This window comes from Curtobacterium sp. MCJR17_055 (assembly GCF_003224335.1).
GTDB lineage: Bacteria > Actinomycetota > Actinomycetes > Actinomycetales > Microbacteriaceae > Curtobacterium.
The window spans coordinates 229,106-344,448 of record NZ_QKLF01000001.1 but is presented as its reverse complement, the minus strand read 5'-3'; the positions used below and the strand labels follow the sequence as shown (position 1 = coordinate 344,448).

Annotated in this window: 96 protein-coding genes, 2 tRNA genes and 1 pseudogene (2 of these 99 running past the window's edge); 62 read left to right on the top strand and 37 right to left on the bottom strand. The window is 72.3% G+C overall.

Going from position 1 to position 115,343, the window contains the following annotated elements; all coding sequences use genetic code 11:
• Positions 1-796 carry the 5' end (the start) of an ABC transporter family substrate-binding protein gene (locus tag DEJ16_RS01595; protein WP_110823671.1) on the bottom strand. Its footprint begins 887 nt before the window's first position, so 796 of the gene's 1,683 nt are visible here — the first part of the coding sequence; its start codon is at positions 794-796; the stop codon falls past the left edge of the window.
• A gap of 144 nt (positions 797-940) precedes the next feature.
• Here DEJ16_RS01595 and DEJ16_RS01590 point away from each other — a divergent pair, with 144 nt between their 5' ends.
• From DEJ16_RS01590 to DEJ16_RS01580, 3 genes are read left to right on the top strand one after another with little or no spacing between them, the layout of a single operon-like run.
• The gene (locus tag DEJ16_RS01590; RefSeq protein WP_110823988.1) at positions 941-1,924 is read left to right on the top strand and encodes an ABC transporter permease; all 984 of its coding nucleotides are present in this window, start codon (positions 941-943) and stop codon (positions 1,922-1,924) included.
• Position 1,925: 1 nt separating this feature from the next.
• Positions 1,926-2,936: an ABC transporter permease gene (locus DEJ16_RS01585; protein ID WP_110823672.1), complete on the top strand. Its 1,011-nt coding sequence runs from the start codon at positions 1,926-1,928 to the stop codon at positions 2,934-2,936.
• Between the two features lie 26 nt (positions 2,937-2,962).
• Positions 2,963-5,143 (top strand): ABC transporter ATP-binding protein, encoded by a 2,181-nt coding sequence (locus DEJ16_RS01580; protein ID WP_110823989.1) that lies wholly within the window; start codon positions 2,963-2,965, stop codon positions 5,141-5,143.
• Positions 5,144-5,218: 75 nt separating this feature from the next.
• Here DEJ16_RS01580 and DEJ16_RS01575 read toward each other — a convergent pair whose 3' ends face one another.
• The 4 genes from DEJ16_RS01575 to DEJ16_RS01560 all read right to left on the bottom strand — a co-directional run bounded on the left by DEJ16_RS01575 (position 5,219) and on the right by DEJ16_RS01560 (position 9,314).
• Positions 5,219-5,848, bottom strand: coding sequence for a hypothetical protein (locus DEJ16_RS01575; RefSeq protein WP_146232776.1), 630 nt, complete (start codon positions 5,846-5,848; stop codon positions 5,219-5,221).
• Positions 5,849-5,889: 41 nt separating this feature from the next.
• Positions 5,890-6,558 (bottom strand): hypothetical protein, encoded by a 669-nt coding sequence (locus DEJ16_RS01570; RefSeq protein WP_146232775.1) that lies wholly within the window; start codon positions 6,556-6,558, stop codon positions 5,890-5,892.
• Positions 6,559-6,563: 5 nt separating this feature from the next.
• Positions 6,564-8,387, bottom strand: a complete 1,824-nt coding sequence (locus DEJ16_RS01565) for an alpha/beta fold hydrolase (protein ID WP_181419406.1) — start codon at positions 8,385-8,387, stop codon at positions 6,564-6,566.
• 174 nt (positions 8,388-8,561) lie between these two features.
• Positions 8,562-9,314: a CPBP family intramembrane glutamic endopeptidase gene (locus DEJ16_RS01560; protein WP_110823676.1), complete on the bottom strand. Its 753-nt coding sequence runs from the start codon at positions 9,312-9,314 to the stop codon at positions 8,562-8,564.
• Positions 9,315-9,486: 172 nt separating this feature from the next.
• Here DEJ16_RS01560 and typA point away from each other — a divergent pair, with 172 nt between their 5' ends.
• From typA to DEJ16_RS01525, 7 genes are all read left to right on the top strand, one after another.
• A complete protein-coding gene (gene typA / locus DEJ16_RS01555) occupies positions 9,487-11,409 on the top strand; it encodes a translational GTPase TypA (RefSeq protein WP_110823677.1) in 1,923 nt (640 codons plus the stop codon).
• Positions 11,410-11,542: 133 nt separating this feature from the next.
• Complete coding sequence (locus DEJ16_RS01550) at positions 11,543-12,736, top strand: amidohydrolase (protein WP_110823678.1); 1,194 nt, start codon at positions 11,543-11,545, stop codon at positions 12,734-12,736.
• 68 nt (positions 12,737-12,804) lie between these two features.
• Positions 12,805-13,350, top strand: a complete 546-nt coding sequence (locus DEJ16_RS01545; RefSeq protein ID WP_110823679.1) for a hypothetical protein — start codon at positions 12,805-12,807, stop codon at positions 13,348-13,350.
• A 59-nt stretch (positions 13,351-13,409) separates the two neighbouring features.
• Complete coding sequence (locus DEJ16_RS01540) at positions 13,410-14,636, top strand: PIG-L family deacetylase (protein ID WP_110823680.1); 1,227 nt, start codon at positions 13,410-13,412, stop codon at positions 14,634-14,636.
• Between the two features lie 38 nt (positions 14,637-14,674).
• Positions 14,675-14,989 (top strand): ferredoxin, encoded by a 315-nt coding sequence (gene fdxA, locus DEJ16_RS01535; protein ID WP_110823681.1) that lies wholly within the window; start codon positions 14,675-14,677, stop codon positions 14,987-14,989.
• 5 nt (positions 14,990-14,994) lie between these two features.
• Positions 14,995-16,113 carry a succinyldiaminopimelate transaminase gene (gene dapC / locus DEJ16_RS01530; RefSeq protein ID WP_110823682.1) on the top strand — a complete coding sequence of 373 codons (1,119 nt, stop codon included), beginning with the start codon at positions 14,995-14,997 and terminating at the stop codon, positions 16,111-16,113.
• A 178-nt stretch (positions 16,114-16,291) separates the two neighbouring features.
• Complete coding sequence (locus tag DEJ16_RS01525; RefSeq protein ID WP_110823683.1) at positions 16,292-17,590, top strand: citrate synthase; 1,299 nt, start codon at positions 16,292-16,294, stop codon at positions 17,588-17,590.
• Between the two features lie 90 nt (positions 17,591-17,680).
• On the opposite strand, the gene DEJ16_RS01520 is transcribed toward DEJ16_RS01525, so the two are convergent.
• A complete protein-coding gene (locus DEJ16_RS01520) occupies positions 17,681-19,525 on the bottom strand; it encodes a M60 family metallopeptidase (protein ID WP_181419405.1) in 1,845 nt (614 codons plus the stop codon).
• 224 nt (positions 19,526-19,749) lie between these two features.
• A complete protein-coding gene (gene dapD / locus DEJ16_RS01515) occupies positions 19,750-20,724 on the bottom strand; it encodes a 2,3,4,5-tetrahydropyridine-2,6-dicarboxylate N-succinyltransferase (RefSeq protein ID WP_110823685.1) in 975 nt (324 codons plus the stop codon).
• 132 nt (positions 20,725-20,856) lie between these two features.
• On the opposite strand from dapD, the gene dapE reads away from it, so the two are divergent.
• From dapE to DEJ16_RS01500, 3 genes are all read left to right on the top strand, one after another.
• Complete coding sequence (dapE, locus tag DEJ16_RS01510) at positions 20,857-21,939, top strand: succinyl-diaminopimelate desuccinylase (protein WP_110823686.1); 1,083 nt, start codon at positions 20,857-20,859, stop codon at positions 21,937-21,939.
• Positions 21,936-23,183 carry a hypothetical protein gene (locus DEJ16_RS01505; protein ID WP_258365743.1) on the top strand — a complete coding sequence of 416 codons (1,248 nt, stop codon included), beginning with the start codon at positions 21,936-21,938 and terminating at the stop codon, positions 23,181-23,183. Before dapE ends, DEJ16_RS01505 begins: the two co-directional genes overlap by 4 nt.
• Positions 23,184-23,289: 106 nt before the next feature.
• Positions 23,290-23,460, top strand: coding sequence for a DUF3117 domain-containing protein (locus DEJ16_RS01500; protein WP_017887054.1), 171 nt, complete (start codon positions 23,290-23,292; stop codon positions 23,458-23,460).
• Between the two features lie 245 nt (positions 23,461-23,705).
• On the opposite strand, the gene DEJ16_RS01495 is transcribed toward DEJ16_RS01500, so the two are convergent.
• Positions 23,706-24,338 carry an O-methyltransferase gene (locus tag DEJ16_RS01495; protein WP_110823687.1) on the bottom strand — a complete coding sequence of 211 codons (633 nt, stop codon included), beginning with the start codon at positions 24,336-24,338 and terminating at the stop codon, positions 23,706-23,708.
• 63 nt (positions 24,339-24,401) lie between these two features.
• Between DEJ16_RS01495 and DEJ16_RS01490 the strand changes: the two genes are divergently transcribed.
• Positions 24,402-24,779, top strand: a complete 378-nt coding sequence (locus DEJ16_RS01490) for a twin-arginine translocase TatA/TatE family subunit (RefSeq protein WP_110823688.1) — start codon at positions 24,402-24,404, stop codon at positions 24,777-24,779.
• 22 nt (positions 24,780-24,801) lie between these two features.
• Here the strand turns inward: DEJ16_RS01490 and DEJ16_RS01485 are convergent, their stop codons facing one another.
• From DEJ16_RS01485 to DEJ16_RS01475, 3 genes are read right to left on the bottom strand one after another with little or no spacing between them, the layout of a single operon-like run.
• Positions 24,802-25,962 (bottom strand): Mrp/NBP35 family ATP-binding protein, encoded by a 1,161-nt coding sequence (locus DEJ16_RS01485; protein WP_110823689.1) that lies wholly within the window; start codon positions 25,960-25,962, stop codon positions 24,802-24,804.
• Positions 25,955-26,467, bottom strand: coding sequence for a DUF1003 domain-containing protein (locus DEJ16_RS01480; protein ID WP_110823991.1), 513 nt, complete (start codon positions 26,465-26,467; stop codon positions 25,955-25,957). The genes DEJ16_RS01485 and DEJ16_RS01480 overlap by 8 nt, the downstream gene beginning before the upstream one ends.
• 46 nt (positions 26,468-26,513) lie before the next feature.
• Positions 26,514-27,845 carry a magnesium transporter MgtE N-terminal domain-containing protein gene (locus tag DEJ16_RS01475; protein ID WP_110823690.1) on the bottom strand — a complete coding sequence of 444 codons (1,332 nt, stop codon included), beginning with the start codon at positions 27,843-27,845 and terminating at the stop codon, positions 26,514-26,516.
• A 92-nt stretch (positions 27,846-27,937) separates the two neighbouring features.
• Here DEJ16_RS01475 and DEJ16_RS01470 point away from each other — a divergent pair, with 92 nt between their 5' ends.
• Positions 27,938-29,257 (top strand): general stress protein, encoded by a 1,320-nt coding sequence (locus DEJ16_RS01470; protein ID WP_110823691.1) that lies wholly within the window; start codon positions 27,938-27,940, stop codon positions 29,255-29,257.
• Between the two features lie 201 nt (positions 29,258-29,458).
• Here the strand turns inward: DEJ16_RS01470 and DEJ16_RS01465 are convergent, their stop codons facing one another.
• Both DEJ16_RS01465 and DEJ16_RS01460 read right to left on the bottom strand, forming a co-directional pair.
• Complete coding sequence (locus DEJ16_RS01465; protein WP_220032677.1) at positions 29,459-29,932, bottom strand: GNAT family N-acetyltransferase; 474 nt, start codon at positions 29,930-29,932, stop codon at positions 29,459-29,461.
• Positions 29,933-29,942: 10 nt separating this feature from the next.
• Complete coding sequence (locus tag DEJ16_RS01460) at positions 29,943-31,427, bottom strand: aminopeptidase P family protein (RefSeq protein WP_110823692.1); 1,485 nt, start codon at positions 31,425-31,427, stop codon at positions 29,943-29,945.
• A gap of 175 nt (positions 31,428-31,602) precedes the next feature.
• Here DEJ16_RS01460 and DEJ16_RS01455 point away from each other — a divergent pair, with 175 nt between their 5' ends.
• The gene (locus DEJ16_RS01455; RefSeq protein WP_110823693.1) at positions 31,603-32,475 is read left to right on the top strand and encodes a PHP domain-containing protein; all 873 of its coding nucleotides are present in this window, start codon (positions 31,603-31,605) and stop codon (positions 32,473-32,475) included.
• Positions 32,476-32,618: 143 nt separating this feature from the next.
• Here DEJ16_RS01455 and DEJ16_RS01450 read toward each other — a convergent pair whose 3' ends face one another.
• Positions 32,619-34,142, bottom strand: a complete 1,524-nt coding sequence (locus tag DEJ16_RS01450; protein WP_110823993.1) for a DEAD/DEAH box helicase — start codon at positions 34,140-34,142, stop codon at positions 32,619-32,621.
• A gap of 87 nt (positions 34,143-34,229) precedes the next feature.
• Between DEJ16_RS01450 and DEJ16_RS01445 the strand changes: the two genes are divergently transcribed.
• On the top strand, positions 34,230-34,940 hold the full coding sequence (locus tag DEJ16_RS01445) for a ferritin-like domain-containing protein (protein ID WP_258365742.1): 711 nt from the start codon (positions 34,230-34,232) through the stop codon (positions 34,938-34,940).
• 93 nt (positions 34,941-35,033) lie between these two features.
• On the opposite strand, the gene DEJ16_RS01440 is transcribed toward DEJ16_RS01445, so the two are convergent.
• Positions 35,034-35,330, bottom strand: a complete 297-nt coding sequence (locus DEJ16_RS01440) for a hypothetical protein (RefSeq protein WP_110823694.1) — start codon at positions 35,328-35,330, stop codon at positions 35,034-35,036.
• An 11-nt stretch (positions 35,331-35,341) separates the two neighbouring features.
• Positions 35,342-35,566: a DUF3107 domain-containing protein gene (locus tag DEJ16_RS01435; protein WP_110823695.1), complete on the bottom strand. Its 225-nt coding sequence runs from the start codon at positions 35,564-35,566 to the stop codon at positions 35,342-35,344.
• Positions 35,567-35,709: 143 nt separating this feature from the next.
• Between DEJ16_RS01435 and DEJ16_RS01430 the strand changes: the two genes are divergently transcribed.
• Together DEJ16_RS01430 and DEJ16_RS01425 are read left to right on the top strand one after the other, a co-directional pair.
• Complete coding sequence (locus DEJ16_RS01430) at positions 35,710-38,865, top strand: UrvD/REP family ATP-dependent DNA helicase (RefSeq protein ID WP_181419404.1); 3,156 nt, start codon at positions 35,710-35,712, stop codon at positions 38,863-38,865.
• Complete coding sequence (locus DEJ16_RS01425) at positions 38,862-42,200, top strand: ATP-dependent DNA helicase (RefSeq protein WP_258365741.1); 3,339 nt, start codon at positions 38,862-38,864, stop codon at positions 42,198-42,200. Before DEJ16_RS01430 ends, DEJ16_RS01425 begins: the two co-directional genes overlap by 4 nt.
• A gap of 24 nt (positions 42,201-42,224) precedes the next feature.
• On the opposite strand, the gene DEJ16_RS01420 is transcribed toward DEJ16_RS01425, so the two are convergent.
• Positions 42,225-43,223, bottom strand: coding sequence for a phosphotransferase (locus DEJ16_RS01420; RefSeq protein ID WP_110823996.1), 999 nt, complete (start codon positions 43,221-43,223; stop codon positions 42,225-42,227).
• A gap of 81 nt (positions 43,224-43,304) precedes the next feature.
• Between DEJ16_RS01420 and nudC the strand changes: the two genes are divergently transcribed.
• Both nudC and DEJ16_RS01410 read left to right on the top strand, forming a co-directional pair.
• Positions 43,305-44,240 (top strand): NAD(+) diphosphatase, encoded by a 936-nt coding sequence (gene nudC, locus DEJ16_RS01415; protein WP_110823697.1) that lies wholly within the window; start codon positions 43,305-43,307, stop codon positions 44,238-44,240.
• Positions 44,237-45,982, top strand: a complete 1,746-nt coding sequence (locus DEJ16_RS01410) for an ATP-dependent helicase (RefSeq protein WP_181419403.1) — start codon at positions 44,237-44,239, stop codon at positions 45,980-45,982. Before nudC ends, DEJ16_RS01410 begins: the two co-directional genes overlap by 4 nt.
• On the opposite strand, the pseudogene DEJ16_RS15890 reads toward DEJ16_RS01410, so the two are convergent.
• Positions 45,945-46,421: pseudogene (locus DEJ16_RS15890) on the bottom strand (TOMM precursor leader peptide-binding protein); the annotation flags it as partial. The gene DEJ16_RS01410 and the pseudogene DEJ16_RS15890 sit on opposite strands and share 38 nt — an antisense overlap.
• A gap of 431 nt (positions 46,422-46,852) precedes the next feature.
• Positions 46,853-48,289, bottom strand: coding sequence for a zinc-dependent metalloprotease (locus DEJ16_RS01400; RefSeq protein ID WP_110823700.1), 1,437 nt, complete (start codon positions 48,287-48,289; stop codon positions 46,853-46,855).
• A 102-nt stretch (positions 48,290-48,391) separates the two neighbouring features.
• Between DEJ16_RS01400 and DEJ16_RS01395 the strand changes: the two genes are divergently transcribed.
• From DEJ16_RS01395 to DEJ16_RS01385, 3 genes are all read left to right on the top strand, one after another.
• Positions 48,392-49,501 carry a PDZ domain-containing protein gene (locus tag DEJ16_RS01395; RefSeq protein WP_110823701.1) on the top strand — a complete coding sequence of 370 codons (1,110 nt, stop codon included), beginning with the start codon at positions 48,392-48,394 and terminating at the stop codon, positions 49,499-49,501.
• Positions 49,502-49,703: 202 nt separating this feature from the next.
• Positions 49,704-52,754 carry a UPF0182 family protein gene (locus tag DEJ16_RS01390; protein WP_181419402.1) on the top strand — a complete coding sequence of 1,017 codons (3,051 nt, stop codon included), beginning with the start codon at positions 49,704-49,706 and terminating at the stop codon, positions 52,752-52,754.
• A gap of 63 nt (positions 52,755-52,817) precedes the next feature.
• A tRNA-Met gene (locus tag DEJ16_RS01385) sits at positions 52,818-52,894 on the top strand.
• A 254-nt stretch (positions 52,895-53,148) separates the two neighbouring features.
• On the opposite strand, the gene DEJ16_RS01380 is transcribed toward DEJ16_RS01385, so the two are convergent.
• Positions 53,149-54,087: an aldo/keto reductase gene (locus tag DEJ16_RS01380; protein ID WP_110823702.1), complete on the bottom strand. Its 939-nt coding sequence runs from the start codon at positions 54,085-54,087 to the stop codon at positions 53,149-53,151.
• 102 nt (positions 54,088-54,189) lie between these two features.
• Between DEJ16_RS01380 and DEJ16_RS01375 the strand changes: the two genes are divergently transcribed.
• Positions 54,190-54,786 (top strand): TetR family transcriptional regulator, encoded by a 597-nt coding sequence (locus DEJ16_RS01375; protein WP_110823703.1) that lies wholly within the window; start codon positions 54,190-54,192, stop codon positions 54,784-54,786.
• A 28-nt stretch (positions 54,787-54,814) separates the two neighbouring features.
• Positions 54,815-55,630 (top strand): carbon-nitrogen hydrolase family protein, encoded by an 816-nt coding sequence (locus DEJ16_RS01370; RefSeq protein WP_110823704.1) that lies wholly within the window; start codon positions 54,815-54,817, stop codon positions 55,628-55,630.
• Here the strand turns inward: DEJ16_RS01370 and DEJ16_RS01365 are convergent.
• Entirely contained in the window at positions 55,606-56,820 is a 1,215-nt protein-coding gene (locus DEJ16_RS01365) for an aminotransferase class I/II-fold pyridoxal phosphate-dependent enzyme (protein WP_110823705.1), read from the bottom strand. The genes DEJ16_RS01370 and DEJ16_RS01365 overlap by 25 nt on opposite strands.
• Positions 56,821-57,048: 228 nt before the next feature.
• On the opposite strand from DEJ16_RS01365, the gene DEJ16_RS01360 reads away from it, so the two are divergent.
• The 5 genes from DEJ16_RS01360 (at position 57,049) to DEJ16_RS01340 (ending at position 63,244) form a co-directional block, all read left to right on the top strand.
• A complete protein-coding gene (locus tag DEJ16_RS01360; protein WP_220032678.1) occupies positions 57,049-58,956 on the top strand; it encodes a S1C family serine protease in 1,908 nt (635 codons plus the stop codon).
• 176 nt (positions 58,957-59,132) lie between these two features.
• Positions 59,133-60,176, top strand: a complete 1,044-nt coding sequence (locus tag DEJ16_RS01355) for a glycosyltransferase family 2 protein (RefSeq protein WP_110823706.1) — start codon at positions 59,133-59,135, stop codon at positions 60,174-60,176.
• A gap of 5 nt (positions 60,177-60,181) precedes the next feature.
• On the top strand, positions 60,182-61,030 hold the full coding sequence (locus DEJ16_RS01350) for a CDP-alcohol phosphatidyltransferase family protein (protein WP_110823999.1): 849 nt from the start codon (positions 60,182-60,184) through the stop codon (positions 61,028-61,030).
• Positions 61,030-61,935, top strand: coding sequence for a glycosyltransferase family 2 protein (locus DEJ16_RS01345; protein ID WP_110823707.1), 906 nt, complete (start codon positions 61,030-61,032; stop codon positions 61,933-61,935). Before DEJ16_RS01350 ends, DEJ16_RS01345 begins: the two co-directional genes overlap by 1 nt.
• A 76-nt stretch (positions 61,936-62,011) precedes the next feature.
• Positions 62,012-63,244 carry a CDP-glycerol glycerophosphotransferase family protein gene (locus DEJ16_RS01340; protein ID WP_110823708.1) on the top strand — a complete coding sequence of 411 codons (1,233 nt, stop codon included), beginning with the start codon at positions 62,012-62,014 and terminating at the stop codon, positions 63,242-63,244.
• Between the two features lie 21 nt (positions 63,245-63,265).
• On the opposite strand, the gene DEJ16_RS01335 is transcribed toward DEJ16_RS01340, so the two are convergent.
• The 4 genes from DEJ16_RS01335 to DEJ16_RS01320 all read right to left on the bottom strand — a co-directional run bounded on the left by DEJ16_RS01335 (position 63,266) and on the right by DEJ16_RS01320 (position 66,027).
• Positions 63,266-63,568, bottom strand: coding sequence for a hypothetical protein (locus DEJ16_RS01335; protein WP_110823709.1), 303 nt, complete (start codon positions 63,566-63,568; stop codon positions 63,266-63,268).
• Positions 63,569-63,675: 107 nt separating this feature from the next.
• Positions 63,676-64,446 (bottom strand): ABC transporter ATP-binding protein, encoded by a 771-nt coding sequence (locus DEJ16_RS01330; protein WP_110823710.1) that lies wholly within the window; start codon positions 64,444-64,446, stop codon positions 63,676-63,678.
• Positions 64,446-65,270, bottom strand: a complete 825-nt coding sequence (locus DEJ16_RS01325) for an ABC transporter permease (RefSeq protein ID WP_110823711.1) — start codon at positions 65,268-65,270, stop codon at positions 64,446-64,448. The genes DEJ16_RS01330 and DEJ16_RS01325 overlap by 1 nt, the downstream gene beginning before the upstream one ends.
• A gap of 61 nt (positions 65,271-65,331) precedes the next feature.
• Complete coding sequence (locus tag DEJ16_RS01320) at positions 65,332-66,027, bottom strand: NTP transferase domain-containing protein (RefSeq protein ID WP_110823712.1); 696 nt, start codon at positions 66,025-66,027, stop codon at positions 65,332-65,334.
• Between the two features lie 331 nt (positions 66,028-66,358).
• Here DEJ16_RS01320 and DEJ16_RS01315 point away from each other — a divergent pair, with 331 nt between their 5' ends.
• The 3 genes from DEJ16_RS01315 to DEJ16_RS01305 all read left to right on the top strand — a co-directional run bounded on the left by DEJ16_RS01315 (position 66,359) and on the right by DEJ16_RS01305 (position 69,457).
• A complete protein-coding gene (locus DEJ16_RS01315) occupies positions 66,359-67,585 on the top strand; it encodes an ABC transporter ATP-binding protein (RefSeq protein WP_258365739.1) in 1,227 nt (408 codons plus the stop codon).
• Entirely contained in the window at positions 67,561-69,126 is a 1,566-nt protein-coding gene (locus tag DEJ16_RS01310; protein WP_146232774.1) for an ABC transporter permease, read from the top strand. The genes DEJ16_RS01315 and DEJ16_RS01310 overlap by 25 nt, the downstream gene beginning before the upstream one ends.
• Before the next feature lie 67 nt (positions 69,127-69,193).
• Complete coding sequence (locus tag DEJ16_RS01305) at positions 69,194-69,457, top strand: DUF3039 domain-containing protein (protein ID WP_110823714.1); 264 nt, start codon at positions 69,194-69,196, stop codon at positions 69,455-69,457.
• Between the two features lie 27 nt (positions 69,458-69,484).
• Here DEJ16_RS01305 and DEJ16_RS01300 read toward each other — a convergent pair whose 3' ends face one another.
• Positions 69,485-70,732, bottom strand: coding sequence for a nicotinate phosphoribosyltransferase (locus tag DEJ16_RS01300; protein WP_375232107.1), 1,248 nt, complete (start codon positions 70,730-70,732; stop codon positions 69,485-69,487).
• Positions 70,733-70,869: 137 nt separating this feature from the next.
• Here DEJ16_RS01300 and murI point away from each other — a divergent pair, with 137 nt between their 5' ends.
• The 3 genes from murI (at position 70,870) to rdgB (ending at position 73,135) form a co-directional block, all read left to right on the top strand.
• Entirely contained in the window at positions 70,870-71,709 is an 840-nt protein-coding gene (murI, locus tag DEJ16_RS01295) for a glutamate racemase (protein WP_110824001.1), read from the top strand.
• A gap of 83 nt (positions 71,710-71,792) precedes the next feature.
• On the top strand, positions 71,793-72,542 hold the full coding sequence (gene rph, locus DEJ16_RS01290; RefSeq protein WP_110823716.1) for a ribonuclease PH: 750 nt from the start codon (positions 71,793-71,795) through the stop codon (positions 72,540-72,542).
• On the top strand, positions 72,539-73,135 hold the full coding sequence (gene rdgB, locus DEJ16_RS01285) for an RdgB/HAM1 family non-canonical purine NTP pyrophosphatase (RefSeq protein ID WP_110823717.1): 597 nt from the start codon (positions 72,539-72,541) through the stop codon (positions 73,133-73,135). Before rph ends, rdgB begins: the two co-directional genes overlap by 4 nt.
• A gap of 216 nt (positions 73,136-73,351) precedes the next feature.
• Here rdgB and DEJ16_RS01280 read toward each other — a convergent pair whose 3' ends face one another.
• The 3 genes from DEJ16_RS01280 to DEJ16_RS01270 all read right to left on the bottom strand — a co-directional run bounded on the left by DEJ16_RS01280 (position 73,352) and on the right by DEJ16_RS01270 (position 75,623).
• Positions 73,352-74,026, bottom strand: coding sequence for a DedA family protein (locus tag DEJ16_RS01280; protein ID WP_110823718.1), 675 nt, complete (start codon positions 74,024-74,026; stop codon positions 73,352-73,354).
• 146 nt (positions 74,027-74,172) lie between these two features.
• Positions 74,173-74,252 (bottom strand) — tRNA-Leu (locus DEJ16_RS01275).
• Between the two features lie 102 nt (positions 74,253-74,354).
• Positions 74,355-75,623 carry an MFS transporter gene (locus DEJ16_RS01270; protein WP_110823719.1) on the bottom strand — a complete coding sequence of 423 codons (1,269 nt, stop codon included), beginning with the start codon at positions 75,621-75,623 and terminating at the stop codon, positions 74,355-74,357.
• Between the two features lie 42 nt (positions 75,624-75,665).
• On the opposite strand from DEJ16_RS01270, the gene mnmA reads away from it, so the two are divergent.
• From mnmA to DEJ16_RS01225, 9 genes are all read left to right on the top strand, one after another.
• Positions 75,666-76,772: a tRNA 2-thiouridine(34) synthase MnmA gene (gene mnmA, locus DEJ16_RS01265; RefSeq protein ID WP_110823720.1), complete on the top strand. Its 1,107-nt coding sequence runs from the start codon at positions 75,666-75,668 to the stop codon at positions 76,770-76,772.
• A gap of 75 nt (positions 76,773-76,847) precedes the next feature.
• Positions 76,848-79,262 carry an NAD-dependent DNA ligase LigA gene (gene ligA, locus DEJ16_RS01260; RefSeq protein ID WP_110823721.1) on the top strand — a complete coding sequence of 805 codons (2,415 nt, stop codon included), beginning with the start codon at positions 76,848-76,850 and terminating at the stop codon, positions 79,260-79,262.
• Between the two features lie 180 nt (positions 79,263-79,442).
• On the top strand, positions 79,443-80,786 hold the full coding sequence (locus DEJ16_RS01255; protein ID WP_110823722.1) for an alpha/beta hydrolase: 1,344 nt from the start codon (positions 79,443-79,445) through the stop codon (positions 80,784-80,786).
• Positions 80,787-80,969: 183 nt separating this feature from the next.
• Positions 80,970-83,231: a transglycosylase domain-containing protein gene (locus DEJ16_RS01250; protein WP_110823723.1), complete on the top strand. Its 2,262-nt coding sequence runs from the start codon at positions 80,970-80,972 to the stop codon at positions 83,229-83,231.
• Between the two features lie 137 nt (positions 83,232-83,368).
• Positions 83,369-83,668, top strand: a complete 300-nt coding sequence (gene gatC, locus DEJ16_RS01245; protein WP_110823724.1) for an Asp-tRNA(Asn)/Glu-tRNA(Gln) amidotransferase subunit GatC — start codon at positions 83,369-83,371, stop codon at positions 83,666-83,668.
• An 8-nt stretch (positions 83,669-83,676) separates the two neighbouring features.
• Complete coding sequence (gene gatA, locus DEJ16_RS01240) at positions 83,677-85,224, top strand: Asp-tRNA(Asn)/Glu-tRNA(Gln) amidotransferase subunit GatA (protein WP_110823725.1); 1,548 nt, start codon at positions 83,677-83,679, stop codon at positions 85,222-85,224.
• Positions 85,224-86,726 (top strand): Asp-tRNA(Asn)/Glu-tRNA(Gln) amidotransferase subunit GatB, encoded by a 1,503-nt coding sequence (gatB, locus tag DEJ16_RS01235; RefSeq protein ID WP_110823726.1) that lies wholly within the window; start codon positions 85,224-85,226, stop codon positions 86,724-86,726. The genes gatA and gatB overlap by 1 nt, the downstream gene beginning before the upstream one ends.
• Before the next feature lie 136 nt (positions 86,727-86,862).
• Positions 86,863-87,951: a type III polyketide synthase gene (locus DEJ16_RS01230; RefSeq protein WP_110823727.1), complete on the top strand. Its 1,089-nt coding sequence runs from the start codon at positions 86,863-86,865 to the stop codon at positions 87,949-87,951.
• Entirely contained in the window at positions 87,948-88,640 is a 693-nt protein-coding gene (locus DEJ16_RS01225) for a methyltransferase domain-containing protein (protein WP_258365738.1), read from the top strand. Before DEJ16_RS01230 ends, DEJ16_RS01225 begins: the two co-directional genes overlap by 4 nt.
• Before the next feature lie 96 nt (positions 88,641-88,736).
• Here the strand turns inward: DEJ16_RS01225 and DEJ16_RS01220 are convergent, their stop codons facing one another.
• Positions 88,737-89,789 (bottom strand): zinc-dependent alcohol dehydrogenase family protein, encoded by a 1,053-nt coding sequence (locus DEJ16_RS01220; RefSeq protein WP_110823728.1) that lies wholly within the window; start codon positions 89,787-89,789, stop codon positions 88,737-88,739.
• Positions 89,790-89,869: 80 nt separating this feature from the next.
• Here DEJ16_RS01220 and DEJ16_RS01215 point away from each other — a divergent pair, with 80 nt between their 5' ends.
• Both DEJ16_RS01215 and DEJ16_RS01210 read left to right on the top strand, forming a co-directional pair.
• The gene (locus tag DEJ16_RS01215) at positions 89,870-90,799 is read left to right on the top strand and encodes a DUF3097 domain-containing protein (protein WP_110824003.1); all 930 of its coding nucleotides are present in this window, start codon (positions 89,870-89,872) and stop codon (positions 90,797-90,799) included.
• A gap of 195 nt (positions 90,800-90,994) precedes the next feature.
• Entirely contained in the window at positions 90,995-91,648 is a 654-nt protein-coding gene (locus tag DEJ16_RS01210; protein ID WP_110823729.1) for a spermidine/putrescine ABC transporter substrate-binding protein, read from the top strand.
• Here DEJ16_RS01210 and DEJ16_RS01205 read toward each other — a convergent pair.
• The gene (locus DEJ16_RS01205) at positions 91,645-92,073 is read right to left on the bottom strand and encodes a DUF3054 domain-containing protein (RefSeq protein WP_110823730.1); all 429 of its coding nucleotides are present in this window, start codon (positions 92,071-92,073) and stop codon (positions 91,645-91,647) included. The genes DEJ16_RS01210 and DEJ16_RS01205 overlap by 4 nt on opposite strands.
• 93 nt (positions 92,074-92,166) lie before the next feature.
• On the opposite strand from DEJ16_RS01205, the gene DEJ16_RS01200 reads away from it, so the two are divergent.
• The 4 genes from DEJ16_RS01200 (at position 92,167) to DEJ16_RS01185 (ending at position 96,618) form a co-directional block, all read left to right on the top strand.
• Positions 92,167-93,738 (top strand): inositol monophosphatase family protein, encoded by a 1,572-nt coding sequence (locus DEJ16_RS01200; protein ID WP_181419401.1) that lies wholly within the window; start codon positions 92,167-92,169, stop codon positions 93,736-93,738.
• Positions 93,739-93,837: 99 nt separating this feature from the next.
• Positions 93,838-94,593, top strand: a complete 756-nt coding sequence (locus DEJ16_RS01195) for a hypothetical protein (protein ID WP_110823732.1) — start codon at positions 93,838-93,840, stop codon at positions 94,591-94,593.
• Between the two features lie 55 nt (positions 94,594-94,648).
• Positions 94,649-95,767: an ATP-binding cassette domain-containing protein gene (locus DEJ16_RS01190; protein ID WP_110823733.1), complete on the top strand. Its 1,119-nt coding sequence runs from the start codon at positions 94,649-94,651 to the stop codon at positions 95,765-95,767.
• 71 nt (positions 95,768-95,838) lie between these two features.
• A complete protein-coding gene (locus DEJ16_RS01185; RefSeq protein ID WP_110824004.1) occupies positions 95,839-96,618 on the top strand; it encodes an ABC transporter permease in 780 nt (259 codons plus the stop codon).
• A gap of 42 nt (positions 96,619-96,660) precedes the next feature.
• Here DEJ16_RS01185 and DEJ16_RS01180 read toward each other — a convergent pair whose 3' ends face one another.
• A complete protein-coding gene (locus DEJ16_RS01180; protein ID WP_110823734.1) occupies positions 96,661-98,391 on the bottom strand; it encodes a long-chain-fatty-acid--CoA ligase in 1,731 nt (576 codons plus the stop codon).
• A gap of 53 nt (positions 98,392-98,444) precedes the next feature.
• On the opposite strand from DEJ16_RS01180, the gene DEJ16_RS01175 reads away from it, so the two are divergent.
• Complete coding sequence (locus DEJ16_RS01175; protein WP_110823735.1) at positions 98,445-99,383, top strand: oxygenase MpaB family protein; 939 nt, start codon at positions 98,445-98,447, stop codon at positions 99,381-99,383.
• 211 nt (positions 99,384-99,594) lie between these two features.
• Here the strand turns inward: DEJ16_RS01175 and DEJ16_RS01170 are convergent, their stop codons facing one another.
• From DEJ16_RS01170 to DEJ16_RS01160, 3 genes are all read right to left on the bottom strand, one after another.
• Positions 99,595-100,596: an aldo/keto reductase gene (locus DEJ16_RS01170; protein WP_110823736.1), complete on the bottom strand. Its 1,002-nt coding sequence runs from the start codon at positions 100,594-100,596 to the stop codon at positions 99,595-99,597.
• Between the two features lie 44 nt (positions 100,597-100,640).
• Entirely contained in the window at positions 100,641-101,207 is a 567-nt protein-coding gene (locus DEJ16_RS01165; protein WP_110823737.1) for a TIGR03086 family metal-binding protein, read from the bottom strand.
• A gap of 119 nt (positions 101,208-101,326) precedes the next feature.
• Positions 101,327-101,887 (bottom strand): YceI family protein, encoded by a 561-nt coding sequence (locus tag DEJ16_RS01160; protein ID WP_110823738.1) that lies wholly within the window; start codon positions 101,885-101,887, stop codon positions 101,327-101,329.
• 199 nt (positions 101,888-102,086) lie between these two features.
• Between DEJ16_RS01160 and DEJ16_RS01155 the strand changes: the two genes are divergently transcribed.
• The 9 genes from DEJ16_RS01155 (at position 102,087) to DEJ16_RS01115 (ending at position 113,458) form a co-directional block, all read left to right on the top strand.
• A complete protein-coding gene (locus tag DEJ16_RS01155; RefSeq protein ID WP_110823739.1) occupies positions 102,087-103,091 on the top strand; it encodes an aldo/keto reductase family protein in 1,005 nt (334 codons plus the stop codon).
• 319 nt (positions 103,092-103,410) lie between these two features.
• Positions 103,411-105,429, top strand: coding sequence for a glycosyltransferase family 39 protein (locus DEJ16_RS01150; RefSeq protein ID WP_146232773.1), 2,019 nt, complete (start codon positions 103,411-103,413; stop codon positions 105,427-105,429).
• A 183-nt stretch (positions 105,430-105,612) separates the two neighbouring features.
• Entirely contained in the window at positions 105,613-106,182 is a 570-nt protein-coding gene (locus tag DEJ16_RS01145) for a GtrA family protein (RefSeq protein WP_258365736.1), read from the top strand.
• A complete protein-coding gene (locus DEJ16_RS01140; RefSeq protein WP_258365735.1) occupies positions 106,179-107,660 on the top strand; it encodes a glycosyltransferase family 2 protein in 1,482 nt (493 codons plus the stop codon). Before DEJ16_RS01145 ends, DEJ16_RS01140 begins: the two co-directional genes overlap by 4 nt.
• Positions 107,657-109,645, top strand: a complete 1,989-nt coding sequence (locus tag DEJ16_RS01135; protein ID WP_110823743.1) for a glycosyltransferase family 39 protein — start codon at positions 107,657-107,659, stop codon at positions 109,643-109,645. The genes DEJ16_RS01140 and DEJ16_RS01135 overlap by 4 nt, the downstream gene beginning before the upstream one ends.
• 62 nt (positions 109,646-109,707) lie before the next feature.
• Positions 109,708-110,526 (top strand): DUF4397 domain-containing protein, encoded by an 819-nt coding sequence (locus tag DEJ16_RS01130; RefSeq protein ID WP_110823744.1) that lies wholly within the window; start codon positions 109,708-109,710, stop codon positions 110,524-110,526.
• A 115-nt stretch (positions 110,527-110,641) separates the two neighbouring features.
• A complete protein-coding gene (locus DEJ16_RS01125) occupies positions 110,642-111,799 on the top strand; it encodes a glycosyl hydrolase family 8 (protein WP_110823745.1) in 1,158 nt (385 codons plus the stop codon).
• A complete protein-coding gene (locus DEJ16_RS01120; RefSeq protein ID WP_181419400.1) occupies positions 111,796-112,545 on the top strand; it encodes a class F sortase in 750 nt (249 codons plus the stop codon). The genes DEJ16_RS01125 and DEJ16_RS01120 overlap by 4 nt, the downstream gene beginning before the upstream one ends.
• A gap of 115 nt (positions 112,546-112,660) precedes the next feature.
• Complete coding sequence (locus DEJ16_RS01115) at positions 112,661-113,458, top strand: polyprenol monophosphomannose synthase (RefSeq protein WP_110823747.1); 798 nt, start codon at positions 112,661-112,663, stop codon at positions 113,456-113,458.
• 78 nt (positions 113,459-113,536) lie between these two features.
• Here DEJ16_RS01115 and treZ read toward each other — a convergent pair whose 3' ends face one another.
• The gene (treZ, locus tag DEJ16_RS01110; RefSeq protein WP_110823748.1) at positions 113,537-115,291 is read right to left on the bottom strand and encodes a malto-oligosyltrehalose trehalohydrolase; all 1,755 of its coding nucleotides are present in this window, start codon (positions 115,289-115,291) and stop codon (positions 113,537-113,539) included.
• Positions 115,288-115,343 carry the end of a malto-oligosyltrehalose synthase gene (gene treY / locus DEJ16_RS01105; protein WP_110823749.1) on the bottom strand. 2,419 nt of this gene lie beyond the right edge of the window, so the window shows 56 of its 2,475 coding nt (coding positions 2,420-2,475); its start codon lies beyond the right edge, outside the window; its stop codon occupies positions 115,288-115,290. Before treY ends, treZ begins: the two co-directional genes overlap by 4 nt.

Below are 115,343 nucleotides of genomic sequence, written 5' to 3'. Positions count from 1 at the left end.
CGTCCAGCGACCGGAAGATCACCTGGTCGAGCTTCGGCTCGTCGCCCCACCAGTTGTCGTCCGGCTTCATCGTGACGGTGCCGGCGGTCTCGTCGAGGTCGGTGATCTCGTAGGGCCCGGAGGAAACCGGGACCTTGCCCTTGTAGCCGTTGTTGAACTGCTCGGGCGTGCTGGTCTGGCTGGCGGGGTAGAGCGGGCTGAAGAGCGACTTCCAGTCCGAGAACGGGGTCGAGAACGTCACGACGACGTCCCGGTCGGTCGCGCCCTTCGTGACGGACTCGATGTCCTCGTAGCCGGTCGAGCCGGCGATGAGGTACGCCTCGTCCTCGCCGTTCGTGGTCTTCCACTCGTTCTCGAAGTCACGCCACGTGATCGGCGTGCCGTCGTTCCACTCCGCCTGGTCGTTGATCGTGTACTCGATGGTCAGCGGGTCGTCGCTTGTGACCTCGGCCTTCGTCACGTAGTCCTGGTTGAGTGCCGGGGCGCCCTTCGCGTCGATCGTGTAGATGAACGGCATCGTCGCCTGTTCGATCGTCGACGCGTCGACGAGCGGGCCGTCGACCTGGTTGTAGTTCCACTGCGAGACCCATTGCGAGATCGGCAGACGGAGCGTGCCGCCGTCCTGCAGGTCGGAGACCGGTGTGGCGTTGATCTGGGCCGAGGTCGGCAGTGACTTCTTGCCCGAGTCGTTCCCACCGGTCCCGCCGGAGTCGCCGGAGCCGCCCGAGCAGCCGGTGACGGCGAGGGCGATGCCGGCGAGGGCCGCCGTCACCGCGAGGACTTTCCTGTGCTTCATGTGGTTCCCCTCTGGAAGTTGTCGTCGAGCCTAGGGCCCTCCGAAGGGGGTAGAGCGCGTTTTCTGCTGTCGACGTCCTTTCGTTACGTGGCGGGACGTCGGACGACATGTACCGGAAACAAACCAGGCCCTATGGTGGCCTCCATGATCCGCTTCCTGGGGCGGCGACTCGTGTACTACGTCGTGCTCGTGTTCCTCGCGACCTCGCTGACCTACTTCCTCGCGTCAGCGACGTTCAGTCCCCGTTCCGTGTACGCGCAGCGCAATCCGGCTCCGTCAGCACAGGTCATCGACGCGAAGCTCGACGACATCGGCGTCAACGACAAGACGCCCATCGTGATCCGGTACACGCACTGGCTCGGTGACGTCGCGCACGGTGACCTCGGGCAGACGATCCAGGACCGCCCCGTCAACGAACAGTTCTTCCCGCGGCTCGGGGTCAGCCTCCGGCTCCTGCTCGTCGGGTCGGTCGCGGGCATCGTGCTCGGCGTGCTCGTCGGCGTGTGGAACGCGATCCGGCAGTACCGGATCTCCGACCGGGTGAGTGCGGCGATCTCGATCGTCCTGTTCTCCACACCGGTGTTCCTGACGGCCGTGTTCCTGAAGATCGGAGCGACGAAGCTCAACCAGGACGCCGGCAGCCAGCTCATCAACTTCACGGGGGAGGCGACGCCGGGGCTCGACGGGACACCGTGGACGCTGCTCCTGGACCGCGGCGCGCACCTGCTGCTGCCGACGATCTCGATCGCCGTCGGTCTCATCGCGATCTACAGCCGGTACCAGCGGGCGACGATGCTCGACGTGCTCGGCTCGGACTTCCTCCGGACCGCGCGGGCGAAGGGACTCACGCGCGGCCGAGCGACGTTCAAGCACGGCCTCCGCACGGCGCTCATCCCGATGACGACGCTGTTCGCCTACGGGTTCCTCGGCATCCTGACCGGTGCGACCCTGACCGAGAAGATCTTCGCCTGGAACGGGCTGGGGTCGTGGTTCATCGACGCGGTCAACAACAACGACGTCAACGTGGTCACGGCGTACACGCTGTTCGCGGCGGTCGTGGTGCTCGTCGCCGGCTTCCTCGCCGACCTCGCGACCGCTGCGCTCGACCCGCGCGTCAGGAGGGCATGACATGACCGACACCCGGATCGAACCCGTCGACCCGTCGCTCGTCGCGCGCAGCGACGTGCCGGCCCGTCCGACCGCGCAGGGCAACCGGATCCTCCAGACGGTGCGCCGGCTCTTCATGAACCGCGGCGCCGGGATCGGCGTCGTCGTCGTCCTGCTGCTGTTCGCCTTCGCGTTCATCGGGCCGCTCGTCAGCCCGTGGCAGTACTCCGAGATCGACTACACCTCGTTCACCCGGCCCCCGAGCGGTGCGCACTGGTTCGGGACGAACGGCATCGGGCAGGACGTCTTCGCCCAGACCGCGCGCGGCATGCAGAAGAGCCTGCTCATCGGGCTGCTCGTCGCGGTGTTCTCGACCGCCATCGCCGCGATCACCGGGGCAGCGGCGGGCTACTTCGGCGGCTGGGTCGACCGCATCGTGATGTTCTTCGTCGACATGCTGCTCGTCCTGCCGTCGTTCCTCATCATCGCGATCATCAGCCCGCGCATCCAGAACGCCGGGTGGATCGTCCTCGTGGTCCTCATCACCGTCTTCGGCTGGATGATCACGGCACGGGTCGTGCGGGCCATGACCCTGTCGGTGAAGGAGCGCGAGTTCGTGCGGGCCGCCCGGTACATGGGCATCGGGCCGTTCCGGATCATCTTCCGGCACATCCTGCCGAACGTGGCGTCCTTCCTCATCATCGACGGCACGATCCAGGTCGCGACCGCGGTGCTCGGCGAGACGACGCTGAGCTACTTCGGGTTCGGCGTGCAGGCACCGGACGTCTCGCTCGGGACGCTGATCGCCCAGAACCAGGACAACGCCCTGACGAGCCCGTGGCTCTTCTACTTCGCCGCCGGGGCCCTCGTGGTGTTCGCGATCGCCGCGAACCTCATCGGGGACGGGCTCCGCGACGCGCTGGACCCGACCTCGACGACCGGGAAGCGCCAGAAGCAGAACCGTCGTCGTGACCAGAACCAGGCGGCCGTCGACGTGGCCGCGCTGAACACACAGGCCGGATCGGGCGCATGAGCGTCGCGGACGACCGGGGAAGCAGCATGAGCACCATCACGAACGGCTCGACCACGGGCGCGACCACCACGGAGCCGATCCTGCGGGTCCGGGACCTGCACGTCCGGTTCCCGACCCCGCGGGGGACCGTGCACGCGGTCCGCGGCGTGGACCTCGAACTCCGTCGCGGAGAGGTACTCGGCATCGTCGGCGAGTCCGGGTCCGGCAAGTCGGTGACGAGCATGGCGGTCCTCGGGCTGCTGCCCGACACCACGGAGGTCAGCGGGTCGGTCGAGCTCGACGGCGAGGAACTGCTCGGCCGGTCGGACAAGCAGATGAGCCGGCTCCGCGGGCACAAGGTGGCGATGGTCTTCCAGGACCCGCTGTCCGCGTTCACGCCGGTGTACACGATCGGTGACCAGATCGCGGAGACGGTGCGGCTGCACCGCGGCGCCTCGAAGGCGGAGGCGCGAGCACGGGCGATCGAACTCCTCGAACTCGTCGGCATCCCCGAACCGGGTCGCCGCGTGGACGCCTTCCCGCACGAGTTCTCCGGCGGCATGCGCCAGCGCGCGATGATCGCGATGGCCATGGCGAACGACCCGGACGTGATCCTCGCCGACGAGCCGACCACGGCGCTCGACGTGACGATCCAGGCCCAGATCATCGAGGTGCTCCGGACCGCCCAGCGCGAGACCGGGGCCGCGCTGGTGTTCGTCAGCCACGACCTGGGCGTCATCGCCGGGATCGCGGACCGCATCGCGGTGATGTACGCCGGCCGGATCGTCGAGACGGCCACGGCCGAGGAGCTCTTCGCCCGACCGCGGATGCCGTACACGATCGGGCTCATCGGCGCGCTGCCGCGGCTCGACGCCTCCGACCGGTCTCCGCTCGTGCCGATCCCGGGCGCACCGCCGTCGCTCATCGGGCTGCCGGACGCCTGCCCCTTCGCGGACCGGTGCCCCCTGGTCAGTGCGGTCTGCCGGTCGACCGAGCCGGTGCTCGCCCCGCCCGTCGACGTCGTACCCGGTGCCGACACGGCCGCTGCCGGCACCGCCCGCACCGTGCCGGTCGGGCACACCGCCGCCTGCCACCGCACCGCCGAGGTCGCCGCCGCACACGCGGACGCCGGCCGCATCTTCTCGCTCCCCGTGATCCCGGACCACAGCGCCCGGATCGAGGCCACACGGACCGACCGCGAACCCGTCGTGCACGTCGAAGGGCTGACGAAGACCTTCCCGCTCGTCAAGGGCTCCGTCTTCCGCCGCAAGGTCGGAGACGTCTACGCCGTCGACGGGGTCGACCTGGACATCCGCCGCGGGGAGACCCTCGGCCTCGTCGGGGAGTCCGGCTCCGGCAAGTCGACGACCCTCCACCAGCTCATGGACCTCGAACGGCCCGAGGCCGGCACGGTCGAGCTGTTCGGGGAGTCACTCGCCGACGCCACCGCGCGCGGGGCCGCCGGCACCCGGGCGCTCCGGCAACGCATCTCGATGGTGTTCCAGGACCCGTCCGCCAGCCTCGACCCGCGCATGTCGGTGTACGACGTCGTCGCCGAACCGCTCCGGGCGGTCGGTGCCCCGTCCTCGCGCATCGCCGACCGCGTGCCGGAGCTGCTCGAGCTCGTCGGTCTGCGAGCGGCCGAGGCCGACCGGTACCCGCACGAGTTCTCCGGTGGTCAGCGGCAGCGCATCTCGATCGCCCGTGCCCTCGCCGTGGAGCCGGACCTGGTGGTGCTCGACGAGCCGGTCTCCGCGCTCGACGTCTCCATCCAGGCGGGCGTGCTCAACCTGCTCGCCGAGCTCAAGGCGCGGCTCGGACTGTCGTACCTGTTCGTGTCGCACGACCTGTCCGTCATCCGGCACGTGGCCGACCGCGTCAGCGTGATGTACCTCGGTCGCACCGTCGAGGAGGGCGCCGTCGACGAGGTCTTCGAGCGCCCGATGCACCCCTACACGGCCGCTCTCATGTCGGCCGTGCCGGTGCCGGACCCGGTCGTCGAGCGGGCACGGAGGACGATCCTGCTGCCGGGCGACCCGCCCAGCCCGACCGAGCGGCCGACCGGGTGCCGGTTCCGGTCGCGCTGCCCGCTCTACGCGCTCCTCCCCGAGGACGAGCGGCGCCGGTGCGAGCAGGAGGAGCCGGAGAAGGCGCCGCGTCGCGGCGAGGACGTCGACCACCGGGCTGCGTGCCACTACCCGGAGAAGGTGCCCTCGATCGCGGCGTAGTCGGCTGCCGGGCGGGAGGCGGTGCACACCGACCGCGCGCCGCCTCCCGTTCGTCAGCCGGGCGCGCCCGCCTGCTCAGGTCTTCGGGTGGTTGACGACCGGGTCGTCCCACGTCGGCGGCGTCGGGTACTCACCCGGTCGGGACTCGGTCGGCCAGTCCAGCGTCGCTCGGCCGTAGACGGCTGCGGACAGCGCGTCGGAGTCGTTGGTCCAGAACGGTTCGCTGTAGACATCGAGGGAGTACCGGCCGTCGACGTCGAGGGAGTACTGGATCTGCCACCCGTCCCCGGTCCACGCCCGGACCTCGTGACTGCCGGAGCGCGCTCGCACCTCGAAGGTCCATCTCTTCGCCCTGAAGTGCTCGAGCATCGGATCGAGGTCACGCTTCGCCCCCGATGCGCCGGGCGGTGCCCACGAACGTGGCGCGCGGAGGTAGTAGCTGTTGACGACCGTCGAGCCGGGAAGTGGCGCGACACCGTTGGAGCCGTCCAGTGGGAGGTCGTCGCCCCTGTCCCACTCCCAGTCCCCGCGGTGCACCTGGTTCTGCGCTTCTTCGAGGAGCTGTTGCATGTGTCGGTAGCGGTCCCGGTACCGATCGAACTCCTCGTGCAGCGTGAGTTCCGCGACGTCGTCCTGCGTCAGTCCGGCTGCGTCCTTCGTCTGCTGCGCTGCTCCCGCCGCGCAACCGGCTAGGAGCACGGTCATGACGAGGGCGACGAGCGTGAGCGGCCGTCGTCGTGGCTGCATCAGATTCGGGGGCGGTTGATGATCGGCGCATCCCACTCGGGCGGCTCCGGGTACTCACCGGGAGAAGAGCGATCCGGCCATCGCAGTGATGCTCGGCCGAACACTGCCCTGGCGAGTGCGTCGGCGTTGTTGGTCCAGAAGAGGTCACTCGACACGGTGAGGGAGTAGCGGCCGCTCGGTTGGATGAAGTACTCGACGTGCCAGCCGTCACGGACGCTGCCGTCGAGGTAGTAGGAGTCGGCGACCCGCTCGATGTGCATGTTCGCGCCGCGGTGCTCGAAGTAGTCGATCATCGGATCGAGGTCTCCTCTGGAACCCGTGGCTCCCTCCGGGGTCCAGGCTCTGCTCGACTCAAGGAAGTAGCTGTTGTCGACGTCCGCGCCGGGAAGGGGAGTGCGGCCGTCGCCACCGATCTGCGGGTTGTCGTCGCCACCGTTCCAGTCCCACTCTCCCTCGTGGACCGCGCGCTGTGCCGCAGCCAGTACTCGTTGCATCTCCTCGTAGTGCTCCCGGTACCGGTTGAATTCCTGGCGCAAACTGAGTTCCGAGACGTCGGCACGTGTCAGACCGGCTGCGTCCTTCGGCATGGATTTCCCTCCTGCTGCGCAGCTGACCGTCACCCCGAGGATCAGGGCAGCGACGACGATCGCGAGCAGTTTCGTGGTCATGATCTTCATCCTGGCTTCCCGTTCGCGATGATCTCGGCGATCTGCCGTGCAGCCGTTGACCCGGACGAGAGGTACCCGACTCCGTGCTCTGGGTACATGTCGTGGCCCGTGACTGCCTTCGTACCGGGGGCGGCTTCGGATGAGAAGACCTCGACCTCGGGGAGATCCCGAGGATCCGTTCGCGTTGACCGACCGAGGGCCGCAACGTGGTCGTTCTCACCCTCGGTAGCGAACACACGGTCGACGTTGAGCTGGTCCGGCTTCGTCGCGTCGGTGAACCCGACCGAGCCGTACGTGACGAATGAGTCGATCCGGTGACGTGTCTGGGCTAGTGCTTCCGCAGCTGTCGTCGATCCGTAGGAATGCCCGAGGACGGCGATGGAGCGCGGTGGGCTTCCCGCGCGACTGTCGACGGCGCCGTCGAGGAACGAAGCCAGGTTCGCCCCACCGGTGGTTGCTCGCCCTTGGCCGGGTACCTCGGGGAAGGACGGCGCGCGGTAGCCGAACCAGGAGACGACAGCGAACGACGATCTCTGGTCCTGACGTGCTGCCGTCGAGAGGAGCCCGTGTGCAGCACGTACCTTCTCCGGAGCACTCCCGACCGTCGTCGTCGCGCCCGGTACGTTCACCGTCACGTTCGACGCCGTGTCGAGGTCCCCGAGCGAGATCGCCGCGACGAGCGCGCCGTTCGAAGTCCCGAACCCGACCAGCTGACCGACCTGCGCCGATGGCGGGGCGAGCCTGGCCGCAGACTGGTCAGCGCGCTCGAGCCCGTCCCGCAGCGCCAGGACCTGCCGCGTGAACTCCTCGAGGCCGACCGCGCCGTACGTGTACGGCAGCCCGAGCATCCGGTACACCCGCCCCGGGTTCGCGACCGCTGCACGGAGCACCGCGCGCGAGGCGATGTCCCGCGCCACGGCCGGGAGCCCGTCGATCCCGGCGAGCTGCAGCTTCGTCCTCAGCGGCAGCGCCTCGACGTCCTGGTCGGACAAGCCGAGCGCATGCCAGGCCGCCGCGACCTCGACGGTGGTCGACGACGGGTCGAGGACACGCTGGAGCTCCCGGGGCAGTCGAGACGCCCCGGCCGCGTCGAGCACGCCGTCGGACAGCGACCCTCCTCCCGCCGCGGCGAAGGCGTCCGCGATCCGGTCCAGCCAGGCAGCGTCCGCGGCGTTCTCGGCGAGGTGGTCCTCGAACCCCGGCACGAGGGACGCATCGTCCACGGGCACCCAGGCGCACGTCCGGGTGAAGGTCACCCAGGCGTTCCGCACACGGGTGAGTTCCTGGGCGGTGGCCGCGTCCTGCGCGCGGGCGCGCGCAGCGACCCGGCGTAGGCGGTCCGGGTCCGCGCCGCTGCGTCCGCCGGAGCCACCGCTGCTCGTCCGGACACGAGTGCGCGCGTGGAACCGTGCCGTGAGTGGCGTCGGGCGGACCGGCGTCTCCGACGGCTTCGGGTCGACCACCGCGTCGCTCCAGTCCAGCGCGGGTCGCAACGGGGCCCCGACGCCGACGAGCACCTGGTCGCGCTGCCGTTCACGCTCGTGCCACGCTGCCAGGTCGTGCTGTCGACGCTGTTCGTCGTGTGCCTGGCGCCGGACGACGTGGAGCTGCCCGGCGAGGTCGTCGAGCGCCCGGACCAGGCGGACCCTGTCCTCCGACTCGACCGTGTGCGCCTGCTCGTAGAGTCGTGCGTAGGCGCCGTGGAAGTCGTGCAGGGCGTCCTCGGCGTCAGCACGTCGAGCGGCGCCACCCGCTCGGAGTGCCAGCGCGACCTCGGTCGCGCACGAGAGCAGCCGCACGGCCGCGGCGTCGTCGAACTCGATCCCCATCGTCCCCCACATCGCTCTTGCTGACGTGTAGAACGTAGCATTTCACTGGCGAGGCGACTGCCGCGCTGTGGAGAACCGAGCGCACTCCGGACCGGGAGCCGAGCGCCGGACCGGAACCGGGCCTCCCGGCCGGACGGGCCGGTGGACGTGCCGCCGCCGCTTCGCCAGCGCGCGCTAGGAGAACAGTCCGGGGAACGCCCGCGCGACGAACGGGTAGCCGACGAAGACCGTCGCGTCGAGGAGCACGTGCGTGATGACGAGGGGGAGCAGCCGCCCCCACTTCGTGTAGATCCACCCGAAGACGACGCCCATCACCGCGTTGCCGATGAACGCACCGAAGCCCTGGTACAGGTGGTAGCTGCCGCGCAGGACGGCCGTGGACAGGGTGACCTGCCAGCGTCCCCACCCGAGGTCGTCGCGGAGTCGGGCATACAGGTAACCGACGACGATGACCTCCTCCTGCAGCCCGGACCGGACGGCGGAGAGCAGCAGTACCGGGATCGTCCACCAGTACGAGTCGAGCGCCGCCGGGTCCACGGCGACGGTGATGCCGAGCGCCCGTCCGGTGAAGTAGAGCGCCAGCCCGGGGATGCCGATGCCCAGGGCGATGAGCGCCGCGCCGCCGAGGTCGGGCCGGACGCGGAACCGGTCGATGCCGAGCCGGCCCAGGTGGGGGCGGGACGACTCCCAGAGCAGCATGCACACCAGCGCGACGGGTGCGAGGTCGACGGCGATGCCCAGCAGTTGCCGCGCCAGGTCGACGTACTGGACCGTCGTCGTGGAGCTGTTCAGCGCGGTGGACTGCTCGCCGAGCGGTGTCGTCTGCGACAGGTCGTCGATGATCTGCAGGACCGAGTACAGCGCGCTCGCGCCGAGCGAGAGCATCAGCACCACGGCGATCTCGGTCCACGTTCGCCGTCGGCTCATCGGCTGTACTCCTCCTGGTTGCAGAACTACCGGTAGACTGGCGAGTCGGGCATGGTCCCGAACCCCGTCGGGCACCGTCCCGCACTCCTCGGGCTGGTCCCGAACCCCTTCGGGCCGGTCCCGAAACCGGGCGCTCGCCCGATCTTCTTCCGAACACAAAAGGATGTCCTGTATGGCGCTCGCCACTCGGTCCGACCTGCGCAACGTCGCCATCGTGGCACACGTCGACCACGGCAAGACCACCCTCGTCGACGCGATGCTCACGCAGACCAACTCGTTCGACGCCCACTTCGAGGGCGAAGACCGCATGATGGACTCGAACGACCTCGAGCGCGAGAAGGGCATCACCATCCTCGCGAAGAACACCTCGGTGCTCTACAACGGGAAGCACGCCGAGGAGTTCAACCCGGGCGGCCGCATCACGATCAACGTGATCGACACCCCCGGCCACGCCGACTTCGGTGGTGAGGTCGAGCGCGGCCTCTCCATGGTCGACGGTGTCGTCCTGCTGGTCGACGCGTCCGAGGGCCCGCTGCCCCAGACCCGCTTCGTGCTCCGCAAGGCGCTCGCCGCCAAGCTGCCGGTGATCCTGCTCGTCAACAAGACGGACCGCCCGGACTCCCGGATCGACGAGGTCGTCTCGGAGAGCCAGGACCTGCTCCTCGGGCTCGCCTCCGACCTGGCGGACGAGGTCGACGACCTCGACCTCGACGCGATCCTCGACGTCCCGGTCGTGTACGCCTCCGGTCGCGCCGGTGCCGCGAGCCGCAACAAGCCCGAGGACGGCACGCTGCCGGACAACGACGACCTCGAGCCGCTCTTCGAGGCGATCCTCCAGCACGTCCCGGCCCCGACGTACGACGACGAGCACCCCCTGCAGGCGCACGTCACGAACCTCGACGCGTCGCCGTTCCTCGGCCGCCTCGCGCTCCTGCGCATCTTCCACGGCACGATGAAGAAGGGCCAGACGGTCGCGTGGGTCAAGCACGACGGCTCCGTCGTCAACGCACGCATCACCGAGCTCCTCATCACCAAGGCGCTGAACCGCTTCCCGGCCGAGTCCGCCGGCCCCGGTGACATCGTCGCCGTCGCCGGCTTCGACACGATCACCATCGGTGAGACGCTGAGCGACCCCGAGGACGTCCGCCCGCTGCCGACCATCACGGTCGACGACCCGGCGATCTCGATGACGATCGGCACGAACACGTCGCCGCTGGTCGGCAAGGTGAAGGGCCACAAGCTCACCGCGCGTCTCGTGAAGGACCGTCTCGACCGTGAGCTGGTCGGCAACGTCTCGCTCAAGGTCGTCGACATCGGACGCCCGGACGCGTGGGAGGTCCAGGGCCGTGGCGAGCTCGCACTCGCCATCCTGGTCGAGCAGATGCGTCGTGAGGGTTTCGAGCTCACCGTCGGCAAGCCGCAGGTCGTCACCAAGCGTGACGAGAACGGCAAGCTGCAGGAGCCGTTCGAGCACATGACGATCGACACGCCGGAGGAGCACCTCGGCGCCATCACCCAGCTCATGGCCGCCCGCAAGGGCCGCATGGAGAACATGGTGAACCACGGCACCGGCTGGATCCGCATGGAGTTCATCGTGCCGTCGCGCGGCCTCATCGGCTTCCGCACGTCGTTCCTCACGGAGACCCGCGGCACCGGCATCGCCAACGCGATCTTCCACGGCTACGACGACTGGGCCGGCCCGATCCAGACCCGCATCAACGGCTCGATCGTCTCCGACCGCTCCGGTGTGGTCACCCCGTTCGCCATCACGAACCTCCAGGAGCGGATGACGTTCTTCGTCAACCCGACGGAGGAGGTCTACGAGGGCATGGTCATCGGCGAGAACTCGCGCGCCGACGACATGGACGTGAACATCACCAAGGAGAAGAAGCTCACCAACATGCGGTCGGCCAACGCCGACACGTTCGAGTCGATGACGCCGTCCCGGCAGCTCTCGCTCGAGGAGTGCCTGGAGTTCGCCCGCGAGGACGAGTGCGTCGAGGTCACCCCGGACGCGGTCCGCATCCGCAAGGTCGAGCTCGACGCGCAGGCCCGCCAGCGCAGCTACGCCCGCCTGAAGCGCCAGGACGCGTAAGCAGCCGAGCACCATCCAGGAGGCCCGTCCTCCTCCCGACGGCCCGGTCACCGCTCCAGGTGGCCGGGCCGTCGGCGTCCGTACCGTCGGCGCCCGTGCCGTCGGGACCGGGACCGGGGGATACGGTGGTCCGGTGACTCTCGACCTGCTCTCGATCTACCAGGACCTGCACGCCCACCCGGAGCTCGGGTTCCAGGAGCACCGCACCGCCGGCGTCATCGCCGACCGGCTGGCGGAGATCGGCGGCATCACGGTCACCACCGGGGTCGGCGGCACCGGGGTCGTCGGGGTGCTCGGGAACGGGGACGGCCCGGTGCTCTGGCTGCGCGCCGACATCGACGGGCTGCCCGTGCAGGAGCGCACCGGCCTGCCGTACGCCAGCACCCACCGCGGGGTGGACGAGGACGGCAACGAGGGGCCCACCATGCACGCCTGCGGCCACGACATCCACGTGACGTGGCTGCTCGGCGCCCTCGAACGGCTCGTCGCCGCGACCGCGGACTGGCACGGCACGGTCGTCGCCGTGTTCCAGCCTGCGGAGGAGGTCATCTCCGGCGCGCGGGCCATGATCGAGGACGGTCTCGTCGACCGCTTCCCCAAGCCGACCGTGGTGCTCGGGCAGCACTCCGCCCCGGCGCCGGTCGGTGTCGTCGCGGTCGGGTCCGGAGCGGTGATGGCGTCGAGCGACCGGTTCACCGTGACCTTCACGGGCCGCGGCGCGCACGGCTCGGCACCGCAGGCGTCCCTGGACCCGATCGTCACCGCCGCGTCCGCCGTCGTGCGGCTGCAGACGATCGTGTCGCGGGAGGTCGCCCCGAGCGACGCCGGGGTCGTCACCGTCGGGTCGTTCCACGCCGGCACGCGGCCGAACATCATCCCCGACACGGCCGTGATCGAGATCTCGACGCGCGCCCGCAACGAGGAGACGCGAGCGCGGATCGTGGCCTCGATCGAGCGCATCGTCCGTGCCGAGAGCGAGGCCGGGGGACTGGCCGCTCCGACGATCGCGCGTGCGCCGGGGGCCGACGTGCTCGTCAACGACCCCGAGCAGGCAGCGGTCGTCCTCGACGCCGTCCGTGCCGTCGTGCCGCACGCCGTCGACATGGAGTCCGGACTGGCGATGGCGTCCGAGGACGTCGGGCAGCTCGCCACCGCCGCGGGTGCCCCGATCGTCTACTGGTTCACCGGCATCACCGACCCGGAGCTGTTCCGCAGCGGCGCGGAGATCCCCAGCAACCACTCGCCGTTCTACGCACCGCAGGCCGAGACGGCGATCCCGGTCGGGGTCGACGCGCTCGTCGCGGCCGCGCGGGCGTACCTCTCCTGAGGCCGGTCCGGGGCGACTTCCCAGCGAACGCACCACGACTCCGCCGTCCGGCCGGTTACGGTACCGGCATGCGCCGCCCGATCCGCACCTCGCTCACCGCTGCCGTCGCCGCCGGCGTCGCCCTCGCCGGTCTGAGCGGCTGTTCGTCCGACGCCGTCCGCCAGGCGACCGACCTCGGTTCCTCGGTCGCGTCGACCGTCTCGGAAGGGGTCCAGGGCATCGACGGAGCCGCGATCGAGCGCGGCATGGCCGACGTGGCGGGCGGGATCGACGGAGCGCTCGACACGGCCCTGCGCGGGACGCACGTGACGAGCGACGGCCAGGTCCCCGACGGGTTCCCGTCCTCGTCCGTCCCGCTCGTCGACGGCACCGTGCTCGGCGGTGGGGCCGGCCCGGGAGGCTCGGGCTGGGTCGTGCAGGTCCGCACCGCGTCGGTGGGGGACTTCAGCACGGCGGCGCAGCAGCTCGCCGACGCCGGCTTCACCGAGTCGGCCGAGCGGGCCGACAGCTCGAGCGCGTTCGGGTTGTTCCGGAGCGACGACCACCGCGTCGTCCTGACGTTCTCCGCGGCCGACGGCGGCGCCACCGCCACCTACATCGTCACCTCGCGCTGACGCCCGGGGCGGTCCGCCGACGCGCGGCGCCCGGAGCCCTTCCCGTACGCTTGCAGGCGATGTCCACGGCACCGGCCACGCGCCCTGAACGCGTCCTCTTCGTCCACGCGCACCCCGACGACGAGACCCTGTCGTCCGGCGGGACCATCGCGACCCTGCTCGAGCTCGGCGCACACGTGACCGTGCTGACCGCCACCCGGGGGGAGCGCGGCGAGATGCTCACGGCCGAGCTCGCACCGCTCGCCGGCGACGGCCCACGCGTCGCCGCGCACCGCGAGACCGAGATCGCGGCGGCCCTCGCAGCCCTCGGCGGCCCGGCCCACCTGTGGCTCGGCGGCCCCGGTGCCCGGCCGACCGATCTCCCGACACGCCGCTACACCGACTCGGGCATGCAGTGGGGGCCGGACGGCCGCGCGACCGCGGCCGGCGACGCACCGGAGGACTCCCTGACGCGCGCCGACCTGGGCGAGGTGGTCGACGACGTCCGTGCGGCGATCCGGTCGACCGGTGCCGACGCCGTTGTCACCTACGACGACGACGGTGGGTACGGACACCCCGACCACGTCCGCGTCCACGCCGCCGCCCGGTACGCCGCGCGCGCCGAGGAGGTCGCGTTCTCGATGATCGTCGACGCGGACTCCGGCCGCGCCGACGTCACGGTCGACGTCCTCCCGGTCCGCGGCAAGGTCCGGGCAGCGCTCGAGCAGTACCGCAGCCAGCTCACCGTGGACGCCGCCGATCCGCGCGACCCCGGTGCGCTGTCGTACGTCCTGCCGCACGGCGCCCGGCAGGCCGTGCCCGCGCTGGAGGGCTTCCGGCACGACGTGCCCCCGGTCCCGACCGCGCCGCAGTCGTTCGCCGAGATGTCGGGCCCGGGCCGAGCCGCCGCACTCGTGGTCGCCGCGGCCGTCGGCCTGATCGTCGGCGGCCTCGGCACCGTCACCCACCAGCAGACCGTTCCCATCGGGTCGTGGAGCGCAGCACCGATCGGCATGGTCCTCACGATGCTGATCGTCATCGGCGTGGTCGTCGGCGTCCGCCTGCTGTACCGGTCGCGGCTGCTCGTCGCGGCCGTCGGGGTCGGGGTCATCCTCGCCACCCAGGTGCTCGTCGCCGTCGCCGGGACGAGTTCGCCCCTCGTCCTCGCGAACGCCGCCGGGTACGTCTGGACCTTCGGCCCCGCCGTCGTCGCGATGCTCGTGCTCGCCTGGCCCGACCTCTCCGGGCTGCGCGCAGACCCGGCACGGCAGGCCGACCGGTCCGAGGTCGCAGCACCGCACGGGTAGACTCGCAGTCGCTCAACCCCGGAAGGGAGCACCCGCTCGTGACCTACGTGATCGCTCAGCCCTGTGTCGACGTGAAGGACCGCGCGTGCATCGACGAATGCCCCGTGGACTGCATCTACGAGGGTGACCGGTCGCTCTACATCCACCCGGACGAATGCGTCGACTGCGGTGCGTGTGAGCCGGTCTGCCCGGTCGAGGCCATCTACTACGAGGACGACCTCCCCGAGGAGTGGGCCGACTACTACAAGGCCAACGTCGAGTTCTTCTCCGAGATCGGCTCGCCCGGCGGAGCGGCCAAGGTCGGCGTGATCCACAAGGACCACCCGGTCGTCATGGCACAGCCCCGGGCCTGACACCCGTGGCGCTCGACCTCCCCGACTTCCCCTGGGACCAGCTCGCCCCGTACAAGCAGCGGGCGACGGCGTACGAGGGCGGCATCGTCGACCTCAGTGTCGGGTCGCCGGTCGACCCCACGCCCGAGGTCGTCCGTCGCGCACTGGCCGACGCGACCGACGCCCACGCCTACCCGCAGGTCGCCGGCACGCCCGCGCTCCGCGAGGCGATCGCGGCCTGGTACGGCCGTCGCCAGGGCGTCCGGCTCACCGCCGACCACGTCCTGCCGACCATCGGGTCGAAGGAGTTCATCGCCGGGCTCGCGCTCTGGATGGGACTCGGACCGGGTGACACGGTCGTCTTCCCCGAGGCCGCCTACCCGACCTACGAGCTCGGCGCCGCACTCGTCCGCGCCGACGCCATGGCCGCCGACGACCCGGCATCGTGGCCGACCAGCACGAAGCTCGTCTGGCTGAACTCCCCGGGCAACCCGGACGGGCGGGTGCTCTCGATCGAGCAGCTCCGCGCCGCCGTCGCCCGCGCGCGGGAGCTCGGCGCCGTCATCGTCGGCGACGAGTGCTACGCCGAACTCGGCTGGGACGCCCCGTACGACACCGGACCCACCCCGACGATCCTCGACCCGCGCGTGGTCGGTGACTCGTTGGACGGCGTCCTCAGCGTGTACTCCCTCTCCAAGCAGTCGAACCTCGCCGGGTACCGCGCAGCCTTCGTCGCCGGGGATGCCGCACTGCTCGCCGACGTCCTCGCGATCCGCAAGCACACCGGCATGATGCCGCCGCTGCCCGTGCAGCAGGCGATGGTCGTCGCACTCGAGGACGAGACGCACGTGCAGCAACAGAAGGCCCGCTACCGCACCCGGCGGAACGTGCTCCGGACGGCATTCGAGCGGGCGGGGTTCCGCATCGACGCCAGCGGTGCCGGACTCTACCTCTGGGCCACGCGGGACGAGCCCGCCCTGGACACCGTCGCGTGGCTGGCCGACCGCGGCATCCTCGTCGCGCCCGGCACGTTCTACGGCGCCGCCGGTGCTCGTCACGTCCGCGTCGCCCTGACGGCGACGGACGACCGCATCGCCGCCGCTGCCCAGCGCCTCGCCAGCGCGGGTCGCATGGCGGGCGGCTGACGGGCCTCCCGGCCGGGATCGGCCCACGGGCGGAGCGTCCGCGCAACCGTGGTTGCACACCAACCGACCGTCCCCGGGCTGTACCCGATCGACAGTCGCCGCCGTTAGGCTGTCCAGCGTGACTGACACTGCCAACGACGCTCAGAAGACGGCCACACCGCCCACGACGCCCATCCCGGTGAGCCCCGGTGCCGAGCAGGCGACCGAGACGGCCACGCTGTCGTACCCGGGGGGTCAGGCGGAGTTCCCGATCCTGCAGAGCGTCGACGGCGCGTCCACGATCGACATCTCCTCGCTGAAGAAGCAGACCGGGCTGAACACCCTCGACTACGGCTTCGTCAACACCGGCTCGACGAAGAGCGCGATCACGTACATCGACGGCGACCAGGGGATCCTCCGTTACCGCGGGTACCCCATCGACCAGGTCGCGTCGAACTGCACGTTCCTCGAGGTCGCCTGGCTCCTCATCTACGGCGAGCTCCCGTCGCCGACCGAGCTCGAGGCGTTCGACAGCCGGATCCGCCGGCACACCCTGCTGCACGAGGACCTGCGCCGCCTCTTCGACGCGTTGCCGCACTCGGCCCACCCGATGTCCGTGCTCTCGAGCGCCGTCAGCGCGCTCTCGACGTACTACGAGGACGACATGGACGTCGACGACCCCGAGAAGGTCGAGCTGCAGACCGTCCGGCTCCTCGCGAAGCTGCCGGTCATCGCCGCGTACGCGCACAAGAAGGCGATCGGACAGGCCTTCCTGTACCCGGACAACTCGCTGTCGTTCGTCGACAACTTCCTCCGGCTCAACTTCGGCACCATGGCCGAGCCGTACCAGCCGGACCCGGTGCTCTCGAAGGCGCTCGACCGGCTGCTCATCCTGCACGAGGACCACGAGCAGAACGCCTCGACGGCGACGGTGCGCCTGGTCGGGTCGACGAAGGCGAACATGTTCGCGTCGATCTCCGCCGGCATCAACGCGCTCTACGGTCCGCTGCACGGCGGCGCGAACGAGGCCGTGCTCGAGATGCTCCAGCAGATCAAGGACTCGGGGGAGCCCGTCACCCGTTTCGTCGAGCGCGTGAAGAACAAGGAGCGCGGGGTGAAGCTCATGGGCTTCGGACACCGCGTGTACAAGAACTACGACCCCCGCGCGAAGCTCGTCAAGGAGTCCGCCGACGAGGTCCTCGAGGCGCTCGGCGTGCAGGACGACCTGCTCGACATCGCGAAGGAACTCGAGCAGATCGCGCTCGAGGACGAGTACTTCGTCAGCCGCAAGCTGTACCCGAACGTCGACTTCTACACCGGCATCATCTACAAGGCGATGGGGTTCCCGCCGCGGATGTTCACCGTCCTGTTCGCCATCGGTCGGCTTCCCGGGTGGATCGCCCAGTGGCGCGAGCTGAACAACGACCCGCTCAACAAGATCGGCCGCCCGCAGCAGCTGTACGTGGGGTACCCGGAGCGCGACTTGCCGCAGCGCTGACGCCCGCGTCATCGGACGGGAGGCGCGGTGCCGGCCGGCACCGCGCCTCCCGTCCGTCTGCGGCACCCGTGCCTGCAGGACCGCCGGACCTCAGTGCAGCGCGTCGAAGTCGTCCCAGATCGGCGTCTCGAGCGCCGGGTACTCGGCGAGGTGTGGTCGGAGATCCGCCTCGACGGGGATGCCCCACTGCTCGAAGAACGGCGTGAGGTCGTGTCCGGCGACGTGCGCGGCCGCCAGGATGAAGTCCAGCCGTGCCTCTCGTCGGGCGCCCGGCAGGACCGGGCCTCGGGTCCGCTCGGCGACCCGTGCGATGAAGTCGTCCCCGTAGGCGCGGCGGAGCTGGTCGAACGCGAGGTGTCGCGTCGTGGGGTTCAGTGACCCGTTCCAGAAGTCACGCTGCTCGACCGGCTGCTCGCGGAACTCCTCGACGTTCCTCCGCCAGGAGTCGAGCCAGTTGCGGTGGTTGCGTCGCTCCTCGACCACGAGGCTCGCGAGGTCCTCCGAACTCCGGCTGTCGACCTGGCCGTGGTGGTCGGTCCATCGCACGACGTCCTGCTGGAAGACCCGGCCGAACGCGCGGCGCAGGTGGCGGTCGCCGACCATGGAGTCCTCACCGTCCAGCAGGTGGTGCGGCTTGGCATGGTCGGTCGGGAACGCGAGCCACCCCTGGTGGTTGTCGATGTACTCGCCTCCGGGCTCGCCGAAGGACGGCGTGGCGATGTGCACGCGGTGACCGGTGTCCTGGACGCCCCAGACCTCGTGGTTGACGTCGATCATCTCGTCCCAACGACCGATGCGTGTGTCGAGGTCGTCGCCGGCGATGAGCTGCTCGTTCTGGTCACCCTGCGGGTCCTCCGTGTCGGCTCGGAGGACGTCGGCCTGGACGTGCTCGCCGATGAGCAGGAAGAACGGCGACCGGTCCCAGTTCGTCAGCTGGGTGTCGAACCACGCGCGGTCTGTGGCACCTGCGACGTAGGTCGGGACGGGGGCACCGCCACGGACCACCACGGTGCCGCTGTCGGTCGTGCTGCGGTCGAGGACCGAGACGAGACCGTCGTGCGGAGCGGTGATGATGTTCTGACCGGGCGCGAGCGACTGCGTCCAGATGCCGACGTCGTGGCAGTGGTTGATGCCGCGGTGGCGGCCGTACAGGCCGATGCCGACCTCGGCGCGCCTCACGGTGTCCGGGACCTCGACGACGAAGGACTGGCCCTTCCGGATCCACCGCGCGGCCTGGCGGAGGTCGCTACGGACGAACTGCGTGCCGTCGGTGGCGGCTGCGTCAGCCGCCGAGCCGACCGGGCGGACGGGGACGTCACTGTGCCCGGACGTCACGGTCGGGACGGTCCGCTCCGGTGCCGACGGCGCCGGGGTGTCGCCACCCTGGTCCGCCTCGCTGCCCGCCTCGGCACCGCCGTCGGAGCCCTGGCCGGTCTGCTCCCCGTCGGTGTCGTCACCGGGCGACGGCGACGGCGACGGCGACGGCGCGGGTGCCCCGGCTTCCGGCGCCGAGCACCCGTCCACCGGTGCGGTGCCCACCGAGCAGTGCTCCGGGACAGCACCGCTGCCGTCGAGCAGGTACAGCGGGACCTCCAGTGACGCACCGGGCTCGAGCGTGCCGGGAGCGGTGACCGTCACGCGCGTGCCGGTCATCGTGACGGAGACACGTGCGCTGAGGCGGTTGTGGACCATCCCGCGTGCCAGGTCGAAGGCGGCGGTCACGGGTGCGGACACGGTGCCGGTGTTGCGGAAGGTGAAGGTCGCGTCGACGACCGCGTCGTTCACGACGGCGGTGCGGAGGCTGCCGGTGACCGTCGGTGTCGCTGCGGCCGAGGCGACGCTCGGGACGAGCAGGGGACCGAGGGCCGTCGACGCCAGGACGAGGCTGCAGATGCCCGTCCGGGTGGTACGGGCGCGGGCACGGGGGAACGGCATGGTGGTGACTCCTGGGTCGGGACGAAGGAGCATCCAGTATTCCACATACGAGAACAGCAACGAGGCGTCTGCCAGGACGGGAGGCGCGGTGCCGGGCCCGTACACCGGCACCGCGCTCCCGCGCTCGCGTCAGGTGGAGACGGACGGTTCCTCGCGGTCACCGGTCCGGACGGGGCTCATGCGGCTTCCCGGTGCGCGGCCGACGCCCGACCGCCGAGCACACGCTAGGCGTGCAGCGCCGTGTTGAGCTGGATCCCCTCGCCCTTCCGCTGCAGCGCCTCGACCGCACCCGTGACGGAGTTGCGCCGGAACAGGACGTTCGGCGCGTCCGACAGCTCGGCGGCCTTCACGGTCCGGGGCGTGCCGTCCGGGCCCGGAGCTGCCCCGACCAGGACGACCTTCGTGCCCGCCGTGACGTACAGCCCCGCCTCGACGACGGAGTCGTCGCCGAGCGAGATGCCGAGGCCGGCGTTCGCACCGAGCAGGGCACGGGCACCGAGGCGGACACGGTGCGTCCCGCCGCCGGAGAGCGTGCCCATGATCGAGGCACCACCGCCGATGTCCGTGCCGTCGCCGACGACGACGCCCTGGGAGACGCGGCCCTCGATCATCGCCTCGCCGAGGGTCCCGGCGTTGAAGTTCACGAAGCCCTCGTGCATCACGGTCGTGCCCGGTGCGAGGTGTGCGCCGAGCCGCACGCGGTTGGCGTCGCCGATGCGGACCCGGTCCGGGACGACGTAGTCCACCAGCCGGGGGAACTTGTCGATCGCGTGCACGGCGATGCCGGCGCGCTGCAGGGTCGGCCGGAGGCGGGTGAGCGTCTCGGGGTGCACCGGGCCGGCGTTGGTCCAGGCGACGATCGGCAGGTGCCCGAACACGCCGTCGAGGGAGACCTCGTTCGGCCGGACGTGCAGGTGGCTGAGCAGGTGGAGGCGGAGGTAGGCGTCGGGCGTGCTCGTCGGGGCCTCGTCGATCACGATGTCGACGGTGACGACCTCGAGCCGGACCTCGCGGCGCGGGTCCTCGCCCGCGGCGGCCTGCAGACCGGCCGGCACCGCTGCGTCGGCCGGCCGCTCACCGAGGTGCGTCTCCGGGAACCAGGTGTCGAGGACGGTGCCGTCGGCGGCGATCGTCGCGAGGCCGTGGCCCCATGCAGAGGTCGGGCGGGCGTCGGCGGACGTGTCGGTCGTGTCGGTCACCGCACCAGGGTACCGAGGCGCCGGACCCGACTCCCGGACCGGCCGGACGGACGTTGCGGGGTCGGGACGGGCCTCCCGGCCGGGCTGCGACCGCGGCAGCGGGACGACAGGGCCGGCGGATAAGGTGACCGCATGCCGCAGCCGCTCGACCTCAGTGCCTCGTCCATCGACATCACCCGCGCCATCTGCGACATCGAATCGGTGTCCGGGAACGAGGGTGCGCTCGCCGACGCGATCGAGGCCGCCCTCGCCCCGCTCGCGCACCTCGACGTGGTGCGCGACGGGGACGCGATCGTGGCGCGGACGGACCTCGGTCGGGAGCGCCGGGTCGTCATCGCGGGGCACATCGACACCGTGCCGCTCAACGACAACCTGCCGACCGAGTTCCGCACCACCGAGGACGGCACCGAGATCCTCTGGGGTCGCGGGACGGTCGACATGAAGGCCGGTTGCGCGGTGCAGCTCAAGCTCGCGGTGGACCTCGTCGCGCCGAACGTCGACGTCACCTGGGTCTTCTACGACCACGAGGAGGTCAGCGACGCGCTGAACGGCCTCGGTCGTCTGGCCCGTACCCGACCCGAGCTCCTGGCCGGCGACTTCGCGATCCTGGGCGAACCCTCGGGAGCGCAGATCGAGGGCGGCTGCAACGGCAACCTCCGGGCCGAGATCCGCACCTCCGGGAAGCGCTCGCACAGCGCCCGGAGCTGGATCGGCGACAACGCCATCCACAAGACCGCCCCGATCCTCGCGACCCTCGCGGCATACGAGCCCCGGACCGTGACGGTCGACGGGCTCGAGTACCGCGAGGGCCTCAACGCCGTGGGCATCTCGGGCGGGATCGCCGGCAACGTCATCCCGGACGAGGCGATGGTCCACGTCAACTACCGCTTCGCGCCGTCCCGCTCCGCCGACGAGGCCGTCGCGCACATCCGCGAGCTCTTCGACGGGTACGACGTGACGATCGTCGACCTCGCCGCGGGAGCCCGCCCGGGTCTCGACGCGCCGCTCGCCCAGCAGTTCGTCGCGGCCGTCGGCGGACCGGCCCCGCGCCCCAAGTACGGCTGGACGGACGTCGCCCGCTTCTCCGCGCTCGGCGTCCCCGCGGTCAACTACGGCCCCGGTGAGCCCGTCTTCGCACACCACGACGACGAGCAGGTCCCCGTCGCCCAGGTCACGGCCGTCGAGGACGGACTGCGGCGGTGGCTGACGGCGTGACCACCGCCTCCACGGCCGTGCCCCGTCCGCGGGCGTCGAGGGCGGCACTGACGTGGGTCGTCGTCCGGTGGCGGCTCGTCCCGTGGTGGCTGCGCATCACGGTCGTCTACACCCTCTCGCGGGTCCTGACGACGGTGATGATGTCCGGCTTCGCCCGGATCCAGGCGGCGAACTCGTTCACCGTGCAGAACCCGACGTACCTGTCGTTCGCCTCGATCTGGGACGGCGCCTGGTACCGGGTGATCGCCGCGAGCGGGTACCCGTCGACCCTGCCCGTCGACGCCGCGGGACACGTGACGGAGAACGCGTGGGCGTTCATGCCCGCGTACCCGTTCACGGTCCGGGCGCTGATGGCTCTGACCGGAGCGTCCTTCGAGTTCGTCGCCGTGTGGGTCTCCCTGCTCTCCGGCTGGGGCGCCGCGCTGGTGTTCCGCCGGCTGATGGGCCGGTTCCTCGACCCGACCCGCGCGACCTTCGCCACCGTGCTGTTCTGCGTCGCGCCGGTCTCCGTCGTGTTCCAGGTCGCCTACGCCGAGGCGATGGGGGTCCTGCTGCTGCTCGTCGCCCTGCTGCTCCTGGTGCAACGGCGGTTCTGGGCGATGCTGCCCGCCGTCCTGCTGCTCGGGATGACCCGGCCGACCGGGCTCGCCTTCGCGCTCCTCATGGTCCTGTTCGTGCTCGTCGGGGTCCTCCGGCCGGCGTGGCTGCGGATGCCGGAGCGACTGACCCCCCGCACCGCGGTCGCACCGGCCACGGTCGCGGTGGTCTCCGGACTCGTCGGGCTCGCCTGGCCCGCGGTCGCCTGGGCGGTCACCGGTGTCCCGAGGGCCTACACCGACACCGAGCTCGCCTGGCGGTCGTCGTACATCGGCTGGGGCGAGCTCGTCCCGTTCACCCCGTGGGTGCAGGGCTTCGGGTGGTGGTTCCACCAGCCGGCGGGGGCGATCCTGTTGGTCGCGGTGCTCCTGGGGTTCGCCGCCGTCGTCTTCCAGCCCGCCGCCCGGCGCATCGGCCTCGAGCTGCGGCTCTGGGGTGTCGCGTACCTCGTGTACCTGCTCGCGGTGTTCTTCCCGCAGTCGAGCACGTGGCGCATCCTGCTCCCGATCGCACCCCTGCTCGGCGTCGTCGCACTGCCACGGTCGCGGGTCTACCGGGTCGCACTCGTGGTCCTCGCGGTCGTGCTGCAGTGGACCTGGCTGTACTTCTGCTGGTGGGTCGACGGGTACGACTGGACCCCACCGTGACGCCCTGACCCGTCCGCTCGGAGCACCCCCGACCGGGGCGGTTTCGCAGTCGCGCCTGTCTACGGGATAATGGCCCCTGTTCGTACTGCACGAAAGGGGACATCTGATGGCAGCGATGAAGCCGAGGACCGGCGACGGGCCGATGGAGGCTGTCAAGGAGGGTCGACTCATCATCGTGCGGGTTCCGCTCGAGGGTGGAGGCCGCCTGGTGGTCTCGGTCAACGACGCCGAGGCCAAGGAACTCCACGACGCACTGGCAGAGGTCGTCTCGGCCTAGTACGTCGACGCACCACCACGGAAGGCCCGGGACGCGTACGTCCCGGGCCTTCCGTGCATCCGGGCCTTCCGTGCGTCCGGGCCTGCCGCTGAGCGGGCCTCCGGCAACGCCCCGGCGCCCGGCCCGAGACGCGGTACCACGACCCTGCAGGACCCGGGACGGTCCCTGCGGCACCTGGAGTGAGCTGGCCTCCCGGCCGACGACCGACCCGACTGACCGGATCAGACCGAGCGATGCCGACCGCGTCAGGCCGTGAGCTTCGTCATCTGCAGCAGCCCGTCGCCCGCGGGGGAGAGGGCGCTGCGGACGGCGCCGGAGGTGGAGACCTCGGTGAGCAGCAGGCGGAAGTCCGTCGTCGCCCGGTCGCGCTTGACCGGGTCGGCGACCTTGCCGCGCCACAGGGCGTGCGGGACGAGCACGGTACCGCCGGTCTTCGCCAGGCGCAGGCCGTGCTCGACGTACTCGATGACGTGCTCCGGGTCCGCGTCGATGAGCACGACGTCGTAGCTGGCGTCGTTCATGCGCGGCAGCACCTGGGCGGCACGACCCGGGATGAGCCGGACCCGACCGGGCGCGGTGCCGGCGGCGATGAACGCGTCCCGGGCGTACTGCTGGTGGTCGATCTCGACGTCGATCGTCGTCAGCGTGGCATCGGGCGCGCCCGCGAGCAGGTACAGCCCGGACACGCCGAGACCCGTCCCGATCTCGATGATGCTCGTCGCCCGGGACGCCGCGGCGATGACGCTCATCTGCGCACCGATCGCCGGGGAGACCGGTTCGACCCCGAGCTCGAGGGAGTGCTCACGCGCACGGGCGACACCATCGGGTTCGGAGACGATGTCCTCCGCGAACTTCCAGTTCGAGTCTTTCTCTGACACGCACACTCCTCGTCGGTCAACTCTACGGGTGACTCGCCGGGTCCACGCGTTAGGCTCGCTCCCGTGAACATCCAGCTCGACAAGATCCTGATCATCGGGATCATCGCCGTGCTGTTGCTCGGGCCGCAGCGGCTGCCCGTGTACGCCCAGAAGCTCGCCGAGTTCGTGAAGGCCGTCCGCCGCTTCGCGGACAGCGCCAAGGAGCGGATGCGTGAGGAGATGGGCCCCGACTTCGACGACGTGGACTGGCAGAAGCTCGACCCGCGTCAGTACGACCCGCGCCGGATCATCCGGGACGCCCTGCTCGACTCGCCCTCGTCCGGGGCCGAGACCGCGACGGCGACGGCGGCGACCGTCACCGCCGCGAAGGTGCGGGCACCGGCGCCGGTCGTGCCACTGGCTGCGGGCGAGCCCGCGCCGTTCGACGTCGAAGCGACCTGACCCGGACCTCGTCCGTCGTCGCTCAGGTCAGCGACAGGCCGAGCTTCCGGCCGGCGAGTCCCCGACCCATCGCGGTGAGCCGGTCGGCCACCGCGTCGAGCGCGACCGCCGCGGGGTCCGACGGGTCACCGAGGACGACCGGGAGGCCCGCATCGCCGCCGGCGCGCAGCGGCACCGAGAGCGGGACCCGGCCGAGCACCGGCACGGGGGCGTCCTGACCGCGGGAGAGTCGTCGGGCGGTCTCGTCGCCGCCGCCCTCGCCGAACAGGTGCAGCACGCTGCCGTCGGGCTGCACGAGCCCCGCCATGTTCTCGACGACGCCGATGACCTTCTGCCCGGTCTGCCGCGCGACGATCCCGCTCCGCTCGGCGACGTCCGCCGCGGCCGCCTGCGGGGTGGTCACGACGAGCACCTCGGCGTGGGGGAGCAGCTGGCCGACGGAGATCGCCACGTCGCCGGTGCCGGGCGGCATGTCGAGCAGGAGCACGTCGAGGTCGCCGAACCACACGTCGGACAGGAACTGGTTCACCGTCCGGTGCAGCATCGGCCCGCGCCAGGAGACCGCGGTGGAGACGTCGTCGACGAACATGCCGATCGAGACGACCTTCACCTCGTGGGCGACCGGCGGCAGGATCATGCTGTCGACGCGGGTCGGCCGCGGGGCGACGCCGTGCTCGTCCGTGAGGCCCATGAGCCCCGGGATGCTGAAGCCGTGCACGTCGACGTCGACGATGCCGACCCGCTGCCCCCGACGCGCGAGCGCCGCCGCCAGGTTCGCCGTCACGGTGGACTTGCCGACGCCGCCCTTGCCGCTCGTCACCGCGATGACGCGGGTCAACGAGTCCGGGGTGAACTGGACGCCCTGGGGACGACCCTCGCGCAGCCGCTCCGTGAGGGCGCGACGCACGGCGGGGTCCATCACGGACACGTCGACGTCGACCGCCGCGACCCCCGCCACGGAACCGGCGGCGGCGCGGACGTCCCGCTCGATGGTGTCGGCGGCCGGGCACCCGACGATCGTGAGCTGCAGGTCGACGCGCACCGAGCCTCCCGGCCGGACGTCGACGCCCCGGATCATGTCGAGTTCGGTGACGGGCCGGCGGATCTCGGGGTCGAGGACACGGCCGAGCGCAGCGAGGACCGCGGCGCCGAGCTGGTCCTGCGCGGTGGTGCCGTCAGCCACGCGTCACCGAACGCTCGTGGCCGCGGTCGTCCAGGTCGTCGAGGTCCTCGGGGTCACCGTCGCGGCGGTCCAGTTCCTCGAGCAGGGAGCGGAGCTCGGCGCGGATGAAGTCCTTCGACGCCATGTCCCGCATCGCCAGGCGGAGGGCGACGACCTCGCGGGCGAGGTACTCGGTGTCCGCGAGGTTGCGCTCCGCCCGCTGCCGGTCCTGCTCGAACTGCACGCGGTCCCGGTCGTCCTGCCGGTTCTGCGCGAGCAGGATGAGCGGCGCCGCGTACGAGGCCTGCAGCGACAGCACCAGGGTCAGCGCGGTGAAGCCGATCGCCGCCGAGTCGAACTGCCACGACTTCGGCGACAGCGTGTTCCACCCCATCCAGAGCACGCAGAACAGGGTCAGCCCGATCAGGAACCAGGGCGTGCCCATCGCACGGGCGATGCCCTCGGTGGCGCGACCGAACGCGTCGCCGCGTCCGCGTCGGCGGGTGGGCAGGACGCGCGTGCGCATGCCCTTCGGGGAGTCGAGGCGTTCCTCGGGCCGCTCCCGGCGGTTCTCATCTGGGCGTGCCACGATTCGTCCTCCTTCCCGAGGGGATCGCCGTGCGGCGGGTGCGGGTCCGTGGTCGCGACGCGGCGCCGGGGTTGGCGTCGGCCGCGTCCTGACTCCGCCAGTCGTCCGGGAGGACGTGGTCGAGGACGTCGTCGATGGTCACCACCCCGACGAGTCGGTGGGCGTCGTCGACCACGGGGACGGACAGGAGGTTGTAGGTCGCCATCACCCGTGTGACCTCGGCCGCGCTCGCGTCGACCTCCACCGGCTCGGTCTGCTGGTCGATGAGGGTGCCGAGGCGTTCGTTCGGCGGGTACCGGAGCATGCGCTGGAAGTGCACGAGCCCGAGGAACCGTCCGGTCGGGGGCTCGTACGGCGGGAGCGTGACGCACACCGCGGCGCCGAGCACCGGGGCGAGCTCGTGCCGACGGACCAGGGCCAGGCCCTCGGCCACGGTCGAGTCCGCGGACAGGATCACCGGCTCGGTCGTCATGAGACCACCGGCGGTGTCCGGCTCGTACTCGAGCAGCATGCGGACGTCCTGCGCCTCCTCCGGCTCCATGAGCTCGAGGAGGGCTTCGCTGCGCTCGTCGGGCAGCTGGGCGAGGAGGTCGGCCGCGTCGTCCGGCTGCATCTGGTCGAGGACGTCGGCGGCACGGGCGTCGCGGAGCGCGGACAGGATCTCGATCCGCTCCTGGTCCGGCATCTCCTCGAGCACGTCCGCGAGGCGGTTGTCCGGCAGCTCCTCGGCGACCTCGAACCGGCGCTCGGACGGCAGGTCGAGCAGGGTCGACGCCAGGTCGGCGGGCACCAGGTCGGAGTAGGCGGCGATGACGTGCTCGGCGGACTGGGACTCGCCGGGGAGCTCGTCCTCGGTGACCTCGTTCCAGGTCGCGAACGTCGTCGGGCCCTTGCCGAACGGCGACGGCGTGGTCTTCGGCTTGCGGAGGAAGAGCTGCGCGATCGACCAGTCGCCCTGCCCGTGGTCCTCGATCGCCACGTCCTCGATCGTCGCCCGGATCTGCTCCTTCTTGATGAGGACCTTGCGGCCGAGGATCTCCGCGATCACCCGGACCTCACCACCGCGCTGCTCGAAGCGGCGCATGTTGACGAGCCCGGTCGTGATGACCTGCCCGGCGCCGATCGAGGTGATCCGGCCGATGCTGACGAAGATGCGGCGCTTGCCGGGGACCTCGACGATCAACCCGACGACCTGTGGGGCGTCGACGCGGCGGTACACGACGAGGACGTCACGCACCCTGCCGACACGGTCGCCCGCGGGGTCGAAGACGGAGCACCCGGCGAGGCGGGCGACGAAGACCTTCGAGGCGCTCACCCGTCCAGCGTAGTCGCTCGCCCGGGCGTGCTCGCCGCCCCTTCCCTGGTGGTTCTCGTGTGATCGCAAGGACTCCGGTGGATGATGACTGGGTGAGTACTCAGAGCCCCTTCGGCGGCCGCACGGCACAGGCGTTCCCCACCCTGCCGCGCGGTGACGTCCTCGGCACCTACGACAGCTACCCCGAAGCACAGCGCGTGGTCGCGAAGCTCGCGGAGTCGGACTTCCCGGTCGCGAAGCTGTCCATCGTCGGCAACGACCTCAAGACCGTCGAGCGCGTGACCGGCAAGATGACCTACGGACGAGCAGCACTCGCGGGCGCCCTGTCCGGGCTCTGGCTCGGGTTCTTCTTCGGCATCGTGCTGACGCTCTTCTCGCCGCAGGCCGGCGGGCTCTTCCTCCCCGCCGCCGTCATCGGTGCCGGGTTCGGCATGCTCTACGGCATCGTCTCGTTCGCGATCACCAAGCGACAGCGGGACTTCACGAGCATCCACCAGGTGCTCGCCACCACGTACCAGATCGTCGTCGACCCGCAGCTGTCCGGTCAGGCGCAGCGGATCCTCGGCCAGGGCGGTGCGATCCAGCACACGTCGTGGGACCAGCCGAACGCCGGGGGGTACGGCGGACAGCCGGGACCCGGACAGAAGGGGCAGGACCAGCTCGGGCAGCGCTCGGGACAGCAGCAGTGGCGTCCGGGGCCCGGTGGGGTGCCGCCGCAGCAGGGGCAGTACGGTCAGCCGGGTCTGCCGGGTCAGCCGGGTCAGTACGGTCAGCCGGGCGGGGGCGCGGGCGCTGGCCAGCCGCCGCAGTACGGTCAGCCGGGCGCCGGCCAGCCGGGCCAGTACGGCCAGCCGGGCCAGCAGCAGTGGCGCCCGGGCGGTGCGCCGCAGGGCTCGCCCTACGGTGGGCACGCCACCCCGCACCAGCCGGGAGGCCCGGCGCAGTCCGGCGGACCGGCACAGTCCGGCGGACCGGCGCAGCCCGGCGGCCCGGCTCGGCCCGGCGACTCGGCTCAGCAGCAGGGCGGGGACGGGTCATCGCGGCCGGACGACACCCGCGGACAGGCGCCGGCCGGGCCGCGCTACGGCACGAACGACGGGCCGCGGTACGGCACGAACGACGGGCCGCGCTACGGCACGAACGACGGCGGTGCCCGGACGGTGCCGACCGGTGACCCTGCCCCCGGGGCCGGCCAGCGCTCGACCGCACCGCGGTACGGCACGAACGAGGGCGCTGCCCGCACGCCGGAGGCCGACGCGACCGCTGACCAGACGCAGCGTCCGTCGGCGGCGACCCGCAGCTACGGCACGAACGACGGCCCGCGGTACGGCGAGCAGGCCCCGACGCCGTCGGACACCGACGGCGCCGCGGACGACACGAACCGGCGTGAGGACGACGACAGCCGCGCGTGAGCGGTCCCGCTCCGGACGGTGCCACCGTCGGGAGCGGGCGGACGACGACGGGCTCCCGGCCGGTGCTGCACCGACCCGGAGCCCGTCGTCGTGTCCGGTGTCGCGCATGAGCGGTCGCGTCTCGCTGGGTGCGGCTCTCGGGCTGGTCCGACCTGGCGGACTGGTGCGGCCTCGCTCGCCGTGTCGGCGGAGCGTGTGGGCTCAGAGGATCTTCGAGAAGCAGACCGACCGGGCTGCGCCGACGTACGGCCCGAAGTTCGCGATCCGTCGGAAGCCCTCGCGCTCGTAGAACCGGATGGCGCCCTTCTGCTCCGCACCGGTCTCGAGGACGAGCGCCGGTGACCCGAGGTCGAGCGCCGCTTCCTCCAGTCGACGCAGGATCAACGCGGCGACGCCGGAGCCGCGGGACTCGGTCCGGACGTACATGCGCTTGACCTCCGCGATGCCGTCGTCGACCAGTCGCAACCCGCCGCACCCGACCGGGGTGCCCGCCTCGTCGCGCGCCACGAAGAACACCGCGATCGAGTCGGCAGTCGGCTTCGGGCCCGGCTCGGTGTCGGCCCCGTACGTGCTGTCGATCTCGATGCGCTGGGCCGCTCGCAGCCGCTGGGCGTCGGGCGAGTCGAAGTGCTCGACGTCGATCAGGAAGGTGCCCGAGGGGGCTTCAGCGCTCACGAGGCCCAGGCTAGCGCGCGGACCTCGCGATCCACCCCTCCACTTCCGAGGGGGTCCGGGGGATGTGCACCGACAGGTTCTCGGCGCCGTCCTCGGTCACCAGGATGTCGTCCTCGATCCGGACACCGATCCCACGGAACTCCTCCGGGACGGTCAGGTCGTCCTGCTGGAAGTACAGGCCGGGCTCGATCGTGAACACCATGCCGGGCTGCACGATGCCGTCCAGGTACATCTCCCGGCGGGCCTTCGCGCAGTCGTGCACGTCGAGGCCGAGGTGGTGGCTCGTGCCGTGCACCATGTAGCGGCGGTGGAACTGGTTGTCCGGCTGCAGGGACTCCTCGGCGGAGACCGGTAGGAAGCCCCACTCGGCGGTCTTGCGCGCGATGACCTCCATCGCGGTCGCGTGCACCTGCCGGAACGTGATGCCCGGCTCCACGATCGCGAACGCAGCGTCGGCGGCCTCGAGCACGGCCTCGTACACCATGCGCTGCACGGGTGAGAACGTGCCGCTGACCGGCAGGGTGCGGGTGATGTCCGCCGTGTAGAACGAGTCGACCTCGACCCCGGCGTCGATGAGGATCAGGTCGCCGGGCTGCACGGCACCGTCGTTCCGGGTCCAGTGCAGGATGCAGGCGTGGTGGCCCGCGGCGGCGATGGTGTCGTAGCCGACCGTGTTGCCGTCGGCACGGGCGCGACGGTTGAACGTGCCCTCGACGATGCGCTCGCCGCGGGGGTGTGCGAGCACGGCGTCGAAGTCCGCGATGACGTCGTCGAAGCCGTGGCGGGTCGCGTCGACGGCCTTGCGCAGCTCGTGTACCTCGTAGGCGTCCTTCACGAGGCGGAGTTCGGACAGGTCGCGGGACAGGACGTCGTCCGTCGCGGCCGCACCGTCCTGCTCCGGCGCGCCTCCGACCGTGGTGCCGAGGCGCTCGTCGAGTGCGCGGGTGAACCCGGGGTCGGCGTCGCGGACCACGAGCACGGAGGCGTCGAGCCCGGCGAGTGCGGCGTCCAGCGCACCGAGGTCCGCCGTGGCGACACCGAGGTCTGCGGCGACCTCGGCCAGGGAGGGGCGCGGTCCGACCCAGAACTCGCCGATCTCCGGGTTCGCGTAGAACTCCTCGGAGTCACGGCCGGCCGTGGCGCGGAAGTACAGGGTGGCGTCGTGGCCGTCGCCGTTCGGCGTCAGGACGAGCACGGAGCCGACGACGGTGTCGGTGCCCCAGCCGGTCAGGTGGGCGAACGTCGAGTGTGGGCGGAACGGGTAGTCGCAGTCGTTCGAGCGGACCTTCGCCTGGCCGGCGGGCACCACGATCGTCCGACCGGGGTGCAGTCCGGAGAGCCGGGCGCGACGCGCGGCGGCGAAGGCGGACTGCTCGCGCGGGGCCGGCAGCGGACGCTCACGCTCGGCCCAGTTCGCAGCGATGTGGTCCTTGAAGACGGACGAGCCGGGGGTGGTGGAGCGGTTGCTCGTCGCGCGGGGAGTGGTGTCGGCCATGTCCCCATCATCGCACCGCTGCACCGAGCGGGGTCCGGCACCGCAGTCCGGAAGCGCAGGGACCGGTACGGGGTCGCAGCCGTGCGGTGACGCGAGCGCAGCGCGAGGAACGGCGTGCGGGGAGGGGCTGTGAACGGCGTCCGACCAGCCGTCGACGTGTCGGTAGCATTGCCGCGTGCCTGATCCGTTCATCGACCTGCACGCTCACTCGAGCGTCTCCGACGGCACCGAGCGCCCGGCCGACCTCGTCCGCGCGGCGGCGGCGAGCGGACTCGACGGTGTCGCCCTGACCGACCACGACACCACGGCCGGGTGGCACGAGGCCGCCGAGGCGGTCCGGCAGCTGCCGATGACCCTGGTGCCCGGGCTCGAGCTCAGTACGCGCATCGGATGGCGGAGCGTGCACGTGCTCGGCTACCTGGTGGACCCGGCGGATCCCGGACTCGCGGCCGAGACCACCGCGATCCGTGACGGCCGCCTCACCCGTGCCCGCAGCATGGTCGACGCCATCGGCCGTGACCACCCGGTTACCTGGGACGACGTCCTGGCGGAGTCGAGCGAGGGGGCGACGATCGGACGTCCGCACATCGCCGACGCCCTGGTCCGACTCGGCCTGGAGCCCGATCGCAGCGCAGCGTTCCGCGGCATCCTGCACCCCTCCTCCGGCTACTACCAGCCGCACGACGCCCCGACCCCGCTCCGTGGCGTCGAGCTCATCCGTGCCGCCGGCGGTGTGCCCGTCATCGCGCACCCGGCCGCGTCATCGCGGGGGATCGTGATCGACGAGCCGATGCTCCGCGAGCTCGTCGACGCGGGCCTCGGCGGACTCGAGGTCGACCACCGCGAGAACAGCGCGGACGGCAAGCGGACGCTCCTGGACTGGACCGGTCGGTACGGCCTGTTCGTCACGGGTTCGAGCGACTACCACGGCGAGGGCAAGCCGAACCGCCTCGGTGAGCACCGAACGGCCCGACGCTCCTTCGACGCGATCGTCGACCAGGCGACCGGCAGTGCGCCCGTCGTCGGGCCCGGCTCCCGCCTGTCCTGACCGTCGGCCGGTCCGTCGGACCAGGCTCGGGCCTCCCGTCCTCGTGGAGGGGGGCGCTGCGGCGTCGGCGCCGGGCTGCGTTCCGGAGCCGGGGACGACGAAGGCCCCGTCACGCTCGTGACGGGGCCTTCGGCCTGGAGGCGCTACTCGCCGTCCGAGGAACCCTGCGGTGCCGCGGCGGTCGCCTCGGACGAGCCAGTGCCGCCACGACGTCGGCGGCGGCGACGGCGCTTCTGGGCGCCGTCGGCGGTGTCGTCACCCGCGGGGGAGGCGGGGGCGGGCGCACCGGTCGGGGCAGTGGCTTCCGCTACGGGAGCGGAGCGCTCCCGTCGGTCTGCCGAGGCGCGGCGCGAGCCGGACTCCTCGGAGCCCGACGACCGGGTGCGGCTGCGTGACCGCGAACCGCCGGCGCTGCCGGAGGCGGAACCGGAGCGACCTCCGGACGCCGGCTTCTCGCTTCCGGCGGTCGCTGCGCGCGGCGAGGTGCCGGGCAGGCGACCCTTCGTGCCGGCCGGGATGTCGAGGTCGGTGAAGAGGTGCGGCGACGACGAGTACGTCTCGACGGGCTCGGGGATGCCGAACTCGAGCGCCTTGTCGATGAGCGTCCACTTGTGCAGGTCGTCCCAGTCGACGAACGTGACCGCGATGCCCGTCTTGCCGGCACGGCCGGTGCGACCGGCGCGGTGCAGGTACGTGTCCGGGTCGTCCGGGATCGTGTGGTTGATCACGTGCGTGACGTCGTCGACGTCGATGCCACGGGCGGCGACGTCGGTGGCGATGAGGACGTCGCGCTTGCCGGCCTTGAAGGCGGCCATCGCGCGCTCGCGCTGCTCCTGGTTGAGGTCACCGTGGACGGCGGCGGCGTTGAACCCGCGGTCCTTCAGCTCCTCGACGATGCGGGCGGCGGCGCGCTTGGTCCGCGTGAAGATGACGGTCTTGCCGCGGCCCTCGGCCTGGAGGATGCGGGCGATGACCTCGTCCTTGTCCAGGGAGTGCGCGCGGTAGATGACGTGCTTGATGTTCGCCTGCATCAGACCCTCGTCGGGGTCCGTCGCGCGGATGTGCACCGGACGCGACATGAAGCGGCGTGCGAGGGCGACGATCGGGGCGGGCATCGTGGCCGAGAAGAGCATCGTGTGCCGGACGGCCGGGACCGCCTGGAAGATCCGCTCGATGTCGGACAGGAAGCCGAGGTCGAGCATGCGGTCGGCCTCGTCGAGGACGATCTCCTGCACGTGCGACAGGTCGAGGAGACGCTGCCGGTGCAGGTCGATGAGTCGACCGGGCGTGCCGACGACGATCTGGGCGCCGGCCTTGAGCTGCTCGACCTGGCCCTCGTACGCCTTGCCGCCGTAGATCGACACGAGCTTCGTGGGGCGGTTGACCATCGCGGACTCGAGGTCCTCGCTCACCTGCACGGCGAGTTCGCGGGTGGGGACGACGACGAGCGCCTTCACCCCCGGCCCGGGGTCGGCGCCGATGCGCTGGATCAGTGGCAGGCCGAACCCGAAGGTCTTGCCGGTGCCGGTCTTGGCCTGACCGATGATGTCCTGGCCGGTCAGGGCGAGCGGGATCGTCTGCTGCTGGATCGGGAAGGGCTCGATGATGCCCTTGCTCGCGAGCGCATCGACGATGTCCTGCTCGATCTGGAGTTCTGAGAAAGTCAAGAAGTTCACCCTGTTCGTGGGGAGGAGTCCCGCCCAGTCTACCGACGTGCCGGACGAGGACGAGCCGACCCGTATGCTGGTCGTGTGGTGTCGTGGTGGAACCGGAAGCGCGCTGCGCAGCTCGCCGCGGCCTGGCTCGCGTCGCGGAACCCGCGCGGCGGTGCGGTCGAGCGTCTCCGGCTCGACGACGTCAGCCCCGAGCTCGACGTGTACCTCGGCCAGGCCGCCTACCTCCAGCTGTCGCTGTACGAGACGATGGGCCGCGCCGGAGCCGGTGCCCCGACGCTCTCCGGCCGGCTGGTCACGGGCGTGCTCGCGACCACCGCACTCGAGCGGCACCGTGCCATCGTCGCGGAGATCGAGCGGGGCGGGCAGGAGCCGGCCGACCTGATGGCGCCGCACCGCGAGGCGATCGACCGGTTCCTCGAGCGGACGAACGGTGCCGACTGGTACGAGTCGATGCTCACCGGGTACGTGACCGCCGGCATCCTCAACGACCTGTTCGCGAACCTGCTCCGGTCGCTCCCGATCGACGTCCGGCAGCGCCTGCGCACCGTGTTCGACGCCCGGGAGGAACCGGCCGTGGTCGAGGAGCTCACGGCACGCATCGACGAGGACCCGGTCGTGGCGTCCCGTCTCGCGATGTGGGGGCGCCGCCTGGTCGGGGACACGCTCCTCGTGGCGCGGTCGGCGCTCGCCTCGCACGCCCGCGAGGACCAGGAGCGGCTCGAGCCGGTCTGGACGGAACTGATCGCGGCGCACACCCGGCGGATGGACGCGCTCGGCCTCACGGCCTGATCGGCCTGCTGGCTGGACCCCCGCGCGTCGACGAGGGCGAGCAACGGTCCGCCGGTCACGGTGAGCAGCGCCACGGCGAGCAGCCGGACGGGCTCAGGCGCCCTGCTTGACCAGACGCTCGTAGTGCGCTTCGTCGGCAGCGGTCCGACGGCGGCCGAGCACCACCTGGACCACGAGGGCGACCGCGGCGGCCCCGAGCAGCGCGACGACCCAGATCCAGGTGCCGTCGTACGGCCATCCGGCCCAGGTCAGGACCTCCCAGAGGACCGCCGCGGCGATGCCACCGACGGCCGGTCCGACGAGCACGCCACGGGTCGTGCGCAGCGGCACGACCACGTGGGCGACGGCCCCGAGCAGGATCCCGCCGAGGACGGCGAAGAGGAGCTCCACGCCCGGGAGGGTCAGGCGACGAAGCCGATGCGGCGGGACTCCTCGGAGCCCACCTCGACGTACGCGAGCGACGCGACCGGCACGATGAACCGGCGGCCCTTGTCGTCCTTGAGGGACAGGTGCGTGGCCTTGGCCGCGAGGGCCTCGGACACGGCGGTCTCGATCTCGTCGGCGGTCTGGGCCGTCTCGAAACCGATCTCACGCGGGCTGTTGATGATGCCGATCTTGATGTCCACGAGGTCAGCGTAGTCGAGCGCCCCCGGGCTGCCCGGAGCGTTCGCCGCGGGCGCACACCCGGTCCCGCACCCGGTCCCGCACCCGGTCCCCGCATCCGGCGCGGGTGGCGCGCGATGTCGGCAGCGCTGGGTACCGTACGTGCGTGCCACCGACCACCCTGACGCCCGCGCCGGACCTCGGCTCGGTGTCGCGTGCGCTCGTCGAGGACCCTGCGCAGCAGGCGGTCCTGGCCCTGCCGGACGGCGAGCACGCCGCGGTGTTCGGCGCGCCGGGAACGGGCAAGACGAGCACACTGACGCGGCTCGTGGCCGACCGGATCGCCAGACCCGGTGCCGTCGACGCCGCTGGGCACGCCACCGTGCTCGCGCTCACCTCGGCCCGCATGGCGGCCACGGCGCTCCGGGACCGGCTCGCCGCCGCGGTCGACCGGGTCACGCCGGGCGCGCTCGCCCGGACCGTCAACTCCCTGGCGTTCCAGGTCGTGGCGCACGCGGCGACCGTGCAGGGCCAGGACGCTCCCACCCTGCTGACCGGCGGCGAGCAGGACCGCATCCTCGCCGACCTGCTCGCCGGACACGAGCTCGACGGCGGCGGACCGGACTGGCCGGCACCGATCACCGCGGTGGTCCGCGAGCGGGCGGGCTTCCGCACGGCGCTGCGTGACCTCATGATGCGTGCCGTCGCGGCCGGCATCGAACCCGACGACATGCGGGAGCTCGGGGACGAGACCGGGCACCCCGAGTGGCGTGCCGTCGGGGACCTCGTCGACGAGTACCGCGCCACCGTGACCGCGTTCCGGACGACCGCGCTGGACGCGGCAGAGCTCGTGGCGTTCGCGACCGCGGCCGTGCTGCGGGGGGACCTCCCGCCCGCGGTGGCCGCGCTGCGTCTCGTCGTCGTCGACGACGTGCAGGAACTCGTCGAGGGCGAGATCGCCCTGCTCGGTGCCCTCGCCCGTTCCGGCGTGCAGGTCGTCGCGTTCGGCGACCCGGACATCGCCGCCTCGGCCTTCCGCGGCGCGGAGCCGGACGTGCTCGGCCGCCTCGGTCCGCGCCTCGGCGTCACCGGCGTCCGGGAGATCGTGCTCGGCACGGTGCACCGGCACGCCGGACCGGTCCGGGCGCTGGTGACCGGCGTCACCGGCCGCATCGGCACCGCCGCCGCGGGCCGACAGCGCTCCGCCGTCGCCCGGGAGGCCCGTGGCCGCTCCGACGCCGTCCTGCACCTGGAGGCCCCGAGCCGGTCCGCCATGGTCGCCGCGGTAGCGAGGCGCCTCCGCGAACACCGGCTGCTCGACGGTGTGCCGTGGCACCGGATGGTCGTCGTCACCCGCAGCGGGGCGGCGATCCCGGAACTCGTCCGGGCGCTCTCGGTGGCCGAGGTGCCGGCGACCGCGGGTGCCGCGCCCACCCGACCCCGGGACGAGACCGCGTCCCGGGCGCTCGTCGACGCGGCCGCCGTCGCCCTCGGTGTGGTGCCGCTCGACGCCCAGCTCGCGACCGCGTTCGCGACCGGACCGCTCGGCGGACTCGACACCCTGGCGATGCGACGGTTGCGGCTGGCGCTCCGGCGCGAGGAGCTGGCGGGCGGCGGGACCCGCACGTCCGACGAGCTCCTGGTCGACGCACTCGGTGCCCCGGAGCGACTCGCGACGATCGACGCGCCCTTCGCCCGCCGTGCCGCACGGCTGGCGAGGAGCTTCGCGGCCGCGCGGCACGACGCCGAGACCGGGGCGAGCATCGAGGAGGTCCTCTGGGGGCTGTGGGAGCGCAGCGGTCTCGCGGGCACCTGGCGTGCCCAGTCGGTCGCCGGAGGTGTCGGAGCGGCCGAGGCCGACCGGCACCTCGACGCCGTGGTCGGGCTCTTCACGGCCGCGAAGCGGTTCGTCGAGCGGACGCCGGACGCCCCGGCGCGCGTCTTCGTCGACGACCTCCTCGGTGCCGACCTGCCCGAGGACTCCATCGGACCGGACCGGACCGCCGGGCGGGTCCGGGTGCTGACCCCCTCGGCCACCGTCGGACTGGAGTGCGACGTCGTGGTGGTGACGGGCCTCCAGGACGGCGTCTGGCCGAACACCCGCGTGCGGGGCAGCCTGCTCGACCCGGACGGGCTCGTCCGCGCCGCCGCCGGCGTCCCGCACTCGCCGACGGACGACCGGGCGGCGGTGATCGGCGACGAGCTGCGCCTGTTCGCCCGGGCCGTGTCCCGGGCGACGACGCAGGTCGTCATCGCGACCGTCGCGAACGACGACGAGTCCCCGTCGCCGTTCGTCCGGCTCGTCCCGGTCCCGCCGGACCGACAGCCGTCGGCGCACCCGCTGTCCCTACGCGGCCTCGCCGGCTCGCTGCGTCGGCGCGTGGTCGCGACCGGCGACTCCGAGGCGGCGTCCGCACTCGCGCGCCTCGCCGCCGAGGACGTGCCGGGGGCGTCGCCGGACGACTGGTACGGCCTGGCCGAGCCGACGACCGACGCGCCGCTCGTCGACCTCGACGCCGCACCGGTGGTGCCCGAGGACGGCGACGAGCCCGTCCCGCCGACGGTGTCGGTGTCGCCCTCCCGCATCGGCACGTTCGAGGAGTGCCCCGTGCACTGGTTCGCGCAGACGTTCGGCGGCGGCGCCCCGAGCCCCGCGATGGGCATCGGGACGATCGTGCACGAGGCGATGGAGCACGCGACCGAGATCGACGTCGAGTCACTGTGGCAGCGGGTCGAGGGCCGGTGGGACGAGTTGACGTTCGAGTCGCCGTGGATCGCGGACCGTGAGCGCGCGAGGACCCGACGGATGATCGAGGGGCTCAGCGACTACCTCCGGACCACCGCCAGCGCGGGGCGACGACTGCTCGGTGCCGAGTCCTCCTTCGCCCTGGTGACCGGCCCGGCCCGGGTGCGGGGGAGCATCGACCGGATCGAGGTCGACCCCGACGGCCGGATCAGCATCGTCGACCTGAAGACCGGGCGATCGATGCCGAGCGAGAAGAACGACATGCCGGCCCATCCGCAGCTCGCCGCCTACCAGCTCGCGGTCGCCGACGGCGCGGTCGAGGGCGTCCCGGTCGGAGCGGAGACCACCGACGCCCGGCTCGTCTTCGTGCAGAACCCGAAGGGCGCGCACGCGTACTCGGAACGGACCCAGCGCGCGCTCGACCCGGAAGCGCGCGAGGCGTACCGCGAGCGGTTGCACGGCGTCGCGCGCGGCATGGCGGGACGGACGTTCCTGGCGGCGGTCGACGAGCACTGTGACCGCGCCCGCACGGGCACCGAGTGCCGGATCCACGTCGTCGGCGAGGTGACCTGGTGAGCGCGGACGAGGCGCCGACAGCGGTGGACGGCGCCGGGACCGGTCGGACCGGGTCGGACCCCGCCGCCCCTGCGCCCGGACCCGAGCACCGCGTGCCCGACGGGGGCGTCCCGCTGACACCGCGGGTCGGTGCCGACGCGATCGCGGACGCCCTCGGGAAGCCCCGACCCACCGAGCAGCAGCGGGCCGTGATCGAGTCACCGCTCGCGCCGGCCCTCGTCGTCGCCGGTGCCGGCAGCGGGAAGACCGAGACGATGGCCTCCCGTGTCGTCTGGCTGCTCGCGAACGGGTTCGTGCAGCCGGACCAGGTGCTCGGCCTGACCTTCACCCGCAAGGCCGCGGGCGAGCTCGGCGTGCGCATCAACGACCGGATCGCCGCGCTCGAGGACGCCGGGCTCATCGCTGCCGGCGACGCCTTCCTCGCGCCCACGGTGTCGACCTACAACGCCTTCGCGAACGCCGTCTTCCGCGAGAACGCCCTGCTCGTCGGCCGGGACGGCGAGTCACAGGTGCTCACCGAGCCGTCCGCCTGGCAGCTCGCCCGTCGGGTCGTCGTCGCCGCACGGGACGACCGCCTGGCCGGACTCGACCGCAACGTCGACACCGTCACCGCGGCCGTGGTGGCGCTCGCCGGGGCCGCGTCCGAGCACCTCGTGGACCCGGCGGACCTCCGTCGGTTCGCGATCGACTTCGGGGAGCTCCTGGAACTGCCCGGCTCGACCAGGGGCACGCCCTACAAGGCCGTCACCGACGCCGTCGCCGCGATCGGGTCGCTCGAACCCCTGGCCGACCTGGTGGAGGAGTTCCGTCGGCAGAAGGTCGACCGCGGCTTCGTCGAGTTCTCCGACCAGATCGCCCTGGCGCTCGCCGCGGCCGACGCCGCCCCGCGGGTGGCCGCCGACCTCCGAGCCCGCTTCGCGGTGGTGCTGCTCGACGAGTACCAGGACACCTCGGTCGTGCAGACGCGCTTCCTCGCGCGGCTGTTCCGGGACCACCCGGTGATGGCGGTCGGGGACCCGCACCAGTCCATCTACGGCTTCCGCGGAGCGAGTGCCGCGAACCTCGCCCGGTTCCCGGCGGACTTCGGCGCGCCCGCCGCCGACCCCGTCGTCACCTACGCCCTGTCGACGAGTTGGCGGAACCCCCTCGACGTGCTCGCCGCGGCGAACGCGGTCGTCTCCCCGCTCTCCGCCGCGTCCGACGTCCGGGTGGAGCAGCTCGCACCGCGACCGGGAGCGGACCGCGGCACGGTGGCGGTCGCCTTCCCGGAGACCCTGCCCGACGAGGCGGACGCCGTCGCCGCGTGGTTCGCGGACCACCGCGGGCGGAACCCGGACGGCTCGATGGCGCTCCTGCTGCGCGCCCGGAAGGACCTGGCGGCGTTCACCGCAGCGCTGGCCGCCCGCGGGGTGCCGTACCACGTGCTCGGGACGGGTGGGCTGCTGCAGCGGCCGGAGATCGTCGACCTGGTGGCCTGCCTCCGCGTGCTGCACGACCCGGCGGCGGGCAACGACCTCATCCGCCTGCTCGCCGGTGCCCGGTGGCGGGTCGGCGCGGCGGACATCGTCGCGCTGCACGGTCTCGCGCGCTGGTTGTTCGGCCGCGACCACACGCACAAGCGCCTCGACGACGACGTCACCGCGGCCTTCCGGGCGTCCGTCGCCGCGGGGGAGCAGGGCTCCGTGGTCGACGCGCTCGACTTCGTCACGACCGCGCCCGACGACCACTCCGCCCTCGCCGGCATCAGCCCGGCCGGCCGCGAGCGGATGCGCGCCCTCGGCGCCCAGCTCGCCACGCTGCGCTCCCGTGCCGGCGGGGACCTGGTCGACTTCGTCACGCTCGTGGTGCAGGAGATGCGGCTCGACATCGAGGTCGCCGCGCACGAGCAGGGCGGGTCGGCGTACCTCGACGCCTTCGTCGACGAACTGAGCGGCTTCGTGCAGACCGACGACCGTGCCGACCTCGGCGCCTTCCTCGGCTGGATCGACGCCGCAGCCCGCCGCGACGACATGGGGCCGCGGTCGGAGGAACCCGAGGGCGGGACCGTCCAGATCCTGACGATCCACGGCTCGAAGGGCCTGGAGTGGGACGCGGTCGCCGTGCCGCGGATGGTCGAGGGCGCCCTGCCCGCCCGGCCCCAGGAGGGGTCGACGGGGTGGCTCGGGTTCGGCCGGTTGCCGTACGAGTTCCGCGGCGACGCCGAGGAACTGCCCCGTCTGGCCTGGCGCGGGCAGGAGACCCAGAAGGACGTCGTCACGGCGATCGACGCCTTCAAGGACGAGGTCCGGGCGCGGAACGAGGACGAGGAACGCCGCCTGACCTACGTGGCGCTGACCCGCGCGAAGCACGAGCTGCTCGTCACCGGGTCCTCGTGGTCGACCGGGGTGAAGCCGACGGCCCCGAGCCGGTACCTGCACGACCTCGTCGACGCCGGGGTGCTCCCCGCCGACCGGATCCCGGAGGGCACCGCGCACGAGTCGAACCCGCTCGGCGACCAGGGAGCGACGCAGACCTGGCCGCACGTGCCGTTCGGCTCCCGCGGTCCGCGGGTGCTCGCCGCCGCGGAGCGCGTGCGCAACGCGAACCCCGGCGCCGCCGGTCGCCACGCCGCCGACATCGACCTGCTGCTCGCGGAACGCCGGGCGGCCCGGTCGGCCGCGCACGCGGTGGTCGTCCCGCACCGCGTCCCGGCGTCCGGTTTCAAGGACTACCTCGGCGAGCCGGACCGCGTCGCCGAACGGCTGCGCCGTCCGATGCCCGAGCGGCCGTACCGGGCCACCCGCCTCGGCACGCTGTTCCACCAGTGGGTCGAACAGCGTGCCCGTGGCGGTGGCGCCGCGGCGCCGCTCGGCGGGTGGGACGGCGGGCTCGACGCCTGGGCCGGCGAACTCGACCTCGACGTCGGGGAGACCGCTCCCGCCACCGACGGTGACCTCGCCGTCACGGACGACGACGCCCGACGGCTGGCCGACTTCCAGGAGACCTTCGCCCGGTCACGCTGGGCGGGTCTGACGCCCCTCGAGGTCGAACGCGAGATCCACATCCCGTTCCTCGGGCACAGCGTCGTGTGCAAGCTCGACGCCGTCTACGAGATCGACGGGCGGATCGAAGTCGTCGACTGGAAGACCGGCAAGGCCCCGACCGGTGCCGAGGACCTGGAACGCCGGCAGGTGCAGCTCGCGCTGTACCGGGTCGCGTACGCCGAGTTCACCGGCCGGCCGATCGAGGACGTCGACGCGGTGTTCTACTTCGTGGCGGACGACCTCGAGGTCCGACCGACGTCGCTGCTCGACCGTGCCGGGCTGGAACGCGCCTGGCGGAACGCGATCGGCTGAGGCGAGCCGCGCCTCCAGGCCGGATCAGCCGTGCCGGCGCTCGGTCGAGGAGAGCAGCTGCTCGACCTCGCCGATCTCCATCGTCTCCGGCGACACCGCCTGCAGCGGTGCGGCCGACGGTGCGTGGACGGCCTCGGCCAGGCGGTGCATCATCGCGACCGCGTCGTCGACGACCTCGGTGCTCTTCACCTGCACCCCGTGCAGCAGCCACTGGGCGGTCTCGAGCTCGTGGTGCACGCGGGCGCGTTGCCCGAGCTGCCGGTCCCGACCGCCACCGCCGGCGGTGTAGGCGCTGAGGACCGTGTCGAACGCCTCGCGGCGGCCGGCGAGCACCCAGGCCAGGTCCTTCGCCGGGTCGCCGAGGCGGAGTTCGCCCCAGCCGAGCACGCCCGTGACCTCGTCGCCCTGCACGAGCAGCGAGTCGACGCCGAGCGAGCCGTGGACGACGGTCGGCGTGAACTGCCAGAGCTGCTGGTCGCGCGCGGCACCCTCCCAGCGCTCCTGGAGCGCGGCCGGCACGAGCTTCGTCGCGACGGCCCGGTCCATCACGGAGACCGCGGAGCGGAGCACCTCGAAGGGCGTCAGGGACGGCAGGCCGGCGTCCGTCACGAAGCTCGTGGGCAGGACGTGGAGCGCGGCGACCGCGCGGCCGACGCTGGTCGCCAGCTCCGGACGTTCCGTCAGGTCACGGAGCGCGGGGTGCTCGCCGTCGACGAACGTGGTGAGGATGGCGCGGGTCGACCCGATCGGCGCCTGTCCGCGGTACTCCGGGACGGCGAACGGGAGGCGCGTGCGGATCCCGGCGCTGAGCGCGCGGATGGCCACCAGGTCGGCGGACTGGCGGGCCTCGGCGCGCTGGTTCCGGGGCCGGCGGATCGCCGAGCTGTGGCCCTCCGCGTCACGGACGACCGCCGACTCGTAGTCACCGGCGGCCACCGAGCCGAGCGTGCGCGTCCCGGTCAGGACGAGCCCGGGCACGGCCGTCGTCGCCAACGCGGCTAGAGTGAACTGCGATCCCGCCATGCCCATCAGGGTAGGTCCGCGGCACACCCGATCGGTGCGCGCCACGCTGGCCCGGGACGTGTCGACCACGAGGAGATCCGCGTGACCGTGGAGTTCGCCGCCCGGCTGCCGCTCGCCCGCAACGAGCTCGACCGCGATGCCGAGTACCGCGCCACCCCCGACCTCGACCGCGTGCTGCGGGACGACCCGGCGACGCGGTTCCTGCCCGTCCACGCCGGCGCGATGCTCCGGGGCGGCGACGGCGCGCTCCGCTTCGTCGACGCCGGACAGGTACCCGAGGACGCGACGCTGCTCTACCTCGGACGCGCGGTCGCCGACGCCGCCGACGCCCCGGCCGGCACCCGCTTCGTCGCGGCGCTCGTCGACGACGACGCTGCCGCCGCCATCGAACCGGACACCGCGGCGTGGGAGAACCTGCGCATGTTCGGCACCGAGCTGTCCGCCCGCGACCAGGGCCTCGCGGTCGAAGCGGTCGCGATGGCGAACTGGCACGCGGTGCACGGCTTCTCGCCGCGGACCGGCTCGGCGACCGAGTCGACCTCGGGCGGGTGGGTCCGCCGCGACCCCGAGGGGCACCAGCACTTCCCGCGGACCGACGCGGCGATCATCGTCGGCATCACCGACGGCGAGGACCGCATCCTGCTCGGCTCGAACGCTGCCTGGGACGCGAACCGGTACTCGCTGCTCGCCGGGTTCGTCGAGCCGGGGGAGTCGCTCGAGGACGCCGTCCGGCGTGAGGTCTTCGAGGAAGCGGGCGTCACCATCGAGGAACCGGAGTACCTCGGCTCGCAGCCGTGGCCGTTCCCGGCGTCGCTCATGGTCGGGTTCCGCGCACGTGCCGTCGACGGCGACCCCTCCGCCGCCCGGCCGGACGGTGTCGAGATCCTCGACGTCCGCTGGTTCTCCCGCGACGAGATCCGCGAACAGGCCGGGGACACGATCCTGCTGCCCGGCCGGACCTCGATCGCCCGCGTGATCATCGAGGAGTGGTACGGCGGGCCGCTCGACCTGCCGTGACGGTCGCACCCGGCGCCGGCGACCCGTCGACCCCGACCCCGGACGCGCTGCTCGCCGCACTCGACGCCGAGCAGCGGACGGTCGCACGGACGCTCCTCGGTCCGGTGGCCGTGCTGGCGGGCGCGGGGACCGGCAAGACCCGCGCGATCACGCACCGCATCGCCTACGGGGTCGCGACCGGCACGTACTCGCCCAACCACGTCCTCGCGCTGACCTTCACCACCCGGGCGGCGGGAGAGCTGCGCTCGCGGTTGCGCGCCCTCGGCGCCGGAGCCGTCCAGGCCCGGACGTTCCACGCCGCGGCGATGTCCCAGCTCGGGTACTTCTGGCCGGACACGGTCGGCGGGCACGCCCCCGGGCTCGTCGAGTCCAAGGGCCGGATGATCGCGCACGCCGCGGACACCATCGGCCTGCGGGTCGACACCCCGACGCTCCGCGACCTGGCCGGCGAGGTCGAGTGGCGCAAGGTGCAGCGGCTCACGTACGACGAGTACGAGTCCGCCGCGACCGAGCGGACGATGCCACGCGACACCTCGCCGTCCCGCGTGGTCGACCTCATGCGCGCGTACGAGCGGCTCAAGGACGACCGTCGGCAGATGGACTTCGAGGACGTGCTGCTCGCGACCCTCGGCATGGTGGAGTCCGAGCCCCGGGTGGCGTCCTACGTGCGTCAGCAGTACCGGTTCTTCGTGGTGGACGAGTACCAGGACGTCTCGCCCGTGCAGCACGACCTGCTCCGCGCGTGGCTCGGCGGTCGGGACGACCTGTGCGTGGTCGGTGACGCCAGCCAGACGATCTACTCGTTCACCGGCGCGTCCAGCCGCTACCTGCTCGGGTTCGGCTCGGAGTTCCCGCGCGCGTCCGTGCTCCGGCTCGAACGGAACTACCGCTCCACCCCAGAGGTCGTGCACGCGGCGAACGCACTCATGCGCGGGCAGCCGGGGGCGCTCGACCTCGTCGCGCAGGAGACCGCCCCCGGTCCGGAGCCGACGGTGCTCGCCTGCGCGCACGACGGGGACGAGGCCGCGACGATCGCCCGCCGCATCACCGAGCTCGTGGACGGCGGGGCGGCGTACGGCGAGTGCGCCGTCCTGTACCGCGTCGGCGCGCAGTCCGCGGCGATCGAGTCGGCGCTCGCCCGCAACGGGATCCCGTACCGGGTGCAGGGCGGGAAGCGCTTCTTCGACCGCCCGGAGGTGAAGCTCGCCGTGCACCACATGCGCGGCGAGGCGGTCCGGCAGACCGACGACGAGCTCCTGCGCCGGGTGGAGCTCGTGCTGCAGATCAGCGGGTGGACGCGCACCCCGCCGGAGGGCACCGGTGCCGTGCGTGAGCAGTGGGAGGCCCTGCAGGCGATCATGCAGCTCGCCGAGTCCTCGCCGGCCGGGACGACCATGCAGCAGTTCACGGCCGATCTGGTGGACCGTGCCGCGACCCACCACGAGCCGGAACTCGACGCCGTCACGCTCGCGACGCTGCACTCGTCGAAGGGCCTGGAGTGGCCGCACGTCGTGCTCGCGGGCGTCGCCGAGGGGCTGCTGCCGATCTCGTACGCGACGACCGACGACGGCGTCGACGAGGAACGTCGGCTCTTCTACGTCGGCATCACCCGTGCTCGTCGTTCCCTGACGCTGACGTGGTCCGGTCAGGGGTCCACACGGGGTGGGGCCCGGGTGGCGAGTCGGTTCCTGGCAGCCCTCGGCACGCACACCGCGGATGCGGAGCGACCCGCCGCACCGTGACCGACAGGTCCGTCCGGTCCACCAGGAGCTGCTGCGCGTCCGGGTACTGGGTCACCAGGGGGAGCCGCTCGAGGACCAGCCGGGTCACCGTCGTGGCGACCGTCGCAGCCCGGTAGGGCGACAGTGCGGCCACGGGACGGCCCCAGACCTGCGCGGCGATCGCCGGCCAGGCGGGGTCCGCGTCGGTGCGCTCGAGTTCCACGCACTGGAGGCACGGCCCGGCTCCCGGGACCAGGAACGGCCCGACGCGGACACGTCCGTCGCCCACCACCACCGGCAGGTGCGGGACCGACCGGCGACACCAGGCGGCCCGGACCGTCGGGTCGGTCACGTGGTCGGCGACGAGGACGGCGAGCGTCGGCGGCGGGTCGGGCTCGGGGACCGGGCCGCCGCGCGGCACCGACGTCCGCACGACGGTCACGCCGTCACCGGTGAGCATCCGGTCGAGCTCCTGCGCGAGCGGCCCGGCACCGGACACCTCGACCCGGGCGGCCGGCTCCGCGTCCAGGTCGACCAGGGCCGGAGCGGCGTCCCCGAGCAACCGGGCCGCGACGGCGGGCGGGCAGCCGACGCTCCGGGCGACCCCGGCCATCGCGTCCCGTCCGGTCTCGCTCCGGAGCGCGCAGAGGAAGCGCTCCTCGGCCGTCGTCGGGAAGGTGACCAGCGCGCGCGGCGGGTCGACCCCGAGCTGGACCGTGCACGGATCGCGCCAGATGAACTCGAGCGTCGGGTCGATGCGGATGCCCATGCGTCCACGCTGGCGCAGGCACCGCCGACGGGGCAGTCCGGACGCCGATCTGTGGACAAGACGAGGCGGGCCGGACGGTCGGGACGCAAGGCGGGTCGCGCCTCCCGTCCCGACCGGGGTGACTAGTGCCGCGGTCCGCCCTGCGGGTCGCCGTCGGCGGGCCCGGCCGTCGGGCCGTCGCCGGAGTCCTCGATGCCGGAGTCCTCGATGCCGCCGTCCTCGTCCTCGTGCGGACGGTCGGCGGTGGTGTCGTTGAGCAGGTCCTCGAGCGCTCGGTCGAACGCGTCGTCCTCCGGCGTCTGCGACGGGTCGCGGAGCCGGGCGACCAGGGACTCCGGCGCGTCGATGTCGTCCGAGCCGGGCACCAGGTCGAACGCGGCCCAGAGCGCGTCGCGCTCGCCGGCACCGAGTTCGTCGGTGACCCGCTGCCACATCGCGGCCGCTTCACGGAGTCGGCGCGGGCGGAGTTCGAGACCGACCAGCGTCGCGAAGGCGGACTCGGCCGGGCCTCCTGCGGCGCGACGACGTCGCACCATCTCCGCGATCGCGCCGGAGCGGGGGAGACGGGCGGTCGCGGCGGCCGTGACGGTGTCGACCCATCCCTCGACGAGCGCGAGCATCGTCTCGAGTCGGGCGAGGGCGGCGTCCTGCTCCGGGGTCCGCGGCGGGATGAGCGCCCCGGAGGCCAGCGCGTCCCGCAGCTGCTCCTGGTCGGTCGGGTCGATGCCCGACAGGGACTCCTCGACCCGGTCGAACGGGATGTGCACGCCCTTGGCGTACTCCGTGATCGACGAGATGATGTGCAGCCGCAGCCAGCGTGCCGAGCGGAACAGTCGGGCGTGGGCGAGCTCGCGGACGGCGAGGTAGATGCGCACCTCGTCGGCCGGGACGTCCAGGCCCTCGGCGAACTCGGCGACGTTCTGCGGCACGAGCGCGGCGACCTGCTCGTCGAGGAGCGGGACGCCGACGTCGCCGCCGGAGACGACCTCCTTGGCGAGCTGCCCGACGACCTGGCCGAGTTGGATCGCGAAGAGCGCACCACCGACCCCGCGCATGGCCTTCGAGACGTCGCCGAGCATGAGCTTGAGCTCCTCGGGCGCGCGCTGGTCGATCGCCTCGGTGAGGGCGGTCGCGATGCTCGACGCCACGGGCTCGGCGATCTGCGACCACACGGGTGCGGTCGCCTTCGCCCACTGCTCGCGCGTGTAGACGCTCGGTGTCGAGGTGAGTTCCGCGACGGTGGTCACCTCGTCGAGCCAGAGCGCCGCGACCTGGAAGGCCTGCGCCGCTGCTTGCGCGGTGGCGGGGTCGAGCGGCTGCTCGCCCTCGCGGGCGATCGTGGCGGCGCGTTCGGCCGTCACGGTGAAGTCGATGCCGTCGCCGCCGTCCTGCGCGGCCCGCTGGAGCTGGCTCATGAGGTTCGCGACGAAGGTCGGGTCGTTCGGCAGGCCGGCGGCTCCGGCGAGCTGCGACGGGTCGATCTGGCCCTCGCCGGACAGGAGCTTGCGGAGCATCTCCCGGAAGTCGTCGTCCGGCCCCGGCTGCGGTTGATCAGGCATGCCGACTACGCTAACCGCTGCCCGTGAGGCCGTGCCTGGGACCGGCCCGGGCAACCGCCCGTCCGGCTGCGCCGTGGGCGAACAGCCTCCGGAAGGACCCGTGTGACCCTCTTCGCCCCCGCCCCCCGTCGTCGCTCGCGCTCACGGACGGTCGGCTGGGCCTTCGTCGTCGGCGCCCTCGTCCTGGCGGTCGTCGCGAGCCTGCTGCCGAGCCCGTACCTCATCGAGATGCCCGGCCCGGTGTTCAACACGATCGGCACGCAGCGGCAGGGGACCGGCAAGGACGCGAAGGACGTCGAACTCATCCAGATCGACGGGCACCGCACCTACCCGACGTCGGGCGCGCTCGACATGCTCACGGTCAGTGTGCAGGGCACGGCGACCGAACGGCCGCCGTGGACGAGCGTCATCCGCGCCCTCTTCTCGGAGTCCGAGGCGGTGGTGCCCGCGAGCGCGATCTACCCGCCCGGACGGACGACCGAGCAGGTGAACGAGCAGGACGCCGCGGACATGACGAACTCCCAGCAGTCCTCCGTCGCCGCGGCCCTCGTGCAGGAGGGGTTCGAGGTCCCGAGCGAACTCGAGGTGGGCACCGTGCAGCAGGGCTCCCCGGCCGACGGCGTGGTCCGTGAGGGGGACGTCATCACGGCGTTCGACGGCACGTCCCTCACCACGAACTCCGACGCGTCGACCCTCCGGCAGCTCGTCGCGGAGCACGGCACGAGCGCACCGGCGACGATCACCGTCGAGCGGGACGGGGCGACGCGGGAGCTCTCGGTCACCCCGCGGACCGAGCAGGGCACCGCGCTGCTCGGCGTCGGCGTGGTCGAGCACTACGACTTCCCCTTCGACGTCGACATCGCGCTGCAGGACGTGGGCGGGCCCTCGGCGGGCATGATGTTCGCGCTCGGGATCATCGACGAGATCACGCCCGGCGCGTTGAACGGCGGCGAGCACGTCGCCGGGACCGGCACGATCACCGCCGGTGGCGCGGTCGGACCGATCGGCGGCATCCGGCAGAAGCTCCACGGCGCCGAGTCGGCGGGCGCCACGGTGTTCCTCGCCCCGAAGGCGAACTGCGACGAGGTGGTCGGACACGTACCGGACGGCCTCGACGTGTACGCGGTCTCGACGCTCGACCAGGCGGTCACCGACCTCGAGACGATCGCGGCGGGCCGGAGCACGGCCGGGCTCGAGCGCTGCACCTCCTGAGCGCCAGGCGCGCTGCCGCGGTCTCCGGGCCGCCGGCCTCCCGGACGACCGGCACGGACGGCCCGGACGGCTGGGCCGGGAGGCCCGGGGCGCGATCCTGAGATGCGGCACAGGTTCACTGTCGGCCGGGACGAATAGGATCGTCAGCACTGACGGCTCGGCCTGCCGGCGCCGCCGGTCCGACACGTCTGGAGCACAACAAGTGACGAACACCTCGTCCACCGCGGGACGGCGCTCGCCGCGTGTCCCGATCGTGGTCACGATCATCGTGCTGGCCGCACTGGTGATCGGCTTCTTCATCTTCGCCAGCCTGTACACCGACTACGCGTGGTTCGCGCAGCTCGGGTTCGAGCGCGTCCTGACCACCCGGTGGCTCGCCGGGACGGCCATGTTCGTCGCCGGCTTCCTGGGCATGGCGATCCCGGTCTGGCTGAGCATCGTCCTCGCTTTCCGGTTCCGTCCGGTCTACGCGAAGCTCAACGCGCAGCTCGACCGCTACCAGCAGGTCATCGAGCCGCTGCGCCGCGTCGTGGTGCTCGGCATCCCCGCGGTGCTCGGCGTCTTCGCCGGTCTGGCGACCGCACCGCGCTGGAGCACCGTCCTCGAGTACCTCAACCGGACGCCGTTCGGCAAGACCGACCCGCAGTTCGGGCTCGACGTCGGGTTCTACGTCTTCGAGCTGCCGTTCTGGCGCGCCGTCGTGGCGTACTCATCCGCCGTCGTGCTCATCGCCGGCCTCGCCGCGCTCGCCGCGACGTACCTGTACGGCGCGATCCGCTTCGGCGGTCGAGAGGTCCGCATCTCGAAGGCCGCGCGCATCCAGCTCGCGATCACGGCCGCGCTCTACATCGCGCTGCAGGCCGCCAGTCTCTGGCTCGACCAGTACACGGCGCTGACGAAGGACAACTCCCTCATCACGGGCGCGCAGTACACCGAGGTGAACGCGACGATCCCGGGCCGCGAGATCATGGCGGGCATCGCGGCGATCGTGGCGATCCTGTTCATCGTGACGGCGGTCATCGGCCGCTGGCGCGTGTCGATCATCGGGACCGGGCTGCTCCTGGTGTCCGCGATCGTCATCGGCGGGATCTACCCCTGGATCGTCCAGCGCCTGCAGGTCGCACCGAGCGAGCGCTCGTTCGAGTCCGCGTTCATCCAGCGGAACATCGACGCCACCCGGGACGCCTACAACGTCGCCGGGGTCCAGGAACAGGACTACGACGCCACCACCACGGCGACGACCGGTGCCCTGTCCGAGGACGCCCAGACGACGGCGAACATCCGCATCATCGACCCCAAGATCGTCTCCGACACGTACAGCCAGCTCCAGCAGTACCGGCAGTACTACAAGTTCCCCGACCAGCTCGACGTCGACCGCTACCAGGTGGACGGCAAGACCGAGGACACCGTGCTCGCGGTGCGTGACATCGACCTCGACGGCCTCGGTGCCTCGGCCACCCAGTACAACCGGACGTTCGTCTACACGCACGGCTACGGCGTCGTCGCGGCGTACGGCAACCAGCGGGCATCCGACGGCAAGCCGGTGTTCATCGAGTCGGGCATCCCGGCCGGCGACACCCTCGGCAAGTACCAGCCGCGCGTCTACTTCGGCGAGAACTCGCCGGCGTACTCGATCGTCGGGGCACCGGAGGGCACGAAGGACGTCGAGCTCGACTACCCGTCCGGCTCGGACGACGACGACGGCAACGCCACCACGACCTACGCGGCGGACGGCGGACCGAAGATCGGCAACTTCTTCAACCGCCTGGTCTACGCGGCGAAGTTCCAGTCGGAGCAGATCCTGCTGTCGAACGCCGTCAACGCCGACTCGCAGATCCTGTACGACCGTGACCCGGTCAAGCGCGTGCAGAACGTCGCGCCCTACCTGAAGCTGGACCAGGACGCGTACCCGGCGATCGTCGACAACCGCATCAAGTGGATCGTCGACGGCTACACGACGAGCAACGCGTACCCGTACTCGCAGAGCCAGAGCATGACGGACAGCATCAACGGCACCGACTCCGGCAGCTTCCGCACCGACCAGGTGAACTACATCCGGAACTCGGTGAAGGCCACGGTCGACGCCTACACGGGCAAGGTCACGCTCTACGCCTGGGACACGAAGGACCCGGTGCTCGAGACGTGGCAGAAGGTCTTCCCGACGTCGCTGCAGCCGGTGTCCGCGATGAGCGCCGACCTGCTCGCCCACGTGCGCTACCCGACCGACCTGTTCAAGGTCCAGCGGAGCATCCTCGGCACGTACCACGTCACCAACGCGAACTCGTTCTACTCGGGCGACGACGCGTGGACGACGCCGGTCGACCCGACCTCGACCTCGACGAGCGCCGGGGACGCCGACTCGGCGGGCACCACCACCGGGACGAACGCGAACACCACGAACGCGCTCGGGACGCAGACCACGGCGACGAACCCGGACCAGCAGGACCCGTACTACCTGACGATGAAGGTGCCGGGCGCGGGCACGGCCTACTCGCTGTACAGCACCTACATCCCGAAGCAGAACTCGTCGTCGAACGCGCGGAACGTGCTGACCGGCTACCTGGCCGTCGGATCCGACGCCAGCGGGGCAGGCAAGGGCAAGAAGGGCGAGGGCTACGGCAAGCTCACGCTGCTGACGATCCCGAAGACCGACAGCATCCCCGGCCCGTCGCAGGTGCAGAACCTGTTCAACTCCGACCCGGCCGTCTCGCAGGAGCTCAACATCCTCAAGCGGGGCAACAGCACCGTCAAGCAGGGCAACCTGCTGACGCTGCCGGTCGGTGGTGGGTTCCTCTACGTGCAGCCGGTGTACGTGCAGTCCACGTCGAGTGGGTCGTACCCGCTGCTGCAGAAGGTGCTCGTGGCCTTCGGGGACAAGATCGCGTTCGAGGACACGCTCGACGAGGCGCTCGACGAACTGTTCGGCGGCAACTCGGGCGCGGCCGCGGGTGACTCCGGTGCGGCTGCGGGGAACTCGGACTCCGACGACGAGGGCTCCGACACGTCGACGGGTGGGAGCTCGACGGGCGGTGCCACCGGTGGTGCGACCGGCGGCGCGACCGGTGGGTCGTCCTCCGGCGCTGCGACGCCGGACCTGCAGCAGGCGCTGTCCGAAGCGGACGAGGCGCTCCGGGCTCGTGAGCAGGCGTACGCCGACAACGACCTGGTCGCCGCCGCCGAGGCCGACCAGCGACTGCAGGAGGCCGTCGAGGACGCCATCGCAGCGCAGGGTGGCAGCGGCTCCGACGGTTGATGCGGGCGGGCGGGGTGCTCGATTTGGCACCCCGCCCGATCCCGTGTAGTGTTTTCCATGTGCCGCGGGGTGGAGCAGTTCGGTAGCTCGCTGGGCTCATAACCCAGAGGTCGTAGGTTCAAATCCTGCCCCCGCAACCAACGCGACACGAGAAGCCCCGGTCCTCACGGACCGGGGCTTCTTCGTGTTCCCGGCCCCTCTGCCCGTTCAAGCCGATCCCGGCGCGCTCGCGCCGTCCGGTGCCTCCGGACGTCCTCTGCTCGTCGTGGCTCATCGTCGCGTCCGCCGTCGGGGTCGACACGCCGGGGTGCGTGGAGAACGAACGGGAGGCCCGGCGCCAGCTGGCACCGGGCCTCCCGTCCGTCACCGGTCCTGCCAGGACGCGGTCGCTCGCTCAGCTCGTGGCGCGTGCGCCACGGACGCCGCGACCGAGCGCGTCGATGCGCGCGAGCTCGTCCGAGGTGAACGTGACGTCAGCGGCCGTGACGTTCTCGGCGACGCGCCCCGGGTTCCGCGATCCCGGGATCGGGACGATGTCGTCGCGCTGCGCCAGGATCCACGCGAGCGCCAGCTGCGAGAGGGAGACGTCCTTCTCCGCAGCGAGCTCGGTGAGCCCTGCGACGACCGCGGTGTTCGCGTCCCAGTTCTCCGGGGCCCACCACTCCAGCCACTGGCGGATGTCGTCCTCCGCGTAGGTGCTCCGCGGTCGCACTGCGCCGCTGAGGAAGCCGCGTGCCAGGGGTGAGTAGGCGACGAGACCGATGCCGAGCTCGTCGACGACCGGGAACAGGTCCTCCGACTCGCGGGCGAAGACCGAGTACTCGGTCTGCAGCACGGAGATCGGGTGGACCGCGTGCGCCCGGCGGATGTTCTCGGCGTCGGTGTTCGACAGGCCGAGGTAGCGGACCTTGCCGGCCTGCACGAACTCCTGCATGACGCCGACGACGTCCTCGACCGGGACCTGCGGGTCGTGCACGTGCTGGTAGAGCAGGTCGATCGAGTCGGTGCCGAGGTTGCGCAGACTGGCGTCGACGACGTCGCGGATGTGGTCGAGCTGCGAGTTCGGGGCGTACGTGTCCGTGAAGCCGAACTTCGTCGCGATCGTGACCTGGTCGCGGATCGGGGCGAGTGCGGCGCCGAGGAGCCGCTCACCGCTTCCCCAGCCGTAGAGCTCCGCGGTGTCGAAGTGGGTGACGCCGAGGTCGTGCGCGTGCCGGATCGCGGCGACGGATTCCGTGTCGTCGCCGGGGCCGTACGCGAAGGTCGTGCCCATCGCGCCGTAGCCGATCGCGCTGACGACCAGGCCCTGTCGTCCGAGTGTTCGTTGCTGCATGTCGTCCTCCTGGAACGGATCGTGGTTCGAGTGGCACTGTACGCCGTACTTGGCAGAGTCTGTCAACTACGGCAGACGCTGACTCAGGGGTACGATCGAACCATGAGCGAGACGGCGGAGGCACGGCCCGGACTACGGGACATCGCCCGCGATGCAGTGCGAGCGCGCATCGCCGCGGTCGCCATCGCCCGGTTCGACGCGGAGGGGTTCGACCGGGTGACGGTCGAGCAGGTGGCTGCGGAGGCGGGCATCTCGGCACGGAGCTTCCACCGGTACTTCCCGGCAAAGGAGGACGCGGTCATCGGTGACCCGGCCCGGCACGGTGCCGCCCTCGCCGCGGCGTTCGGCGCACGTCCGGCGGACGAACCGGTCTGGAGCGCCCTGCGTGAGGCCTTCGTGGCGATGCTCGAGCACGGCAGTGACGACGATCCGGAGACCGGACGGCGCTCCGTCCGGGTGATGCTGAGCACACCGTCGCTCCGGGCGCGGAACACCGAGAAGCACCACGCCTGGGCCGAGGTGCTCCTCCCGTTGGTGGTCGACCGGCTCGGGGGGACGGACGGCGACCTGCGTGCGCGGACGGTCGTGCAGGCCGCGCTCGGGTGCTTCGACGTCTCGGTGGCGAGGTGGGCGGAGGGCGGCGACGACGTCGTGGGGATCCTGCGGCGGTCGTTCGACGTCCTCGACGTCCGGTCCTGACGGAGCCCGGCGTGGTTAGCCTGGCACCGTGACGACACTGACCATCGCCGCGGCGCAGTTCGCCCCCGGAGACGACCCTGCCGCGAACCTCGAGACCGTCCGCGCCGCCGCCGTCGACGCGGTCGCGCGCGGCGCCCGCCTCCTGGTCACGCCCGAGTACACCTCGTACTTCACCGCCGACATCGACGACCGCTTCGTCGCGGCCGCGCAGCCGCTCCACGGCTCGTTCGTCACGGGCCTCCGTCGGATCGCGCGGAGCACCGGCATCGCACTCGTCGTCGGCGTCGCCGAGGCGGGGGAGACCCCGGGTCGGTTCCGCAACACGCTCGTCGCGATCGGTGCGGACGGCTCGGTCCTCGAGACCTACCGGAAGGTGCACCTGTACGACGCGTTCGGTTCCCGGGAGTCCGACCGCATCGAGGCCGGCGACCCCGCGCAGCTGCCCGTCGTGGAGGTCGACGGCGTCCGGGTCGGGCTCGAGACCTGCTACGACCTGCGGTTCCCCGAGGTGACGCGACGTCTCGCCGCGACGGACACCGGGGCCGCGGACGTCGTCGTGCTGCCGGCCGAGTGGGTCCGCGGTCCGGGCAAGGAGCACCACTGGCGGACCCTGCTCACGGCGCGCGCCGTCGAGAACACCGTGTGGGTGCTCGGGGTCGGTCAGGCGCCCCCGGTCGGGATCGGGGCGTCGGTGGCGCTCGACCCGACGGGCACCGCGGTCGCAGCGCTCGGCGCGGAGCCGGGGCTCCTCGTGGTGACGGTGGACACCGCGGTCACGGACCGTGTGCGGGCGGTGAACCCGTCGCTGTCCCTCGGTCGTTACGCGGTGGTCCCGCGGGACTGAGCGAGCCCGGCCAGCCGTGACACGGCCTCCTCGAGGACCGACCGGCGCTTGCAGAACGCGAACCGGATGAGCGACCGGTACCCATCGACGTGGTCGGGCCGGACGAAGGCGGACACCGGCACCCCCACGACGCCGACGAGCCGCGGGAGCTCGAGGCAGAGCGCGCGGGCGTCGTCGTGTCCGAGCGGAGCGGCGTCCGCGATGACGAAGTAGCCGGCGTCCGGGCGCAGCACCCCGAACCCGGCGGCGGCCAGACCGGTGGCGAGGAGCTCCTGCTTCGCCCCGAGGTCGGCGGCGATCCCGGCGAACACCGTGTCGGGCAGGCGGAGCCCGGTCGCGATCGCCGGCTGGAAGGGTGCCCCGTTGACGAAGGTCAGGTACTGCTTGACGGTCGTGATCGCCTCGACCAGCGCTGCCGGGGCCGTGAGCCAGCCGATCTTCCAGCCCGTCGTGTTGAAGGTCTTCCCGGCGCTGGAGATCGACACCGTGCGGTCCCGCGCTCCGGGCAACGACGCCGGCGGCACGTGGGTGCCGGCGAACGCCAGGTGCTCGTAGACCTCGTCGGTGACGATCACGGCGTCGTGGCGCTCCGCGAGCTCGACCACGGTGCGGAGCACCTCGATCGGCAGCACCCGACCCGTCGGGTTGTGCGGGGTGTTCACGAGGACCACGCGCGTCCGGTCGGAGAACGCGGCGCGGAGGTCCGCCTCGTCCGGCAGGAAGTCCGGCGCCCGGAGCGGGACCGTGACGTGCTCCGCGCCGGCGAGTCGGATGAGCGCGCCGTACGCGTCGTAGAACGGCTCGAAGGTGACGACCTCGTCACCGGGCTCGACCAGCGCCAGGAGGGTCGCGGCCAGGGCCTCGGTGGCACCGGCGGTGACGAGGACCTCCCGGTCGGGGTCGACGTCGATCCCGTACCAGCGCGCCTGGTGCTCGGCGACGGCGGCACGGAGGTCCGGGGTCCCGCGGCCGGGCGGGTACTGGTTGGCACCGTCCCGGATCGCACGGACGGCCGCGTCGAGGACCTCTGCGGGCCCGTCCTCGTCCGGGAAGCCCTGTCCCAGGTTGACGGCGCCGGTCGCTGCGGCGAGGGCGCTCATCTCCGCGAAGACGGTCGGCGCCGGCACCCGGTCGGGGCCCAGCAGCATCGCTCCCTCGGCGGCTCGGAGCCACGGACCGGTCTGCCGCATGCGCGACCCCTCTCACCCTCGGGGCACCGGCCGGGAGGCTCGGCGCGCGTCGGACCCCAACCTAGCCTCCGCCCGGCAGTCGCCTCCGGTGGTCGCCTCCGGCGGACATCTGCGGGTCGAGCACACAGCCGACGCATACGATCGGCTTGGTCAGCTCGCAGCTGCGCCATCAGGACCGCCCAGGTCGGTGGAGAAGACTGCAGGAGCTTTGGAAGGAGCACGTCCAGCATGAGCGACACACACCACGGACACGGCGACGACGACCGTCGCGACGAGACCACCGGTCCGCACGAGTCGAACGGGACCCGCCACGGGCACCACGACGCCGACGACACGGACGTGGTGGGGACGACTCCGGCGCAGGAGACCGAGCAGTTCGCTGCCGCCTCCGATTACACGGACCGGTACACCGCCCCGTACCCGACGGCCGACGCAGGGTCCGCGGATGCGGCACCGACCGCCGAGTACGGCCAGTACGGCCAGTACGCGCAGCAGGGTCAGTACGGCCAGGGCGGGCAGTACGGCTCGGATCAGTACGGCTCGGGCCCGCACGGCTCGGGCCAGTACGGGAGCGGCCAGTCCGGCAGCGCGCAGTACGGGCAGGACCAGTACGGCACGGCCCAGTACGGGCAGGGCCAGTACGGCACCGCCCAGTACGGGCAGGGCCAGTACGGCGAGCACGACACGTCCGGCGACACCCGGTACGGCCAGCAGGACCAGTACGGCCAGGGGCAGTACGCCCAGGGCCAGTACGGCCAGCAGGGTGAGTACGGCCAGGACGCTCCCCGGTACGGCGAGCACGTGAGCGACCACCACACGGCCTCCGGTGCGAGTGCGTTCGGTGCGGCAGCCGACCAGCGGCCGGAGAACGGCCACTACTTCACCGGCTCCCCGGCCGCCACGAGCACGACCCCGCGCGACCGCTCGGGTCGGAACCGTCTCGTGCTGCCGCTGGTCGCGGCCGCCGTGATCGCCGGTCTCGTCGGCGGCGGCGCCGGTTGGGCGGCGGGCGCAGCGTCGGACGGCGGCACGGTCGTCGGTGGCTCGGGCACCTCGCAGAGCGGTGGCAACCTCACCGTGAACGACTACGACTCCGCCACCGTCGTGACCGCGGTCGCCGCCAAGGCCACCCCGTCGGTCGTCACGATCAACGTCTCCGCGAGCAGCGAGGCAGGCACCGGTTCGGGTGTCGTGCTGAACAAGGAGGGCTACATCGTCACGAACACCCACGTGGTGACGCTCGACGGCGACAGCGCGAACGGCACCATCTCGGTGACGACCTCGAACGGCAAGGTCTACAAGGGCACGCTCGTCGGCACCGACCCGACGGTCGACCTGGCGGTCATCAAGATCGACGCGCCCGACCTCACGCCGATCGACTTCGCCGACTCGTCGAAGCTCAACGTCGGCGACACCGCGGTCGCGATCGGTGCGCCGCTCGGCCTGTCGAACACCGTCACCGACGGCATCGTCTCCACGCTGAACCGCAGCATCCAGGTCACCTCGAGCGACCCGAACGCCGGCGGCGACACGAACGAGGGCCAGGGCAACAACGGCAACGGCCCGTTCGACTTCTGGGGCAACGGCGACAACGGCAGCAGCTCCGGAGCCAGCACGACCGTCTCGCTCCCCGTGATCCAGACCGACGCGTCGATCAACCCCGGCAACTCGGGTGGCGCGCTGCTCGACGACAAGGGCGCGCTCATCGGCATCAACGTCGCGATCGCCAGCGCCGGCAGTTCGGACTCGTCCAGCTCGCAGGCCGGCAGCATCGGCGTCGGCTTCTCGATCCCGTCGAACCTGGTCAAGCGCGTCGCGACCGAGATCGTCGAGAACGGCAAGGCCACCCACGGTCTGCTCGGCGCCTCCGTCGGCGACGCGACCGAGGACGCGAGCGCCACGCAGGTGGGCGCACTGATCAAGGACGTCACCTCGGGTGGCGCGGCGGCCGACGCCGGGCTCCAGAAGGGCGACGTCGTGACGAAGCTCGGTGACGCCTCCATCGCGGACGCCACCGACCTCACCGCGCAGGTCCGCTTCTACGCCGGCGGTGCGACGACCGAGATCACCTACGTCCGCAACGGGGAGACCCGCACGGCGAACGTCAAGCTCGGCACGTACGACAGCTCGAACTGACCCGGGACGCTCCGGACGGGAGGCTCCCCACCAGCTGGTGGGGAGCCTCCCGTGCGTCCGCCGGGGCGCGGCGGGGCGCGGCCAGGTGGCCGCCCCGGGTGCTTGATAGGCTCGGGTCCGCTCTGCGGAGACGGCCCCGGCGGGCCGTGCCGCGCCCGCCGGACCCCGAGGATCACATGCAGCACGACGGACAGGCCCTGCCGGGTGTCTCCTACGTCATGCCCGTCCTCAACGAGGTCACCGAGGTCCGCGCGGCGGTGGGCAGTCTGCTCGAGCAGGACTACCAGGGGCCGTTCGAGGTCATCCTGGCCCTCGGCCCCTCGATCGACGGCACGAACGAGCTCGTCGCCGAGATGAGCGCCGCGGACCCGCGGATCCGCGCGGTCGAGAACGCGGTCGGCTCCACGCCGGCCGGGCTGAACGTCGCGATCCGGGCCTCCGAGCACCCGATCGTCGTCCGGGTCGACGCCCACAGCGTCCTGCCGCGGGACTACACGCGGATCGCCGTGCGGACCCTGCAGGAGTCCGGCGCGGACAACGTCGGCGGCATCATGCGCGCCGAGGGCCGCACCCCCTTCGAGAAGGCCGTCGCCCTGGCGTACGGCAGTCGCGTCGGCCTCGGCGGCACCCCGCACCACGTCGGCGGGCAGGCCGGACCGGCCGAGACGGCGTACCTCGGGGTGTTCCGACGGGAGCGGCTGTTCGCCGTCGGGCTCTTCGACGAGGGCATCAAGCGCGGGCAGGACTGGGAGCTCAACCGGCGCCTGCGCACCACCGGCGGCACGGTCTGGTTCACCCCCGAGCTCGTCGTCACCTACCGGCCCCGGCCGAGCCTCCGCCGTCTCGTCCGCCAGTTCGTCGCGACCGGGCTGTGGCGCGGTGAACTCGCCCGACGCTTCCCCGCCGGCAACGGCCTGCGCTACTTCGTCCCGCCGGCGATGGTCGTCGCCGTCGCGCTCGGCCTGGTCGCCGGGCTCGTCGGTGTGGTCGGAGCGTTGCTCGGCAGTCCCGTCGCCTGGGCGACGGTCGGCTTCGTGGTCCCGGCGGTCTACCTCCTCTTCGTCGTCGTCGGCGCCCTCGCGGTGTCACGACGGTCGGACCCGGCGACACGGGCGTGGCTGCTCGTCGTCCTGCCGTGCATCCACGTCGGCTGGGGCGTCGGCTTCATCATCGGGTTCCTCACCCGGACCTCCGATCTGACCACGCACACGGGACGGTGACCGACATGGCCGACGACGACCGCGGGAACGGCGGCCTGCCGGGTCCCTCCGACAGCCGCGGGTTCGCACGCCCCACCTCGATCGCGGAACTCCGAGCCGTCGCCCAGCCGGACGAGGTCCGCGCCCGGGCGAACGCGGAGCACTGGACGGCCTCGCTGTACCTGCGGGACATCTCGCCGTACCTGACCTCGGTGCTGCTCCGGACCCGGGTCAGCGCGAACCAGGTCACCGGCCTGATGATCCTGGTCGGCTGGTCGACGGCGGCCGCACTCCTCATCCCGGGCATCTGGGGCGCGCTGCTCGCCCTCGTGCTCGGGCAGCTGCAGATGCTCGTCGACTGCTCCGACGGCGAGGTCGCGCGCTGGCGGGGCACACGGTCCCCGGCCGGCATCTTCCTCGACAAGGTCGGGCACTACACGACCGAGGGACTCATCCCGATCGCGCTCGGCGTCCGCGCGGCGACATGGCCGATCGAGGGCGTCGACTGGATGTGGACGACGATCGGCTGCGCGCTCGGCCTGGTCATCGTCCTCAACAAGGCGCTCAACGACATGGTGCACGTCGCCCGTGCCCACGGCGGCATGGAGAAGCTCGCCGACCGCCGCGACGGGGTGACGGTGCCGTCCGGTGCCCGCCTCGCGACGCTGCGTCGGGTGGCGCGGTTCCTGCCGTTCCACCGTCTGTACCACTCGGTCGAGCTGACGATCATCACGTTCGTGGTCGCGCTCGTCGCCCTCGTCGTCGGGCACCCGCTGGCCGACCGGGTCCTGGTCGGGGCACTCCTGCCGCTCGCGGTCCTCGCGACGGCCGGGCACTTCCTCGCCATCATCTCGTCGAAGCGGGTCCGCGCGTGATGCCGGGGACCGATCGGCGTCGCGCGGTCCCGCACCGCGAGCGGCCACGGGTCGCCGTGGTCAGCCTGACGCAGGGGACCCGGCCGGAGCACCTCCGCCGTGGCCTGGACAGCGTGCTCGCGCAGCAGGACGTCGACCTCGACGTCGTGTGCGTCGGGAACGGGTGGGAACCGGTGGACCTGCCGGACGGGGTCCGGGCGCTGGCACTGCCGGAGAACCTCGGGATCCCCGCCGGTCGGAACGCCGGGGCCGCGGCGGTCGACGGCGACTACGTGTTCTTCCTCGACGACGACGCCTCGGTGCCGTCGCCGACGTTCCTGCGGGACGCGATCGCGCTCTTCGAGCGGGACCCCTCGCTCGGGCTCGTGCAGCCGCGGGTCGTCGACCCGAGCGGCGCCGCGAACCCTCGACGCTGGGTGCCGCGCATCCGCAAGGGCGACCCGGAGCAGAGCTCTCCGGTGTTCTCGGTCTGGGAGGGCGCCGTCGTCCTGCCGATGGACGTCTGGCGCGCCGTCGGAGGCTGGGGCGCGGAGTACTTCTACGCGCACGAGGGGATCGAGCTCGCGTGGCGGGTCTGGGACGCCGGTCGTCGCACCTGGTACGCGGGGGAGCTCGTCGCGAACCACCCCGCGATCGACCCCGCTCGGCACCGTGAGTACGTGCGCCTGAACGCCCGGAACCGGGTCTGGCTCGCCCGTCGGAACCTGCCCGCCGTCCTCCGGCCGCTGTACGTCGGCAGTTGGGCCGCCATCCAGGTCCTGCGCTGGTGGCGCTCCCCGCGGCGCCTCACCACCTGGTTCGCCGGCGTCGCCGAGGGGTGGCGCGCGGACTGCGGGCCGGTCCGGGTGATGGGATGGTTGACGATCGGCCGGATGACGCTCGCGGGTCGACCGCCCGTCGTCTGAGCCCCGGCCCGCTCCGGACTCGCCCGACCCCGACACGACCACCATCCACCGACCGACCACCACGCAGGAGCAGAGCATGGCCATCGTCAAGGACGCCCGTACCGCGATCCGTCTCGTGGCCCGCCTGCTGCGGTCGCGGAAGGTCCGCACGCAGCTGGCCCGTCGCCTGCCCTCGGTCCCGCGGCCCGCACCGGGGTCGGTCGAGGTCGCCGTGTACTTCGCCGACGGTCCCGTGAACATGTACCAGATCCGGCAGTGGTACGGCCCCCTGGCGGAGCTGGCGCGGCACCGCGGGGTCGCGATCATCTCGCGGAGCCCCGGCGCGATGCTCACGCTGCTCGACGAGTCGCCGGTCCCGGTCGTCTACGCCCGGCAGGTCGTGGACCTCGAGCGGTTCGTCGCCGAGCAGGCCCCGAAGACCGTGCTCTACGTCAACCAGAACGCCCGCAACTTCCAGATGATGCGGTACGGGCGCATGTGGCACGTCTTCGTGAACCACGGCGAGAGCGACAAGATGTACATGACGACGAACCAGTTCAAGGCGTACGACTACGCCCTGATCGCCGGTGACGCCGCCCGGGACCGACTCGCCGACGCGCTGTGGGACTACGACCTGGACGCCCGGACCATCGCCATCGGGCGTCCGCAGGCCGACCACTTCGTGGGGGAGCCGCCCTACCCGTCCGACGACCGCACCGTGGTGTTGTACGCCCCGACGTGGGAGGGTGACCGCGGCGCCGCTGCCTACGGGTCCATCGCGAGTCACGGGACGACGATCGCGGACCGCGTGCTCGCGTCGCCGCAGCACCGGCTCGTGTACCGCCCGCACCCGCGGAGCGGCGTGGTCGACCCCGCATACAAGGCCGCGCACGAGCGGATCGTCGCTGCGATCGCGGCCGCCAACGCCGCCGACCCGTCGGCGCACCACGTGTACGACGACGGGCCGACGCTCGGCTGGCAGCTCGCGGACGCCGACGTCGCGATCACCGACATCAGCGCGATGATCTACGACCGCCTGGCCGTGGGGAAGCCGTTGCTCGTGACCCGACCCGTGTCCGCCGACGCCGAAGTGGACGAGCGCGGGTACCTGTCCGACGCCGACTGGCTGCGCGCGGACGACGCCGGGGACGTCATCGCCCGTGTGGAGCGCGCCGCGAACGACGCCGAGCAGCTCGCGCGACTCCGCCACTGGGTGCACCGGTACTTCGGCGACACGACGCCGGGCACGGCGACCGCGCGCTTCCACGCGGCCGTCGACCGCCTCGTCGCCCACTGGCACGAGGTCGCCGCCGCCCGGTCCGGTTCCTGACCGGTCCGGGCGGCGGCGGCCTCAGGGCGCGAGCCCGGGACCGGCGAGGGACATCCGCCACAGGTACTCGGACCGGTCCGGACGGCGCCACCGCACGATGACGACGCCGGTCTCCTCCGGTCCTGCGCCGAAGACGGCGAGGGACAGCCCCCGACCGGGCTCGAGCCGACGGACGACGAGCGGCGGGGAGTAGCCCGTCCCGAGGTGCGTCAGGTCGATGCCGTCGAGGGTCTCGGTACTGGTGTTGATGATCTCGTACCGCCGTGGGGCGGCCGATCGGTCGACGGTGAACGGTACTGGGTACGCGGTGGTGGGGTGGTGCATGGGCAGCACGATAGGGGTGGGGTCCGACGCCGGGGCCCCGTCAGCCCGCCGGACGACCGGGGGCTGTGGAGCGCGGTGCGGGAGGCCCCGGTTGTGCAGGAGTGGCCTCAGGCCCCGTGGTCCGCGTTGTACCGGTCGAGGGCCTCGCCGATGGGCCCGTCGAACTGCAGCCGGCCCTTGTCCAGGTACAGCCCGCGGTCGCAGAACCGGCGCAGGTCCTTGTCGCTGTGGGAGACGAAGAACAGCGTCCGCCCGCCCGCCAGGAGCTCCTCGATGCGCTTGTAGCACTTCTCGCGGAAGGCCTTGTCGCCGACCGCCAGGACCTCGTCGACCAGGATCACCGGTTCGTCCAGCCGCGAGATGACCGCGAAGGCGATCCGGACCTTCATGCCGCTGGAGAGGTGCTTGTACGGGGTGTCGACGAAGTCGCCGATCTCGGCGAACGCGATGACCTCGTCGAACGCGGCCCGGATCTCGGCGCGGGACATCCCGTGCAGACCCGCCGTCAGGTAGACGTTGTCGCGGACGGTGAGGTCCCCGACGAACCCACCGGTGATCTCGATGAGCGGCGCGACGCCGGCCCCGACGTGCACACGGCCCTCGTCCGGGAGCATGACCTGCGCCACGAGCTTCAGCAGTGTCGACTTGCCCTGCCCGTTCCGACCCACCACGCCGATCGCCTCGCCCGGGCGCACGTCGAACGAGACGTTCCGCAGCGCCCAGAACTCGTCGGCCTTGCGTCGCCGCTGCCCGCGTCCGAACAGGTCCTTGAAGCTCCGACTCGCCCGCCGGTTCCGCTTGAACCGGATGCCGGCGTCGGTGACGGAGATCACCGGGGCGGTCGTGCTCGCGGTGACGGTCGGTTCGGTGGTGGCCATCACAGCTCCTTGAGGACGCGGTGCTCGCTGCGGCGGAAGACGACGAGCCCGACGGCCAGGACGACGGCCGTGACCACGACCGAGGCGAGCACCTCGACCCAGTCGAGCTGGCCCGGGAAGAACGCCGAGCGGTAGATCCCGAAGATGCCGCTGAGCGGGTTGATCGCGGCCAGGTCGTGCAACGCCGGGGGGAGGGCCTGCGTGCCGTAGATGATCGGGGACGCGTAGAACATGAAGCGGAGCACGAGCTTCACCGCACGCTCGAGATCGCGGAAGAACACCACGAGCGGGGCCACGATGAGCCCGAGGCCGTAGACCAGGGTGGCCTGCAGCACGATCGCGAGCGGCCAGAGCACGACCTGCCAGTGCAGGTGCGCCCCGGTCGCGAGCACGAACACGGCGAGCACCGGGATGCTCAGCAGGAACTCGATCGCCTTCGACGCGTCGATGCGCGCGACCCAGATGCTCCGCGGGATCGTCGTCGAGCGGATGAGCTTCGACTCCTTGATGAACGCGCGGGTGGAGTCCGAGACGCCGCCGGTGAACCACATCCAGGGCAGCAGGGCGGCGAGCAGGAACACGATGTACGGTTCCTCGCCCACCGAGCCGCGGTGGAAGACCTGCGTGAAGACGAACCAGTAGATCGCCGACATCACCAGCGGGTCGAGGATCGACCAGAAGTACCCGAGTGCGGACGTCGAGTACCGCACACGCAGGTCGCGGACGGTCAGCAGCCAGAGCGCCTGCCGGTACCGACGGCCGGCGCCCCGGGACCGCGACGGCGACGCCGCGACTGCCGTGGCGTGCGTGCGCGTTCCGCTCATGGGTTCCCTCCGGTCGGGACCACGCCGGAGGCAGGCGACGACCAGGGGGTCCTGACGACGGTCAGGCGAACAGGTCGTTCGCGCGCTCGAGGTCCTCGGCGAAGTCGATCTCGACCGCGTACAGGTCCGAGATGTCGATCGGCGTCCAGCGTAGCCCGTCCTCGGCGATGGCAGCTTCGATGCCGCCCTCGAAGTACTCCTGGTCGTCGACCCGGCCGAGCTGGCGCACCAGGGCCTGCTTGTCGGCCGCGGAGACGTAGTTGATGCCGACTGCCTCACCCAGACCACCGACGACCTTCTTGGAGAGCTTCGCGATGAAGCCCTCGGCGTCGACCGTGTACTTGACCTCTTCGTCGGAGACCTTCTCGGTGTTGACGCTGACGAACGAGCGGCCCTCGTCGATCATGTCGGCGGCACGCACGAGCGCCATCGGGTCGAAGACGACGTCGCCGTTCATCCAGAGGACGCCGCTCTTGCCGGTCGCCTTGAGGGCACGCAGCAGGCTCTTCGAGGTGTTCGTGGAGTCGTAGGACTCGTTGTAGACGAAGTTCGCCTCCGGGAAGGCCTCGACGATGTACTCCGACTTGTAGCCGACGACGATGGTCACCCGGGCGCTCGACCCGAAGGCGGCACGGATGTTGTCGAACTGCTGCTGCATGATGGTGCGGCCGTCGCTGAGCTCGGTGAGCGGCTTCGGCAGGCTGCGCCCGAGGCGGCTGCCCATCCCCGCTGCGAGGATGACGATCTGCGTGGTCATGCTTGTCCCTTCCGGTGTCCACCGGCGCCGCTGTGCGGGAGCTGCCCCGGCAGGGCGCGCCCCGTCCGGCGCTGGGTGGACTCTTCGAGTCTGCTCGCTGCCGGTTCGGGTTCGCCGAGAATCTGCGCGATCCGGAGCGACACGCGCTCCGACCGGCGGACGCTCCGCGCGGCGCGGGCAGGTTTCCGAGTGGTGAACACTGCGTCGTGTCCCGGTGAATGATACGGAACCAGGCCGCGTCGGGGTACGGCTCACCGGGCATCGTGTTCATTTCGTGACCCTGCCGGACGCGGCTCCCCGACCGGTCGGAACCGTTGGTACGGTTGGGCTCGTGTCGGCAGGAACAACGGGAGACGACGACGTGTACAGCACGTCGGACGCCACATGGACGGCCGATCAGGATGACGACGACGCGACCGCTGCCCCGGGGCCGGGCAGGCGCGACCACGACGACACGGGGGACACGGGCGCACACGACGCGTCCGCGGGTGACGACATGACGGACGAGACGACCGGCAGCGCGGTGCGGGCAGGGGACGGCGCGGAAGCCAGCGGCGCTGGTGCGGCCGCCGCCACGAGCACGCCCGCGCCGCGACCGACGAAGAAGGGCAAGAAGCGGTCCGGACGGGCGACACGCCCGCAGGGTTCGGCCGCGTCCCGACCCGTCGACGAGCGCGTCGAGCCCGAGGACGGGCGGGCCGACCAGGAGGCCCGGGACGGTTCCGGCTCGTCCGGTGCGCCCGACCGGGCAGCGCGGACGACGAAGCGCCCCTCACCCCGGCAGAACGTGCCGCAGCAGCCCGTCGTGCTCCGCGCCGACGGCCTCGTGAAGCGGTACGGACAGACGCTCGCGGCGGACGACGTCGACCTCGAGATCCGCAAGGGCTCGATCTTCGGCGTGGTCGGGCCGAACGGTGCGGGGAAGACGACGACCCTGTCGATCCTGACGGGCCTGCTCCGCCCCGACGCCGGCACCGTCACCGTCCTCGACCACGACGTGTGGGCCGACCCGACCGCGGCGAAGCGGGCGATGGGCGTCCTGCCCGACCGGCTCCGGCTCTTCGACCGCCTGACCGGCGCGCAGATGCTGTTCTACTCGGCGACGCTCCGGGGGCTCGACGGCGCGACCGCTCGCAGCCGCAGCGCCGACCTGGCCGCGGCGTTCGGTCTCGGCGACGCGCTCGGCCGCCCGGTCGCCGACTACTCGGTCGGCATGGCGAAGAAGATCGCCCTCGCCGCCACCCTCATCCACTCGCCGCGCGTGCTCGTGCTCGACGAACCGTTCGAGTCCGTCGACCCGGTCAGCGCGACGACCATCACCGACATCCTCCGCCGCTACACCGCGGGGGGCGGCACCGTCGTGCTCTCCAGCCACTCGATGGAACTGGTCCAGCGCACCTGCGACTCCGTGGCGATCATCGTCGGCGGGAAGGTCTTGGCCGCCGGCACCATGGCGCAGGTCCGCGGGCGTCGCAGCCTCGAGGACACCTTCGTCGAACTCGCCGGAGGCCGCCCCGTCACGGAGAGCATGGAATGGTTGCACAGCTTCTCCGGCTGAGGGCCGACCTGCTCGCGGGCGAGGTCCGCGGGGGAGCCCGACGGTCCGTGGCCGTGGTGGTCGGCAGCCTCGTCGCACTCGTCGTCGCCGTCTGGGTCGCGTCCGTCTTCGGAGGCCTCCGCGGAGCGGACCCCGCGGCCGCCCGCGCAGTCGTGGTCCTGGTCGGGGCCGCCGTCGCCGTCGGGTGCACCTTCGTGTCCCTCGCCGTCGGGGTCGCGGACCCGCTCGACCCGCGACGCTTCCTCGTGCACGGCATCTCCCGCCGGGACCTCGCCGTCGGACTCGGCCTGGCCGGACTCCTCGGCGTCCCGGTGCTCGCGGTGGCGGTGCTCGCCGTCGGCCAGGTGGTGACGTGGAGCCGTGAGGTCGGGCCGGCGCTCCTCGGGGTCCTCGCCGCGGTCCTGGTCATCGCGACGAACGCCCTGCTCATCCGGGTCGGCAGCACCGTCGGCGCCTGGCTCTTCGCCGCGCACCGCGCCCGGGACGCCGCCTGGTTCGTGACGTTCGTCGTGGTCGTGCTGTCGGTCCCGACGGTCCCGCTGCTGCTCCGCCCGGCGTGGGTCGAACCCGCCGGCCCGGAACTGCAGCGCATCGCGGACGTCGCCGGCTGGACGCCGTGGGGAGCGGCGTGGGCCGTCCCCGCGGACGCCGCGAACGGAGACGTGGGGTCGGCCGCCGGCAAGCTGCTGGTCGCGCTCGTCGTCGTCGGGCTGCTCGCCCTCGCGTGGTGGGCCCTCGTCGGGCGGCTGCTCGTCACGGTCCAGGGCCGGAGCCGGAGCCGGCACTACCGCACCCTCGGCTGGTTCGACCGGCTCGGTGCCACCCCGTTCGGCGCGGTCGCCGCCCGGGCGCTGACGTACTGGGGACGGGACCCGCGCTACCGGAGCTCGTACCTCATCCTGGTGTTCGTGCCGCTCGTGGTGGTGCCGCTCGGCGTGGCCGGTGTGCCGTGGGCGTGGACCGCGCTCGCGCCGCTGCCGCTCATGGCGCTCATCGCCGGGTTCCTGCCGCACAACGACGTCTCGTACGACAACACGGCCGTCTGGCTGCACGTCGCCTCGGGTGCCCCGGGGTGGACCGACCGCCTCGGGCGTCTCGTGCCGCTCATCGTCGTCGGTGTCCCGCTGCTCGTCCTCGGTGCCGCGGTGTCGGCTCGGCTGTACGGGGACCCGGACGCGTTCCCGCTGCTCGTCGGTGTCTCGGCGAGTGCGCTGCTCGGCGGGCTCGGCCTGTCGAGCGTCGTGTCGGTGGCTCTGGCCTACCCGACGGTCCGACCGGGCGACCACCCCTTCCACCAGCCCCAGGCGGCGGGTGCCACGGCGACGGTCGCACAGACGCTGATGGTCCTCGGCACGCTGGCCTGCATGGTCCCGGCCGGGTGGTCGGCGGTCCACGTCCTGCTCGACGGCGGCGACCCGTGGCCGGCGATGTGGATCGGCGCGGGCGTCGGCCTGGCGGTGCTCGTGCTCGGGGTCGTCGTCGGCGGCGCGGTGTTCGACCGACGCGGCCCGGACCTCCTGGCCGCCGCGCAGCGGAACTGACCGTCCGCAGGGCCCTCGACGAGACCGGAGGGCAGCGCGTCCGCGGACGGCGACGTACGCTGGTGTCATGAGCACGACGGAACCCGGTGGTGGCGGCCTCGACGTGATGGACCGCGAACTCGAGAAGCTCCTGGAAGAGGAGGCGATCGAGCCCGGCGACCACGAGCGGTTCTCGCACTACGTCAAGAAGGACAAGATCCTCGAGTCCGCCCTGACCGGCAAGGCCGTCAAGGCGCTCTGCGGCAAGAAGTGGATCCCGGGCCGCGACCCGGAGAAGTTCCCGGTCTGCCCGGACTGCAAGGCCATCTACGAGAAGATGAAGTCCGAGTAGGACCCCCGCCGCCCGGCACCCGCGCGCTCAGATGACGAGCGTCGGGATGGCCGGATCGCCGCGACCGATGCGCTCGGCGTCCGCCGGTAGCTCGGCCTTCGCGCGCTTGTGGTGCGCCCGGGCCGCCTCGACCCCGGCGGCGCCGAGGAACGCGGGGTCGACCTCACCGGAGGTCACCACGGGGACGAGCAGGTCCCGCTCGTCCGGTCCGACGGATCCGGAGGTCAGCACGACCTCGGCGGTCGCGATCCCGTTGCGCAGGCGACGGCCGGCCTCCTTGCGGCCGCCCGTGGACGCCTTGTCGGCCGACTTCTTCGCCACCGGGACCCACTCGCCCGCGGGGGAGTGGTGCGCGACGAGCTTGAACACCATGCCTGCGGCTGGGTGCCCGGAGCCGGAGACGACGGACGTGCCGACGCCGTACGAGTCCACCGGGGCGGCCCGGAGCGCGGCGATCGTGTACTCGTCCAGGTCGTTCGTCACGGTGATCTTCGTGCTGGTCGCCCCGAGCCGGTCGAGTTGGGCGCGGACGCTCGCGACGACCGACGGCAGGTCGCCGCTGTCGATGCGGACGGCGCCGAGCTTGCCGTCCGTCAACCGGACGGCGGTGTCGACGGCGGCCTCGATGTCGTAGGTGTCGACGAGCAGCGTCGTGCCGGTGCCGAGCGCGTCGATCTGCGAGCGGAACGCAGCCTCCTCGGTGTCGTGCAGGAGCGTGAAGGCGTGCGCGGCCGTGCCCATCGTCGGGATGCCCCACGTCCGCCCGGCCTCCAGGTTGCTCGTCGCGCCGAAGCCCGCGATGTAGGCGGCACGGGCGGCGGCCACGGCGTTCCACTCGCCGGTGCGGCGGGAGCCCATCTCGGCGAGCGGGCGTCGGTCGGCGGCGGACACCATCCGGGCGGCTGCGGAGGCGATGGCCGAGTCGGCGTTGAACACGCTCAGCGCGAGCGTCTCGAGCATCACGGCCTCGGCGAAGGTGCCCTCGATCTGCAGCACGGGGGAGTTCGGGAAGAACACCTCGCCCTCGCGGTATGCGCGGACGTCCCCCCTGAAGCGGTAGTCGGCGAGCCAGCGCGCCGTGCCCTCGTCGATGACGCGGCGGTCCCGGAGGAAGCCGATCTCCTCGTCGCCGAAGCGGAACTCGGTGAGCTGGGTGAGGAAGCGCCCGAGTCCGGCCGCGACGCCGTACCGGCGCCCGTCCGGCAGGCGGCGGGCGAACACCTCGAAGACGCAGCGGCGGTCGGCGGTGCCGTCCTTCAACGCGGCGTCGACCATGGTGAGTTCGTACTGGTCGGTCAGGAGCGCGGTGGTCACGCGTCCGACCCTACCCAGCGGGCCCGCCGCCCGGCCAGGGACCGCCGGGAGGTCCGGTGCGCGTCCGCCCCGTCGGTGGCGTCGGTACGCTGGTCACCGTGACGGATGCACCGATCGGAGTCTTCGACAGCGGCGTCGGCGGGCTCACGGTGGCCCGGGCGATCATCGACCAGCTGCCCCGCGAGAGCGTCCGCTACGTCGGGGACACCCTGCACTCGCCGTACGGCCCGAAGCCGATCGCGGACGTCCGGCGGTACGCGCTGCAGGTGATGGACGACCTCGTCGACCAGGGCGTCAAGGCACTCGTCATCGCGTGCAACACCGCGTCCTCGGCGGTGCTCCGGGACGCCCGCGAACGGTACGAGCAGGCGACGGGCATCCCCGTCGTCGAGGTCATCCAGCCCGCGGCCCGCGCGGCCGTCAAGCAGACCCGCACCGGACGGATCGGGGTCATCGGCACGATCGGCACCATCGCGTCCCGCGCCTACGAGGACGCCTTCGCGGTCGCCTCCGACGTCACCCTCACCACGGCCGCGTGCCCGCGGTTCGTCGAGTTCGTCGAGGCGGGCGACACCTCGTCCGCCGAACTCCGCGAGGTCGCCGCCGGGTACCTCGCCCCGGTCCGGGACGCCGGCGTCGACACCCTCGTCCTCGGCTGCACGCACTACCCGCTCATGTCGGCCGCGATCCAGTACGTGATGGGGCCGGACGTCACGCTCGTCTCCAGCGCCGAGGAGACCGCGAGCGACGTCTACCGCCGCCTGGTCGAACACGGGCTCGAGCGCACGAGCACCGAGCCGCCGAGCCACTCGTTCGAGGCCACCGGTGCCGACCCCGACGGCTTCGTCCGGCTCGCCCGTCGCTTCCTCGGACCCGAGGTCGCCGCCGTCGGCCACCTCGAGACCGGCACCATCACGCTCCCACGCGCCCTGCGCTGACCTTGCCCGGCCCGCCACCCGGCGGGCGCGCGACCGACCGGACCACCCGCACCGAGCCTCCAGGCCGGACCGAGAGGAACACCATGAACGCCACCGACGGACCCGTCCGCATCGACGGTCGGACGACCACCGACCACCGCCCCGTGACGATCGAACGCGGCTGGAGCAGCCAGGCCGAGGGCAGCGCGCTCATCTCGTTCGGGAACACGAAGGTGCTCTGCACCGCCTCGTTCACGAACGGTGTCCCGCGCTGGATGGCCGGCAAGGGCACCGGCTGGGTCACCGCCGAGTACTCGATGCTCCCGCGGTCGACGAACGAACGCATGCAGCGCGAGTCGATCAAGGGCAAGGTCGGCGGCCGCACGCACGAGATCTCGCGACTGATCGGCCGGTCGCTCCGCGCGGTCGTCGACATGAAGGGCCTGGGCGAGAACACGCTCGTCCTCGACTGCGACGTGCTGCAGGCCGACGGCGGCACCCGCACGGCGTCGATCACCGGCGCGTACGTCGCGATGGCCGACGCGATCGAGTGGGGCCGGTCGAAGGGCTTCATCGGCAAGAAGGCGACGCCGCTGACGGACAGCGTGCAGGCGATCTCGGTCGGGATCGTCGGCGGGGTGCCGATGCTCGACCTGGCGTACGAGGAGGACTCGCGCGCCGACACCGACATGAACATCGTCACGACCGGGTCGGGGAAGTTCATCGAGGTGCAGGGCACGGCGGAGCACGCGCCGTTCGACCGCGAGGAGCTCGACGCGCTGCTCGACCTCGGACTCGCGGGCAACGCCTCGCTCGCGGCCGTCCAGCGCGAGGTGCTGGGGCTGTCCTCGTGACCGGCACGGTCGTCCTCGCGACGCACAACCAGGGCAAGGTCGTCGAGCTGCGGGAGATCCTCGGCGAGGCCCTCGGCGGGGTCGAGCTCGTCGCGTACGACGGCCCCGAGCCGGTCGAGGACGGGGACACCTACGCGGCGAACGCGCTCATCAAGGCCCGGGCGGCGGTCGCCCACACGGGGCTGCCCGCGCTCGCGGACGACTCGGGCATCGCGGTCGACGCGCTCGGGGGTGCGCCGGGCATCCACTCCGCCCGGTACGCCGGCACCCGGGTGGACGCGGACAACATCGCACTGCTCCTGCAGAACCTGGAGGGCGTGGTCGAGCGGACCGCGGCCTTCGTCTGCGCCGCTGCGTTCGTGACGCCCTCCGGTACCGAGCACGTGTTCGAGGCGGTGTGGAACGGCGAGGTCGGCACCGAGCCCGTCGGCGACGGCGGCCACGGCTACGACCCGGTGTTCCGGCCGGACGACGCGGAGGGGTCGGCAGCGGAGTTGACCCGCGCCGAGAAGAACGCGCTGAGCCACCGGTCGAAGGCGTTCCGGGGCATCGCGCCCATCGTCCGCGAGTGGTTCGAGGGCGGAGAGCGGTAGCCGCTGGCGGTCGGCGCGGTGCCCGGTGCCCGGTGCCCGGTGCCCGGTTCCCGGTTCCCGGTGCCCGGTGCCGATCGGACGGGCACAACACGAACCGGCTCGAACCGCGGATCTCCGTGGTTCGAGCCGGTTCGTGTTGTGCTGGTCCAGCTCGCGCCGGCCTCGGTCGGGCCGGCGTCCGTCCATCGGGCCGGCGTCCGTCGGCCACCACGGCGGCTACGGCAGCGGGTCGGCCTGCTTCGCCTTGCGGGAGTTGCGGACGTACGTGATGACGGCGGGGACCACCGTGACGACGACGGCGGCGAGCAGGATCACGTCGATGTAGTTGCGCACGATGTACGCCACCGCGGGGATGTACCCGAGGAAGTACCCGAGGAACGTCACGCCGACCCCCCAGATGACCGCCCCGACGGCGTTGTACAGCGAGTACTTCCGGTAGTTCATCCGGCCGACGCCCGCGGCGATCGGCGCGAAGGTCCGGACGACGGGGACGAAGCGGGCGAGGATCACCGCGAGGGCCCCGTACCGGTGGAAGAACGCGTTCGTCCGGTCGACGTTCGCCTTCGAGAACAGACCGCTGTCCTTGCGCTCGAAGATGGGCGGTCCGGCCTTCTTGCCGATGTAGTACCCGAGCTCGCCGCCGATGAACGCGGCGGCGCCGATCATGAGCGCGACGACCCAGATCGGGATGCCGCCGATCTGCCCGTGGCGGTCGAAGGCGAACAGGCCCGTGATGACGAGCAGGCTGTCCCCGGGGAAGATGAACCCGACCAGCAGGCCCGTCTCGGCGAAGATGATGGCGCAGACGACGAGCACGGCGAACGCCCCGAAGTGGTCGAGGATGTACTGCGGATCCAGCCAGGGGATCAGGGCGAGTGCGACGGAGTCCATGGTTCTTCCGGTCGGCGGACGAGGGCGGATGGCACCCGCCGGACCGAGGGTACCGTGCGGGCATGTCCTGGCCATCCGTCGTCAGGCTGACGTCGATCGACGAACGCCGGCTTCCGGACCGGGACCGTCGGTCCCTCGTCACCCGGTGCGGAAGGAGGGACTCGAACCCTCACGCCGAAGCACAGGAACCTAAATCCTGCGTGTCTACCGATTCCACCACTCCCGCTGGCCGCACCAGTGTACGCAGGAGGGCCCGTGGCGGAGCCGCAGTGGGTCACCCGCCGGCCGGCCGGCCACCCGCGGCGGGACACCGCCGGGGCGGCGCCGCTCAGCGCAGCGTGCGGGGCAGGTAGCGCGGCACGTAGCGGAGCAGGACGCCGGCACCGACGAGCCCGAGCACGCCCATCACCCCGCTCGCGACCGCGATCGTCGCGACCGCGGTGACACCCGAGATGACGAGCGGGGCTGCCGCGGAGCCGACGTCCCCGGTGAACCGCCACGCCCCGAGGAACGGTGCCGGACGGTCGGCGGGCGCGAGGTCGGCACCGAGCGTCATGAGGATGCCGGAGCCGACGCCGTTCGCGAGCGACATCGCCATCGCCACCGCGACGAACCAACCGACCCGGGCGTCGAGGTGGTCGCTCCCGGCGAGCAGGAAGTAACAGACGCTCAGGCCGAGCATGCAGGGCAGGGCGCTCGCCAGCCGGCCCCACCGGTCCATGATCTGGCCGCTCGTGTAGAACAGCGCGAAGTCGACCGCCCCGGCGATGCCGATCACGAGCGCGGCCGCCGAGTCGTCGAGTCCGACGTTGACCGCCCAGAGCGGCAGGATCACCTGGCGGCCCGCCCGCATCGCGCCGATGAGCGCGGCACCGCTGCCGAGCCGGACGAGGACCCTGTGGTGCTGACGGAGGGTGCGGAACAGCCCCTCGGACTCCGCCTGCACGAACTGCTCGCCCTCGTGCTCCGCGGGCGCTGGCCGGGAGGCGCGGCGCGGCCACTGCAGGCCGCGCGCGCCCGTCGCCGGGTCGCGGATGACGAGGAGCACGACGGCCGCGCCGAGACAGCACACGACGTGCACCCAGAACGCGCTCTGCGTCGTCCCCGTGAGGTGCACGACGCCCGCGGCGAGGAACGGGCCGACGAAGTAGCCGAAGCGGAACACCCCGCCCAGGCTCGACAGCGCGCGGGCCCGGATCCGGAGCGGGATCGCGGTGGTCATGTAGGCGTGCCGGGCGAGCGCGAACACCGCCGTCGACAGGCCGACCAGGAAGACCCCGACCGCGAGCACGACCGGGTTCGGCGCTGCCGTGCAGACGAGCAGGCCGACGACCGACACGACCGCGGCGCCGATCATCGCGTTCCGTTCGCCGATCCGCGCGACGACGACCCCGGAGGGCACGTCGCCGATGAGCTCGCCGACGAGGATGAGGGACGCGACGAAGCCGGCGATCGCGAGGCTCGCCCCGAGGGAGTCCGCGGCGATCGGGATGATCGGGATGATCGCGCCCTCGCCGATCGCGAAGAGCGCCGCGGGCAGGAAGCCGGACAGCAGGACGCCACGGAGGTCGAAGCCGTCGTTCGGGGTGCTCGTCATCGTCGAGCAACGGTACGCCGGTGTCGGAGTTACCCTGGACGCATGCGTGTTCTGGCGGCGATGAGCGGTGGGGTCGACTCGGCGGTGGCCGCTGCCCGGGCGGTCGACGCCGGCCACGACGTCGTCGGCGTGCACCTCGCCCTGAGCCGGATGCCGGGCACCCTCCGGACCGGCAGTCGCGGCTGCTGCACCATCGAGGACTCGATGGACGCCCAGCGGGCCGCCGCCGCACTCGGCATCCCGTACTACGTGTGGGACTTCTCGGCGCGCTTCAAGGAGGACGTCGTCGACGACTTCGTGGCCGAGTACCAGGCGGGGCGCACCCCGAACCCGTGCATGCGGTGCAACGAGCGCATCAAGTTCGCCGCGCTGCTCGAGAAGGCCCTCGCCCTCGGCTTCGACGCGGTCTGCACCGGGCACTACGCCTCGATCGTCACCGGCGCCGACGGCTCGCGCGAGCTGCACCGCTCGGCGGCGTGGGCGAAGGACCAGTCGTACGTCCTCGGCGTGCTGACCGCCGAGCAGCTCCGGCACGCGATGTTCCCGCTGGGCGCCACCCCGTCCAAGGACGAGGTCCGGGCCGAGGCGGCGGCGCGCGGGCTGACGGTCGCGCAGAAGCCGGACTCCTACGACATCTGCTTCATCCCGGACGGCGACACCCGCGGCTGGCTGGCGGACCGTGTCGGCACCGCGCCCGGCGAGGTCGTGGAGCGCGACGGAACAGTGGTCGGCTCCCACGAGGGCGCCACCGGGTACACCGTCGGACAACGTCGCGGCCTCGCACTCGGCCGTCCCGCAGCCGACGGCAAGCCCCGCTTCGTGCTCGAGATCCGACCGAAGGACAACACCGTCGTGGTCGGCCCGAAGGAGGCCCTCGACGTCGCATCGCTCTCCGGCACCCGGTACACCTGGGCGGGATCGGCCCCGTCCGACCCGTCGACGCCGTTCCGGTGCGACGTGCAGATCCGCGCCCACGCCGACCCCGAGCCCGCGACCGCACGGGTCGAGGACGGCGCCCTCGTGATCGAGCCCGACGAGCCCCTGTCCGGCGTCGCACCGGGGCAGACCGCGGTCGTGTACGTCGGCACCCGGGTGCTCGGGCAGTGCACGATCGACACCACGGTGTCGGCCGCTCCCGTCCCCGCCTGATCCGGCGGTCCACGCCCCCGGACGGGCGCACCGCTGCTGCGCGCGGCGTCGGTGGAGCACGGTAGAACTGACTGCATGAGCGAGACCGACGCGACCTTCGAGACCATCGACCCCGCGGGGCTCGACGCCGCGCAGGCCGCTCGGGAGGTCGACCGGCTCCGCGCCCGTGTCACCGAGCTGCGTCACGCCTACTACGAGGGCAACGGTTCCCCCGTCGCCGACGCCGAGTACGACGCGATGATGCGCCGGCTCGACGCGATCGAGCAGCGCTTCCCCGAGCTGCTCACCGAGGACAGCCCGACGCAGACCGTCGGCGGGCAGGCCCAGACGACGCAGTTCGCGCCGGTGGAGCACGCCGAACGCATGCTCAGTCTCGACAACGTGTTCAGCCCGGAGGAACTGACCGACTGGGCGCTCAAGGTCCAGCGGGACGCCGGGACCGAGCGCGTGCGGTTCCTCACGGAGCTGAAGATCGACGGCCTCGCCATCAACCTGCGGTACGAGCACGGCCGGCTCGTCTCGGCGGCGACCCGTGGCGACGGCGTCGTCGGTGAGGACGTCACCGGCAACGTCCGGACGATGGGCACCATCCCCGACCGGCTCGCCGGCACCGGACACCCGCCCCTCGTGGAGGTCCGCGGCGAGATCTTCTTCCCGGTCGCGCAGTTCGACGAGCTGAACGCCCGGCAGCGCGACGCCGGCGAACGCGTGTTCGCCAACCCCCGCAACGCAGCAGCGGGCTCCCTGCGCCAGAAGGAAGAGGGCAAGTCCCCGGCGAAGCGCGAGCTCATGGTCGACCGCCTCCGCCGACTCCGGATGCTCGTGCACGGCATCGGTGCCTGGCCGGTGCGGGACCTCGAGCGGGACACCGACGTCCGCGCCCAGTCCGAGGTGTACGAGCTCCTGCACGAATGGGGACTGCCGACCGGCACGCACCACCGCGTGTTCGACTCGATCGAGGACGTCCTGGGGTTCGTCACGGACTACGGGGAGCGCCGGTCGGCGGTCGAGCACCAGATCGACGGCATCGTCATCAAGGTCGACGACCTGGCCCTGCACGAGGAGCTCGGCTCGACCTCCCGCGCGCCGCGCTGGGCGATCGCGTACAAGTACCCGCCGGAGGAGGTCCACACGAAGCTGCTCGACATCGTCGTGAGCGTCGGACGGACCGGGCGCGCGACACCGTTCGCGTCGATGGCCCCGGCCGAGGTCGCCGGCTCGGTCGTGCGACAGGCGACGCTGCACAACCAGCAGGTCGTCAAGGCGAAGGGCGTGCTGATCGGCGACACCGTCGTGCTCCGCAAGGCCGGCGACGTCATCCCCGAGGTCCTCGGCCCCGTGGTGGAGCTCCGCGACGGCACCGAGCGCGAGTTCGTGATGCCGACGGACTGCCCCGAGTGCGGTACCCCGCTCCGTCCGGCGAAGGAGGGGGACATCGACCTCCGCTGCCCGAATGCGGAGAGCTGCCCGGCGCAGGTGCGCGGGCGGGTGGAGCACATCGCATCGCGCGGGTCGCTCGACATCGAGGGCCTCGGTGAGGTCGCCGCCGCCGCCCTGACCCAACCGGTGTACCCGGAGACGCCGCCCCTGGTGACGGAGGCCGGGCTCTTCGACCTGACGATGGAGGACATCGTCCCCATCGAGGTCATCGTGCGGGACGCCGAGACCGGCATGGAGAAGACCGAGGACGGCGGCGCCCCGAAGCGCGTCACCCCGTTCAGCCGGGCACGCAAGAAGACCGACCCGCCGTTCGACCCCGAGGCCCGCGGCGCCGACTACACGGGGGAGCCGGGCCGCTACCCCTCGAAGAACGCGTTCGAGATGCTCGCGAACATCGACGCCGCGAAGACGAGGCCGCTGTGGCGGATCCTGGTCGGCCTGAACATCCGGCACGTGGGACCCGTGGCGGCCCGCGCGCTGGCGAACCACTTCGGGTCGCTCGACGCGATCCGGTCCTCCTCGCGGGAGGACCTGGCGGCGGTCGACGGCGTCGGCGGCATCATCGCGGACGCCCTCCTCGACTGGTTCGAGGTCGACTGGCACCGCGAGATCATCGACCGGTGGACCGCGGCCGGCGTGCAGCTCACCACCCCCGGCCACCCGGGCCCGGGCGCAGCCGTCGCCGAGGGCGGTGTGCTCAGCGGCGTGACCATCGTCGCCACGGGATCGCTGGAGGGCTTCACGCGGGAGGGCGCGATCGAGGCGATCATGGCCGCGGGCGGGAAGGCCGCGTCGAGCGTCAGCAAGAAGACCGACTTCGTCGCTGCCGGGCCGGGTGCGGGATCGAAGCTGACCAAGGCCGAGCAGCTCGGTGTGCGGGTCATCGACGCGGCGCAGTTCGCGGTCCTCGTCACCGAGGGGCCGGCAGCGCTCGCCGATGCGGCCCCGGACGACGCGGTGCCGGACGACGCGGTGCCGGACGACGCGGTGCTCGACGACACGGCGGCGGCCGTCGCGCCGACGGACGACGCGGAGAAGCCCGCGACCTGATGCGGACGCATGCACACCGGAGCGGGATCCGGCTGCTGCGACGCGCCAGGGTGTGTCCCCAGTACGGGGGGCAAGTTGCATCCCGCATGACCCCCGAAGGGCCGTTCTCCATACACTCGACAGCGCATCACCTGTCGTCTGCAGGGGAACGACAGGCTGGCCTTCCAGGGGGAGACCCGTTTGCTGCTCTTCGCCGCGGCGCTGCTGACCGCCTCGATGCACTCGCAGGGAGTGGTCGAGGCCCCGGCCGTGCGCGCCGTCGCCGTCGTCCAGGCGACCTCGTCCGCGCCCATGCGACACGCACCTCCCGAGCAGGGACGGGACGGAGCCGTCGACGCTCTCGCCGACGCCACCGGGCAGCGCTGGCTCGAGGCGCTCGCGGCGGCACCGCCGACCGTCCTGCGCGCGGCCGACGCCGACGGCCGGGTCCTGACCACCGCGATGGACGACCCGCCCACCAGCAGCACGGTGACGGCGTGGTGGTCGGCGCTCTCACCCGCGACGCGGACCGTCCTCACCGACGACGCCCCGGCGGTCGTCGGCAACCTCGACGGGGTCCCCTTCGACGTGCGGGACGCGGCGAACCGAGCGGTGCTGACGTCGGAACTCGCCGACTCGCAGGCCCCGACGGCGCTGGCCGCGATGCTCGGACAGGTGCAGGAATCGCTCGAGCAGGAGCCCGGCGACCCGCGCAAGTACCTCGTCACGCTGGACACGCGGGGGAGTGGTCGGTGCGCGATCTCGGTCGGTGACATCGGGACGGCCGGGCACGTGTCGGTCGTCGTCCCGGGCATCTTCTTCACCGTGAACGGGCAGATGGCGGACTTCACCGCGACCGCCGGTGACGTGTACCGGGAGCAGGCGACCGTCGCCCCCGTCGCTGCACCCGCGGACGGACCCGGGGTGGCGGTCCTGGCCTGGATGGGCTACCGCACGCCGGGCATCTCCGACTTCATGTCGCTCGACCTCGCGCACCTCGGGGCGGACCGACTCGTCCGGACGCTCGACGGCATCCGCTCCGTCCGCACCGGCCACGAGCCGCGGCTCGGCGTCGTGGCGCACTCGTACGGGTCCACCACGGCGATGATCGCACTCTCCTCGGGGCGGGTCACGGTCGACAGCCTCACCATGCTGGGGTCGCCCGGCAGCGCGGTCACCACGGCCGACCAACTCGCGGTGACCCCGGGGCAGGTGTACGTCGGCGGAGCGCACTGGGACCCGATCGCCGGGACCGGCTTCTTCGGGACCGACCCGGGCCTCGCCGCGTTCGGGGCGGCACGGCTCGACCTCCTCGTCGCGGACGACCCGGACGGAGGCGGCGACGTGTTCCGACAGCCGTTCGGGCACAACGACTACCTCAAGCCGGGCACCGCGTCGCTGCACGACGTGGCGCTCATCGCGGTCGGACGGGGTGACCTGGTTCGTGGTGAGCACCACGAGGGCGACGGCCGGCACGGCGGCATCGTCCAGGCGACGCCGGACATGTACCTCGTCCGGCCGCAGGACCTCCAGCCGCGCGACTGACGACCACGGGGTCGGCGGACGTGACCGGATCGTGATCCTAGGGTGCGCTGGGAGGCGATCCGTGCCTCCCGGCCGCACCGTCGGGGCGGGTGCGAGCCGGTCGTGCGCCTTCCTGTGCGGCCGCGCAGTCCCGGGCCGGCGCGCAGCAGACCGGACCCAGCACCGCTCCCTACCGTCCTCGACATGCGGATCGCGCGCTGGCCGGGGGCCTTCCTGATGTTCGTCGTCATGTCCGTGCTCGCCGGGCTGCTCGTCGCCGTCGCGGTGACGCCGACGGTGGCGGTGGCGGGCGAGGGAGCCTCGGGTGCCGCGGAGTTCTTCGAGGACCTGCCGAGCTACCTCGACATCCAGACACCGCAGCAGCTCTCGACCGTCTACGCGAAGCAGGGCGGCAAGGACGTGCCGATCGCCTCGTTCTACGCGGAGAACCGCACGGACGTGACGTCGTCGCAGATCGCCGACAGCCTCAAACAGGCCGCGATCGACACCGAGGACCCCCGGTTCCGCGACGAGGGCGGCATCGACGTCGTCGGCACCATCCGCGCCGCCATCGCCGACGCCCTGCACGCGGGTGTCCAAGGCGGGTCGAGCATCACCCAGCAGTACGTGAAGAACGTGCTCGTGCAGCAGTGCGAGCAGCTCACCGGCAAGGACCCCGCGTCCACCAAGACGAAGGTGGACGCCTGTTACGACGAGGTCGCCGGCCAGACCAAGGCCCGGAAGCTCCAGGAGATCCGGTACGCGATCGCGGTCGACCAGAAGTACACGAAGGACCAGGTCCTGACCGGGTACCTCAACATCGTCGGCCTCGGCGGGCGTGTCTACGGTGCGGAGGCCGGTGCGGAGTACTACTTCGGCGTGCACGCGGCGGACCTCTCCCTCGTGCAGTCCGCGACCCTGGTGGCGATCCTCAACAACCCGTCGTACCTGCGCATCGACGAGCCGGACAGCACCGCGAACGGTGCGGCGAACGGGTACCGGCTGACGAAGGTCCGGCGCGACTACGTCCTGCGCCGCATGCACGCCCACGGCACGATCTCGGCGGCTGCCCTGCGGAAGGCGGTCGCGACGCCGATCACACCGCGGATCACCGACACCGCGAACGGGTGCTCGAGCGCCGCGACGAAGTACGATGCGGGGTACTTCTGCGACGCCGTGCGGTCACAGCTGCTCGCGGACCCGGCGTTCGGGAAGACGGCCTCGGACCGGATCGCGACCCTCGACACGAAGGGGCTGTCGATCCACACCTCGCTCGACCTCGACCTGCAGCACACCGCGCAGGCGGCGCTGTCGTCGTACGTGCCGACCACCATGGCGGGCGTCGACGCCGGTGGGGCGAACGTCACCGTCGAACCCGGGACGGGACGCGTGCTGTCGATGGTGCAGAACACGGACTACACGCAGTCGGACGCCCCGACCGCCGGTGCCACGGCGGTGAACTACAACGCGGACCAGGCCGTCGGCAGCTCGGGCGGCTTCCCGACCGGTTCCACCTACAAGGTCTTCACACTGGCGGACTGGTTGGCGAACGGACACACGCTGTCGCAGTCGGTGTCGACGACCGAGCACACGTTCCCGCAGTCGGAGTTCACGAACTCGTGCGTCGGTGTCGGCGGTGCGCCGTGGCAGGTCGCCAACGCCGAGCAGGTGGAACCGACGATGAGTGTGCTCGCGGCCACCGTGGAGTCGATCAACACCGCGTTCGGCGCGATGGCGAAGCAGCTCGACCTGTGCGGCATCCAGAAGACCGCCGAGGCGATGGGCATCCACCAGGCCGACGGCAGTGCACCCGACTCGAACCCGGCGTCGGTCCTGGGAACGAACCCACTGTCGCCGATCGACCTCGCCGAGGCGTACGCCGGCTTCGCGAACGGCGGCATCGTCTGCACGCCGACCACGATCGACTCCGTCACGACCGCCAGCGGCGGCACGATCCGACCGACCCCGCCCACGTGCTCGCGCGGCGTCAGCGCCGAGGTCGCCGGCACCGTCGACTACGCGCTCCAGGGCGTGCTGTCGGGGAAGGGGACGGCCGCGAGTGCGAACCCCGGCGACGCGGTGCCGAAGTTCGCGAAGACGGGCACGACGGACGGTGACGAGCAGAACTGGCTCATCGCCTCGTCGACGAAGTACACGAACGCCACGTGGATCGGCAACGTGCAGGGCCACGTCCGGTTGGCGGACTGGCCGTTCCTGCAGGGGACGACCGGGTACAGCGCGAAGTTCGGGGTCGGCAAGCAGATGATGGCCTACCTGGACGGCGTCGTCGGCGGGGGGCCGTTGCCTGCGCCCGACCCGGCGCTCATCGGGTCCGCGGCGTCAGCTCCGGCTCCGGCTGCGCCAGCGGCCCCGGCCCCGGCTGCGGGCCAGGGTGGAGCGGCGGCAGCCGGGCCCGGTGGTGTGGGCACGGGGTCAGCCCCCGGGCAGGCCGCTCCGGAGCGCTGAGCACCAGGCGTCCTGCTCGGACGCCCGGCTCGGCTGCGGGTCCGGGTCCGGGTCCCGAGCCGAGGAGGGGCGTCCGACCTCCGTCCGGCCCGCCCAATAGACTGGGCGGCATTCCACGAACCGATCGACGGAGCACCATGCCTGACATCACGAGCGAGCAGGTCGCCCACCTGGCGAACCTCGCACGTATCGCACTCACGCCCGACGAGATCGAGAAGATGACCGAGGAGCTGTCACTCATCGTCGACAGCGTCGCGAAGGTCACCGAGGTCGCGACCCCGGACGTCCCCGCGACGAGCCACCCGGTCCCGCTCGAGAACGTCTCCCGCCCCGACGAGGTCGGCCAGACGCTCACCCAGGAGCAGGCCCTCTCGGGTGCCCCCGACTCGGACGGCGAGCGCTTCCGCGTGACCGCGATCCTCGGCGAAGAACAGTAGGCGGAACAGTGACCGACGACATCACCACACTGAGCGCCGCTGCGCTCGCCGACGCCCTCGTGGCCCGCGACGTCTCGAGCGTCGAGGCGACCCAGGCGCACCTCGACCGCATCGCCGCCGTCGACGGGGACGTGCACGCGTTCCTGCACGTCAACCAGAACGCGCTCGCCGCGGCCAAGTCGATCGACTCGCGCCGCGCCGCCGGGGACGACCTCGGCCCGCTCGCCGGCGTGCCGATCGCCGTGAAGGACGTCCTGTGCACGCAGGACATGCCCACCACCTCCGGGTCGAAGATCCTCGAGGGCTGGGTCCCGCCGTACGACGCCACCCCCGTCGCGAAGCTCCGCCGTGCCGGCTTGGTGCCGCTCGGCAAGACGAACATGGACGAGTTCGCCATGGGCTCGTCGACCGAGTTCTCGGCCTACGGCCCGACGCGGAACCCGTGGGACCTCGACCGGATCCCCGGCGGGTCCGGCGGCGGCTCGGCCGCTGCGGTCGCCGCGTACGAGGCGCCGATCGCCCTCGGGTCCGACACCGGTGGGTCGATCCGCCAGCCGGGCGCCGTCACCGGCACCGTCGGCGTCAAGCCGACCTACGGTGGCGTCAGCCGCTACGGCGCGATCGCGCTCGCGTCGAGCCTCGACCAGATCGGCCCGGTGTCCCGCACCGTCCTCGACGCCGCGCTCCTGCACGACGTCATCGGCGGGCACGACCCGAAGGACTCGACCTCGCTCCGCCAGGAGTGGCCGTCGTTCGCCGCCGCCGCGCGGGAGGGCCTGCAGGCTGACTCGCTCCAGGGCGTCCGCATCGGCGTCGTCAAGGAGCTCGCCGGTGGCGAGGGCTTCCAGGCGGGCGTGACGCAGCGCTTCCAGGAGACCGTCGCGCTGCTCGAGTCGGCCGGTGCGGTCGTCGTCGAGATCGATGCGCCGTCGTTCGCCTACGCGATCAGCGCCTACTACCTGATCCTCCCGGCCGAGGCGTCCTCGAACCTCGCCAAGTTCGACTCCGTGCGCTTCGGTCTGCGCGTCACGCCCGAGGGCGGGGCCACGGTCGAGGACGTCATGGCCGCCACGCGTGAGGCCGGCTTCGGTCCGGAGGTCAAGCGCCGCATCATCCTCGGCACCTACGCGCTGAGCGCCGGCTACTACGACGCCTACTACGGCAGCGCGCAGAAGGTCCGCACGCTGGTGCAGCGGGACTTCGCCGCCGCGTTCGACCAGGTCGACCTGCTCATCAGCCCGTCGGCGCCGACCACCGCGTTCAAGATCGGTGAGCGCATCGACGACCCGCTCGCGATGTACCTCAACGACCTCACCACGATCCCGGCGAACCTGGCGGGTGTGCCTGGGATGAGCATCCCGAACGGCCTCGCGCCGGAGGACTCCCTGCCGACCGGCGTGCAGCTCATGGCGCCGCAGCGCGAGGACGCCCGGCTCTACCGCGTCGGCGCGGCCCTCGAGCGGCTCCTCGAGCAGCAGTGGGGCGCCCCGCTCATCTCCCGGATCCCGGACCTGGACGCCGTACAGCAGTCCGCCGCAGAGGAAGGTGTCATCTGATGGCCAAGGACGCACTCATGGACTTCGACGAGGCGATCGAGCGGTTCGAGCCGGTCCTCGGCTTCGAGGTGCACGTCGAACTCGCGACGAAGACCAAGATGTTCTCGGACGCGCCGAACTTCTTCGGTGGCGAGCCGAACACGAACGTGACACCGGTCGACCTCGGCCTGCCCGGGTCCCTGCCGGTCGTCAACGAGCAGGCCGTGCGCTACTCGATCCAGCTCGGGCTCGCGCTCGGCTGCTCGATCGCCGAGAGCTCGCGGTTCGCGCGGAAGAACTACTTCTACCCGGACAACCCGAAGAACTACCAGATCTCCCAGTACGACGAGCCGATCGCGTTCGAGGGCGAGGTCGAGGTCGAACTCGCCGACGGCACCATCTTCCAGGTGCCGATCGAGCGCGCCCACATGGAGGAGGACGCCGGCAAGCTGACGCACGTCGGCGGTGCCACCGGTCGCATCCAGGGCGCCGAGTACTCCCTGGTGGACTACAACCGCGCCGGCGTCCCACTCGTCGAGATCGTCACGAAGCCGATCATCGGCGCGAAGGAGCGCGCGCCCGAGCTCGGTGCCGCCTACGTGCAGGTCATCCGCGACCTCGTGCGTGCGCTCGGCGTCTCCGAGGCCCGGATGGAGCGCGGGAACCTGCGTTGCGACGCGAACATCTCGCTGCGCCCCTGGGGACAGGAGGAGCTCGGCACCCGGACCGAGACGAAGAACGTCAACTCGTTCCGCGCGGTCGAGCGCGCCATCCGCTACGAGATCCAGCGCCAGGCCGCCATCCTCGCCGCCGGTGGGACGATCACGCAGGAGACCCGGCACTGGCACGAGGACACCGGCCGCACCTCGGCCGGGCGCCCCAAGTCGGACGCGGACGACTACCGGTACTTCCCGGAGCCCGACCTGCTGCCCGTCGTGCCGGACCCGGCCCTCATCGAGGAGCTCCGCGCCGGCCTGCCCGAGGCACCGGTGGCCCGCCGCCGTCGGCTCAAGGGCGAGTGGGGCTTCGCCGACCTCGAGTTCCAGGACGTCGTCAACGGCGGCCTGCTCGACGAGGTCCAGGCCACGGTCGACGCCGGTGCCGCTCCGCAGGCCGCCCGCAAGTGGTGGACCGGCGAGATCAGCCGCGTCGCCAACGCACAGGACGCCGCACCCGGTGACCTCGTGTCACCGCAGCACGTCGCCGAGGTCATCGCGCTCGTCGAGTCCGGCGACCTGACCGACCGGCTCGCACGCCAGGTCCTCGAGGGCGTCATCGCCGGTGAGGGCTCACCGGCGCAGGTCGTCGAGGCCCGCGGGCTGAAGGTCGTCTCGGACGACAGCGCCCTCACCGCCGCGGTCGACGAAGCCCTCGCCGGCCAGCCCGACGTGCTGCAGAAGATCCGCGACGGCAAGGTCCAGGCCGCCGGCGCGATCATCGGTTCGGTCATGAAGGCCATGAAGGGCCAGGCGGACGCCGCACGCGTCCGCGAGCTGGTCCTGGAGCGCGCCCAGCAGCAGTAGGGCGGGGCACTGCGAGACGGGAGGCCCGTGGCGGGATCGCCACGGGCCTCCCGTCCGTCCGCCGGCGGCTCAGACGCCAGCCACGGCGTCCGGACCATCCTGGGGACACGTCAGCGACCTGGTGACAGGATGGAGCGTGTCAGCAACGATCCGAGCCATCGGTACCGCCGTCCCGCGGACCACCCTCGGGCAGGCGGAGGTCCGTGACCTCTTCGCCGCCCAGCCCGGCCTGGGGCGGCTGGCGACCCGACTCGTCCCGGCGGCGTTCGACGCCTCCGAGGTGGAGCACCGTCACAGCGTCCTGCCCGAGCTCGACGCAGCGGCCGAGCCCGGGCCCTTCCGCGACGTCGACGGCGTGCTCGCCTCGCCGAGCACCGGGATGCGCAACGACCGCTTCCGCGAACTCGCGCCGCCCCTGTTCGTCGGTGCCGCCCGCGACGCCCTCGAACGCGCCGCCGTCGACCCGGCGACCGTCACGCACGTCGTGACCGTGTCCTGCACCGGCTTCACGCAGCCCGGTCCGGACCTGGCGATCGTCGAGGAACTCGGCCTGCCGCGCAACGTCTTCCGCCAGCACGTCGGCTTCATGGGGTGCTTCGCGGCGTTCCCGGCCCTCCGCATCGCGGACGCCTTCGTCGGAGCCGACCCGTCGGCCGTGGTGCTCGTCGTGTGCGCCGAACTCTGCACGCTGCACGTGCGTCACTCGGAGGACCCGGACCAGATCGTCGCGAACAGCGTCTTCGGGGACGGGGCCGCCGCCGCCGTCGTCACCGCGGACGGCTCCGGGCTGCGGCTCGACGCGTTCACCACCATGGTGCTGCCCGAGGGCGCGAGCGAGATGGCGTGGAACATCGGCGACGAGGGCTTCGAGATGGTCCTCAGCACCGCGGTGCCGAAGCTCATCGGCGTGCACGCGCAGGAAGCGGTCGCCCCGCTCCTCGACCCGCGCGGCTGGACCCCCGACGACGTGCCGGTGTGGGCCGTGCACCCGGGCGGTCGGGCCATCCTCGACCGCACCCAGGACGCCCTGCACCTGCCCGACAGCGCCCTGACGGCCAGCCGGACGGTGCTGCGCGAGCACGGCAACATGTCGAGCGCGACCGTGCTGTTCGTCCTGCAGGAAGCCCTGGCCGCGGGACCGACCGACGGCACCCCGGTCGTCGCACTCGCCTTCGGGCCGGGCCTGACGGTCGAGGCCGCGGCACTGACGGTGGTGGGTGCGTGACGGACCGGATCGACCTGTCCGCGCGCGCCGTCGACCTGCGCGAACTCATGGACGACCCGCACTGCGATCCGGCCACGCTCGACCGCACCTACCGGCGGTTCGCCGTCGTGAACGCGGCCGTGAGCGGCTGGCGGGCGGTGTGGCAGACGCACGTGGTGCCGGCGCTGCCCGCGACCGGACGGGCCCGCGTGCTCGACCTCGGCTGCGGCGGCGGGGACCTCGCCCGGTCGCTGAGCCGGTGGGCGCGGGGCGACGGCTTCGACCTCGAGGTCGTCGGTGTCGACCCGGACCCGCGCGCGATCCGGGCGGCCGAGCGGCTGTCCGCGCCCGGGGTCACCTTCCGGCAGCAGTCGAGCGCCGAGCTCGTCGCCGCTGGTGAGCGGTTCGACGTGGTCGTCTCGAACCACGTGCTGCACCACCTCGACGACGCCGAGCGCGACACGTTCCTGCGTGACTCCGCGGTGCTCGCCGGGTCGCGCAGCGTGCACTCCGACATCCGGCGGTCCGCAGCCGCCTACCGCCTGTACGCGATCGGGTCGGTGCTCGTCACCGCGGGGACGTTCATCCGCGAGGACGGGCTCCGCTCGATCCGCCGCAGCTTCACGGTGCCGGAGCTGGCCGCCGCCCTGCCGCCGGGGTGGCGGGCCGAGTCGGCGTCCCCGCACCGGGTCCTCGCGGTCCGGGGCTGACCCCCTCCGCACGACGGCGCAGCGTGGGCGGCCGCGGGCGATGCGTCACCGCTGCCCGGGGCCGCCCACGGTGCGTCCCGTGCGGGACACCGAGCCCTACGGGCGCAGCAGCACCTTGATCGCCCGGCGCTCGTCCATCGCGGCGTACGCCTCGGCGGCGTCGTCGAGCGGCAGTTCGAGGTCGAACACGCGGCCCGGGTCGATCGTGCGGGCGAGCACGTCGGGGAGCAGCTCCTCGATGTAGGCGCGGGCCGGGGCCATGCCGCCGCCGACCGTGATGTTCCGGGCGAACAGGAACGGCATCGGCAGCTCCGGGTCGCCCGCGGGGACGCCGACGTACCCGACGTTGCCGCCCGGACGGACGACCCGCAGCGCCTGGTCCATGCTCTCCGCGGTGCCGACGGCCTCGAGCGCGCAGTCGGCCAGGTCGCCGCCGAGCAGGTCGCGGACCGCCTGCACGCCCTCGTCACCGCGGGCTTCCACGATGTCGGTCGCGCCGAACTCGCGCGCGAGGGCCTGGCGGTCCGCGTGCCGGCTCATGGCGATGATCCGCTCCGCGCCGAGTCGCGCTGCCGCGAGGACACCGGACAGGCCGACCGCGCCGTCACCGACCACGACGACGGTCCTGCCCGGGCCGACCTCGGCGGAGACCGCAGCGTGGTGCCCGGTCGAGAAGACGTCGGACAGCGTCAGCAGCGACGGGACGAGGTCGTCGTCCACCGGGCCCGGCACGACCACCAGGGTGGCTGCCGCATCCGGCACGCGGACGTACTCCGCCTGTGCGCCGCCGAGCGGGTGACCGTACGCGTCCGGCGTCACGCCGAACGTGGAGCGGTGGTCGCAGCCGCTCGTCATGCCGTGCGCGCAGGCCTGGCAGGTGCCGTCGTTCGTGGTGAACGGGGCGATGACGAAGTCGCCGACGTGCAGGTCCGTGACCCCGTCGCCCACCTGGTCGACGACGCCGACGAACTCGTGGCCGATGGCGCGTGGCTCGGTGGTGTCGCGGACGCCCCGGTACGGCCAGAGGTCGGAGCCGCACACGCAGGCGGCGGTGATGCGGACCACGGCGTCGGTCGGCTCGATGATCGTCGGGGCGTCACGCTCCTCGACACGGATGTCGCGAGGAGCGTGGATGACTGTTGCGCGCACGGGGAGTGCCTTCCGTCGTGATGGTGGGGGACCGGCCGGTCGACGTCGTCCTGCCGCCCGTCGACAGTACGCTCGTGCGGGTGGACGAGGACCGGTACGGCAGTGACGTGCTCTCGGGCGACTGGCGCTCGCGAGGCGTGCGGAAGGTGCGGCAGGTGCCGCTCGAACGGGACATGGTGCTCGAGGACCCGGCCTCCGGCTGGGCCGGCGCCGTGGTCGGGCTCGAGGCGGGCAACGTGTCGCTCGAGGACTGGAAGGGCCGCACCCGCGCCTTCCCCTTCACGGGGCAGTTCCTGCTCGAGGGCGAACTCGTCTCCCTGACCCGCCCACAGGCACCCGTCGGCCGCGCCGCCGCCGCGGCACCGCCGGCGAGGACGAGCGGACCGGCCGGGAGGCCCGACCAGGCCCCGGCGGTCCGGCGTGCGCCCGAGGGTGGCCGCCTGCGCACCGCGTCCGGCTCGTTCGCGGTCGAGCAGCAGCGCGCCCGCGTGGCGCTGCCCTCCAGGATCATGGTCGAGGGCAAGCACGACGCCGAACTCGTCGAGAAGGTGTGGGGCGCGGACCTCCGCGTCGAGGGCGTCGTGGTCGAGGAGCTCTCCGGCGTGGACAACCTGGCCGACGTCCTCGACGACTTCCGCCCGACCCGGGAGCGCCGGGTCGGCGTGCTGGTGGACCACCTCGTGCCGGGCTCGAAGGAGTCGCGGTTCGCCGACGCCGTGATGCGCGGGAAGTGGGGCGCGCACGTGCTCGTCGTCGGGCACCCGTTCGTGGACGTCTGGCAGTCGGTGAAGCCCGCGCGCGTCGGACTGCGCGAGTGGCCGACCATCCCGCGGTCGATCGAGTGGAAGGCCGGCATCTGCCAGGCGCTCGGCTGGCCGCACGCGGAGCAGGCCGACATCGCGCGGGCGTGGCAGCGGATCCTCGGGCAGGTGCGGACCTTCGCCGACCTCGAGCCGCAGTTGCTCGGACGGGTCGAGGAGTTGATCGACTTCGTGACCGAAGCGCCATGATCACCCGCCCTCGCGAGCTCGGTCGGCGCTGGCGCCGCGCGCCGCTGGCGTGTCGCCTGAGCGGGGCGCGCGCGACTCCGTGACCGAACCGGTCTGACCCGAGCGCACCGGTCTGGCGGACCCACACCGGGCCTCCCGTCCGGACCCGCCCGGCGCCTCCGCGCGGATCCCGGGCGCGCCGCCTACGCTGGCGGGATGGACGGCATCGACGGACGCGTGCGGAACGCCGTCGACGTCTGGCTGCGCTGGCTGCCGCGGTGGCAGATCGGTTCAGCACGTCCACGCACCCGGATCTGCAGGCGCTGCACCGGGTCGCCGATCGCGGCGGCCGCTGGCTTCGGCCCGGACGTGCCGCACCCCGTCCAGCACGCGCTGATCGGGCGGATGTCGGCCATCGTCGAGGACGCGGTCGACGAGTACACCGCGCGGAACCTGCCGCTCCTGCAGCGGGAACTCGAGCGCGCCGCCGCCCGGAAGCGACGGGCCGGGTACCAGCCGGCGGAGGGACTCGAGCCCGAGTTCCAGGGTCTGGACGTCGACCCGCAGCCGCAGCCGGGTGAGCCGTTCCTGTTCACGCTCGGTGAGCTCGCCGGCACCGGCGCGAGCGAGCAGGAGCCGCGCGAGCCGCTGTCGGACGAGGCGAAGGCCGCGCTCCGGCACGAGATCGAGCTGTCCGACGAGTGCGCGCGGTCGACCGGGACGGCGGTCTGCCTGGCGCTCACGGACCACCGGGAGCGCATCGCCGAGGCGGTCGACCGTCTGGTCGAACCGCAGATCGCCGCACTCGTCTCGGACATGTTCCGCGGGCTGGACGGACCCGACGAGGGCCCGCGGGGCGGACTCTTCTAGCGCTGCGGCGTCGCCGCTCCGGTCCGGGCACCGGTCCGGCGGGCCCGGGCGCGCAGGACCAGTCGGGCGAGCAGTCGCCACCCGACCAGGAACACCCCGAGGACGATCGTCGTGACCACCACGAACGAGATCGGCAGCGGGTTCCCGTCCACCACGCCCTGCCCGGTCGCGACCCGGATGGCCAGACCGACGAACACGGTCAGGACCCACACCACGACCGCGGTCGGCCAGGTGACGAGCGGCCGGGACCACGCCCCGGACGTCACGTACGCGATCGCCCACCCCGCGAGGAACGGGTACGCGGTCGTCCACAGGCCGAGCGGCGCGAACGGTTCGCCGTGCGACCCGCGGCCGATGACGGCGAACGTCACGATGAGCACGACGTCGACGACCGCCGCGAGCCAGTTCCAGGGTCGAGTCTCCACGGCACCATCCTCGCAGGCGTTCGGGTGCGGCGGGCAGCCAGGAGTTCACCGTTCGGTCACGTGCCGTTGGGGCGGCCCTCCCACCATGGAGTGGTGACGACGCTCGAGAGCCCGGCCCCCGCTGCGACCGGGAGGCCCGGACCGCGTCCGCCGCGGGTCGTCGCCTCCCGCGGTGCCCCGCGCGTCCGCCGCGAGGACACGCTGCCCGCCGTCGCGGTCGCCGAGGCGCTCGGCGCGGACGTCATCGCGGTCGACGTCCGGCGCACCGCCGACGACGTCGCGGTGCTGCTGCACGACGAGACCCTCGGGCGGATGTGGGGCGACGGCCGCCCGGTGTCGGAGGTGTCCTGGTGCGACGTCGCCCGGCTCGGCAACGGACTCGACCGCATCCCACGGCTCGACGCGGTGCTCGAGCGACTCGACGGGTGCTCGGCGTCACTGCTGGTCCGGCTCGCCGACCCGGCCGACGCCGCCGTGGCGGTCCGCACCGTGCAGGCCGCGGCGGGGTCCGTGCCGGTCGCCTGGCGGGGGACCACCGACGCCGTGACGGCCGTGCGCGCGCTGCTGCCCGAGGCCGACGTGTGGCTGCCGTGGGACTCGCTCGGAGCGCCGACGGCTGCGCACCTGACGACGGTACGGCCCTCGACGCTCGACCTCGACGTCGCGTTCCTGACCCCGGCGACCGTCCGGGCCGCACACGCCCTGGGCCTCTGCGTGGCGGTGTGGACCGTGGACGACCCCGAGCCGACGCGCTGGGCGACCCGACTCGGGGCCGACCTGCTGCTCACCGAGGACGTCGCCACGGTGCACGCCGTGCTCGCTGCGGCGGAGCGGGACGGCTGGGTCCCGCGTCGCGAGCCGACCGAGCCCGAGGTCGCCGGACGGGCCCAGGCCCTGGCACACCGCATCGCGCACGAGGTGATCGCCTTCACCCGGGAGCACCGGATCAGCACGGACGCCGGTGACGCCGCCGCCCGGGTCCTCGACCTCGACCGCGCGATCGAGCAGCACGTCCGCGGCCGGGTCCGCGCGGTGTTCCCGGAGCACGGCTTCACGGGCGAGGAGTACGGCGTCGCGCCCGGGGACAAGCACCGGTGGTACCTCGACCCCGTCGACGGCAGCACGAACCTGGCGAACGGCGTGCCGTGGACGAGCACCTCGCTGTGCCTGACCCGTTCCGGACGACCCGTCGTCGGCGTCGTCGCCGACCCGTGGCGCGGCGAGGTGCTGGAAGCCCGCCGCGGCCGGGGCGCCACCGAGCGGGACCGGGTCCTGCGTCTCGACGACAGCCCGCGTGCCCTCGCCGGTGCGGTGGTCGGCACCGAGCTCGACGGGCACCGTCCGTGGTCGGGCTTCACCGCGTTCGTCACGGCGCTCGCCGCGCGGTCGTGCTCCGTGCGGGTGACCGGGTCCGGCACGCTGACGATCGCGCAGGTCGCGGCCGGGCGGGGGATCGGCGCGTGCACGCCCGCGTTCGACCCGGTCGACCACGGTGCCGCGGTCCTGCTCGTGCACGAGGCCGGCGGGGTGGTACTGACCCTGGACGGACCGGTGTCCGACTTCCCGCCGGTCGGGGCACCGTTCCTCGTGGCGCACCCCGGCGCCGCCGACGAGCTGGCCGCGATCTGGTCCGCGGCGCTGCTCGGTGCGGGGTCGGAGCGGTGACGCTCTGCGGCTGCTTCTGAGCACACACCCAGTCAGTCCGGGCCGGGGGTGCCTACCGTGGGCGCCAGCGGGCACGGTGTCCGCACGAAGGAGCACGTCATGGGATTCCTCGACCGTCTGCTCGGCCGCGAGGAGCGTCCGGCACAGCCACGACCCGGCGGCGGACAGCAGCAGGGGTACCAGTACGGCCAGCAGTCGTACCAGCAGCCGTACGGCGCACCGCAGCAGCCGACCGGCGCACCGCAGCAGCAGGGCGGTGGCGAGGACGAGCGCGCCGTCGCGCGCTACCGCTACCTGCTCCGCACCGCTCCGCCCGAGCGCATCGAGGAGGTGCACGCCGAGGCCTTCGCGCAGCTCACCCCGGAGCAGCGCCGCATGGTCTACGAGGAGTTCACGCGCACCGCACCCGCCGGTGAGGCCCCGCGCGGCGACGACCCCCGCTCCCTGGCCCAGTCGGCGACCCGCTCCGAGCTCCGCCAGCCCGGGTACATGGAGCGCTCGCTCGGCGGCATCGGCGGCGGCGGCGGGTTCGGCGGACGGCAGGGATCCGGCTTCGGCAGCATGCTCGGCGCCTCCCTGCTCGGCACCGTCGGTGGGTACGTGATCGGGTCCGCCCTGATGAGCGCCTTCCTGCCGGACCCCGGGTCGTTCGACGGTGGAACCGATGCAGGGGCTGCGGACGACGGCGGTCAGGGGGACACTGGTGACGGATCCGGCGACGGCGGTGCGTCCGACGGCGGCGGGTACGAGAACGCCTCCTGGGGCGATGGCGGATCCGACTTCGGCGGTTCGAACGACGGCGGCGGGTTCGACCAGGACTTCGGCGGCGACTTCGGTGGTGGCTTCGACGTCTGAGTGACGCTCCGCGCTCCACCGGCCCCTCCTGTCCAGCCGGTCACGAAGGAGCGACATGGCGATCATCGAGGCCACCGACCTCACCAAGACGTACACGTCACGGTCGGGGCCCGTCCACGCGTTGGCGGGCCTCGACCTCTCGGTGCCGGAGGGCACCGTCACCGCACTGCTCGGCCCGAACGGCGCCGGGAAGACCACGACCGTGAAGGTGCTCACCACCCTGGTCGTCCCGGACGCCGGCACCGCGACCGTCGCCGGCACCGACGTCGTCGCCGACCCGCAGGGCACCCGGCGCGCGATCGGCGTGTCCGGGCAGTACGCCGCGGTCGACGAGAACCTCACCGGGGCCGAGAACCTCGAGATGATCGGCCGGCTGTACCACCTGGGACGCCGGGCCGCGCGCGACCGGGCCCGCGAGCTCATCGACGTGTTCGGGCTCGCCGAGGCGGGGGACCGGCCCGTGAAGGGGTTCTCCGGCGGCATGCGCCGACGGATCGACCTCGCCGGGGCACTCGTGATGAACCCGCGGGTGCTGTTCCTCGACGAACCGACGACGGGCCTGGACCCGCGCAGCCGTCTCGCGCTCTGGGGGATCATCGAGGACCTCGTCGCCGACGGTGCGACCGTGCTCCTCACCACGCAGTACCTGGAGGAGGCCGACCAGCTGGCCGACGACATCGCCGTCATCGACGACGGTCGGGTCATCGCCGAGGGCACCTCGGACGAGCTCAAGGCGCAGGTGGGCGGACACCGGCTCGCGGTGACGCTGGTCGACGCCGCCGACGGGGAGCCCGCGACGGCCGTCCTCCGGCGTCACGGCAGCGGCGAGGTCGAGACCAGTGCGGACGGTCGGTCGCTGGCGGTCGCCGTCGACGCCGGGCCGGCGGCCCTGCAACGGGTCCTGGCCGACCTCGGGGCGGCCGACGTCGCGCTGCACGACGCGGGCATGCGCCGCCCCACGCTCGACGACGTGTTCCTCCGGTTGACCGGGCACGCGGCGACGGCGGACGAGGCGGAGGCGGGCGACGGGTCGGGCGCGGGCCGGGCCTCCCGGCGGGGCCGCGGAGCACCACCGACAGACGGCGGCGCCACCGGCACCGGGGCGGGGTCGCCCGGTGACCCGGACGCCGGTTCACACCTGGCGGCGGGTGCCGGACGGGAGCGGAGCCGGTGACCGCGACGTCCACCGGGTCGGCCCTCGGGCGGCAGCTGCCCGTCGTGGTGACGTCCCCGCTCGCGGTGTGGATGGAGGACGGCTGGGTCGTCACGAAGCGGAACCTCACGAAGCTCAAGCGGTCGCCGGACATGCTCGTCTTCGCCGTCCTCCAGCCGATCATGTTCGTCCTGCTGTTCAGCCAGGTGTACGGCGGTGCGATCAGCGTGCAGGGGACCGACTACACGCAGTTCCTGATGGCCGGGATCTTCGCGCAGACGGTCGTGTTCGGGGCGACGTTCTCCGGGTCGGCGATGGCGCAGGACCTGAAGGACGGGCTCGTCGACCGGTTCCGCACCCTGCCGATGTCGGCGTCAGCGGTGCTCGTGGGCCGGACGGCCTCGGACCTCGTGCTCAACGGCATCTCGATGGTCATCATGATGGTGACCGGCCTCGCCGTCGGGTGGCGGGTCACCTCGTCGCCGTTCGAGTTCCTGGCCGGCGTCGGGCTCCTGCTGCTGTTCAGCTACGCGTTCAGCTGGGTGATGGCCCTGCTCGGCATGAGTGTGGGGACGCCGGAGGTCATCAACAACGCGTCGTTCATGATCCTGTTCCCGCTGACGTTCATCTCGAACGCGTTCGTCCCGAGCGAGACCATGCCGCTCGTGCTCCGGGTCTTCGCCGAGTGGAACCCGGTGTCGTCGCTCGTGCAGGCCGCCCGGCAGCTGTTCGGCAACGCGGGGTCCGCGCCGGTGCCGGACATCTGGACGATGCAGCACCCGGTCGCCACCGTGCTCATCGGGATCGTGGTGATGCTCGCGGTGTTCGTGCCGTGGGCGGTGCGCAAGTACACCCGGATCAGCAGCACCTGACGCAGGGCTCCGGGCGGCCGCGGTGGGCCGCCCGGAGTGCTCCTAGTCGCGGTCGGTGATCGCGTCGCGCACCTTGCGGCGCAGGACCTTGCCGATCATCGAGCGGGGGAGGTCCTCGACGACCACCACGCGCCGCGGCACCTTGTACGCGGCGAGCTGGTCGCGGCACCAGGCGCGCAGGGCGTCGGCGTCGAACGAGGACGGGTCGGCGGGCACCACCGCGGCGACGACCTGTTCGTTGCCGGCCTGCGTGATGCCGACGACCGCGACCTCCTTGACGCTCGGGTGCTTCATCAGGGTGTCCTCGACCTCGGACGGCGAGACGTTGAAGCCGCCCGTGATGATGAGCTCCTTGAGCCGGTCGACGATCCGCACGAAGCCGTCCGCGTCGATCGCCACGATGTCGCCGGTCCGGAACCAGCCGTCGGGGGTGAACACCTCGTCGGTGGCGTCCGCCTTGCCCCAGTAGCCGCTGAACACCTGCGGCCCGCGCACCTGCAGTTCGCCGGACTCGCCGGTGCCGAGGACCTTCGTCTCGTCGTCGGGGTCCACCACGCGGCACTCGGTCGAGGGCAGCGGGAGGCCGATCGCGCCGAGTCGACGGGCGTCGGACACCGGGTTGGCCATGAGCACCGGAGAGCACTCGGACAGGCCGTAGCCCTCGACCAGGAAGCCGCCGGTGCGGGCCTCCCACGGTTCGATGACGTCCTGGGAGAGCGGCATCGCGCCGGAGATGCCGATGTCGATGCCCTGCAGCGACACCCCGGCCGAGTCGGCGGCGTGCTGCAGCCGCGCGTAGATCGGCGGCACGGCCGGCAGGAACGTCGGCGGGCGCTTCTTGATCGCCGCCAGCACGAGGGCCGGGTCGAACGCCGGGAAGAGCACGAGGCGCCCGGCGATGCTCATCGCGAAGGTCAGGCAGAGCGTCAGGCCGTAGGCGTGGAACATCGGCAGCACGGCGTGCACGACGCTGCCGTCACCGGCGCTGATCTGGGGGATCCAGGCGCGGGCCTGTGCGGCGTTGGCGAGCAGGTTGCGGTGGGTCAGGACGGCGCCCTTCGGGGTGCCGGTCGTGCCCGAGGTGTACTGGATGAGCGCGACGTCGTCGGTCTCCGGGCGCGGGTGCCGCTTCGACAGCTTCCGGCTCGACACCAGGTCGTCCCAGCGGGTCGTACCGGTGACCGGTGCGGTGAGCTTCGCGCGCGACTCGCGGGCCTTCGCGACCGGCAGCGAGAGCGCCAGGCGGGTGCGGCGCGGCATGGCGCGCGTGAGGTCGACCGAGACGACCGCGTCGAGGGCGAGGTCCGAGGGGAAGTCCTGCAGCGTGGCGACCGACTTGTCCCAGGCGATCGCGACCTTCGCGCCGTGGTCCTCGAACTGGTGCCGGAGCTCGCGCGGGGTGTAGAGCGGGTTGTGCTCGACCACGATCGCGCCGAGCCGCAGCACGGCGTAGAACGCGACGACGTGCTGCGGGCAGTTCGGCAGCACGAGGGCCACGCGGTCGCCCTTCGTCACCCCGAGCTTCCGCAGGCCGTTGGCCGCGCGCGCGATCTGCTCCTCGAGTTCGGCGTACGTCGTCGTCCGCGTGAAGAACTCGAGCGCCACCGCCTTCGGCCAGCGCGCCGCGGACTGCTCGACCAGGTCCGGCAGGGACCCGGTCATCGGCTCGATGTCGTGCGGCACCCCTGACGCGTAGGAGGCAAGCCAGGGACGAGGCGTGTCGATGCTCACGCGGACCAACCTAGCGGGCGGACCCGAGTCCTCGTCAGGCATGCTCCCGGGCGGACGGAGGGCGCACTGTCAGGGGCGCGACGGACCATTGCACCATGTCGTTCGTCTCCGATGCCTTCCGCACCCGTCTGCAGGCCACGTTCACGGGCAGCACCGCCGGCAGTCCGGAGTGGGTGGACGCCCTCGAGCAGGGGACCGACGCCGGCTTCTTCGGCCCGGGCTCGGCCACGTGGTCGGTGCACGGCGGCAACCAGACCATCGTCGCCGGTGTGCGCGCGTTGCTCGTCCAGGCGCTGCACCCGGGTGCGCTCGCCGGCGTCGCGGACCACTCCCGGTACAAGGAGGACCCCTTCGGTCGGCTCGCCGGCACGATCCGGTGGATCTACACCGTCACGCACGGCGACACCGCGACCGCCCGGGCGGGGAGCGAGTGGGTGCTGAAGCTGCACGAGCGGGTCCGCGGCGTGTACGTCGACGGGCACGGCGTCGGACGGCCGTACACCGCGAACGACCCCGACCTGGCGCGCTGGGTGCACCTGGCGTTCACGGACGCGTTCCTGCGCACGGCGCAGCGCTGGGGGCAGCCGATCCCCGGCGGGGCGGACGCCTACGTCAAGGAGTGGGCGGTCGCCGGTCGGCTCATGCGGGTCGCGGACGCCCCCGAGTCCGAGGCCGAGCTACGCGCCCAGATGGACGGGTACCTCGACCGCGGGGAGCTCGCGGTGACGCCCAGGACCCGGGAGGTCCTGCGCTTCATCAAGAACCCCCCGCTCGCCCAGCTGCTGCGACCGGGCTACCGGGCGGTGTACCAGGGCGCGGTCTCGACCCTCGACCCGCGGCACCGGTCGCTGCTCGGCATCCGGACGCCCGCGATCGGACCGATCGAGCTGCCCGTCGACCGGGCGACCGGGGTCGTCCTCGACGGCATCGGCAGCGTGCTCGGCACCCAGTCCGGCACCGAGCGTGCGGCGCTCGCCCGCATCGCCCGGCTGGAGCGCGAGGCGGCGGCGGAGCGGGGCATCGACGGCGCCTGACGGTCTGGCCGAGGTCGCACGCTCGGCCGTTCGGACACGTCCCGGCCGAGCGTTCGTGCGACTTCGGCGCCGCGCGGGCGGCGTGTCGTGCGACCTCGCGGGCCCGACCGGCCCGGGGTGCGGACAGCGCGTCCGGCCCGGGTGCGGACAGCGCTGGCACGGACGGGAGGCGCGGCACCAGCTGGAGCCGCGCCTCCCGTCCGCCGGTGGCTCAGAAGCCGGACGGCACCCGCGGGGTGTAGGCCTGCTCGAGTCGCGTGACCTCGTCCTCGGTCAGCGTGATCGCGGTCGCCGCGACCGCGTCGTCGATGTGGTGCTCCTTCGTCGCGCCGATGATCGGCGCGGAGACGGCGGGCTTGCCGGCGACCCACGCGAGCGCGACCTGCGCCATGCTCGCGCCCCGCTCCTCGGCGACCTGCCCGACCGCGTCGACGATGGCGCGGTTCGCGTCCTCGTCCTGGCGGTACAGCGTCTTGCCGAACTCGTCGGTGTCGGCACGCGAGCCGGAGCCCTGCGCGTCCCACGGGCGGGTGACCTTGCCGCGCGCGAGCGGGCTCCACGGGATGACACCGACGCCGGTGTGCTCGCAGAACGGGTGCATCTCGCGCTCCTCCTCGCGCTCGAGCAGGTTGTACTGGTCCTGCATGCTCACGAAGGGCGTCCAGCCGTGCAGCTCGGCGACGTGCTGCATCTCGGCGAACTGCCATGCCCACATGCTCGACGCGCCGATGTACCGGGCCTTCCCGGACTTGACGACGTCGTGCAGCGCCTCCATCGTCTCCTCGACGGGCGTGTCCGGGTCGAAGCGGTGGATCTGGTACAGGTCGACGTAGTCGGTGCCGAGGCGGGTCAGCGAGGCGTCGATCTCGTGCATGACCGCCGCACGCGACAGTCCGGCACCGTTCCGCCCGGGGCGCATCCGGTTGTAGACCTTCGTGAAGACCTGGACGTCCTCGCGCGGGGCGAGTTCCGCCAGGAGCTTCCCGGTGATCTCCTCGCTGCTGCCGGCGGAGTAGACGTTCGCGGTGTCGAACGTGGTGATGCCCGCCTCGAAGGCGCGGCGGACGAAGGGCCGGGCGTCGTCGAGTCCGACGCTCCAGGCATGCGAACCGGCGGACGGGTCCCCGTAGGACATCATCCCGAGGACGATGCTCGAGATCTCGAGGCCGGAGCTGCCGAGGCGGGTGGTGGGGACGGTCGTGGTGTCGGACATGCGGGTCCTCCCGGGACGTGACGGTGCAGGTACCGACGGGACGGTCAGGCGGTCGTGCGGGCGTCGCGCCCGGTGACCGCGAGGAGCTTCACCTGCAGCGGAGCATCGTCGTCCACCTGCACTGGGGCCGCGTACAGGCCGGTCGCGGCGAGGGACTGGATCTGCGGCTCGAAGTGCGTCCACACCGCCTCGACGAGTTCGTCCGGCAGGTGCTCGTCGCTGCCGGTGGCCCGCGCGAGGTCCCACGTGTGGATCGCGATGTCGCTCGTCTGCTCCGCCAGGTACTCCCCGGCGCTCACCACGTCGGTGGCCAGGTGCACCGGGGTGTCCCGCGGTGCGCGCTGCCACGCCTCGATCGCCGCGCTCGAGTGCCGCTCCCACGCCGCCACCAGGTCGTCACCGATCGGCTCGAGATCGGCCGCGGCCTGCTCGTGGTCGCACCCCGTCAGGAGCTTCGGGATCCACCGCTGCTCGTCGACCACGTGGGCGACGAGGTCCCGGGTCGTCCACTCCGAGTCGGGGGTGGCGGCGTCCCAGTCGGTGACCGCGGCGACGCGGCGGCCGAACTCCGCGGCCGCGATGGTCTGCAGGGCGATCCAGTCGGTGGGCATCGTGGTGACTCCTGTTCGTCAGCGGTGCTGCTCACGCTACCGCTCGGCACGTCGTGCGTCGGGACACGGGACGAGCCCCGACGCCGAGGGCGCCGGGGCTCGTCGAGTGGGACCGCGGGTCAGGCCGCCTGGAGGACGAACTGCACGTCGAGGTTGATCGTGACGTCGTTGCCGAGCGTGAAGCCACCGGCCTCGAGCGCGGCGTTCCAGTTCACGCCGAACTCGGTGCGGTCGATCTTGGTCGTCGCCTCGGCGCCGAGCTTGGTCTGGCCGTAGCCGTCGGTGGTGACGCCGCCGAACTCGGTCTTGAGCGTGACGTTCTTGGTGACGCCGCGGAGCGAGAGCTCGCCGTCGATGAGCATGTCGTCGCCGTCCTCGCGGATGCCCGTCGAGCGGAACGTCATGTGCGGGTGCTCCTCGGTGAGGAAGAAGTCACCGGTCGCGAGGTGCTGGTCGCGCTGCGCCTGGTTGGTGTTGATGCTGGCGACGTCGATCGAGGCCTCGAGGGTGGTGTCGAGGGGGTTCTCGGCGGTGACGAGCGTCGCGTCGAACTGCTCGAACTTGCCCTTGACCTTGCTGATCGCGAGGTGACGGACGGAGAAGCTGACCTCGGAGTGGGTCGGGTCGAGCTTCCAGGTGCCGGTGACGTAGCCGGGGATGGCGGAGGCGGTGAGAGCCATGGTGTGTCCTTCTTCGAGCGATGTGTCTTCGAGCGGTGAGTCGGGGGGCCGGCGCGGTGGTGCATGCGCCTGCATCGACCTTGATGCTACCCCATCCTGCACCCGTTTGGTTGAAGCGTCAACCATTGTTCACCGAGGAGTCGACCCGGGTACTGCGGAGACCCCTCACGAGAGCGCTCACTCCAGTAGCGTCGGGCACATGGAATTCAGGTACCTGGGCAACTCCGGACTCAAGATCTCCGAGATCACCTACGGCAACTGGCTGACGCACGGCTCGCAGGTCGAGAACGACGTCGCCACCCAGTGCGTGCGGGCAGCGCTCGACGCCGGCATCACCACGTTCGACACCGCGGACACGTACGCCAACACCGCCGCCGAGACCGTCCTCGGCGAGGCGCTCAAGGGTGAGCGTCGGCAGTCCCTCGAGGTCTTCACGAAGGTGTACTGGCCGACCGGCCCGAAGGGGCACAACGACGTCGGCCTCAGCCGCAAGCACATCATGGAGTCGATCAACGGCTCGCTCGAGCGGCTGCAGACCGACTACGTCGACCTCTACCAGGCGCACCGCTACGACTACGAGACGCCGCTCGAGGAGACCATGCAGGCCTTCGCGGACGTCGTCCGCCAGGGCAAGGCGCTCTACATCGGCGTCAGCGAGTGGACCGCCGAGCAGATCCGCGCCGGTGCCGCGCTGGCGAGGGAGCTCGGCTTCCAGCTCATCTCGAACCAGCCGCAGTACTCGATGCTGTGGCGCGTGATCGAGGGCGAGGTCGTCCCGGCCTCGAAGCAGCTCGGTCTGTCCCAGATCGTCTGGTCCCCGATCGCGCAGGGCGTGCTCACCGGCAAGTACAAGCCGGGCCAGCCGCTCCCCGAGGGCTCGCGCGCCACGGACGAGAAGGGCGGCGCCGACATGATCAAGCGGTTCATGCGCGACGAGGTCCTCGAGGCCGTGCAGCGCCTGCAGCCGGTCGCGGACCAGGCCGGACTCACGCTCGCCCAGCTCGCCATCGCGTGGACGCTGCAGAACGAGAACGTCGCGTCCGCGATCGTCGGGGCATCACGCCCGGAGCAGGTCACGGACAACGTCAAGGCCGCGGGCGTCACCCTCGACGCCGACGCGCTCGCCGCGATCGACGACGCACTCGGCGACATCCCCGAGCGCGACGCGTCGAAGAACGTGTCGCCGGCGCAGCGCCCCGCCTGATCCGGCGGGTCGCGGTCGCGACCGACCAACCGACGGGAGGCCCGGTACCAGCTGGTACCGGGCCTCCCGTCCGTCGTGCGCCACCGGCAGGCGACCGCTGCTCGGCTCGTGACCGGCGGCGGAGGCGCAGGGCACTCCGGTGGGGACACCGCGTGATCGGTGCGGGAAACCGCAGACGCGTCCTCGTGCCCTGTGCGGGAACCCGGGCCGGTGTTGTGATGACGGAGCACCGCTCACCACGCTGCTGCCCGGCGACCCGAACGACCGAAGGCTCCACGATGCCCCTGCTCCCGCACGCCCGCGACCTGCTGCGGTGCCCGTGACCGCCTCCTCGATCGGAGCCCGCCGGTCGTTCGCCGACAGCGCCGTCGCCGCCGCGGCGCGCACGTCCGCGAGCGACCTGGCGTGGCCTCTCCCGGTCCTCGCCGTGACGGCCGCCGTGCTCGTGGTCGGCCTGGAGGGCAACCCGCAGCGGATCGACGACGAGGGCACGTACGCGGCTCAGGCGTGGTCGGTGTTCCACCTCGGCGGCCTCACCCACTACACCTACTGGTACGACCACCCGCCGCTCGGGTGGATCCAGATCGCCCTGTACACGGAGGCGACCGGAGCCTGGGTGCGGCACGCGACCGCGGTCGGCGCCGCGCGCGAGGCGATGGTGGTGTTCGCGGTCGCCTCCGCCGCCCTGCTGTACGTGCTCGCGCGCAAGCTGCAGGTCAGCCGCCCGGCCGCCGCCGCGGCGGTGCTGGTGTTCGCCCTCTCGCCCCTGGCGGTGCAGTACCACCGCGACGTGTACATCGACAACGTCGCGACCCCCTGGCTCCTCGCGGCCTTCGTGCTCGCCGTGTCCCGGCACCACCAGCTCGTCGAGTTCGCCGGGTCGGCCGCCTGCATGGTCGCCGCCGTCCTCAGCAAGGAGACCTTCCTGCTCGCCCTGCCGTTCCTGGCGTGGACGATGTGGCGGTCGGCGCACCCGGAGATCCGCCGGTACACGCTCAGCGTCGCCGCGGTCGTCCTGGCGCTGGGCGGGTCGTCGTACCTGGTCTTCGCGGCGACGAAGGGCGAGCTCGTGCCCGGGCCCGGACACGTCAGCCTGTGGCAGGGCGTCACGTTCCAGCTCGGGGACCGGAGCGGCAGCGGCTCGGTGTTCGACCCGGCGACGCCCGCGAACCACGTGGTGAGCCTGTGGCTCGGCCTCGACCCCGCCTTCGTGGCGCTCGGGGTGGTCGCGAGCGTCGCCGCACTGGCGGTGCCGCGTCTGCGCTCGGTCGCAGCCGTCGCCGTCTTCCTCATCGCGGTCGTGCTGCGTCCGAACGGGTACCTGCCCGTGCCGTACCCGATCGCGATCCTGCCGTTCGCCGCCCTCGCGATCGCCGGTGTCTCGGACGTCCTCGCCCGGGCGGTGGTCGATGCGGTCCGACGGGCACGGCTGGCCCGGGCGTCCGGCGAGCCGTCGGGCAGACCGGGTCGCCTGGTCGTCTCGGTCGTCGGACTGACGTTCTGGTCGGTCGCGGCGGTCGGGGTCGTCGGCGCCGCCGCTCCCGCCTCCGCCGCCCGGCTCGGGTCGTTCATGGCGACCTCCGCGGATGCGCCGATGCTCGGCGCGCAGGACTGGATCACCGCGAACGTCTCCCGGTCGGACCGGCTCCTGGTCGACGACGCACTCTGGGTCGACCTCGTCCGGGCCGGCTTCCCACGGCAGAACGTCATCTGGTACTACAAGCTCAGCACCGACAGCGCCGTCGCACGCCAGAACCCCTCCGGCTGGCGCGACGCGGACTACATCGTGACGACGCAGTCCGTGGCGATCGGCGCCACGCAGCTGCCGGGCATCCAGGCCGCACTCCGCGCCTCGGCGCCGGTCGCGGTCTTCGGCCAGGGTGGCGAACAGGTCGTCGTCCGGCGCATCGACCGGCAGGGGGCGGAACACCTCCGGGCCGGTGCGGAGCGGGCCGCGGCGACCCGGGAGCGGGTCGGGACGGAGCTCGCCGGCAACCCGGCGCTCCGTGCCTCGGACGACCAGACGGCGCTCCTCCGCAGCGGGGGCGTCGACGAGCGGGCGACGGTCGGGATCGGGGCGGCGCTCGCGGCCGGTCCGGTGACGCTCACCGCGCTCCCGGTCGTGCCGGGGGAGCAGGAGACGGCCCGCCGCGGCGTCGTCCTGCGGGCCACGAACACCGCCGCCGCCGAGCGGGCCGAGATGCGCCTGCGCGGACTCGAGGGTGCGCTGGCGCCGGACCACGTCCACCGGCGCGGCACCGAGGTCGCTGCGACCTGGTCGCCGAACGACCCCGCGGGGCCCGGTGTGCTGCGCGGCGGTGTCGGCCGAGCGGGGTGACCTCCCCGTGCACGGGCGTCGGCGCCTCCGTGGACGCTCGACATGACGGAGTGGCGGGCCATGGCAGATGAACAGCGCGTGTCGCGCGACTGGCAGGGGCCTGGCAAACCCTGTACCCCGACCAAACCACCTCCCCGTTACCCCCGAATCGGGGGCATGCGCTCACCAGTGACCCCCGTCCTGGTGCCACCCGTCCAGGGGGTGGCGCCCGCGTCGACCCCGCACCCGTCCACCAGCCGTGGAGCCGTCACGCCCGGAGCGACGGCAGCACCCGTGGCCGCTGCGGCGGCCTCCCGTCTCGTCCGCCTGACCCGGGCCGTGCGGGAGCTCGCCACCTTCGGCGCTGTCGGCCTCATCGCCTTCGTCGTCGACCTCGTCGTCTTCAACGTCCTCCGTGCCGGCGTCCTCGCCGACCACGCCGTGACCGCGAAGGCCGTGTCGGTCGTCGTCGCCACCCTGGTCGCCTGGCTCGGCAACCGGTTCGTCACCTTCCGGACGCAGCGCACCCGCGGCCGTCGGGAGGCGGTCCGGGAGGGTGTGCTCTTCGCCGCCACGAACGCCGGCGGGCTCGCGATCGCAGCCGGCTGCCTGCTCGTCTCACACCACGTCCTCGGTCTCACCAGCACCCTCGCCGACAACGTCGCCGGCAACGGGGTCGGTCTCGTCCTCGGCACAGCGTTCCGCTTCGCCGCGTACAAGACCCTCGTCTTCCGTTCCCCCGACGCTCGTCGCACGAAGGAGCCCACCGAATGACCATGCTCACCACGCTGACAGCGGCCGCCGCGCCGCTGCTCCAGCCGAACGACCCCGCCGGGACGCCGGGGGACGTCCCGAACCGCGGCACCACGGACGTCCCGACCGGCGGGTCGGGGCAGAGCGCGCACGTCGCCTGGTCCCTGGGGGAGTGGATCGGCTACTCGGCGCTCGTCGCGATCTCCGTGCTGCTGACCCTGGTCGCGCTGTCCACCCTCTGGTGGATGCTGCACGCCTGGCGCTCACGCTCGGCCCTCCGCGCCACGAGCTTCAGCCAGACGCCGCGACCGGCCGCGCACCGCTTCACGCTCCTCGTGCCCGGGCGGCACGAGGAGGAGGTCATGGGGCAGACGCTCGACATGCTCGCCACCCAGGACCACCCCGACTTCGAGATCATCGCGATCGTCGGCGAGGACGACCCGGGCACCGACCGGGTCGTGCGTGAGGCCGCCGCCCGGCACCCCGGGCTCATCCGGGTCGTGGTGGACGACACCCTGCCGAAGAACAAGCCGAAGGCGATGAACCTGGCCCTGCAGTACGCGACCGGCGACATCGTGGGCGTGTTCGACGCCGAGGACGAGGTCTACCCGCGCCTGCTCAGCCTCGTCGACTCGCGGTTCCAGGAGACCGGCGCCGACGTCGTGCAGGGCGGCGTGCAGCTCATGAACTTCAAGTCCAGCTGGTGGTCGCTCCGCAACGTGCTCGAGTACTACTTCTGGTTCCGGTCACGCCTGCACTTCCACGCCGAGTCGAAGTTCATCCCGCTCGGCGGCAACACCGTCTTCGTGACGAAGGAGCGGCTCGACTGGTCGGACGGCTGGGACGCGCACTGCCTCGCCGAGGACTGCGAGCTCGGCGTCCGGCTGTCGGCCGACAACGCCAAGGTCGTCGTCGCGTACAGCCCGGAGGCGGTCACCCGCGAGGAGACCCCGCCGACGTTCGCCTCGCTCCTGAAGCAGCGCACCCGGTGGAACCAGGGCTTCCTGCAGGTCCTCGAGAAGGGCGAGTGGAAGAAGCTCCCCACGTTCAAGCAGCGCTTCTTCGCCCGCTACCTGCTCACCATGCCGTTCATCCAGGCCGCGACCGGGCTGCTCATCCCGCTCAGCGTGGTCATGATCGCGTTCGTGAAGGTGCCCACCGGGATCGCCCTGATCTCGTTCATCCCGCTCGCGCCGACGCTCATGCTGCTCGCGGTCGAGATCGCCGGGCTCGGCGAGTTCGGCCGGCTCTACAAGGAGAAGGTCCGCGTCCGCGACTACGTGAAGCTCGTGCTCGGCCTCGTGCCGTACCAGGTGTTCCTCGCCGCCGCGGCCGTCCGTGCCGTGATCCGGCACGCCCGAAAGCAGAACGGCTGGGAGAAGACCGAGCACACCGGCCAGCACCGCGGTGCCGGCCAGCCCGAGGTCGTCGGCTTCCCGTCGGCCGTGACCGAACCCGAGCCGACCCTCGTCGGCGCCACCGCGGGAGGTGACCGATGACCGCCAGCATCACGGACACGACCGGCATCCCGATCCGCGGTACACGGGACTCGTCCGGCCTCGGCACCTGGATCCGCGTGCACGCCCGGAGTGCGGCCTGGCTCCTGCCCGTCGTCGCGATCGCCGCGGTCGTGCAGGCCTGGAACATGGGCGGCACCCCGCAGCGCATCGACGACGAGGGGACGTACACCGCACAGGCGTGGGCGATCACCCACCTCGGCGAGATCACGCACTACACGTACTGGTACGACCACCCGCCGCTCGGCTGGGTCCAGATCGCCGGCTACACGCAGCTGACCGGCGCGTTCGCCCGCTACCCGTTCGCCGTCGAGGCCGCTCGCGAGGCGATGGTGTTCTTCGCCGCCGTCTCCGCCGTGCTCCTCTTCGTGCTCGCCCGCCGTCTCGGTGCCGCCCGGCCCACCGCGGCCGCCGCGGTGCTCGTCTTCGGCCTCTCGCCGCTGGCGCTGCAGTACCACCGCACCGTCTACATCGACAACGTCGCCACCCCGTGGCTGCTGGCCGCCTTCGTCCTCGTGCTGAGTCGCCGCCAGCAGCTGGCCGGGTTCATCGGCGCCGCCGCGTGCTTCGGGATCGCGGTGCTCAGCAAGGAGACCTTCCTGCTGGCGCTGCCGTTCCTCGTCTGGACCGCCGCCCGTCGAGCGGACCCGAGCACCCGTCGGTACACGCTCAGCGTCGCCGGAGCGGTCCTCGCCGTGATCGGTGGCGCGTACGTCCTGCTCGCCGGCGTCAAGGGCGAGCTCCTGCCGGGTGCCGGTCGGGTCAGCCTGCTCGAGGGCATCACCTACCAGCTCGGCACGCGTGCGGCGAGCGGTTCCGTCTTCACCGGCGGCAGCCTCGCGAACGAGGCCGCAGCGCAGTGGTGGGCACTCGACCCGGTGTTCATCGTGCTCGGCTCGGCAGCCGCGGCCGTCGGTCTGTTCCTCCGCCGCGTCCGGCCGATCGCCGCGCTGCTCGTCTTCCTGCTCGTGTTCATGTTCCGCCCGAACGGGTACCTGCCGGTGCCGTACGTGATCATGCTCGTGCCGTTCGGCGCCCTGCTCGTCGCGTACGTCGCGGAGCGCGCCGTGCTCGCCGTGACCGGGGCCACCGCGTTCCGCGCCCGGAACCGGGTCCGCGGTGCCGGCCGTCGCACGCTCGGCGGGGTCTGGGCGCTCGGCACGGCCGCTGCCGTCGTCGTCGCCGTCCCGCTCTGGGGCACGCAGCTGCGCGGGTTCCTGGTCGCCGACCTCGACCGACCGATGGCGCAGGCGCAGGACTGGATCGGCGACAACGTCGACAAGAGCTCCCGCCTGCTCGTCGACGACGCCATGTGGGTCGACCTGGTCGACGACGGCTTCGCGCGGAACAACGTGGTCTGGTACTACAAGCTCGACACCGACGGAGCCGTGGAGCGCCAGTCCCCGAACGGCTGGAAGGACTCCGACTACGTCGTCACGACCGACTCGATGCGCACCGGCGGGACCTCCTCGTCCGACGTGCGGCAGGCGATCGCGAACTCGACGACCGTCGCGTCGTTCGGCACCGGCAACCAGCAGGTCGACGTCCGGCTCATCAACGCACAGGGACGGACAGCGGCCGAGCGTGAGGCCACCAGGGCGAGCGACCTGCGGAAGACGCTCGGGACCGAGCTCGCGGAGAACCCCGCCCTCCGTGCCGACGCCGGCACCGCGTCCCAGTTCCGCGCCGGCCAGGTGGACCCGCGCGCCGTGGTCTCCCTCGGTCAGGTCCTGGCCGACCGTCCCGTGGGCGTCGACCGCTTCACCCCGCTGCCGGGCGAGGACGGGCAGACGTTCCGGCAGGTCGTCCTGCACGCGAGCAGCGTGCGGGCCGCCGCGGCGACCGAGCAGACCCTGGACGCCATGGCGGACACCTACCGTCCGGAGTCGATCGAGCGCGACGGCGACACCCTGACCGTCCGCTGGTCCGCGACCGACCCGACCATCGCGCAGGTGGGTGCGCCGTGACCCCCGCGGCCCGCCCCACCCGTACCCGACCCAGCACGCCTCCCACCCGAAGGAGCACCACCATGACCGCCTCCCTCCCCACCCGCCGCCGCACGGTCGTCGTCGGCGCCCTCGCGGCGTCCCTCGTCGCCGCCACCGTCGGCCTCGCCCCGCAGTCCGCGAGCGCCGCGCCCAGCCAGGGCTGGCTCCGCATCGGGCACCTGTCCCCGGACACCAAGAGCGTCGACGTCGAGCTGTCCGGCCTGTCCGGCGGCAAGACCGTCTTCGAACTCGACGACGTCGCCTACGGCCAGGTCAGCCCCTACGAGAAGCTCCCGACCGGCACGTACGTCCTGTCCATGCGTGCGTCCGACGCGCCGGACTCGACGCCGGTCATCTCGACCGACGTCACCGTCCAGGGTGGCGACGCGAGCACCGTCGTGGCGTTCGGCAAGAGCAGCGCGCTGAAGACGGCCGCGTTCACCGACGACCTGCAGCAGCCCGGCGACGGCAAGGCGAAGCTCCGCCTCGTGCAGGCCGCCACCACCGCGAAGACGGTCGACGTCAGCACCGCCGAGGGCACCGCGATCGCCTCGGACGCCGCGTTCGGCACCGCGACGAAGTACGCGACGGTCGACGCCGGCAAGTGGGACCTCGACATCTCGGGTGGCGGCCAGACCGGCAGCGCCGACGTCGACCTCGCTGGCAACACCGTCTCGACGCTGTTCGTCCTCGACGACAGCGAGGGCGACCTCACGGTCGTCCCGGTCACGGACGCGGCGGCGACCGCCGAGACCCCGGCCGGCGGCGTGCAGACCGGTGGGGGCGGCACGGCCGCCGCGCGGCCGACGACCGACCTGGTCCACGCGGTCGTCCGTGTGTTCCGCGGGTTGTTCGGCTGATCCTGCCGACGTCCACCCGGACAGGAGGCCCGGCCGTCGTGTGCCGACCGGCGGACGCCCGCCGGGCCTCCCGTCCGACACCGCACGTCCACCACCCAGCAGAGAGCGAGCCAGCATGACCCGCAGGAACTGGATCCCCGTGACCGCCGTCGCGCTCGCCGCGGTCCTCGTGACCGGCGGCATCGCCGTGGCCGCGGTCCAGCCGTGGTCCGACCGCGCCCCGGAGGCCGGCGGCGTCTCCACCCCGACGTCGACGACCGCGGCCGGCGGGCCGCGGACCCCCGAGCAGCTCCGCACGGACTTCCTCGACCGGTACGTCGAGGACGGCCGGGTCGTCCGGAAGGACCAGGGGAACGACACCGTCAGCGAGGGTCAGGCGTACGGCCTGCTCATCGCGTACGCGGCCGGCGACCGCGAGCGCTTCGGCGAGATCTGGTCGTGGACGGCGGAGCACCTCCTCACCGATGACCACCTGCTCGCGTGGCGCTGGACGACCGACGGCGGGGTGGCGGACGCGCAGTCCGCGAGCGACGCCGACCTCGACGCGGCCCGGGCGCTCGTGCTGGCCGGGAAGACGTGGGGCGACGACCGTCTCACGGCTGCCGGCACGCGGCTGGCCGACGCCGTGCTCGACCACGAGACCGCCTCGACCGACGCCGGTCTGGTGCTCCTGCCGGGACCGTGGGCGGACTCCGACCCGTACCGGTACAACGCCTCCTACGCGTCCCCGGCCGCCTACCGGGTCCTCGGGGACGCGACCGGTGACGCCCGGTGGGCAGCCTTGGAGCGTGGGTCGACGGCCGTGACCTCCGCGGTCCTCGAGGAGACCGACCTGCCGAGCGACTGGTCGCAGGTGCACCCGGACGGCGCCGTCGACGCGATGCCCACGAGTGCGTCCGACCCACGGGTCCTGTACGGGTACGACGCGATGCGGATGCCGCTCCGGTACGCCGAGGCGTGCACCCCGTCCGACCGGGCCCTCGCCGCCGGCCTGGTGCCGACCCTGCGCCGCAGCACCGAGCTCGCGGCGCAGCTCGACCTCGGTGGCACGGCCGTCACGGGGGACCGGAGCGCGCTCGCCTACGTCGCCCGGGCCGCGGCCGAACGGGCCGCCGGGTCGACGAGTGCGGCGGCGGCCGACCTCGAGCGTGCCGACCGGACCGCCGCCACGACGCCGACGTACTACGGCGACGCGTGGGCGGCACTCGGCGCGACGATGCTCACGTCCGACGTGCTCGGCGGGTGCGCGACCGCTGGCGGAGGCACGTCGTGACCGGGCAGCGCGGTCGTCGCGCCGTCCGCCCGGACGGCGGCGCAGCGGGGACGGCACTGCGCACGCGGCTCCGCCGGCACCGGGTCGCCCTGAGCGCGGCCGTGGCCGTCGTGGTCGCCGCCGGCGCCGTGGCGACGGGTGTCGCCGTGGCTGCCGATGACGGGAGCGACGGAGCAGCCGGCGTACCGACCGCGACCCCGTCCGCGGCCTCGTCGTCCGCGCCCGGTCCCTCGTCCGCGCCGAGCGGCGACCGGGACATCGCCGGGTTCCAGGACCCCGCGGCACCGGCGGCCCGTTCCGACGCGACGCCGACCCGGGTGTCGATCCCGGCCATCGGGGTCGACGCGGGCCTGGAGGACCTCCACCGCGGGGCCGCCGGCGAACTCGACCCGCCCGAGGCCTGGGACGACGCCGGCTGGTTCAGCGACGGCATCGTGCCGGGCGAGGTCGGCCCGGCCGTCATCGCCGGGCACGTCGACAGCCCGACGAGCGCCGCGGTCTTCTTCCGCCTCGACGAGCTCGTCGCCGGTGACCGCATCGCCGTCGCCATGACGGACGGCAGCACCCGCACCTTCGCCGTCGACCGCACCGAACGCGCGGCGAAGAGCGCCTTCCCGACGAGTGACGTCTACGGCACCACACCCACCCCGACGCTGCGGCTCATCACGTGCGACGGCACCTTCGACACCGCCACCGGGCACTACACGGACAACCTCATCGTCTTCGCCGACCTCGTCGACGACTGACCCGGCCCCGGACACCCGACCCGGCCCCGGACACCCGACCCGACGCGGACACCCGACCCGACGCGGACACCCGACCCGACCCGGACCCCGGCAGGACACCGAACAGGAGCACCCGATGCCCGACCGCACCCTCGTGATCATCCCCACGTACGACGAGGCCGAGAACATCCGGCCGATCATCCGCCGCACGCTCGACGCCACCGACGAGCACGTGCACGTCCTCGTCGTCGACGACGCGTCCCCGGACGGCACGGGGGAGATCGCCGACACCATCGCCGGCGAGACCGACCGGGTGCACGTCCTGCACCGCACCGTCAAGGACGGCCTCGGCGGTGCCTACCTGGCGGGGTTCACGTGGGGGCTCGACGCCGGGTACGCGAAGCTCGTCGAGATGGACGCCGACGGCTCGCACCACCCGGAGTACCTGCCGTGGATGACCGAGCTCGCCGACACGTCCGACCTCGTCCTCGGCTCCCGGTGGGTGCGCGGCGGGCGCGTGAAGAACTGGCCCTGGCACCGGGAGCTCCTCTCACGCGGCGGCAACCTCTACACGCGGCTCGCGCTCGGCGTCGACGTGCGGGACGCCACCGGCGGGTTCCGCGTCTTCACCGCGGACGCCCTCCGACGCATCGACCTCGACGGCATCGCGTCGAAGGGCTACTGCTTCCAGGTCGACCTCTGCTGGCGTGCACTCGAGGCCGGTCTGCGGGTCGTCGAGACGCCGATCACGTTCACCGAACGGGAGTTCGGGGTCTCGAAGATGAGCGGGAACATCGTGCGCGAGAGCCTGACGCTCGTGACGCGGTGGGGGATCGACCGGCGGCTCCGCGAGGCGCGGTCGCTCCTCCGGCACCGCCGGCGGCTCCCGTCGGTGCGCGCGAACGCACACACGGTGCCGAACCCCACCGCCTGACGGGCGTACCGACGACGGACGGGAGGCCCACCACCAGCTGGTGGTGGGCCTCCCGTCCGTCATGCGGTGGGTGCGCGGTCAGCGCACCACGACGAGGCCACGGCCGCCGAAGCGGACGCCGTCGGTGTCGAAGTCGGCGTCGCCGAAGCTGAACAGCACCTCACCGCTGGCACCCACGAGCGGCACCTCCGTCGGGGCGTCCGACAGGTTGACGACGACGTGCACCGGCGCCGCGGAGGGGCCGAGCAGCCCGCGGGTGAGCACGAGCCAGCGCTCGTCCTCGCTGAACCGCACCGCGTTCGCCTCGTACCGGTGGTCGACGAACGCCTCGTCGGTCCGGCGGAGGGCGACGAGCACCCGGTAGGCGTTGAGGATGCGGGCACCACGTTCCGACTCGGCGTCGGCCCAGACGAGCTTCGAGTTCGTGAACGTCGTCGGGTCCTGCGGGTCCGGCACCGTCGACTCGTCCCAGCCGTGCTCCGCGAACTCCTTGATGCGGCCCTCGGCCGTCACCTTGCCGAGCTCCGGCTCCGGGTGCGACGTGAAGAACTGCCACGGGGTCGTCGCGGCGAACTCCTCGCCCATGAACAGCATCGGCGTGAACGGGCCGAGCAGGGTCAGGGCCGCCGCGATGACGAGCCCCTCGTCCGACACCGTCGCAGCCAGGCGGTCGCCGGCAGCCCGGTTGCCGATCTGGTCGTGGTTCTGGTTCGCCACGACGAGCGCGGTCGTGGGGGAGGTCCCACGGTCGATCGGGCGACCGTGGCGCTTGCCGCGGAACGAGGACCACGTGCCGTCGTGGAAGAAGCCCTGGTCGAGCACCTTCGCGAGTGCCGTCAGCGGGGCGAAGTCGGCGTAGTAGCCGTTCGTCTCCCCGGTGACGGCGACGTGCACGGCGTGGTGGAAGTCGTCCGACCACTGCCCGGCGAGCCCGTAGCCGCCGGCCTCGCGCGGACGGAACATCACCGGGTCGTTGAGGTCCGACTCGGCGATGAGCGAGAGCGGGCGTCCGATGAAGGACGAGTAGGCGTCGGTCTCGCTCGCCATCTCGGCCAGGACGTGCGGCCGGGTCGTGTCGCGGATCGCGTGCACGGCGTCCAGGCGCAGGCCGTCGACGTGGTGGTCGCGGAACCACATGCGGACGTTGTCCAGGACGTAGCGGCGGACCTCGGGGTGCTCGACGTTGACCGAGTCGCCCCAGGTGTTCGCCAGGCCCTGCACGAGGTACGGGCCGTACAGCGGCAGGTAGTTGCCGCTCGGGCCGAGGTGGTTGTAGACGACGTCCTGGATGACCCCGAGACCGAGCGCGTGCGCGCGGTCGACGAAGCGGTCGTACGCGTCGGGCCCACCGTAGGGGGCGTGCACCGCGTACCACGCGACGCCGTCGTAGCCCCAGTTCCACTCACCGTTCACGCCGTTCACCGGCAGGAGCTCGACGAACTCCACGCCGAGCTCGACGAGGTGCTCGAGCTTCGCGGCGGCGGCGTCGAGGGTGCCCTCGGGCGTGAAGGTGCCGACGTGCATCTCGTACACGACGCCACCGCGGACGGGGCGGCCGGTCCAGGCGTCGTCGGTCCAGGCGAAGCGGGACGGGTCGACGACCTCGGACGGGCCGTGCACGCCCTCGGGCTGGAACCGGCTGCGCGGGTCGGGGCGGACCGCGTCGTCGTCGCCGATGCGGAACCCGTAGCGGGCGCCGACGACCGGCAGGACCGCGTCGGTGGTCCACCAGTCGTCGTCGCCGCGTGTCAGCGGGTACTCGGCCCCGTCGACGACGAGGCGGACGTTCTCGGGCTCGGGGGCCCAGACGCCGTAGCGGTCAGGACTGGTCATGCGTGACCCTCCAGGATCTCGACCTCGGCCTGCGCGTCGGTCTCGGTGTCGT

Coding starts and splice junctions, on each gene's coding strand:
- DEJ16_RS01590 (WP_110823988.1), top strand. CDS start 941: ATGATCCGCTTCCTGGGGCGGCGACTCGTGTACTACGTCGTGCTCGTG.
- DEJ16_RS01585 (WP_110823672.1), top strand. CDS start 1,926: ATGACCGACACCCGGATCGAACCCGTCGACCCGTCGCTCGTCGCGCGC.
- DEJ16_RS01580 (WP_110823989.1), top strand. CDS start 2,963: ATGAGCACCATCACGAACGGCTCGACCACGGGCGCGACCACCACGGAG.
- DEJ16_RS01575 (WP_146232776.1), bottom strand. CDS start 5,848: ATGACCGTGCTCCTAGCCGGTTGCGCGGCGGGAGCAGCGCAGCAGACG.
- DEJ16_RS01570 (WP_146232775.1), bottom strand. CDS start 6,558: ATGACCACGAAACTGCTCGCGATCGTCGTCGCTGCCCTGATCCTCGGG.
- DEJ16_RS01565 (WP_181419406.1), bottom strand. CDS start 8,387: ATGGGGATCGAGTTCGACGACGCCGCGGCCGTGCGGCTGCTCTCGTGC.
- DEJ16_RS01560 (WP_110823676.1), bottom strand. CDS start 9,314: ATGAGCCGACGGCGAACGTGGACCGAGATCGCCGTGGTGCTGATGCTC.
- typA (WP_110823677.1), top strand. CDS start 9,487: ATGGCGCTCGCCACTCGGTCCGACCTGCGCAACGTCGCCATCGTGGCA.
- DEJ16_RS01545 (WP_110823679.1), top strand. CDS start 12,805: ATGCGCCGCCCGATCCGCACCTCGCTCACCGCTGCCGTCGCCGCCGGC.
- DEJ16_RS01540 (WP_110823680.1), top strand. CDS start 13,410: ATGTCCACGGCACCGGCCACGCGCCCTGAACGCGTCCTCTTCGTCCAC.
- DEJ16_RS01520 (WP_181419405.1), bottom strand. CDS start 19,525: ATGCCGTTCCCCCGTGCCCGCGCCCGTACCACCCGGACGGGCATCTGC.
- dapE (WP_110823686.1), top strand. CDS start 20,857: ATGCCGCAGCCGCTCGACCTCAGTGCCTCGTCCATCGACATCACCCGC.
- DEJ16_RS01500 (WP_017887054.1), top strand. CDS start 23,290: ATGGCAGCGATGAAGCCGAGGACCGGCGACGGGCCGATGGAGGCTGTC.
- DEJ16_RS01480 (WP_110823991.1), bottom strand. CDS start 26,467: ATGCGCACGCGCGTCCTGCCCACCCGCCGACGCGGACGCGGCGACGCG.
- DEJ16_RS01460 (WP_110823692.1), bottom strand. CDS start 31,427: ATGGCCGACACCACTCCCCGCGCGACGAGCAACCGCTCCACCACCCCC.
- DEJ16_RS01420 (WP_110823996.1), bottom strand. CDS start 43,223: ATGGCGGGATCGCAGTTCACTCTAGCCGCGTTGGCGACGACGGCCGTG.
- DEJ16_RS01400 (WP_110823700.1), bottom strand. CDS start 48,289: ATGCCTGATCAACCGCAGCCGGGGCCGGACGACGACTTCCGGGAGATG.
- DEJ16_RS01380 (WP_110823702.1), bottom strand. CDS start 54,087: ATGCAGCAACGAACACTCGGACGACAGGGCCTGGTCGTCAGCGCGATC.
- DEJ16_RS01375 (WP_110823703.1), top strand. CDS start 54,190: ATGAGCGAGACGGCGGAGGCACGGCCCGGACTACGGGACATCGCCCGC.
- DEJ16_RS01365 (WP_110823705.1), bottom strand. CDS start 56,820: ATGCGGCAGACCGGTCCGTGGCTCCGAGCCGCCGAGGGAGCGATGCTG.
- DEJ16_RS01360 (WP_220032678.1), top strand. CDS start 57,049: ATGAGCGACACACACCACGGACACGGCGACGACGACCGTCGCGACGAG.
- DEJ16_RS01355 (WP_110823706.1), top strand. CDS start 59,133: ATGCAGCACGACGGACAGGCCCTGCCGGGTGTCTCCTACGTCATGCCC.
- DEJ16_RS01350 (WP_110823999.1), top strand. CDS start 60,182: ATGGCCGACGACGACCGCGGGAACGGCGGCCTGCCGGGTCCCTCCGAC.
- DEJ16_RS01345 (WP_110823707.1), top strand. CDS start 61,030: ATGCCGGGGACCGATCGGCGTCGCGCGGTCCCGCACCGCGAGCGGCCA.
- DEJ16_RS01340 (WP_110823708.1), top strand. CDS start 62,012: ATGGCCATCGTCAAGGACGCCCGTACCGCGATCCGTCTCGTGGCCCGC.
- DEJ16_RS01335 (WP_110823709.1), bottom strand. CDS start 63,568: ATGCACCACCCCACCACCGCGTACCCAGTACCGTTCACCGTCGACCGA.
- DEJ16_RS01330 (WP_110823710.1), bottom strand. CDS start 64,446: ATGGCCACCACCGAACCGACCGTCACCGCGAGCACGACCGCCCCGGTG.
- DEJ16_RS01325 (WP_110823711.1), bottom strand. CDS start 65,270: ATGAGCGGAACGCGCACGCACGCCACGGCAGTCGCGGCGTCGCCGTCG.
- DEJ16_RS01320 (WP_110823712.1), bottom strand. CDS start 66,027: ATGACCACGCAGATCGTCATCCTCGCAGCGGGGATGGGCAGCCGCCTC.
- DEJ16_RS01310 (WP_146232774.1), top strand. CDS start 67,561: ATGGTTGCACAGCTTCTCCGGCTGAGGGCCGACCTGCTCGCGGGCGAG.
- DEJ16_RS01305 (WP_110823714.1), top strand. CDS start 69,194: ATGAGCACGACGGAACCCGGTGGTGGCGGCCTCGACGTGATGGACCGC.
- DEJ16_RS01300 (WP_375232107.1), bottom strand. CDS start 70,732: ATGGTCGACGCCGCGTTGAAGGACGGCACCGCCGACCGCCGCTGCGTC.
- rph (WP_110823716.1), top strand. CDS start 71,793: ATGAACGCCACCGACGGACCCGTCCGCATCGACGGTCGGACGACCACC.
- DEJ16_RS01280 (WP_110823718.1), bottom strand. CDS start 74,026: ATGGACTCCGTCGCACTCGCCCTGATCCCCTGGCTGGATCCGCAGTAC.
- DEJ16_RS01270 (WP_110823719.1), bottom strand. CDS start 75,623: ATGACGAGCACCCCGAACGACGGCTTCGACCTCCGTGGCGTCCTGCTG.
- mnmA (WP_110823720.1), top strand. CDS start 75,666: ATGCGTGTTCTGGCGGCGATGAGCGGTGGGGTCGACTCGGCGGTGGCC.
- ligA (WP_110823721.1), top strand. CDS start 76,848: ATGAGCGAGACCGACGCGACCTTCGAGACCATCGACCCCGCGGGGCTC.
- DEJ16_RS01250 (WP_110823723.1), top strand. CDS start 80,970: ATGCGGATCGCGCGCTGGCCGGGGGCCTTCCTGATGTTCGTCGTCATG.
- gatC (WP_110823724.1), top strand. CDS start 83,369: ATGCCTGACATCACGAGCGAGCAGGTCGCCCACCTGGCGAACCTCGCA.
- gatB (WP_110823726.1), top strand. CDS start 85,224: ATGGCCAAGGACGCACTCATGGACTTCGACGAGGCGATCGAGCGGTTC.
- DEJ16_RS01210 (WP_110823729.1), top strand. CDS start 90,995: ATGGACGGCATCGACGGACGCGTGCGGAACGCCGTCGACGTCTGGCTG.
- DEJ16_RS01195 (WP_110823732.1), top strand. CDS start 93,838: ATGGGATTCCTCGACCGTCTGCTCGGCCGCGAGGAGCGTCCGGCACAG.
- DEJ16_RS01190 (WP_110823733.1), top strand. CDS start 94,649: ATGGCGATCATCGAGGCCACCGACCTCACCAAGACGTACACGTCACGG.
- DEJ16_RS01185 (WP_110824004.1), top strand. CDS start 95,839: ATGGAGGACGGCTGGGTCGTCACGAAGCGGAACCTCACGAAGCTCAAG.
- DEJ16_RS01180 (WP_110823734.1), bottom strand. CDS start 98,391: ATGCCTGACGAGGACTCGGGTCCGCCCGCTAGGTTGGTCCGCGTGAGC.
- DEJ16_RS01175 (WP_110823735.1), top strand. CDS start 98,445: ATGTCGTTCGTCTCCGATGCCTTCCGCACCCGTCTGCAGGCCACGTTC.
- DEJ16_RS01170 (WP_110823736.1), bottom strand. CDS start 100,596: ATGTCCGACACCACGACCGTCCCCACCACCCGCCTCGGCAGCTCCGGC.
- DEJ16_RS01165 (WP_110823737.1), bottom strand. CDS start 101,207: ATGCCCACCGACTGGATCGCCCTGCAGACCATCGCGGCCGCGGAGTTC.
- DEJ16_RS01160 (WP_110823738.1), bottom strand. CDS start 101,887: ATGGCTCTCACCGCCTCCGCCATCCCCGGCTACGTCACCGGCACCTGG.
- DEJ16_RS01155 (WP_110823739.1), top strand. CDS start 102,087: ATGGAATTCAGGTACCTGGGCAACTCCGGACTCAAGATCTCCGAGATC.
- DEJ16_RS01140 (WP_258365735.1), top strand. CDS start 106,179: ATGACCATGCTCACCACGCTGACAGCGGCCGCCGCGCCGCTGCTCCAG.
- DEJ16_RS01135 (WP_110823743.1), top strand. CDS start 107,657: ATGACCGCCAGCATCACGGACACGACCGGCATCCCGATCCGCGGTACA.
- DEJ16_RS01130 (WP_110823744.1), top strand. CDS start 109,708: ATGACCGCCTCCCTCCCCACCCGCCGCCGCACGGTCGTCGTCGGCGCC.
- DEJ16_RS01125 (WP_110823745.1), top strand. CDS start 110,642: ATGACCCGCAGGAACTGGATCCCCGTGACCGCCGTCGCGCTCGCCGCG.
- DEJ16_RS01115 (WP_110823747.1), top strand. CDS start 112,661: ATGCCCGACCGCACCCTCGTGATCATCCCCACGTACGACGAGGCCGAG.
- treZ (WP_110823748.1), bottom strand. CDS start 115,291: ATGACCAGTCCTGACCGCTACGGCGTCTGGGCCCCCGAGCCCGAGAAC.